We start from the raw sequence: 115,343 nt of genomic DNA on the forward strand, positions 1-115,343 counted from the left end.
GCGGCCACTGCGTTGACGTTTTATAACCGCTGAAGATAGGTTCACACCAGAGGATAGCCCAAAAAGCCGCGCTCATCTGTACAAACGCTGTGCAGAGGAGCGGCAAGAAAAGCAAAACAGCCTAAAATAAAAGCAAAATCAATACGTTGAAGATAATGAGTTAACGCAAAAAAACCACCCCGCTTTCACGGGATGGTCATTTTGCATCGTTACCATTCCTTTGCCTTGATGATCAGCGCTTCCTTACACTGATAAGGGTGAGCAGGCTAAATGTCCTTTCGAATCCTTTCGCTTTTGAGGCTCCATGCCCTCCTTCAATACCCTATTAGCCTGCTCACGCTATTAAATAAGATGGTTTTCAAAACTGTCGGCTTTAAAATTGATACCGTGGCGTAGGCGACTAACTAATATTTTGCAGATAGTAGACCAAAGCTCTAGATTAATCAAAAAAACATTATTTAACAAATACTTATAATGAAAAAAAATTAACACTTTTTAGCCACTCACAGCAGATTGCCTGTATCGAACTGGCACATGCGACAAAAATGCATGGCCAATTAGACCAAACAGCTCTGAAACCTGTGGCAGCTAGCGGCAACAGCGATTATTTTTACAAAAGCATACCTAATCACCCTGGCTGGCCTGGGCAACTCGATATATGGAGTCATCTCATGAAACGCGTCATTGCTCGCTGTTTAATCATGGTAGTCACACTATTGCTGATCAGCGGCTGCAATACTATCCGCGGCGCAGGTGAAGATATCGAACGAGGCGGCGAAGCTATTCAGCGATCGGCAGGTGGCTAATGACGATGATGACAGTTTATCTTTCTCACGGGCTGGAGAGCGGCCCAGGCGCCTTAAAAGTACAAGCGCTTAAAGGAGTCGCAGAAACGCTGGATGACTGCGAACCCGTGGTCATGGATTATCGCGGCATCGATGAGCCTCAGCGGCGCTTACACCACTTACTCACTACCATCGCCGACCGCAACGACACGTTGACGAACTGCGTGCTAGCTGGCTCAAGTTTAGGCGGCTGGTTGAGTGCAGCCGTCAGCGCACAACAGCCTGTATTAGGCTGCTTTTTATTAGCCCCCGCGCTTGGTCTGCCCGACTACCCGCAAACCTCGCTGACACTTCAAGCAAAGCACACGCATATTATTCACGGATGGCGCGATGACGTGGTCCCCCCTGGCCCAGTGATTGAGCATGCTCACCAACAGCGACTATCACTGCGTATGGTTGATGATGACCACCGCCTACATAACAGTCTTGAGACTATTCTCATCGACTTCGAACGTTTCTTGCATCAGTCCGCAGCACAGCCGCACACTCACTAATGCGCTCAGTGACGAAGTGTTACAACAAATAGTCGACATACGCCAAGCAAAGCTATACAAATGGTGTACACAACAGAGGGAGATACTCATGTTTGGACTATTCAAGCGCAACCCCACCAAGAAACTTCAGCAAGATTACGAGCGTAAACTGCAAGCGGCGATGGAAGCATCACGCAATGGCGATATGCGGGCGAACGCCACACTGACCGAAGAAGCAGAAGCCATCCTGACTGAAATTAATCGCTTAAAAGCTGGAGAAGGTTAGGAAAAACCTATGGGACGTCGCTCAACGTCTGCCGCTGTCCTTGCTTGCAGCTTGCTACCGTCGATGGCTAATGCTGACTGCCCAGCCCCAGGGCAGTGGTGGCAGTCACACCAGGTGGTACCAAACAGCAGTATTCTAGCGCAAGCGGCAACACATCAGGTCGTTCTCTTGGGCGAACAACACGATGCTGTTGAGCACCATCGTTGGCAGCTGCACACCTTAGCAGGGCTTCACGCCCTACGTGACGATATGGTCATCGGGTTAGAAATGCTGCCCCGACGCGCGCAGTCGGCACTCGACGACTGGGTCGCTGGCCGTTTAACAGAAGATGAGCTGCTTGAGCAGACACGCTGGAATGAGAGCTGGGGATTCGATGCCACACTCTACTTACCTATTCTTCACTTTGCTCGCGTTCAGCAAATCCCCCTTGTGGCGTTAAATATTTCGCCTGCGCTTCGTCAGCGCTTGGTAAGCGAAGGTTTTTCCAACGTACCTGCTGAACAGCGACACGATATTCCTGCCCCACAACCGCCTAGCGACGCTTACGAAGAACGCTTAAAAGAAGCATTTGACCAGCATGATATGGGTGATAACCCAGAAATGTTCGACCGTTTTACCCAGGCTCAGCTTAGCTGGGACATCGCCATGGCCAAAGCCCTTGCTGATGCCTCTGACGACGGCACCTTGATCATTGGTCTTATGGGTTTAGGCCATGTGCTTTATGACGATGGCGTAGCGCACCAGCTGAATGGGTTAGGTGTTGATCGTACATTCAGCCTACTTCCCTGGGAGCCAACTGCGTGCGAAACACCCGACCCCGATGCAGCAGATGCCGTCTTTATACTGAACCCGCTGGCCGAGGAAAACAGCGTTAATAATGAGCTGGAGTCGTTTGGTACTTTTTAAGTCCTCGCCTTAAATGACCGACATCGTTTACTGGTGCCTTCGCAAACTCACTGCCACGAACAAAAATCCCAGCGGAATATAGATAAAACAAATAGCTATATTGTATTGCTTTTATTTCCGATCCCCGTCTGCTTGCCGTCTATAGCCAATGTATATACAACATGTTCAACCGTTGATTGTCTCGTTGAAAAACGTGATATTACTCATTGATTAACGAACAGCCGACTCATAGGGTGATGTCTTCATCCAACTCCAACAAGAAACGCCTATGACGCCTGAAACTCAAATGCAGCGCAAAAACCTGTGGTCCGGTTTGGGAGTAACGCTACTCTCCTGCTGGTTGCTTGCATGGCTCATTCCTCGTTACGGAGGGTCTGGCATGGCGTTTGGCATGCACCCTCAAAGGCTTGCAACACTAGGCGCCTGGGTCATGCTGCTGTGCGCCGCCACTCTTGCTGTCGCTAGCTTTATACAGCTCAAAAAACAGCGCGCTTCGCTTTTCCAGCTACCACCGTTAACAGATGCCTGGCATCAAACCTGGCCTTTTTTATACGTTTTATTCTTTATTCTTCTGGCCACGTTCTTGCCTCTCACCTGGCTGGCTCCTTTTATTCTGGGCACTCTTGTTGCGCTACTAGGCGAGCGACGCTGGTATGTGGTGCTGCTGACCGCAGCCATCCCCACCACCGCACTTTATGTCTTAACCGTCCACCTGATGCGCATAGGAGTCGTTTAACATGCCTGAACTTAGCGCAATTACCGGCGCGTTTGGCGACGCCCTCACGCTTCACTCTATCAGCGTTATCTTGGGCGGCGTGCTGCTTGGTTATTTAGTAGGTGTTATCCCTGGATTGAATCGCTCTGTTGCCATTGCCATTGCCATTCCACTAACGTTTTACATGTCAGCATACGCGGCGATTGCCTTCCTTATTGGCCTTTCCAAAGGTACGGCGGCAGGCAGTGCTGTCTCGGCTATATTGCTTAACACGCCTGGGGAACCCTCCTCTGCTGCCACTTGCTTAGACGGTTATCCCATGGCCAAAAACGGCCAACCGCGTAAAGCACTTAAAGTCGGCCTGTTGGCGTCTGTGATTGGCGACTTACTGGCGACGTTGCTACTTATCGTTGTTGTCATTCCGTTTGCATCCATTGCTCTAAAATTTGGGCCTTACGAACTCGCTGCCATTCTTATTTTTGCGCTTGTGTTTATTGCCGGCATGGCGGGTGGCTCTTTCTTAAAAGGGATGGCAGCAGGCGGCATGGGGGTCATTCTAGGAACGGTCGGTCTCGACCCAGAAACAGGTGCCATGCGCTTCACCTTTGGCTTTGCAGAATTAATGGAGGGCGTCCCCATCCTTCCTCTAGTCATCGGCACGCTCGCGCTGTCTGAAATGTTTGTGCAGTTAGACGAGTACCGACGCGTCAAAGGCGGCAGCTCTGTTCGCCTGGGCAACGACCCCAATGATGATCTCTCCTATAAGGAGTTCAAGAGTACGCTCCCGACCATTTTTAAAAGCACTGGAGTAGGTGCATTTGTCGGCGCACTACCTGGCCTAGGCCCATCGGTTGGCTCGTTTATGGCCTACGGCTTAGCCAAACGAGGCGCCAAAGACCCTGACAGCTATGGTAAAGGCAACCCCAACGGAATTGCCGCCGCTGAAGCCGCCGATAACGCGGTCATTCCCGCAAGCTATATCCCACTGTTCGGCTTAGGCATCCCAGGTAGCGTTTCCGCCGCGCTGTTAGTCGGGGCATTTATGATCCACGGCATTCAGGTTGGCCCACTGATGCTGCGCGACCACCCGCAAATGCTGTTTACTATTTTTGCAGGGATGGTGGTTGCCAGCCTTCTCATGCTGGCCGTCGGATGGTACGGCTTACGTATCTTCGCCAAAGTGACCAATGTGCCGCAAAACATTGTCATTCCAGTGGTTATCTTCTTCTGCTTAGCGGGCATTCAGGTTCAAGGCTACGGCACCTTTGGCCTGTTAACGGTATTTGGTTTCGCTATCTTTGGGTACTTCCTTAAAAAGCACGACTACTCATTTGTCACCTTCCTGGTCGCCTTCATTGTGACCCCGATGTTGGAAATGAATCTGCGCCAGGCCGTTATTCTTTCGGGAGGAGAAATCAGTATTTTACTTCAGCGGCCCATCGCGCTGTTCTTTGTTGTCGCGACAGGCCTGATGGTGCTGCACCTTTTGTGGAGCAGCTTTCGACGCCATCAGCTGCGCCGCCGCTCAATGGCATCATGACGTAGCATTGTTCATTCACTCTGAACAACATTTAGGCATAACACCTAAGAAAAACATCTAAGAAAAAACCACCGAGGAAACGACACTATGAAAAAAACATTACTTAGCTCAGCCCTCATTTCTGCAGCCCTGGCGGTCGGCATGAGTGCCGCTCAGGCGAATGATTTCCCAAGCAAACCGCTTACCTTAGTGGTTGGCTTTGGCGCAGGTGGAAGCACAGACATTCAAGCCCGCGTGCTGGCGAATGTATTAGAAGAAGAGCTGGGACAGCCGGTCAATGTTGTTAACCAGCCCGGTGCTGGGGGTGGCGTGGCTCTAACGCGTCTCGCCAATAACAACGACGAAGGCTATACCTTTGCCTTTGGTACTTCCATGACGATCACCTATGGACCGTTGGCCACTGAAACCGCCTACCAGCTAGATGACTTCCGTTACGTCGCTGGTGTAACGCTAGGCCAGTCAGCCATTGTCACTGGCGAAGGACGCCCCTTCGGCGACAGCTGGGAAGCGCTGGTAGAGTATGCACGTGAAAACCCAGGCACCAGCTACGCGACCCAGACCGCTCTGGATCGTATGATCATTGAGTACATCGCACAGCAGGAAGGGCTTGATTTACGCATCGTACCCACCGCCGGTGGCGCAGGCATGGCTCCATTGATTCTCTCGGGCGATGTGGACTTCGCTTACAGCGGAGGCACGCACTCTGGCTATGCTGAATCTGGCGAAATGCCGGTATTGGTGAGCTTAGCAGAAGATCGTCTGGTGGCTTTCCCTGACGCTCCTACGCTGAAAGAAGCGGGCTACGACATCAACCCTGCTGAAATCCGCTCTGTGATGGTGCCGAAAAATACCCCGGATGCCCACGTAGAGCGCCTGGCAGAAGCCCTGAAAGCGGCGACACAGGATGAGCGCTTTATCGAAATTACCGAAGAGCGCATTTTGATGCCTGTGGTCTATATGACCGAAGACGAAGTCACTCAAACCCTGACCGAACAAACCGAAAGCTACAAAGCGCTGATTGAAGCCCTTGGTGGTATACCTGGCGCTGACGACTAAACAGATAGTGGCTGAAAAGTTGCTAAAAAATCGCCCGCAACAGCGGGCGATTTTTATTGAGGGTCAGCAACACACAATCGTGTTAATTAAAAACCGTGTTAATCGTCTGCCAACGCAGGCAGCAGCGTTTTCAATTTACGGGTAAGCGTATTACGCCCCCAGCCGAGTAACTCAGCGGCTTCCCCTTTACGACCACCAGTATGCTTCAGCGCCGTTTCAATCAGAATACGCTCAAAGTCAGGCACAGCTTCTTCTAATAAGTGTGTATGACCTTCCGCCAACGCATGGTCAGCCCAGTCCCTAAACGCCGAACGCCAATCGCCATGAACACTACTTTCAGAAGCACTGACCGAGCGAAGCTCCGGGGGTAAGTCCTCAATGAGAATTTCGCGACCAGAAGCCATTACCGTTAACCAACGGCAAATATTTTCTAATTGACGAACATTGCCCGGCCAAGGCAGGCGGGTAAGGTGCGCTTCTGCTTCGGGCGTTAACACCTTGATATCAGTGGTCAGCTCTTTGGCTGCTTCCGCCAAGAAATGACGCGTTAAACGTGGAATATCTTCTCGGCGTTCGGAAAGGCGCGGCAGATGAACGCGAATCACGTTTAAGCGGTGGAACAAGTCCTCCCGAAACCGGCCATCGTCAACTAACGACTCCAGGTTCTGGTGGGTAGCCGCAATAATACGCACATCGACTTTCACAGGGGTATGGCCGCCAACGCGATAGAACTCACCGTCGGCTAACACGCGTAGCAAGCGCGTTTGCGTTTCAGCGGGCATATCACCAATTTCATCCAGAAATAGCGTCCCGCCGTTAGCCTGCTCAAAGCGCCCCTGGCGCTGTTGCGCCGCTCCGGTAAACGCGCCCTTCTCATGGCCGAACAGCTCCGACTCAATCAAGTCACGGGGAATCGCCGCCATGTTCAGCGCAATAAACGGCTTACCTGCCCGTGGGCTATGCTGATGCAGCGCCTGAGCAACACGCTCCTTACCCGTACCTGACTCACCGTTAATCAACACCGTGATGTGGGAGTGAGAAAGTCGCCCGATGGCGCGAAACACTTCCTGCATGGCAGGTGCTTCACCAATAATCTCTGCGCTCAACCCTTCAGGCACGCTGACAGGGCGCTGACGCTCCCTGGCATGGGCCACCGCACGTCGCACCAGCGCTAACGCTTCGTCCACATCAAAGGGTTTAGGCAGGTATTCAAATGCGCCCCCTTGGTAAGACGCCACGGCGCTATCGAGATCCGAGTGCGCGGTCATCACAATCACCGGCAGGTCAGGGTGCGCATCTCGTACCCGCGACATTAAATCCAACCCATCAATGCCGGGCATACGAATGTCAGTCACCAACACATCCGGTGGATTTTCTAACAATCGCTCCAGCGCCGTATCCGCACGCTCAATACACTCAACATCCAGGTCTGGCTGTGCCAACGCCCGCTCTAACACCCAACGGATGGCGCGGTCATCATCGACAATAACCACTCGTGCAACATCGGTTTGTGTCGCTTCAGTCATGACGCTTCTCCGGTGAAATTAATAACCAATGGAATCAGTAAACGAAATTCGGTACGTCCAGGGCGTGAGTCGCATTCGATCAATCCTTGATGTTGGTGCAAAATCGACTGAGCAATCGATAGCCCCAGGCCGCTACCTTCAGCGCGCCCAGAAACCATGGGATAGAAAAGCGTTTCACGTAACGTTTCAGGTATACCAGGGCCGTTATCAATCACCCCCACCTCGCTAACTAATCGGTGACGTTCAGCACCCAACGTAAATTGGCGACGTGCACGGGTACGTAGCGTCAATGCAGGCGATGGTGTTCCTGCATCGCTCATGGCCTGCACCGCGTTGCGCGCCACATTCAATAAGGCCTGAATCATTTGTGACTCGTCGCCTGAAAGGTCCGGCAAACTCGGGTCATAATCACGGCGAATTTCAACCTGGGGATGCTCGGCAATCAGCAGCGCTCGCACCCGCTCTAATACCTTATGAATATTGACCGGTTCGTGTTTAACAATACGATTGGGGCCTAACATGGAATCGACTAAGTCACTTAAGCGGTCGACCTCTTCCACAATAATATGGGTGAACTCACGCAGTGCTGGGTCATCCAGATCGCGCTCTAGTAACTGGGCGGCGCCGCGAATCCCGCCGAGGGGATTTTTAACTTCATGGGCCAACCCCCGCGCCAGCACTTTGATGGTTTCCTGACGAGTGGTCAGCGCTTCTTCGCGGGAAATCTGCATCAACCGATCGCGGGGCTCTACTTCTAGCAATAGTTCCTCGGCAGAGAGAGGCGTCACGGTGTAATCCACCGTTAATGGCTCACTGTTCAGCGGCGTAATACGCGCTTCGCGCTGGGTATAGGGATGAAAGGCATCCCGCGCCTTGGCGAGGACATCATCAATACTCTCATCCCCCCCTAACAGCGTGTCTAAACTAATACCCTGCACACGGCTAAAGCTCACTGCCAGCAACGCTTCCGCTGCTGGATTCATCCAGCGAACGCGGAGTTCACCGTCAAGCAGCAAGACTGCGGTGGTGAGATGTTCAAGTAAGCGCTGGTACATGGCGTGTCCTGAAGCGATGCTCTAAAAGATAGCGTTGTTAACATTCAGAAGAGGAATTGCAAAAAGCGCGCCAATTAAGCATAACCGGCTATTTGCACGGCTTAAGGGCAGAAGAAGCAGACAATACGAGCCTTTATAGCGCAGCCTACGACATAACCTCGCCCATTACGCACCATTATAGTGCAAGCAACACATCAACCATCAGCTCGCTATCCGCTTGTATAAAAAAACCCCGCCGAAGCGGGGTTTTGAGCCAATCACACCCGTGGGTGATCTTAGCAGTCGTTCTTAACAACCGGCCTTAGCAGCTATAGTACATATCAAACTCAATCGGATGAGTGGTCATGCGAATACGCTCCACTTCTTCCATCTTGAGGTCGATGTAAGCATCGATCATTTCGTCGGTGAACACGCCACCTTCGGTTAAGAACGCGCGGTCTGCATCGAGTGCTTCCAACGCCTGGTCCAGGCTGTTGGCAACGGTCGGTACTGACTTACCCTCTTCTGGCGGCAGGTCGTACAAGTTCTTATCCATGGCATCGCCAGGATGAATCTTGTTTTTAATGCCATCAATGCCCGCCATTAACATGGCGGAGAATGCCAAGTACGGGTTGGCCGTCGGATCAGGGAAGCGCGTTTCTACACGCTTGCCTTTCGGGCTGGCCGTGTACGGAATACGGATAGACGCAGAACGGTTACGAGCGCTGTAGGCCAGCATAACCGGCGCCTCAAAGCCTGGTACCAAACGCTTGTACGAGTTAGTAGATGCGTTGGTGAAAGCGTTCAGAGCACGAGCGTGCTTGATCACACCGCCAATGTAGTAAAGCGCCATTTCAGAAAGACCCGCGTACTCGTCACCCGCGAACTGGTTCTGACCATCTTTCCAGAACGACTGGTGTACGTGCATACCAGAGCCGTTATCGCCTACTAGCGGCTTCGGCATGAAAGTAGCGGTTTTGCCATAAGCGTGAGCCACGTTGTGGATCACGTATTTCATTTCCTGAACTTCGTCAGCCTTCTTCACCAGCGTGTTGAATTTAACGCCGATTTCGTTCTGACCTGCGTTGGAAACTTCGTGGTGGTGAACTTCCACGGTCTGGCCAATCGCTTCCAGGGTATTACACATCGCACCACGAATATCGTGGAAGCTATCTACTGGAGGCACAGGGAAGTAGCCACCTTTAACACGCGGACGGTGACCTAAGTTGCCGCCATCCACAATGCTGTCAGTTGCCCAGGCGCCTTCGTCAGACGTGATTTTGTACATGGAGCCCTGGATGTCAGATTTCCAATGAACTTCGTCGAAAATGAAGAACTCAGGCTCAGGGCCAAAGAAAGCGGTGTCGCCCAGACCGGTAGACTGCAGATAGGCTTCTGCACGCTTGGCAATGGAACGCGGGTCGCGGTCATAGCCCTGCATGGTGGCAGGCTCGATGATGTCGCAGCGCAGGATCAAGGTAGCGTCTTCGGTGAAGGGGTCAAGGAAACCAGTACCATCTTCAGGGCGAAGAATCATGTCGGATTCGTTGATGCCTTTCCAGCCCTCGATAGAGGAACCATCGAACATCTGACCATTTTCGAAAAACTCTTCGTCCACGTCCCGTGCCGGTACGGTGACGTGCTGCTCTTTACCGCGCGTGTCGGTGAAACGCAGGTCTACCCATTTAACATCATGTTCTTCGATTAGCGCGAGAGTCTTGGCTGACATAGTGTCCTCCGGTATGAACGTGGCTTAAAGCTTGTAACAGTAAGCTACCGATAAAAGTGTTATTCGACAAACCGGCTATTGTTGTAGCACGCCGACAGGCGTCTGCCTACGACCCGCTAGCCGCTACTAAATACAAAGCATAGAACATGCCAACCCTGCACCATTATGGCTTAAAAAAACAACAAGTCATTGTTTCTTAATGCCTAAAATATAAAAAATGATGCTTCTTCATGTGGCATTACGTTTTCTGCACACCAAAAATTCATTTAAAAATGCGACACCAGCTACAGAAATGCACCAACAGTGACCACCAAAAACCCCATCAGCACCAATACAGTGCATATAATGCTAACCTTTGGTGACGACGCCTCTTTGCTATCTACAGAAAACTTTATCTTGCGACAAAAAGAAACTAACACCTACAATCAGTTACAAACCGACAGGTTTCATAACAAAGGAAGTCGTAAACATGGGCACGGTCTGCTTTATTGTTGATGCGTCTGTCACAGGTGCCCTTCTACCGCGTCACCTTCGCGCCATTCGCCAAACGGGTTTAGCAGACCTCACACCGCCCGTCATCGTTACCGGTACGACGGTTGACCCACGCCTCTCGTATATGGAGCAACGCTACCAAGTCCATTGCCTCATTACGCCCTCTTTGCCATTAGGTGCACGAATTAATCAGGCGGCCTATGTCAGCCAAGCGGATTGGCTGCTAATTGCGATGCAACAACAGCCGCTTGAGGCTAAGTTTTGGGGCTTATTTTACCCTCAGTTAGAGACATGCACGCTGGATGCTTTTTTAATTGGTAGCGAACCACCGCGTATATCCGAACGCTTACTCCAATGTTTTCTAGGGTCAGGCGTTGCCAGGCCTCCTTATATTGCGATCCGACGCGCTTGGTTAGAATGCTTAGGAGGCTTAGACCCAGAGCTAGACGAAGTGGCCGCACTCTCTGACTTACTGCAGCGCCTTTATGCATGCCCTACGCGATTACAAACGTTCAACCTTGAAGCACTGCGCCTTTCTCACGACTCGCCAACAAATAACACGTCACCTGAACCACCCCGCACTACGCCCACACGCTAGACATTTAATCGCTTCCCAAACAGCATAGCCCCTGTCGTAGTGGTATTTACGACGTTATTCAATACCACAGAGCCAATCCCACCGACCGCTATCAGCAGCGTTGCGTACACCACCAGTGGGAGCGTGTCAGGCCCAACAACCGCATCGGTGATCGCAAAAAACATCGGATGAGCCAGATAAATTCCGAACGAGTACGCATTGATATAACGCACCCAACGTGGAGCCTTGCGTCCGTTCAAATAGCGCATGAGCCACAGCGTGAACAACACAAAAAAGGGTATCACCCAGACTTCTTTTGAAGAAAAGGCTAACCATCCTGCAAACGTAGCGGCAACAATCAACCCCACGAAACCTATTAACCCATACGGTTTCGATAGCCGTTGCATCCACCTGGGTTGATCAACCTGATTCACTTGAGGGATTAGCGAATAGTAGCGAACCAACACCAAGGCCAGAAAAAACAGATATATCCACCCCAAGGGCGCAATCCAAAGCAAATACCCTGGCGGCTCAACTTCAAACCAATACGCCAACCCCCAATATGCCATGCTCACCAAGCACCCCACCCAGAGCCACGGCACAGGATTAAACCGCCACAGCTGCCAACGGGTATAACACCAATAGGCCGCGTAGAACTGCATCGCAATGATCAAAAAATACCCATGCCAACCTGCATAAATAAAGTAGCCGGTTGCATTGCTGAAGAAGCCCACCGGTTCATCGGTGTACGCAAGCCGCAACCACTCTGCCGTGGAGTAAATAAACCCGTATACGAAATAAGGCAGCATGACGTATTTAACACGCTGAAGAAGAAACCCTGGAGGAACCTGCTTTTCGTAGCGAACGGCAAATACAAACACCGAAATAAATAAAAATGTCGGCGTACCCAGCACCAACGGAAGCCGCATCAGATCGGTGATCACGTTGTCGACCCGTTGGTTTAGATGATCCAGCCAATGAAATAAAAAAACGGCCACACAGCCGTAAGCGCGCAACCAATAAATTTCCTCGATTTTCTGCATCAGCCCTCTCTTAAAGCCTTATCTCTAAGCCTTATCCCTAAGCTATTAGCTGCTACGCTTAACCGAATGAACAGCGACTCGTTCTGCGTTGTCCGACTGTGATAGCGCCATTAAATTCCCGGAGGCTCCGTGTTCGTGACACACCAGATAAAACATGTCACCTCATTAATGAAACGGATGGCGAGCCTGATTGGCGGGCTGTTATTAAGCAGCCACGTCCTGGCAAGCGATGTTTTCTATCAACAGTTTTTCTCGCCCACATTACGTCATCATTACCCCTACAGCGTGTACTTGCCCGACGGCTATGATGCAGATGCGTCCACACCCTACCCTGTTGTCTATCTACTTCATGGCTCGTTTGGTAATGAGCGAGACTGGGTCTCACGCGGCAACCTCCCCCAAGTTGCCGACCGCTTAATCGCAGCAGGCCACTTGCCACCGACCGTTTTTGTTATGCCTGGAAGCCGAAGCTGGTGGGTAGATGGCTACAACGAGCCAGCACGCAGCGCCTTTTTTGACGACCTACTGCCCCATATTGAAAGCGCCTATAACGTAGGCAGTGAACGCCAGCTGCGCGGCGTTGCAGGGCTGTCTGCCGGTGGCTATGGCGCGCTTAACTTTGCCTTAGAACGGCCAGACATGTTTGCCGCGGCAGCCGCCCTCAGCCCAGCCAGCTACGTGCCTGAACCACCCGCCAACTCATCCGCCCGCCGCCACCCAGCGTTTTTAAATGAACAAGGCGAGTTTGATCGCGAGCGTTGGAAGGCACTTAACTACACCGCTCATCTTGAAGACTACCGGCTGAACGTCACGCCACGCCCAACAGGCACACGCGAAATGTATCCTGTGCCTCTGTATATCAGCGCAGGACGAAGCGATGTCTACGATGCTGAATTCCACGCCCGCCTGCTGCGCCAAACCATGGAGAAGATTCAACCAAGCGATGTACGTCTTGACCTTTATCCAGGCGGCCACACGTGGCGCGTATGGAGAGCAAGCCTACCCGCCGCTCTTAACTTCATGTTTCAACATATCGAACCGCCCGCCACCAGCTCGTCAGAATAACGTTGGCAATATCAAAACAATGCACACTACACTGAAGTTTTACGCTAGCTGATTTCGTCAGCATAAGGAGACCAACGATGCATCAACACATTGAATGGGACGAACCCGGTAGCGCCAGCGTGGCAGAGTATTTCAAACATGACCCCGACCACATGCCCCCTTACCCAGGCGCCATTATTTCTGCCCGTTACCAAGGCCGCATTGTGCGGGTAAAAGTAGAAGCCTACCGCGAAGATGATGCCGTCAGTATCGGCAGCGTCGCCGCCATTCTTGATATCCACGGCCACCACCACGAAACGCACTTCAAACTCTCCTTAGGTGATATCGTCAGGCTACCTGACGACAAACGTGCCATGGAACACTGGAAAGAAGACGAGAAAGAGAGGTAACCACGGCCGCGAAAGCGATGTTAACTCAACTGATTTCCCTTACTGCGTGATCATCGTTTGAGTCATAGGGGGTACGGAACGCCTTGCTCGGCGCATTAACCTAACAGGGCGCGCCTTTGAAGGGCGCGACTTGCCAAAATATATCAACGAACAAATTTACCCCGCTTTATGAATTTCTACCGAATGCGGGTAAGGTATTGAAACACCTTGCTTATCAAAGGCTTCTTTGACGACTTTCGTCATATCAAACTTCACATCCCAATAATCCGCGGCATCGACCCAAAGCCGAACGGTAAGGTCCACACTACTAGCACCAAGGTTAGTGACTTTTATCCAAGGTTCGGGATCACCATGAATACGGCTATCAGCCTCGGCCAAGCCCCTGATGATCGTCATGGCCTGATCTGCATCATCGTCATAACCAATCCCGAACTCAAGATCAACACGTCGCGTCGAGTGATGAGAGAAATTGGTGATAATAGCCCCCCAAGCCTGCCCATTAGGCACAATAATTTGCACGTTGTCAGGCGTCACTAATTCGGTCACGAACAGATTGAGATCCTTAACCGTACCGGATGTGCCCCCAATATCCACAAACTGACCCAGCTTGTAAGGGCGAAACATGATCAGCATAAACCCCGCCGCTAGATCACTGAGCGTACCCTGCAACGCCAGGCCAATAGCCAGCGTGGCAGCCCCCAACACTGCAACCAGTGAAGTGGCATGAATACCAAACAGGCCGAGTACCGTAATCAATACAACCAGTAGAATGCCCCACTTCACCAAAGCTGCAAGGAAGTTGCCCAGCGTTGGGTCTATACGTGGTATCGCATTCACCCGTTTACGCACTAAGCTGCTGACTAACCCTGCGACAATCCAGCCTACAATCAACACCAACAATGCTTTCAGTGCATTGATGATCAAGGGAACGTAAGCCCCAAATTGCTCAAAAAAATTTTCCACGACGCAATATCCTCTAGATGGCAACCACCGAAACACACGGTAAAAGCCATGTTAAAACAGTTTTATTTTGGAACACTCTCGTCCTCACTATATTTAACAATTGAAGCAATACAGAGAGAATGCACCGGCACTGAGAGAGTACTCACAGCGGTTGAACGCTGAGCTACCTATCAGCAGCCCTCACGGACGTGGGGAAAACTACGTTTCGTGCCCGGTTGTCATCACTCACGTTGAACGACCGCCGCGGCATGCAAGCCGAACGCCTCACGGTCACCGTCGGCGAGCCTGACAACGCCCAGCAGCTACGCCACACCTACGCCAGCGAAATCGAAGCACTGGAAGCCGCCTAAGCAGAATGGCAACGCTTGCAACCCGGCGTCGCCTTTTTCAGCATTACCCAAGCGGTAGGCGACCCCAACGTATTCCCCGACGCCCACCCAATGCATTGGCTGGAAACCCCAAATCGACGCCACCCCATGGGTCATCACCGAGGTAACCCACAACCTCACCGACACCAGCTACACCACTGCGTTGGAGTTAGAAACCCGAAACGCCCCTAGCCAAAAAAGATGCGCCTAGAGTTATAAAAATAATTGATAAAAGATAACCCCGGAGTTATATTTAAATCATCAAGGGCAAACAAGGGGCAGGGGGTGAAAAGCAGAGACATTATCAAAGAGATCGAGGCGGATGGGTGGTACCTTGATCGGGTTAGCGGGAGTCACCACATATTCAAGCACCCCACAAAATCCGGCAGCGTACCAGTGCCACACCCGAAAAAGGACGTACCCAAGGGTACGCTAAACAGTATCAGGAAACTCGCCGGGCTAAAGTAGCCCAGCAGTTAAACCACATAGGAGGGCCGCACTATGCAATATCCAATTGCGATTGAATGGGGCGACGACCAATATGCCACCGGCATCGTAATTCCTGATATTCCTGGGGCGATAACGGCAGGCGATACCACCGAACAGGCCTATCAATTGGCGGTTGAGGTTGCACACATTCAACTAGAAGAGTTGGCTAATGAAGGCAAGGACATTCCCATGCCTCGAAGCATCGCAGAACACCGGAAAAACCCCGAGTTTGAAGGCTGGGGATGGGGCATTATCGACATCGATGTCACTCCCTACCTGGGCAAAACCGAAAAAGTGAATGTCACCCTGCCAGGGCATGTCATTCGCCAAATCGACAACTACGTCACCGCTCACGGCATCAAAAGTCGCTCCGCGTTTCTCGCCAACGCCGCACTAGAAAAGCTCACCCACGCATAAACAAAAGCCCCCAGCCATAAACTAGCTGGGGGCGACTGCCATCGCAGAATTCTGGCGAAGCGGAAACCGCCACGGGTGCAACAAGGCGACAGTTGTTATGGTCTCAGAAATAAAGCAGCAGCGATGTAAGCCATCACCGCCAACGTGTGTAGGAAAGAAGCACCCCACGGGCGTGGGGAAGACGTGTGTGCTGCTTGTTGGTGGCCACCTTCGGTGGAAACACCCCCACGGGCGTGGGGAAGACACTCAGACAGGCCTCTACCCTCCTGGTCTGTCAGAAACACCCCCACGGGCGTGGGGAAGACGCAACCATCGCACGTGCGTGCTCGAACATCAGAGAAACACCCCCACGGGCGTGGGGAAGACCGAGGCAAGACTCATACTTTAGGCTGCAAAGTAGAAACACCCCCACGGGCGTGGGGAAGACTCAAACGTCAGCTCCAAGCCTTTGGCACCGGTGGAAACACCCCCACGGGCGTGGGGAAGACCGTAATACCGCGACCGCCATAATGAAGGTAAGAGAAACACCCCCACGGGCGTGGGGAAGACAGCGCTACACGGCTACGCTGCCCTTCTAATCCAGAAACACCCCCACGGGCGTGGGGAAGACTCAGTGTGCATAAGCACATCGAGGTTTTTGCTGGAAACACCCCCACGGGCGTGGGGAAGACAATCTATCGAGTTTTCATACAGAGCCAGGGCTAGAAACACCCCCACGGGCGTGGGGAAGACACTCATCTTCAACGATAGCGGCGACAGTCATAAGAAACACCCCCACGGGCGTGGGGAAGACGATCTTGTAGATCCCACGACAGGTCTTTGGTGAGAAACACCCCCACGGGCGTGGGGAAGACCGTTTACTTTTTTTGTAACCGTCTCAGATTTAGGAAACACCCCCACGGGCGTGGGGAAGACTTGATTGACGTTAAGTGCCTCAGCGGTTTGGAGGAAACACCCCCACGGGCGTGGGGAAGACATGGATATAACCCCTCCGAAGAGGGGTTGGTTGGAAACACCCCCACGGGCGTGGGGAAGACATGGATATAACCCCTCCGAAGAGGGGTTGGTTGGAAACACCCCCACGGGCGTGGGGAAGACATGGATATAACCCCTCCGAAGAGGGGTTGGTTGGAAACACCCCCACGGGCGTGGGGAAGACTACGCGATCCAGTAGCGTTGCATCATCCAGCAGGAAACACCCCCACGGGCGTGGGGAAGACAGCAGAAGCGGCGGGCATGCCGCACCGGATGAAGAAACACCCCCACGGGCGTGGGGAAGACTACACCCCAGTGCCGCCGCTAGAAAACCTCATGGAAACACCCCCACGGGCGTGGGGAAGACATCTCGATCACGGCCCCGGAAAAGTCCGGGTCGGAAACACCCCCACGGGCGTGGGGAAGACATCGCCGCATTTCAGTGAGTGAGAGCGAGCATAGAAACACCCCCACGGGCGTGGGGAAGACCGTCATCCCAGCCAGAGCTTTGCATGCCTGCCAGAAACACCCCCACGGGCGTGGGGAAGACACCCTACAGGCCATCAACAAAGCCACCGGCCCAGAAACACCCCCACGGGCGTGGGGAAGACACCTTCAGCAGTAACGCCGCGGATAACGAGTGGGAAACACCCCCACGGGCGTGGGGAAGACTCACAGCCCCCGCTAATGCGGTGGAGATGCGCGGAAACACCCCCACGGGCGTGGGGAAGACTATACACTTTGTCGCTAATCAAACAGCCCGTGAGAAACACCCCCACGGGCGTGGGGAAGACTCAGCAGGCGAGCGAGCAAGAGTTGCTAGCATGGAAACACCCCCACGGGCGTGGGGAAGACTTATCCGCGACGGTTTCCCAGCTGATGAAGCTGGAAACACCCCCACGGGCGTGGGGAAGACCGACGCAGCACGGCCAGCCCTTGGCTAGTGGCGGAAACACCCCCACGGGCGTGGGGAAGACCAAGAACTGAGTGCTATGAGTCTAGAGGAGTTGGAAACACCCCCACGGGCGTGGGGAAGACGGATTTTCACGGCCGAATGCGGCGAAGGTAAAGGAAACACCCCCACGGGCGTGGGGAAGACATGGCGCGCCAGGACGCCGTCGGTGCTGACGCGGAAACACCCCCACGGGCGTGGGGAAGACGCAACTTTCACCGCAATGCACGCTTTGGAATTAGAAACACCCCCACGGGCGTGGGGAAGACAGCGATGCGAGAGCACCAGCAAAACCGGAAACAGAAACACCCCCACGGGCGTGGGGAAGACCGAGAGGTCACTTTGAGCTCGAAGACAACCCTAGAAACACCCCCACGGGCGTGGGGAAGACTGCATTCACGCGCCGAAACGCGAACAACGTTGAGAAACACCCCCACGGGCGTGGGGAAGACGAACCAGCCTTCAAACAGCTGAAATTCTGGGTAGAAACACCCCCACGGGCGTGGGGAAGACCCGAAACAAAAGATGACGCTTTTTGGAAGCCTAGAAACACCCCCACGGGCGTGGGGAAGACTTGCGGGCGCTATGCAGTCAATGCATTCATCTGGAAACACCCCCACGGGCGTGGGGAAGACGGTTGTTAAACTATGGAACATAAATCCGTCGAGGAAACACCCCCACGGGCGTGGGGAAGACTTACCGGCGTGGTCGAAACGGTGGAGTGCCGCGGAAACACCCCCACGGGCGTGGGGAAGACAATGCGGATGCGGAAGAGCTCGTTGATATGGCAGAAACACCCCCACGGGCGTGGGGAAGACATAACGTGATTCATGTACGCCGCTGATTCACGAGAAACACCCCCACGGGCGTGGGGAAGACGTCGCGGTCGCGGGGATCGTTACTCCCGATGGGGGAAACACCCCCACGGGCGTGGGGAAGACAGACGTTAAACACGCTAATTCGTAAGAAAGTGGGAAACACCCCCACGGGCGTGGGGAAGACCCCGAGCGCAACGCACAGCATCATCTCGATGTAGAAACACCCCCACGGGCGTGGGGAAGACGCCTGCTTCCTGATAATCGTCAGGGCGCACTGGGAAACACCCCCACGGGCGTGGGGAAGACGTACCTGAGCATATGACTATGACGCCAATAACAGAAACACCCCCACGGGCGTGGGGAAGACGTCATTGCTGACGCTTGCGCTACGTCCCATACAGAAACACCCCCACGGGCGTGGGGAAGACTCTACTAATGCGGGATGATGCGAATACCCCATAGAAACACCCCCACGGGCGTGGGGAAGACGTATATCATACGTCATTAAATATTCTGCCAATAGAAACACCCCCACGGGCGTGGGGAAGACACCACGACCGCCACAGCGGGCCGCGCTTAGTAAGAAACACCCCCACGGGCGTGGGGAAGACTTACGCTCGCCATCGATCCAGATGCTCAGCCCGGAAACACCCCCACGGGCGTGGGGAAGACCGATGCAAAACGAGCGTCGGCCGTATGTGCTGGGAAACACCCCCACGGGCGTGGGGAAGACTCAACGAGATTCTTTAGTTTTAAAGTTAAAGGAGAAACACCCCCACGGGCGTGGGGAAGACCTTTGGTACCTTTACGGTACTTTTTCGGCAAAAGAAACACCCCCACGGGCGTGGGGAAGACACATGTAAAGCGCGACGCTGTAACGACCAAATGGAAACACCCCCACGGGCGTGGGGAAGACACGGTCTACATCTTGAGTGCGCACCATGTAATGGAAACACCCCCACGGGCGTGGGGAAGACGACTATGACCACCGTAAAAGGGTCGACGTAATGGAAACACCCCCACGGGCGTGGGGAAGACGCGCCATATCTTGGTTCCTGCAGTAAAGATGGAGAAACACCCCCACGGGCGTGGGGAAGACAACGCCGCTAAACTATCGGGTAGCGTCAGCATGGAAACACCCCCACGGGCGTGGGGAAGACCGTGGATATGAAAAGCAGCACGCTGATAGCTAAGAAACACCCCCACGGGCGTGGGGAAGACGTGTGTGTGTGTGTGTGTGTGTGTGTGGAAACACCCCCACGGGCGTGGGGAAGACCCTGTGTCTAAATCAGTGCTAACAAACGCTTTAGAAACACCCCCACGGGCGTGGGGAAGACCGTACTGACCTGGGCCATCAGGAAACCGCATCAGAAACACCCCCACGGGCGTGGGGAAGACACGGTGTATGTAACCGTTGGCGGGATAACCCTGGAAACACCCCCACGGGCGTGGGGAAGACAGAAGAAATAGCGCCATTGCGTGAAGCCTGCCAGAAACACCCCCACGGGCGTGGGGAAGACGCATTTACCCGCTATCAGCTTTGCCCCTCGGTGGAAACACCCCCACGGGCGTGGGGAAGACCCTCTTCGTCAGCGAGTCGGACGCTTGGCGAGAGAAACACCCCCACGGGCGTGGGGAAGACCAATCCGGCCCTGAAAACGCACGTAAGCCGATAGAAACACCCCCACGGGCGTGGGGAAGACAATTTTACGACTAAACGGCCAGCGCATAGTGAAGAAACACCCCCACGGGCGTGGGGAAGACTCAGTATAGCCGCTCCACTCATCGCACGGCTTAGAAACACCCCCACGGGCGTGGGGAAGACACCAGTATATTGTTAAAGATCCCCCTGTTAAACACAAGATATAGGGTTTATTGGTTTTTCAGTGTTTCAATAACTAACTGCAGTCCACTGATTTCTGTTAATGCTTTTCGTGTGGGCCCAACCGTTCGAACTTCATATCCCGGAGGCTTAGGTAAGGAACGAAAAATAACCACGCCAGATTCAGGCGGGCAATGCTGATACAGGTAGTCGACCACTGTTTTAGCAACCGAGTCTTTGACTCCCGACACAAATACATTAGCCCGTGGTTCAACAAACCAGAGCTTCATTCGTCCACGTACAGCGGGTGGCAAATCATTTGCGACGACCACGAGCACGGCTCACCCCCAGTATGTCTTGTATGTCATCTGCCAACCGTACGAGGAGATCCATTTCAATGACTCGCTCACGAAAGGCTGCAGATACCTTTTGCTTGTTGTAACGACCGGCCATGTCTCGCGTTAGCATGAACGCTAAATCTATACATAAATGTTCCTTATAAAGGTCGGCTAAATCATAAACAAACGGCAATGGGCTACCCGAGTGGATAAACCCGATATGTGGTGAATAGCCCATGCTATGAACTGCTGAGCATAGGATGCCGTAGAGCGCAGCGTTACTAGCCGTCAATACTTGATTGGTTACATCGCTGGTTTCGAATTTTCCTGGTACAAACTTGCGCCCTTTCCAACCTACTTGGTATTGCTCCGCTTTAGTTTGGTAAAGTGAGCGAACACGATGCCCCTCCATGCCCATCATTTCTTTGAGACTTTTGCCTTCCAGATCTGCATCAGGAAAACGGCGAGCAAACATGCGACGCGCGACTTCTACAGACTTAGCTGGATTAGCAGACAGCTCTATTTGTTGCTTAAGGTTGCGAGTATCTGCTGTCGGTAAAAAGCCTGCCGCGTAAAACAACAAGCTATCTTCTCCTACCCAACACACAGAACAATTCGCCGCGACTGCCGTTTTTACTGCATCATGCGTAATGCTGGTGCCAGGGCCTAACAGCAAAGCGTTGAGTGTTGCCACCGGCAACGGCACGACGTTATTTTCTGAGTCAATCCATTTGATGCTGCTGTCGTCTATTTCTAGCCTGCCTCGCTCTAGATAGAGAAATGGATATTTATCCTTTACCTGAGGAAGAGAGTCGCGTGTGACTTTGACGAACAGGCGTTGTCCCGCAGCCATGCCTAGCCCTCTGTTAAGACAGTTACACGGCGATCACGGTATAACTTGTGCTCACCAAACTGTACGGGGACATCATTAAGGGTCAATACCTCTCCTTCATACTCACCTTGCAGCACTTTGAATATTGGTAAACGGTTTTTTGATGTAGCAAGCTGCCGAGCCTTATCCATGGCCTGTTCCTCGTCTGCATGAATACCCTGCACAATAAACTCGGTCGGCACACAATTCTTGCGACCAAGGTACAGATCCCATACAGGATTCTGTAATGCCGCTTCGAGCTCGGCTAACTCTTCGTGCGCCCCCTGCAAGGCAACGGCAAATGCCATATCCTGCAGATAATAGCGATAGGTCATTTTGGAGCCTCCACCCACTGCCTTTTTGCCTTCGCTCGTTTTTGGAATAAGCAGGTTTTGCCACGGATCTTGATCATCATAGCCGCTGCCTACCATGTGAAAGTCCCGCATCAGCGGCTGGCGCGGCAGCGCTTCTCCCTGCTTGCCTGCAGGCACATAGGCCTGCACCTGCATGTCTCTTTCCGCCCAGCGGGCTAACCAGTCTGCCTGCTTACCACCAGCCCCCCGTGCACAGCAAAGCAGGCCTATCACGCCAGACTTGGTGGGGAAATCAAGGCTATCCCGGCGCCCGAATTTTGAATCATGGCCCCATGACTGAAGCGGGGCCTCCAACCACAGCAGCAGATAAGGATCATTCATGCCTGACCTCACTGCGCTGGGTTAGCGGCGATATGGCTTTGCAAATCACTTATCAAACTATCAACGCTGTAATCTTCATTTTCGCCCCAGTCGTAGGACCCCTGTTTTCCAAACAGCGAACCCGCCAGCTTCTCTTTTTTATCCAGCTCGGTTTTCAGTCTATCAATGCTAGCTTGGAGATAGCCGCCTTCACGCGCCTTGCTAACCGGCGTTTCAAACGGTACCTGCAGGCGCTGCCCTCGCCTTACCATCACGCGGGCAAAATCCCAGTGGCTGGCACCGGACTGGGTAGTCTGCCGAGCATTGGGCACGGCTAAAAACAATGCTTTAGTGAAAGCTTCAACGGCTTCCTTGAGGTCAGTCTCTCCCATAGTCTGGGCCAATTGGCCTAGATCCAGACTGATATAGCGATAGTAAGTCGCTGAGTTGAACTCCAGGCTACCCATATGCGCAGAGCCAGGCTCCTCCTGAAGGTCATCCAGTGCGGTAAAAAACTCTACTTCGTTACTGACTTTATGCGTCGAAATTGCATGCGAAAAAGCCGCCGCGGCTTCAACATTCATCCCTGCGGCTTTCGCTACCATACGGCCGAATAAGGCAATATCAAGTGAATCTTCAGCAGGGTTTAGTGCCTTCTTAGCCACTTTAGCAAGTTCCTTATCCTTAATTTTGCTATCGTCAAATTCCTTTTCTGCAGCATAAGCTGCAAATGCCGCAGCCTCCGTCTCGCTGACAAATAACAACGTATCATCAGTCAGTTGAGTGGCAATTTTAGTGCCGCACGCAGCAGCCTGTTCTTCACTGGCACCCGCTTCACTGCACGCTTTAATAAAAATTTCTGATGCTTTTTTTGTACGAATGCCAAGCTTGACGCCCAGCTCTTGCATGGCTAACCGCACTTGTCGCTTCCAGCATTGCGAGCTTACGCGCGCGCGCGGCACGCCACCGACAATCGCTGACTTGGGAGCCCCCACGTCATCCCTATTCAAACAAGTCACCGGAAAGGATTGAAGAATGTGGTATTCAATACGGGTACTGGTATAAGCGTTAGTCATGGCAGTTTCCTTGAATTTATGCAAAAGGGTTTTCAGTAATAGGTACGATTTGAAGAAGGCCACAGCCGTAAGCACGGGCGCGACCAATCCCCTGCATAAAGCTATGCGTAAACTGTTGTTTGTCAGTAACTCGTAACAGCCCCTGAACATGCGCCTGGCCAATGGTGACTTGCCGTTGATGCTTGTCCTTAAACTGCAGCACTTCTATTTTGTCGACTTGCAAGTGCTGGGGAGAAACGTCAAACCCCCAGCTTTTAGTAGCTCGCTCAGTAAACCATTGTGCGACGTCGTCTCGTCCGCGCACGGCAAACAGCTTACGGCTTGCACTATCTCGACGGGTTGGGTTGACGATAACCTTGAAGCGGTACTGATCATGCTCCAGAAAGCTTTCCGAAATCGGCTTGCTCAGCACTTTTCCATATTGGCCATCCACACTTGTCTTTGGCGCTCGATTGGATAACATCAGGATCTTGCGGCCTCGAAAGTCGCCACCCTGATCGGCGTAGAGAATGCCGCTGGCTTTACTGGCTACTTTGTCTGCTTCATCGCGTACGTCGTCATATAGGCTGTAGATCACTCTGTGCAGTGAGTAAGCGTCGGTGATACGCAGCGCCTTGACCGAGCGGCGATCCAAATGGAGTGCACTGGCCACCATACTCATGTTGCTGCCTCCTGTTTGTCGACAGGTGCAGACTGACCATAAAACTCCTGGGCCCATTGGGCTTTGGTCCTATGGCCAAAAAAACGCAGCTGACGTAGCAATCGGATGTAATCCACCGGTTGCCCTACCTTGCTGTCAATTAGGGTCAATACAGGACGCAGCAGCCGACACACCTCGGCTAATTCACTGCTTGCTAATAAACGGCGCAAACGTGCCTTGGCCTGAGCGCTGTCTCTGCCATCTTCATAGCAAGCTGCAATGGCTCGACCTAGAGAAAGCGTGCCGTTACGCTCAGCTTTAGCTTTCGCAATAGCTGAAGCCACAGTGACATAGGGGATACGTTTATAATCCACTTCAAGGTCTATACCGAGATAGCTCAGCGAACCCAGTAATTCCCAGCTCTGGTACTCCATCGCGGGGTTATCCGCCCGACGTAAGCGGGCAGCCAGGCCTTTATCCTTGAGGCAATGGGCAATCACGGTATCGACGAATTTTTCATCGCTGCTTTGGGGCTTGTTGGGTGGTGGCGTTGCTTGTGCTTCTTGCATGATGCTTAAGCCTCCTGCTTCAGGTATTTGCTGTTATTGGGGCGGCATTTGGCCCAGGCATCCAACTGCCTGGCGGTCTCCCGGGGACAATATTGGTCATAGGCTTGATGTACGTAGCCTGCAAAACGTCGCCGCAGCTTGTGCCTGTCATTTGCGGCTTGTTCGGTTTGGTCGCACTGATCAACCAAGTCCTGAAAATCCCGTTCACAAAGTTGCCAGAAATGGCGAGTGGCTAGCGGCGCAACTTTGCTACCATCTACCGTCTGCTCCTTGTAGAACCCCTGAACCCGGCCATAAAGGTTTTTGGCAAGGTCATTGATGGCATCCATTTCCTTTTTAAGCTGGCTGAACCATATGTCACCCAAAATGCTGCTATCCAACCAGACTTGCGACTCGACAAAATCATTGCTTCCCGAAGCATATTGCTCACCGGCATTGCTACTTACCCGTAATCCCCCTGACCAGATAGCAAACGCATTTGTCTTTTCTTGCGCTCGCCCTAAGCCGTTGCGTAATTGCCAGCTTTGAAAACCCTGTGAGTCCGATTGGCCAAAAAAACCAAGTAAAGATGTCAGTTCTCGCCAAGGCCTTTTTTCGGGGTCTACCCACAGCGCCTTAAGCTCTTTGCCCGAGTAATTGACGGCCGTGCTGGGATCCACCCCTCCCTCTTTATATCCAGGGTGCGAAACACCCTCAGAATAATGAATTCCATCTTCAGTAAGAAAGCAGAACCGGCAAACAGGGATTAACCTACCCATTAAGGCACGCTTAAGCTGTTTTGCATGCTCACAATCTTCGCCTTCAGGCATTTGTTCCCACGGTGCAATACCAACTCCGTCGGGATAGCTATTCATTTCCTCAAGCTGTCTACGTGTGAACAAATTCAGCCAGAGCGTTTTTGGAATATCACTACCAATTAAAAAACTATGTAGGAATCCCATATGTCCGACAGAAGGCCCCGGCTTTCCTGTAGAAGGCTTACCTTTATCATTTTTCTTTCCTGCGTAACCTTCTGTTAACACAACACTGTTGTCAGTTTTTTTACCGGATAGTGCAAACCCCATTAGCGTTAGCAACAACAGTGCTCTTTCACTATCATCCAGATGTTTTTGCACCTGTTGCTGGCTTAAAACCGTCGTGTTGCCTGTTGAAACTTCTGGCAACACCGCACCGTAAGACTGGACTCTGGCGGACTTAATCGCAGGCATCTGCAGAAACGGTTTGTCTCCATACAGGTAGAAACGGTCATGCCATTTATCCAGGTATGACAAACAGCGCTCGGCCAGCCCTTGTGCGCCTAAGGCTTTCCACTCAGCTTCATCTTTAGGCGTTGCCGCTGCTTGGGCAATCGCTAGAAGCAGTTTAAGCAGGGCAATTTTCTGAACTGGGTTGCCACCCAGGCTTCTGTATTCGGCGTTGCTGAATATTTGCCGCAGGCTGACACGGCCATAATCCGCCACAGGTATCCACGGCTCATCGATCAGATTAAAACGGCATTCCATCATCTATTTCCCCCTGTTCTTGATGACCCTGTACCCAAGATCATCGCGGTATTCCAGGGCATGCTTGTCGTGAACATCATTATGCTCAACACCCTGAAGACGGTCGGACGCATCCACCAACGCTACGCGCAAAAGGCTTTCATCTTCTGGCCAATCGGGGTTGCCCAGATAAAAACAGTGCCCCAAGCCGAAACTTTTGAGGGTCGCCATGGACAGAGCATTAGGTTTATCGCCTTGCGGCACATTAACAATCTGACGCATCAGTACTGCCGTCCGCTGACGCCATTCAGGCTTCGTCAGCTTATGACGCTGTAGGGGGAGCTCTAACTGTTCACCGTTCAATAATGTCAATGTTGCTGTATCTCCCGTACGATTTCGGGTCATTGCCTTTAGCAGCAGCACCTCATAACTTTCCGACTCGCTGTAGCGTGTCTGCGCCTTGCTTTCTGGCAGAGTGTTACCACCTTCCGAAAGCCCTATTCGCGCTAGCTGACGCAAGGCATTGAGCCCTTTGCGGTGACGGTTACCCTCTTCCAAGTCTCTCAACCAGCGGCTCATCGAGGCATTCTTTTCTGTTCGGCTACAATAGGTACGTTCAATCAAACCACGAATATCTTTCGGTAGATTGACGTGTTTAATGTCCTGCCAGACTTCAAGGCTACGGCAAAGTACATAAGGGCTATAAACGTAAGCGCTGGCGCCAAAATGAGTTTCCGGTGCTTCGATGGCTGCATCCAGCGCGGGTGCCAACACCCAAACCTTTGGTTTTGCTTCGCTGCAGCGCGGTGTCTCACTATGCCGCCACAAACGGCCCAGGCGTTGCAGCAACATGTCAGTAGGCGCGAAGCGGGTCACCATGAAGTCCGCATCAATATCCAGCGACTGTTCTAACACCTGCGTACCGACCAAAATGCGCCCTTGTTTCTGTCTATCTTGCCAGCCGGACTTGCCAAAAAGACTGACCCATTTATCTTCGATCTGCTGTCGGTCATTGGCCGTAAAGCGAGAATGCAAAAGACCACAAGCAACCCCTAAGTCGGCAGCACGGGCGGCAATGTCCAAGTAACGCTGTTGTGCATCTTTGACGGTATTTTCGATCCACAGAACCTGCTGACCTTGCTCTGCACAAAGCAGTACATGCTCAATTGCGGTGGCTTCATCTGGTTTTATAACGATCTCGACCCGGCTACTTTTACCAGCTGGCACACTAACTTCCTGCGCCATATTTTCTTCATTGTGGCTAGCTGTTATTAGCGGGTAACCTATTGATGTAACAGAACGTTTCAATAAACCTTGGCGACGTTCCTGATTGAGCGTGGCACTAAGAATAATGACGGTGCAATGTAGTTCACGTAGCAAACTGACCAGTGCATCCAGCAACGTACTTGTATAGGCATCATAGGTGTGTATCTCATCAAGAATGACAACCTTGCCTGCCAAACCAAAAGCCCTGACAAAACCATGCTTAACGTTCATCGCTGCCATCAAAGCCTGATCTATAGTGCCCACCGCAAAAGGTGCTAAAAGCCCTCGCTTGCTTTGATTAAACCATGCACCACCAGGACGGCCTTCTTCGCCCAGTTCAGTATCAAACAGCCAAGCATTAGCATGCAGTAAAAGCGAGCGGTGGTGGCATTCGTCTGCCAGCACAGATGCCAAAAAGCCCTGAAAACGTTCAAATATCTTGTTAGAAGTTAGTTGCGTTGGCAGCGCGAAATAGATGCCACTTGCTTGACCATTGGCCAGCATTTTGTAGGCGGCATACAACGCAGCTTCAGTTTTCCCTAATCCCATGGGGGCTTCAAAGACGTAAACGCCAGGCCGACTGGCTTGCTCAATCAATGTTGATTGTGCCAATCGTGGTGCAAACCCAAACACCTGCTCGAAAGAAAGGTTTTGTTGGTAGGAAACCGGCACGAACCCCGCGTCATCCAGAGCTTGAGTGATTTTTTCTTCCCAGGGGGCTTCTGGGTCTTCAAAGTGATGGCCAGATCCAATCCAGTCGGCCACAGAGGTTAACCCTGCCAGCAAGCGCGCTTGAGCAACTGACTCAATCTGTGGCCAGTCTTCGTCTAGCGACTCACTCAGGTTTTTTGCGAGTTTTTCACGCTCCTTTTGCCATAAAGTGCCACCGAAAACCTCCGCGTCCGCTCGCTTGCCAGCGAGATTTGGGGAAAAACCATGATGCTGGCCCAGAATTTCTGGTACGTATTCTGGGGCCCCCATTGCTTTGGCAGTGGCTTGGCTGACTCCAGCATGCCCGCCCCACGCTCTTTCCAGATCAGGATTGGCATTTGGCACCCTCTCCAGCGAGCAGGCACGCATGATTTTATTAAAAAAAGTTGGTGAAACTTTACCGATATCGTGGGTCGCAGCAAGATAAGCCGACCCTTTAGGAAAAATCCCTTGCAGAGGAAAGCGGTGAATCAGCTCTTTCGCCACTTCACCTACAATTTGACAATGACTTTCAACGCTTCGACCCGGTCGAATACAGCCACTGGATGCAGTAAATGATTTAGCGGGGCATGCCGCATAGGGCTTCACTTCAATTGATGAAACGCTTTTACTTTTTTTCCTGAGCATGATGCCCCTTATTTGTAATGAAACGCCAGCCTGCCAAGTGCCTAGCTTTCACCCTATAACACTTACTGCCTCACTCAGCGCATCACTGAAAAAGTTAACAGTAAATTTTTTGCATTTTCTTAACTCGAGAAGCTACTTCGCCTCGAAGCTCAGTAGGTTCTAGCACCTCCACTTCGGCCCCATAGCGCAGAATTTCCATCACTAATTCTCGGTCATCGGCATACGGAACTTTTAGATGATAGCCGTCAGCCTGCCATTGGCTTTCTTGCTCAGGGTGCCACTTTTCTTCAGCTACCCACTTAGCGGCATGCTCAGAAAATCGTAGGTGTGCAATATCTCTTGGCTTACCACCGAAAATCCCGAACCCAGCAAGCGCAAACGTATCAAGCTCCGAACTACTCAACCGGTGGCACTCTGCTTCTGTTATGCAAATATTTGATATTCTGTCCAAAGAGAACAGTCGCAATGCCCATGCACGTTCACAGTACGCCAACAAATACCAATTCGAGCGGTAATGAAGCAAACGCTGTGGATGAACACATCGACTCTGAGAGTCGCCCGTGTCACTTCTAGACTGGTAACTAAACTCAAGGCAGTGCCCTGCCAAGGTGGCCTGAGCCACAGGATCAAACACTCTGTTTTTTGAAATGCGGTTTTGGATAGGTTGAATTCGTATGCGCTCACTTATTTGCTCGGCATCGTGCCCTGACGCACCCAGCAACTGCTGTATTTTTTTCTTGAGAGGGTTTAGATGGGGGGAAATGAGACCGAGCTGAACATTTTCCAGAAGATGCTCACAAGCCAGAAGCGCGTGCAGTTCTGCTGGTGTCATCCAGAACCCCGGCAGTTCAAATACCGGTGCGTCAGGGTTATAACGGTGACCATTGTATTCTCGGCAATACTCCAAAGGCGCGCTCAGCGTATCCCTAAGAAACTCAAAATCACGGGTGACGGTATTCCGGCTGGCTTCCAATTCGTCCATAAACACACGCATGGGAACGGGATAATGCGCGGCGCGAAGAAGTTCATGGATTTTGTAAATACGGCTAAACCGACTCATTAGGCACTCCCTGCGCCGTTATCTATCGCTCCATCTAACCACCCTTCCCCCTTCAACTCCATTGATCTTCGTCATACTTAGGTCACGTCGATTCCACGCTTACCCGTTGCTAGCGACATGCTACGCTAGGCACTACTCCTCCTACGATTCGGTGTTTTCTCATGCGGTGTATTCGTCTTTCACGCTCTGCGCTGGTGGCTTTCGCTCTGGCGCTGCTTGCCTTTTCAACACAGGCTCAGGCACAAGCCCCAACGTCTACCGATTGGTCTACGTATGACGAGGTATTCGAAAATGGGGCGCAACATGCGGCTTGGTGGGATGCGGGGTGGACGGGGATTTATGCGGCAAGCCTTGCCATTGACGCTTATCAATCGAGTGAGGCAAGTAGCCGCGATGACCGCTTTGATGCGCGGGTGGGTGTGGTGAAATCCGCCTTGGCGTTGGGTGGCATGCTGCTCGACCGCCAGCCACATCAGGCGGCATTGGTTGAGTATGAGCGTTTGAAAGCGCGCGGTGAGCTAAGCGGCGTACAGGCGCTCGGCTTACAGCTTGCCCAGGAGGAGAGAGCGCGGCGCGGTCTGGACGCGCGATTTGGCTCGCTAGTGGTGAATAGCCTTGCCGGGGCAGTGATTGCCGCCGATGGCCGCGGACGAGATGGTGCGGTGAACTTTGCCACCGGCATGTTGATCAACGAACTGCAAATTTGGACGCAACCCAACCAGGCATCTCGCGCGATTAACCGTTTTCAACCGGCTCGTCTCTCGGTGGGTCCTGTCTCTTTGAACGGTGAGTACGCCCTGCTTGTCTCACCCCAGCAAATCGGCGCTACATGGCGCTACTAGCCGTGTTGTCGTTGCTTTATGTGGCGATATGCTGCCAGCCATTGATTTGCGCGCTTAGCGGTGCGAGTACGATTTAACATTGTCAGCACCGTTTGAGCGCGTAAAATATCGCCTCTTTTTTGGTTTCACCTAATGTTATGTTATAACTTATTTATTCGTTGTGAGGGCACTCAATGAGTGAGCGTATGCATCGCCATAACAAGGAAGGTCCTTGCCATTTTTCGCTGATGTCGCTGTCTGTTGCCAAGCGACTGGGGCTGGTAACGCTACCATTGCTAGCATTGTGGGGATTGGTTGTGTGGGCAAGCGGGTGGCCGCTATGAGTGAGCGTTCACTTTCGCGCCTTCAGTTGCATGATCTACACCTTGCCCAGGGTGGGCGCACGGTGCTGGAGCACGTGGATGGTGACATAAAGCCGGGGGCCATTACGGCGCTGATTGGTGCCAATGGGGCCGGTAAAAGCACGTTGATTCAAGCCATTATGGGTGAGCTTCGGCCTACCAGTGGTGAAGTGGTCTGCACTGTCGATAAAGCACGCCGTGCGTGGCTGCCCCAGCAGCTGGCGTTAGACCTGACCTTTCCGATGAGCGTTGAAGAGTTGGTAATGACAGGCAGTTGGCCAAGCCACGGTGCTCTGAAGGGCTACTGCGCAGCACATTACCGTAAAGGTCGCGACATCATGGCGCGCTTGGGCATTTCGCATTTAGCGCACCGGCCTTTGGGTGAGCTTTCCGGTGGCCAGCGCCAGCGGGCGCTGATTGGCCGCACGCTGATGCAAGAGGCGGCTCTGCTGCTGTTAGATGAACCATTCGCGAATGTCGATAGCGAAACCGTCGATGTACTAATTCCCATTTTTCGCCAGATGGCGGATGACGGCATGACCCTGATCGTGGTGCTACACGACATGGATCACCTTCGCCGCTTGGCCGATGAGGTGTTAATGCTGAACGGTGGCCGTGGCCGATGGTTAGCCCCCAGCGCACTTAACCATCAGCATCATGCATCGGCGCAGATCGTGCCCTTTACCATTGGAGGGCGCCATGCTGGCACTGCTTGATGCGTGGTTTTTAGCGCCCTTCGACTATGGCTTTATGCGTCGTGCCGTGGTAGGAGGCTTAGCCCTTTCACTGGCCGCTCCGCCGCTGGGAGTATTTCTGGTGCTGCGTGGTATGAGCCTGATTGGCGATGCGATGGCCCACGCTATTTTGCCGGGCGTGGCACTTGGTTTTCTGCTGGCGGGCTTTTCGCTACCCATCATGAGTGTTGGCGGCGTTCTGTTTGGCCTGCTGGTCGCTCTCTTGGCGGGGGCGGTGTCAAAAATGGGTGGCCAACGGGAAGATGCCGCCATGGCGAGCTTTTTTATTATCTCGCTGGCGGCAGGGGTCATGCTGATTTCGATAGGTGGTAGCAGTGTGGACCTCACCCATGTGCTGTTTGGCTCGATTTTGGCGATTAACTCCACTGCGCTGCTGCTGATTGCCTCTATCAGCACACTGATTGTCATTATCCTGGCGATTATTTTCCGTGCGCTGGTGGTGGAGTGTTTAGACCCTTTATTTTTGCGTGGGCAAAGCCGCCGCAGTGGTTGGGTGCACAGCGTCTTTTTAGGGCTTTTGGTGCTTAACTTAACCGCTGGATTTCAAACGTTAGGCACGCTGATGGCGGTTGGCTTGATGATGCTACCCGCAACGTCAGCACGTTTTTGGAGCAAGCGCCTTGAGGGCTTGATCGGCATTGCCATTGTGTTGGCAATGATCGCGAGCACAGGCGGTTTGCTGCTCTCGTTTCACCTGGATATTCCCTCTGGGCCCAGCATTATTTTGCTGGCTGGGGTGGGCTATCTACTGTCGGCACTGTTCGGCCGCTACCACAGCTTAGCCGCTAAGCTGCGGCGTAAAACAACGCCGCTTGCGCTTGAATAGGTGCCATCACGTTTTATGACTTAAATGGTAAGGAGTGTTGTATGTCGCTTTCCTCTTCCTCGCGCTGGCTTGTCGGTGTCTCTGCCATGCTGGCACTACCTGCGGCTATTGCTAACGAACGGGTTAACGTTGTTACCAGTTTTTCGATTTTGGCCGATATGGTCGAAAATGTCGGTGGCGAGCACGTTAACGTTACCTCGCTGGTCGGCCCCGATGGCGATGCTCACGTTTACTCGCCAAGCCCTGGCGATGCCCGTGCATTAGCGGGTGCGGACGTTGTGGTCTTCAACGGGCTACTATTTGAAGGCTGGATGGAACGTCTGATTGAGGCCAGCGATTACTCTGGCATTTTGGTCACCGCCACGGATGGTATTAATGCCCTGGAGTATGCTGGGCATGACGACCATGACCACGGGCATGATGACCATGACCACGGGCATGACGACCATGACCACGGGCACAATGGCCATGACCATGGGCATGACGACCATGACCACGGGCACAATGACCATGACCATGACCACGGACACGATGACCATGACCACGGGCACGATGACCATGACCACGGGCATGACGACCATGGCCATGGGCACCACGATCACGAACACGGCGATGATGACCCCCACGCTTGGCAGGATATGCAGCAGGCAAGAGTATATGTGGCCAATATCCGCGATGGTTTGATTGAAGCCGACAGCGATAACGCCGAAAGCTACCAGGCCAACGCAGAGCGTTATTTAGCTGAAATGGCCAAAGTAGATGCGGAGATCCGCGCGCTCATCGGCGAAATACCCGCCTCTGCTAGCGTGATTACCGGCCATGACTCGTTTGGTTATTTCTCAAACGCTTATGGAGTCAACTTCCTGTCGCCAGTCGGCCTTTCTACTGAAGCCGACCCTAGCGGTGCTCGTATGGCGGCATTGGTGGATGTGATTCATCAGGAAAACGTGCAGGCGCTGTTCCACGAGAACATGACGAACCAGTCCATCATTAATCAGTTAGCGGAAGAGACTGGGCTGCCAATTGCTGGGACGCTGTATGCTGATGCGCTAGCGAGCGAAGGCGAAGCAAGCACTTACCTAGGCATGATGCGCCATAACGCTAGCGTGCTACATGCTGCCTTGGCCAAACCGGGCCACGATGACCACGACCACGACCACGACCACGACCACGACCACGACCATCATGGTCACAATCACTAAGTGCAAATGTGAACTTTTGAATACCGCCCCCGGGCGGTATTTTTTTGCATTGCATTTTGCTTTGGGGATGGGGAGACTTGGCACCACCGTGTCGTTTTTTACCACTGCAAAGAGCCAACACCATGCGCCTAAACGCCGACTTTAGCCACTTTGCCTGTGTTACACCGGATCAGTATCGTTGGGTAGACTCTCCCAGCGCTGGCGTTGAACGCATGATGTTTGACCGCATTGGCGATGAAGTCGCCAGGGCGACGAGCCTAGTGCGCTACGCGCCTAACAGCCAGTTCAGCCGGCACACCCATGGCGGCGGTGAAGAGATCTTGGTGCTTGAAGGTGTGTTTGCTGATGAGCATGGCCGTTACTCAGCAGGCAGCTACCTACGCAACCCTATTGGTACGGGGCATACGCCACATATAGGCGAAGAAGGCGCGCTTATCCTGGTCAAGCTACACCAGTTTGAGGAAAACGATATTCTGCAGCTGGCCGTACCTGCCCACCGCTTGCCTTGGCAGCCGGACCGCCGTCCTGGCATTACGTATAAAATGCTGCACACCTATAGTTCAGAACGGTATGGCCCTGAACGGGTCAGCTTAGAACGCTGGGAAGCTGATACAGTCGTTCCGTACCCTTTGCTTAACGGTGGGCTAGAGTTCTTTGTCCTGAAAGGGTCAGTAGTCGATGAGGGTACGGAATACCCTCAAGGCAGTTGGTGCCGCTACCCTCCGGGTACAGCGCTTACGCTACGCGCAGGTAGCGAAGGCGTGCGGCTGTACCTTAAACGCGGACACCTATCAGCCAATTAAGCCAAGAAATGGCAGTAGGGTTAACAGCACAATCAAGGTCACAGCCACCATCACAAGTATCACTTGCAGAGGGTTCGCCACCAGTCGCCGCCACAGCGTTGGCGCGTCACCCCGAGCGACAGCTTCGTCATGCTCTTGGCGTGCCTTCGCTTGGCGCTCGGCCTGATACGCTGCCAGGGCAGCTTCCGCTGCCTCACGCTGATGGGGGTTACGCAACCAAATAGCATCAACGCCCAGGCGGAAAAAGCCCGCCTGGGTTTCATACACATCAAAGCCGCCCTCGTCTAACAGTTGACGCACTTCCAGTGCTTCTTCATCCGTGACATGGCGAAGCCGAAATAGCAAATGGGCCATATTAGTCGCCCATGGCCGCCATGCGGTCTGCTTGAATGACTTCAATCCAGTAGCCATCTGTGTCTTTAACGAAAATGACATCCTTCATTTTGCCCTGATCCGCACGTTTGACGAAGGTTACGTCGTGCGCATCAAACCACGCCTGGGCGGCTTCCAAATCAGGCACGCTGAAGCAGATATGACCAAACCCTTGGGGTTGCGCGTTACCGTCATGGTAGGCGAAATCTTGTTGGTGTTCGGTGCCCCAGTTATGGGTCAGCTCCAGCAGGCCTTTTTGGCTAAATGTCCAGGTAGTTCGGGCCGAGACCTCTTCCGGCACATTATCGCTTTCTTCTAGGTTGGCCAGGAAGTAGAGCGAAAACTGCATTTCTTCAAAATCCAACCGGCGTAATACCTGCATGCCAAATACCTGGGAGTAAAACGCCAGGGCACGCTCTGGGTCTTTTACCCGCAGCATGGTGTGGTTTAAGCGAAACCCTTGAGTTTGCGGCGCAGCAGGCGCAACGCCTGGGTGCTGTTCACCTTTAAACGACATGCAACTCTCCTAGTAGTGACAATAAAAGTGCTTAAAAATGTTTTTAAAAATGTGCTTACTACAATCTTCACAAAAGTGTTCAGCATTCTAACAACACACTGGACGTGGCGCTTATTTCACGCAATAACTTTGACGAACGGATTACTTTGTACAAGGCTTTAAACTGCTTGTAGCCACTATGTTTAGTCATGGTGCTTATGCAACCTGATGACTGCTTCGTCAGGGCGATGCCCGAATAATTCTAGCCGTGATAAAAGGGAGGCTGTATGTCTCGCGATCTTAATGTCCTGGGTGAGCCCTTAACCCCTTGCTGCCATGACCCTAAAACCGGTTTTTATCGCGATGGGTTTTGCCGTCTTGGTCCTGATGATGTGGGCATTCACTCGGTATGTGCGATGGTCACCGAAGCGTTTTTGGCGTTTTCCCGCGCTCAAGGAAACGATCTTGTAACACCGCGCCCTGACTATGGCTTCCCCGGCCTAATACCTGGGGACCGCTGGTGTTTGTGCGCCCATCGCTGGCAGGAGGCTGCCCAGGTAGGGTTAGCCCCACCGGTTCTGCTTTCCGGCACCAATGCAAAAACGCTGGAAGTGATTCCGCTGAGAACACTTCAGCAGCATGCGTTGGACGCAGTTCATTAAGACTCAACCACTCTTCCCCCCTGGAAACCCTACGCAAACCCTCTACACTACTATATCAACACCTTTACAGAACCAACGCCTTTACAGACAGGCGATGCCTCGTTGATGGCACCCAAACGGAGTTTGTCATGACTGCAATTGATATGACCCTTGGCGACCGCCTAACATTAAAACAACTGGCTCATGCCATACACAATGGCTTTTCACCGATTATAGAGGTCGAGTCGATGGACGGCATTTACAAGGTTCGCTTTCATCACGCCAACGGCGTATCTGATTTGTGTAACAATGAAGGCCACGTCAGTACATTTTTAGGCACCGGTGAAATCCGCGATACGCTTGGTCAGTTGGGCTTTACCCATGGCGTGCTTACTTTTGCCGACCAATGTGGCGATGAAATGATTGGCGTCGAGGGCAAGGCGATGACGCCTGATGAAATGCTCACCTACGGCACACGTATCTCTTTCCGCTGACAGTTGCTTGTAAAACGCCAGGCTTTACAGACTGGCCTGAGCCAAGGATAGTATTTCCCCGCGATGATCTCCCTATCCTTTCAGCTGGAGGCGGTGCATGCCGTTTGATCTTTCTCTATATTTGGTGACCGATACAGCACTGTGCGACCCTCTGGGCATTGAAAAAACGGTTGAGGCCGCCATACAAGGCGGCATTACGATGGTGCAGCTGCGAGATAAACACGCCAGTGATGAACATATGATCGCCCAGGCCAAACGTCTCAAAGCGATGCTGGCAGGCAGTGGCGTGCCGCTGATCATTAATGATCGTTTGAACGTGGCGTTAGCCAGCCAAGCCGATGGCTTACATGTCGGCCAAAGCGATATGGCCGTTCAAGAAGCACGACATGCACTAGGCCAGCACGCCATTATCGGGCTTTCGATTAATACACTTGACCAGCTACAGGGCGCGCCCGTCGAGCTGCTTGATTACGTCGGTTTAGGCCCTGTATTTGCGACTGGCAGTAAACAAGACCACGCCCAGCCAATTGGCTTTGACGGGCTGGCACGGCTTGCCAGCGTTTGCCAACTTCCCAGTGTCGCCATTGGTGGGCTAAAAGCTGAACACACTGCCCAGGTGAAAACCGCTGGGGCAAGCGGCATAGCAGTTATCTCGGCTATCTGCGGTCAGCCAGACCCACGCCTGGCAGCACAGGCCTTTTTTTCGGGCCGTTATTAACAACCGCTCTTGCTCTTAAGCACGCGTTAAGCAACAGGAACACCGAGCTGAACAGCCGCAATAGAGCCTGCTGGCTTAAGATCGCGCATTAAAAGCGCAAACTCAATCTGCTCAGGGCTAATGCTGACACCTGGCACCGGGAGGCGTACCCGATGCCCCGAGCCAGGTGCAGCGCGCTGGGCTTCGCCGCGCACGTTCTCCATGTGTTCAAGCACGAAGCGGTGATTGCCATTTGGCAGCATGAGCTCCATGCTATCGCCCACTTCAAAGCGATTTTTAACCTCAATGTCCAACCAGCCACGAATGGGATCGTAGCCCAACACTTCACCAACAAACTGTTGGTGCACACCAATGGAGCTACCCTGCTCATAACTTTGAAACTCATCGTGCACATGACGACGATAGAAGCCTTCGGTATACCCTCTGTTGGCTAAGTTCTCCAGCTCATCCATAAGCCCCATGTTAAAAGGACGGCCTGCAACGGCGTCATCAATTGCACGGCGGTAAACCTGTGCGGTTCGTGCAACGTAGTAATGGGATTTTGTCCGCCCTTCGATCTTGAGCGATGCCACCCCCATTTCTGTCAGGCGAGCCACGTGCTGTACTGCACGCAAATCCTTGGAATTCATAATGTAGGTGCCGTGTTCATCTTCATACACAGGCATCAGCTTGCCAGGGCGAGTGACGTCTTCAATCAGCGCCGAGAGTTCGTCCTGATCGGCTCCCGCCGTGTCACCACCCTGTTGGGCCGGTATCAGGTCGCCCGTATCATCCTGGGTAGCTGCTATGGTGTTGTATTTCCAACGGCATGCATTGGTGCAGGTGCCTTGGTTGGGGTCGCGGTGGTTGAAATAGCCCGATAGCAGGCAGCGTCCAGAGTAGGCAATGCATAGCGCACCATGAACGAAGGTTTCGATCTCTAAACTGGGGCACTGGGCACGTATTTCGCCAATCTCTTCAAGGGATAGCTCCCGAGACAAAATGATACGACTGATGCCCTGGCGCTGCCAGAATTGTGCGGCAGCCCAATTCACTACATTGGACTGCACCGACAGGTGGATTTCTTGATCTGGCCAGCGATCGCGAATCATCATAATCAAACCGGGGTCTGACATAATCAGCGCATCAGGACCGGCCTCAATCACCGGTTCCATATCCCGAAGATAGGTTTTCAACTTGCTGTTGTGCGGGGCAATGTTGGAAGCAACATAGAACTTCTTGCCTCGCGCATGAGCGTACTCAATACCACGGTGCAAATTATCGATCTTAAAATCGTTATTACGCACTCGAAGTGAATAGCGCGGCTGACCCGCGTAGACCGCGTCTGCCCCATAGGCAAACGCGTAACGCATATTTTTAAAGGTACCCGCAGGCGAGAGTAATTCGGGAGCTTGCATAGACAGTCACCGTTATCAGGACGATGGCGCAAGTGCGCGGTGTTGAACGTGCCGGATTATAACCAGCTCACACACTCTGTCTTGCTCAGCCGCCTACTTTGCTGACCCAGATCAAAAAGTAACGATCACAGGCATCTATTGACGACATACGCCTATTAATAACAGCAGCGTTTCACGCCGTTGGGCGGGGTTTCAGCGTCGTGCGGCGGTCATGGTAGGCAATCGCTAACCCGCTGCCCATAATCAGCGCACTACCCACCCATACCCATAGATCAGGCAGTTCTCCCCAGAACCACCAGCCTAGTAGTACTGCCCAGAGCATCGCCGTGTAATCAAATGGCGCGGCAATCGCCGCAGGCGCGAAACGGAAGGCCAGGGTAATAAACGCGGTCGCTCCAATGCCTAACACACCGGCAGCCAAAAACCCAAGCCAGTGCCAGGGCTCTGGCGTCTGCCATACCCAGGGTAAGCTGATCGCAGTGATGACAAATGGCACTAACGTCATGTAAAACACCATCGCCCACAGATGCTCCCGGGCGCCATAGCGCCGCGCGGTAATCATCATGAGCGCATAAAAAAAGGCGGCTCCCAACAGCGTTAGCGTACCTAACTGGAACGCATCCCCTCCGGGGCGAACCACAACCAATACCCCTACAAAGCCAGCAATCGATGCGATTAATACAGGAGGGGCAATACGTTCACCTAGCAAGGGTACCGACAGCAGCGTCACAAACAGTGGCGCCACAAAGGCAATCGCCGTGGCCTCGGCGAGCGGCAGCAACGTGAGCCCCCATACAAAACACACCATCGTGGCGGTATAGATCAGTCCCCTTAACAGATGCACACCAGGACGCTTGGTGCGCAACTTTCGTAGCCCGCCGGCGAAATAGGCCAACAATGCGATGAGCGGCAATGACACTAACGTTCGGAAAAAAATAATCTGCAGCGGCGAGTGCACTTCTCCAAGCCACTTCGCTACCGCATCGCCAAGCGCTAAGAACAAGACACCCAAACACATGCAGAGTATGCCTTTTAACGACGTTGTCACGGCGCTCTCCTTCACTAATAAAAACCCCGCCAATGGGGCAATATTGGCGGGGTAGGTCGTTAGTCTTAAGTAACGCTATAAGCTTGCGTTGACCACCATACACTCCATACCCTGCGCTTTTAAGGTTCTACAGGCGCGCCTGGCTCTCGGTTCATCCAACGCCACTACACGGGCACGAAATACCTTTGTCGGCCCCTCTAGCGTATCGATAGCAACACGGCCACCGACTTCATGGGGCAACTGCCGAGCAGCCTGCTGGGCCAACTGCTCCGCCTGTGACGCCTGACTAAATGCACCGACCTGAATCCCCCAGCCTGGAACAGAAGCGGCTGTCGAGGATGCTGACGACGTCGAAGCTAACTCACGTTCCTGGGCAATGAAGGCTTGCACCGGGTCTGGTGCAGTGGCGGCGGGGGCATTTGCAGCCTCATTCCTGGCGCGGACAAGTTGCTCTTCGACCCGAGCGGCGGGCGTGGTAGTCGGCGCTGTTGCCGCCACGCTCGCTACCATCGGGCGGCTAGGCGCTGGTTGCGGTGATACCGGTTGACGCACAGGCTGCGGTGAGCCCGAAAACGTCATAAAGTCGCTAGAGAAATTAGTGTTGGCAAGCCAGCTACGCTGGTCACGCAGTGACGCTCTGGCAAAGCTACGGTCCAGCAGATCCGCCATGTGAGCATCACGCGACGCGCCGCTAAAGCCGCCCATGACGATACCGACCAAGCGGCGACCGTTGCGATTGGCGGTCGTTGCTACGTTAAAGCCTGACGCACGGATAAAGCCTGTTTTAAGACCATCAGCGCCTGGATAGTTACGTACTAGCCGGTTATGGCTTGCGTGGGTGGTTCCACGGTAAGTAAACTCCTGGAGACCGAAGTAGTGATAATACTGGGGGAAATCCTGCATCACTCTGACGGATAGCGTCACCATGTCACGTGCCGTGGTGACCTGCTGCCCATCAGGCAAACCAGAGGCATTGCGGAAGGTCGTCGAGTGCATACCCAGCTCACGGGCTTTGGCAGTCATTAACTCCCCAAAGCGCTGCTCACTTCCACCTAACGCTTCGGCAACCACGACAGCGACATCATTAGCAGAACGTACTGCCAAGGCTCGGATAGCACTGTCTACAGGGATCGTGCTACCTTCCTGCAGCCATAGCTTGATGGCAGGGGCCGCCGCTGCTTTTCGAGATACTGGTAGTGGCTGATCAAGACGTAAACGACCATTTTCCAGCGCTTCAAACGTCAAATAAAGCGTCATCATTTTGGTGAGCGACGCGGGATAACGGCGCTCGTCTGCATTTTCAGCATACAGCACTTCCCCGTTATCAAGGTCGACAACAATGCCCGCATAGCGCGGATTCGCCTGGGCACTCGTCACCACCCCAAAAAGCAGCGTCAGTATCGATAACGAAAACCACCAACGCGTGACCAACGTTGAATACATTCCCCTGGTTGTCATACATGCCCCTTGCTTGTTCTTAGTGGTGCCACACTATCAGCTATTAGCCCTGTTAAACGGAGCTCAGCTTCAAGACTAGCACGACAATACGCTGAATAAGATATCAATGATGAGTATATATACGTTATGAGTCATTCGGATAGGCAAAAAAAAACCGACCCATCAAGGGTCGGCTTTCATTATGCCAAGAGGCGAAGCAAATACTTACTCTTCTGCTGCCGCTTCTTCAACAACCGGACGATCGACCAACTCAACGAACGCCATGGGTGCGTTGTCGCCTGTGCGGAAACCGCACTTGAGAATACGGATGTAACCACCCGGACGCTCGGCGTAACGCGGACCCAGCTCGTTAAACAATTTGCCGACGGCTTCTTTAGAGCGCGTACGGGAAAATGCTAAACGACGGTTTGCAACGCTGTCCTGCTTGGCTAAAGTGATCAGCGGCTCGATAACACGACGCAGTTCTTTAGCCTTAGGCAGGGTTGTCTTGATAACTTCATGTTCGACCAGCGAGACAGACATGTTTTTAAACATGGCCTGACGGTGCGAGCTGGTGCGATTCAGATGACGACCACTCTTACGATGACGCATGGTTGTAATTCCTTACCAAACTGGGACTCGAGTCGACACTCACGCGGAGGCCTTGTCGTCCTTCAGGCTAGCGGGCGGCCAATTTTCCAGCCGCATACCTAGGGACAAGCCACGCGCCGCCAATACATCTTTGATTTCATTCAAAGACTTTTTACCGAGATTCGGAGTCTTCAACAGCTCAACTTCTGTGCGCTGAATCAGATCACCGATGTAGTAGATATTCTCGGCTTTTAGGCAGTTAGCGCTGCGGACAGTCAACTCAAGATCGTCTACGGGGCGCAATAGGATCGGATCAACGAGATCCTCTTCCTCTTCGACTTCTTGCTCTTTGTCAGCTTCAAGGTCGACGAAGGCGGCCAGCTGCTCTTGCAGAATGGTCGCACTGCGACGGATAGCCTCTTCCGGATCCAAGGTGCCGTCGGTTTCCAGATCGATAATTAGCTTATCGAGGTCGGTGCGCTGCTCAACACGAGCGGCCTCAACCGAGTAAGAAACACGGCGGACGGGGCTGAAGGTGGCATCCAGCTGCAGGCGGCCAATAGCACGAGTCTCTTCATCAGAGCCACGGGCGTCAGCCGGTTCGTAACCACGACCCAGCGCTACCTTAAGCTGAATTTTCAGCTCGGCACCTTCATTGACGTGTGCAATGACGTGGTCCGGGTTGACGATTTCGACACTATGATCAAGCGCAATGTCGCCAGCGGTGACGACGGCTGGGCCCTGCTTGTTCAGCGAGAGCACCGCCTCATCGCGGCTGTGCATCTTGATCGCAACATCTTTCAAGTTCAGGAGGATTTCAATGACATCTTCCTGCACCCCTTCGAGTGCACTGTATTCGTGCTCTACACCGGCAATTTCAGCCTCTACCACGGCAGCGCCGGGCATGGACGAAAGCAGAATGCGACGAAGTGCATTCCCCAGGGTGTGACCAAAGCCGCGCTCGAACGGTTCGAGAACGATTTTGGCATGATGTGCGCTGATTTCTTCGACCTTGATGTCGCGAGGGCGAAGAAACTCTGTCACTGAACGCTGCATATGAACACCTTTCAGGCTGCCAAACGGATACTGAGTACTCTAGAGCACAATACTCAAGAGCATCTGGGCGGTTAGCTTTGCTACCCCGCCCAGGTCTCAAGAAGCAGAAATGTAAATCAAACTGCTTACTTGGAGTACAGCTCGACGATCAGGTTTTCGTTGATGTCGGCAGTCAGGTCACCGCGTTCAGGCAGAGCCTTGAAAGTGCCTTCCATCTTCTTGGCGTCGATTTCGATCCAAGCAATGTCGCCACGGTTGGCCGCAATGGTCAACGCGCTTTGAATACGAGCTTGGTTCTTCGCCTTCTCGCGAACAGATACCACGTCACCGGGCTTCACTTGGTAAGAAGCAACGTTAACGGTGCGACCGTTCACGGAAATCGCCTTGTGGCTGACCAGCTGACGCGCTTCAGAGCGAGTCGAGCCGAAGCCCATGCGGTAGACGACGTTGTCCAGTCGGGATTCGAGCAACTGCAACAATACTTCACCAGTCGCACCTTTCAGGCGAGCGGCTTCTTTGTAGTAGTTGCGGAACTGCTTTTCGAGTACGCCATACATACGGCGTACTTTCTGCTTCTCACGAAGCTGCAAGCCGTAGTCGGAAAGACGCTGACGACGCTGGCCGTGTACACCCGGAATTTGCTCGGATTTACACTTTTTCTCGAAGGGAGTCACACCACTCTTTAAAAAGAGGTCGGTGCCTTCACGACGAGACAGTTTGCACTTCGGTCCAATATAACGAGCCATGAATCTGTCTCCTTAAACGCGGCGTTTCTTAGGCGGACGGCAGCCATTATGGGGAATGGGCGTCGCGTCAATGATGCTTTGCACGCGGAAGCCGGCGGCATTTAGAGCGCGCACGGCGGATTCACGGCCGGGACCGGGGCCTTTGACCAGCACGTCTACGTTTTTCACACCATACTCGGCTGCAGCAGTCGCTGCACGCTCGCTTGCTACTTGAGCAGCGAACGGGGTGCTCTTGCGAGAACCACGAAAACCCGAACCACCGGCTGTCGCCCAAGAAAGAGCGTTGCCCTGGCGGTCTGTGATCGTCACGATCGTGTTGTTAAAAGAGGCGTGGATATGCGCTACGGCGTCCACTACCTGCTTTTTAACCTTTTTACGGTTACTACGCGGGTTAGCCATGTTGATGTCTATTCCTGTCTTTACGCCAGAACGTGCGTGTTATTTGCGGATCGGCTTACGCGGGCCCTTACGGGTACGCGCATTAGTCTTAGTCCGCTGACCACGCAGCGGAAGACTACGACGATGACGCAGACCACGGTAGCAGCCTAAGTCCATGAGACGCTTAATGTTAAGCGTGACATCACGACGAAGGTCGCCTTCTACGGTGTACTTACCAACTTCAGAACGCAGGGTATCCAGCTCGTCGCTAGATAGATCCTGGATCTTGGTAGTAGGCGCGATACCGGCAGCAGCACAAAGGTGCTGAGCGCGAGTACGGCCAATCCCGAAGATATAGGTCAGCGAGATCGCCGCATGCTTGTTGTCCGGGATATTGACGCCTGCAATACGGGCCATCAGCTTACTCCGAAATTTGAGCGGCTTGCTCGTTTATTCATCTACAAAAGGCGCAACAGCATACCCCTTTCTAAGCCCTAAGGCAAGGGGTATGCCGGCACCCGCTTAAAACAACCCAGGATTAACCCTGGCGCTGCTTGTGCCGCGGTTCGATGCAAATGACGCGGACAGCGCCATTGCGACGAATGATCTTACAGTTACGGCACATCTTCTTTACGGAAGCTCGAACTTTCATCGTTCTTTCTCCAAAAACGGCTCGCGGCGCGCCAATAAATTGGGTGGCGCCTCAGCGCATGATGCCGCCGCTACCGTAGCCTTTCAGGTTGGACTTCTTCATCACTGAGTCATATTGATGCGACATGAGATGCGACTGCACCTGGGCCATGAAGTCCATGATGACCACTACTACGATCAGAAGCGACGTACCACCGAAGAAGAACGGCACGTTCCATGCAACGATCAAGAACTGGGGCATCAAGGAAACCGCAGTGATATACAAGGCACCGAATAAAGTAAGACGTGTCATTACTTTATCGATATAGCGAGCGGTCTGCTCGCCGGGGCGAATGCCCGGCAGGAAGGCGCCTGACTTTTTAAGATTGTCAGCCACATCCTTTGGGTTGAAGACCAGCGCTGTGTAAAAGAAGCAAAAGAATACCACCGCCGCGCCAAAAAGCAAGATGTAAAGCGGTTGACCAGGGCCTAACGCTTGTGATGCACGCTGCAGCCACTCCATTCCTTCACCAGCGCCCACCCACTGACCAATAGAGGCCGGGAAAAGCAGGATACTGGAGGCAAAAATTGCTGGTATAACGCCAGCCATATTCACTTTTAAGGGCAGGTAGCTACTTTGGCCTGCATACATCTTGTTACCAACCTGTCGCCGTGGGTAATTCACCTTCAAGCGGCGTTGGCCGCGCTCGATGAACACCACAAATGCCACGGTGGCAACACCTAGCACTGACAGCGCTAACAGCGGAAGAACATTCCAGGCCCCTTCATTGCGAGCAAGCTCAAATGCTTGCCCCACGGCACTGGGCAGCCCAGCGACAATCCCCGCAAAGATCAGCAACGAAATACCATTGCCGATACCTTTCTCGGTGATCTGCTCACCTAGCCACATCATAAACACCGCACCAGATACAAACGTAATGATAGCGGTGAAATAGAAGCTGAAGTCAGCGCTGTAAGCGATGCCTTGGCTAGCCAGACCGACGGACATGCCGGTAGCCTGGATAAACGCCAGTAGCACCGTGCCGTAGCGGGTGTACTGGCTAATCTTGCGGCGGCCAGCCTCACCCTCTTTCTTGAGCTGCTCAAGATGAGGGGAGACTGCAGTCATGAGCTGCATGATAATCGACGCCGAGATGTAGGGCATAATACCCAGGGCGAGGACACTCATACGCTCCAGAGCGCCACCCGAGAACATGTTAAACATGCCTAGGATGGTGCCCTGTTGCTCCCTAAACAAGGCAGCAAGCTGGTCAGGATTGATACCGGGAACGGGAATGTGGGCACCAATACGGTACACCACGATGGCGAGGAGCACGAAGCGCAAACGCGCCCACAGTTCACCCAGACCGCTGCCCATCGCCGGCATGTTTCCTGACTTGGCCATTTAGTCCTCTACCTTGCCGCCGGCGGCTTCGATCGCTTCACGGGCACCTTTGGTGACCTTGATACCGCGAACGGTAACCGCCTTGTTCAGTTCGCCAGAAAGGATGATTTTCGCGTGTAGCGTTGCATCCTTCAGCACGTTGGCTTGCTTCAACGTTTCCATGGTGACTTCGTCACCAGCAACCTTGGCAAGCTCAGCCAGGCGTACTTCTTCAGATACCAGCGACTTAGCAGACGTAAAGCCGAACTTCGGCAAACGACGCTGTAGCGGCATCTGACCGCCTTCGAAACCAGGCTTGACGCTGCCGCCACTGCGAGATTTCTGACCTTTGTGACCACGGCCACCGGTCTTACCTAGACCGGAGCCGATACCACGACCAACGCGCTTTGCAGCGTGTTTGGAGCCCGGTGCGGGACTCAGGGTATTGAGTTTCATGGATTACTCTCCCTCAACGCGCACAAGGTAGTTTACCTTGTGGATCATGCCGCGTACGGCAGGGGTGTCTTCCAGTTCAACCGTATGACCGATGCGACGCAGACCCAGGCCCTTCATAGTAGCCTTGTGCTTGGGTAAAACGCCGATGGTGCTGCGGATCTGGGTAACCTTGATCGTTGCTGCCATGGTGCCTTACCCCGTGATCGCTTCGACAGACAGACCGCGTTTAGCGGCAATGTCTTCCGGTGCTTGCATGGCGGAGAGACCTTTAACAGTCGCTCGAACCACGTTAACCGGGTTGGTGGAACCGTAGCACTTGGCCAGTACATCGTGGACGCCAGCAAGCTCTAATACAGAGCGCATAGCACCACCAGCGATGATTCCGGTACCTTCTGAAGCCGGCTGCATGTAAACCTTAGAAGCACCGTGACGCGCTTTCACCGGATACTGCAGCGTATGGCCAGCAAGGTTCACCTTGACCATGTTGCGACGAGCTTGGTCCATCGCTTTTTGAATCGCAACCGGCACTTCACGCGCCTTGCCACGACCAAAACCGACACGACCTTTACCATCACCAACGACGGTCAGCGCGGTGAAGCCGAAAATACGACCACCTTTGACCACCTTGGCGACGCGGTTAACCTGCACTAACTTCTCTTGCAGATCACCGCTTTGCTGTTCGTTCTTCGCCATCGTAAAACCCTTTAGAATTCCAGGCCGCCTTCACGAGCGGCGTCGGCCAGAGCCTTGACGCGGCCGTGATACTTAAAGCCAGCACGGTCGAAGGCCACCTGGGTGATGCCTGCTTCTTTAGCGCGTTCAGCAATCAGAGCACCCACCTTAGAGGCGGCATCTGAATTACCAGTCGCACCCTCGCGCAGTGCTTTGTCCAGCGTAGAAGCACTGGCTAGCACTTTGCCACCATCCGGCGAGATAATCTGCGCGTAGATGTGACGCGGGGTACGGTTGACGCACAGGCGATACACGCCCAGCTCGCGGATCTTGGCGCGAGCACGGCGGGCACGACGGAGACGAGATTCTTTCTTCGCGTTCATAACCCTGCCTTACTTCTTCTTGGCTTCTTTGCGACGCACCTGCTCGTCGGCGTACCGTACACCCTTGCCTTTATACGGCTCTGGCGGACGGAAGGCGCGGATTTCCGCGGCGCACTGACCGAGCATCTGCTTGTCCGCGCTTTTCAGCACGATCACGGTGTTCTTCGGCGTTTCCGCTGAGACACCCTTAGGCAGTTCATAGTCGACCGGGTGCGAGAAGCCCAGTGAAAGATTGAGCGTCTGGCCCTTAGCTTGGGCACGATAACCGACGCCAACAATTTCGAGAGTTTTTGTGAAACCCTCAGATACGCCCGTTACCAGGTTCTGAACCAAGGCGCGGGTAGTACCGGCCATAGCCCAGCTCTTGGCAGATTCGCTCGGGGCGAAGGTCAGCTGACCATCTTCTTGTCCAATCACAACATCTTGGTGAATGGGCATAGACAGCGTGCCTTGGCCGCCTTTGGCGGTCAGCTGGCCAGCGTCGATTTTGATCTCGACACCGGCAGGCACGTTAACCGGATATTTCGCTATGCGGGACATTCCAGCCTCCTAGAATACGGTGCAGATGACTTCGCCACCGACGCCTGCTTGGCGCGCGGCACGATCGGTCATGACACCATTAGAGGTGGTGACAATCGCGATACCCAGACCATCGGCGACCTTAGGCAGGTTGTCTTTGCCTTTATACTGGCGCAGAGACGGCTTGGAAACCCGCTGAATGTGCTCAATAACCGGCTTACCCTCAAAGTACTTGAGAGTAACGGTCAGCTCGGGTTTAACGCCTTCAGCCACCGTAAAGTCGGCAATATAGCCTTCTTGCTTTAGCACTCGGGCCACTTCAACTTTCAGCTTGGAGGACGGCATGGTAGCCGTCTCCTTGGTGGCCATCTGCGCATTGCGGATACGGGTAAACATATCCGCCAGAGTGTCTTGCATGCTCATTTAATGTGCGCTCCTGATGATTCTACGTAGCGTTACCAGCTGGACTTTTTCAGACCAGGGACGTCGCCACGCATGGCGGCTTCACGCAGCTTGTTACGGCCGAGGCCGAACTTGTTGTAAAAACCGTGCGGACGGCCAGTGACGCGGCAGCGATTACGCTGGCGCACCGGGCTTGAGTCGCGCGGCAGTTGCTGCAGCTTCAGCGTCGCCTCGAAACGATCTTCTTCAGAAGCGTTCACGTCCGAGATGATTTTCTTGAGCTCTGCACGCTTAGCCGCATACTTCTCGACTAGCTGAGTACGCTTGAGCTCACGCTCTATCATACTTTTCTTAGCCATGATCCAACCCTTATTTCTTAAACGGGAAGTTCAGTGCCGCTAATAGCGCACGACCTTCCTCGTCGGTGTTGGCGGTAGTAGTGATAGTGACGTCCAGCCCCCGGATACGATCGATCTTATCATACTCGATCTCTGGGAAGATGATCTGCTCACGCACACCCATAGAATAGTTGCCGCGACCGTCAAAAGACTTCGGATTGAGACCACGGAAGTCACGCACGCGGGGAATCGCAATGTTCACCAGGCGGTCCAAGAAGTCCCACATACGCGCTGAGCGCAGTGTGACTTTGACACCGATCGGCCAACCTTCACGCACCTTGAAGCCCGCGATGGACTTGCGTGCCTTGGTCACCAGCGGCTTTTGACCGGAGAGCTTCTCCAGGTCACCGATGGCATTGTCGATCAACTTTTTATCGCTGACCGCTTCGCCGATACCCATGTTCAGAGTCACTTTCGTGATCCGGGGTACCTGCATTACGTTGGCGTAGCTGAACTCTTCTTTCAGTTTAGCTACAACCTCGTTTTGATAACGTTCTTTCAAGTTCGCCATTTTGCTACCCGACTCGCGTTAGGCGTCGATCTGCGTCTGCGTCGACTTGTAGATACGTACCTTGGTACCGTCTTCCTTAACTTGGAAGCCGACGCGATCCGCCTTACCGGTCTCCGAATTGAAGATGGCTACGTTGGACGCGTGAATCGGAGCCTCACGCTCGACGATACCGCCCTGATTACCCGCCATGGGATTAGGCTTGGTGTGACGTTTAATCATATTCACACCGGACACCACGAAACGGTTTTCTAGTACCCGCTTAACGGTGCCGCGCTTGCCTTTATCCTTCCCGGCGATGACGATGACTTCATCGTCACGTTTGATCTTTTGCATATCCGCCTCGCTCCTTACAGCACTTCAGGCGCTAGGGAAATGATCTTCATGAACTTCTCATTACGAAGTTCACGAGTTACCGGCCCGAAGATACGCGTGCCGATCGGCTGTTCGTTGGTGTTATTCAACAAAACCGCCGCATTTCCATCGAAACGGATCAGCGAACCGTCACTACGACGGACGCCACTACGGGTGCGAACGACTACCGCTTTCAGCACTTGGCCTTTTTTGACCTTACCGCGCGGAATCGCTTCCTTCACCGTTACCTTAATGACGTCACCAACGCGAGCGTAGCGACGGTGTGAACCGCCTAACACCTTGATGCATTGCACCCGGCGCGCTCCGCTGTTGTCGGCGACATCCAGCATTGTCTGAGTCTGAATCATCGGTTTTCTCCAAACCTAATCTGACTGCACTGGTTGAACAGGCAAAGGGATTAACCCTTCGCTTGCTCGACCACCTCGACCAGCGTCCAAGCTTTCTTCTTGGAAAGCGGACGGCACTCCTGAATGGAAACCGTATCGCCTGCCTTAGCCTGGTTCGCCTCATCATGGGCGTGCAGCTTGGTGGAGCGCTTGACGTATTTTCCGTAGATCGGGTGACGCTCACGACGCTCGATCATTACGACGATGGACTTATCCATCTTATCGCTCACCACCTTGCCGGTGAGCGTACGTGTTTTTTTCTCTTCGGCCATCTTATTCACCTGCCTTCTCGTTGAGCATAGTCTTCACACGGGCGATATCCCGGCGGACCTGCTTGAGCAGATGAGTCTGGCTCAGTTGGCCAGTGGCCTTCTGCATGCGCAGGTTAAACTGCTCGCGGAGTAGCTCGAGGAGTTGCTCTTGCAGCTCTCCTACGGACTTTTCACGAATTTCCTGGGCTTTCATCACATCACCGTCCGTTTAGCAAAGGTGGTGGACAAGGGCATCTTCTGTGCGGCCAACTCAAATGCTTCACGGGCCAGCTCTTCGGATACACCTTCAATTTCGTACAGGACCCGACCCGGTTGGATCTGGGCTACCCAGTACTCAACGGAACCTTTACCTTTACCCATACGAACTTCGAGCGGCTTCTTGGAAATCGGCTTATCAGGGAAAACGCGGATCCAAATTTTACCGCCACGTTTAACGTGACGTGTGATCGCACGACGGCCGGCTTCGATCTGACGCGCAGTGATGCGGCCACGACCGGTTGCTTTGAGACCGTACTCCCCGAAGCTGATCTTGCTTCCGCGATGCGCCAGGCCACGGTTGCGGCCTTTCATCATCTTGCGGAATTTCATACGCTTGGGCTGTAACATCGACTCGCTCTCCCCTTACCTGGAACCTTTCTTCTTGGGCGCGTTGCCGGCAGGCTGCTGTTGCTTAGCCTTGGCACGTACTTCCTCGATACCACCGAGGATTTCGCCCTTGAAGATCCACACTTTGACGCCGATGACGCCGTAGGTGGTGTGAGCTTCGTAAGTGGCGTAGTCGATATCCGCACGCAACGTGTGCAACGGAACGCGACCTTCGCGGTACCATTCGGTACGTGCGATTTCGGCACCACCCAGACGACCTGACAGCTGAATCTTGATGCCGCCAGCGCCAAGACGCATTGCGTTCTGTACCGCGCGCTTCATAGCACGACGGAACATGACGCGACGCTCAAGCTGACCCGCTACGTTAGCAGCGACTAGCTTGGCATCCAGCTCCGGCTTGCGAACTTCTTCGATGTTCACATGAACCGGAACACCCATCATCTCGGTGAGATCGCGACGTAAACGGTCGACATCTTCACCTTTTTTGCCAATCACGATACCCGGACGGGCAGTGTGAATGGTGATGCGGGCATTGTTAGCCGGACGCTCGATGTGAATGCGGCTTAAGGAAGCGTTTTTTAAACGCTCTTCCAGGAAGCTGCGCACTTCGAGATCATTATTGAGCTTATCGGCATATGCGCCGCGCTCGGCATACCAGACAGAAGCATGGTCTTTGACGATGCCCAGTCGAATGCCTGTTGGATTGACTTTCTGACCCATCTGGTCGACTCCTACTTCTCGGCTACCTTGACGGTGATGTGGCAGGTGCGCTTCAAGATACGATCCGCACGCCCTTTGGCACGCGGCTTGATACGCTTGAGCGTCATGCCCTCATCGACGCAGATGGTCGAGACACGCAGCTCGTCGATATCCATGCCGTTATTTTCTTCCGCGTTTGCAATGGCGGACTGCAGCACTTTCTTAACCAGCTTGGCAGCCTTCTTCGGTGAGAAGGTCAGCAGGTCGAGTGCTTCGGCGACCGGTTTACCGCGCACCTGGTCAGCCACCAAACGGGCCTTCTGGGCGGATAAACGAGCGCCACGCAGCTTAGCTGTGACTTCCATCTCTCAATCCTCTCTGGCTTACCGTTTGGCTTTTTTGTCCGCCGCATGCCCGCGATAAGTGCGAGTAGCAGCGAATTCGCCCAGCTTGTGACCAACCATTTCCTCGGAGACATGCACCGGGACGTGTTGGCGACCGTTATGGACAGCGATTGTGAGGCCTACCATGTTTGGCAGGATCATAGAACGACGCGACCAAGTCTTGATCGGTTTGCGATCGTTCTTCTCCACTGCAGCCTCTACCTTCTTCAAAAGATGAAGGTCAATGAAGGGACCTTTCTTTAGTGAACGTGGCACAGCCGTTACCTCTTAATGTCTTGGCAATTTAGATCAACGCGTCTTATTACGACGACGAATGATCAGCTTGTCGGTGCGCTTGTTCTTACGCGTCTTGTGACCCTTAGTCGGCACGCCCCATGGGGATACCGGGTGACGACCACCACTGGTGCGGCCTTCGCCACCACCGTGCGGGTGATCGACTGGGTTCATCGCGACACCGCGAACAGTCGGACGCACGCCTCTCCAGCGCTTCGCACCGGCCTTGCCAAGTTGACGCAGGCTGTGCTCAGAGTTGCTCACCTCACCCAGAGTCGCGCGGCATTCCGCTAACACTTTACGCATTTCGCCAGAGCGAAGACGCAAGGTAGCGTAATTACCTTCACGAGCGACCAACTGGGCGCTAGTACCGGCACTGCGAGCAATCTGCGCGCCTTTACCCGGCTTCAGTTCGATACCGTGAACGGTAGAACCAAGCGGGATGTTGCGCAGCGGCAAAGCATTACCTTTCTTGATGGGCGCGTTAACACCAGATTCCAGCACGTCACCCGCGCTGACACCTTTCGGTGCAATGATGTAACGACGCTCGCCATCAGCGTATTTCAGCAGCGCAATGTGCGCACTGCGGTTCGGGTCGTGCTCCAGACGCTCAACAGTGGCAGGAATGCCATCTTTGGTGCGTTTGAAGTCGATCAACCGATAGTGGTGACGATGACCACCGCCCACGTGGCGGGTGGTGATGCGACCGTAGTTGTTACGGCCACCGGACTTGGACTGCTTTTCCAAAAGCGGTGCATAAGCACGGCCTTTGTACAGTTCCTCACCAACGATCTTAACGACGTGGCGACGACCGGCGGATGTGGGTTTGGTCTTGACGATTGCCATTATCCGTACTCCTGCCCTTATTCGGCGCCAGAGAAGTCTTCGAGCGTTTCACCCGCAGCCAGGGTCACATACGCTTTGCGGTAACCCTTACGCAGGCCAACGCCGTGAGCAGTACGCTTAGTTTTACCCTTCACGTTCAAAACTTGAACGCTGCCGACCTTCTTGCCGAATAGTGCTTCAACGGCTTTCTTGATCTCGGGCTTGGTAGCATCAGATGCCACTTTAAAAACGTACTGGTTGCGCTCGGCTGCCATCGCGGCCTTTTCGGTCACGTGCGGTCCAAGCAGAACCTTAAATACGCGCTCCTGGTTCATGCCAGCTTCTCCTCGAATTTACGCAGGGCGGAGACGGTGACCAGAACCTTATCAAAGGCAACTAGGCTCACCGGGTCAGCTGCAGCGACATCCACCACATCGACGTGGGGAAGGTTGCGTGCGGCCAAATAGAGCTTCTCGTCTAGTTCTTCAGTGACGATCAACACTTTCTCAATGTTGAGCTCTTTCAGCTTGGCAGCTACCTGCTTGGTCTTCGGCGCTTCAACGCTGAACTCTTCAACAACGACTAGGCGTTCTTGACGTACCAGCTCAGACAGGATGGAACGCATCGCCGCACGGTACATTTTGCGGTTAACTTTCTGGCTGTGGTCCTGGGGACGGGCCGCGAAAGTTACGCCGCCGCTGCGCCATAACGGAGAGCGAATAGTACCGGCACGTGCACGACCGGTACCCTTCTGACGCCACGGTTTCTTACCACCACCACGTACGTCGGAACGGTTCTTTTGAGCGCGAGTACCTTGACGGCCACCAGCCAAATAGGCGGTTACCACCTGGTGAACCAGCGCTTCGTTGAATTCTTTGCCAAAAGTGGCGTCGGCTACTTCAACGGTACCCGTGCCTGCAGCAAGATTCAGATTCATTGGTAATTATCCCCTTCAGCCAGCTTTCACGGCGCTGCGAACGATAACATCGCTACCGGTCGCGCCCGGAACAGCACCTTTGATCAGCAGCAGGTTACGCTCGGCGTCGACACGGACGATCTCAAGGCTCTGTACGGTGCAACGGGCATTACCCATTTGACCGGCCATTTTTTTGCCTTTGAATACACGACCCGGGGTCTGACACATGCCGATAGAACCCGGCGCGCGGTGCGACAGGGAGTTACCATGCGTGTTGTCTTGGGTACGGAAATTCCAGCGCTTAACAGCACCCTGGAAGCCTTTACCCTTAGAGGTGCCAGTCACGTCGATCATTTGACCAGCTTCGAAGAGGGATACGGTGAGTTCGCCACCCACTTCTGGAGCTTCTTCACCTTCTGCAAGGCGGAATTCCATCAGTGAACGACCAGCCTCAACACCCGCCTTGGCAAACTGACCAGCTTGCGCTTTGGTGAGGTGTTTGGCTTTACGAGAACCTGTAGTGACCTGAACCGCTGCGTAACCGTCAGACTCGAGGGTCTTAACGCGTGTTACACGGTTAGGATCAACTTCAATAACGGTCACGGGCACGGAAGCGCCATCTTCGGTAAAGACACGGGTCATCCCGGCTTTTTTACCGACTAAACCGATAGTCATACTCAGTCTCCTATAGTGTACGGGGCTATCACCCGCTATGGCTGCCCTTTCCAGAGCATTCCACTAGCACATTGTGTGGCGCCTCACGGCGCGGCGGCTGCTGCTCACCCTGAAAATAAATTAATGAGCGCTGGGCCGCGAAGTGTCTAGTGTAATTAGTCGAGCTTGATTTGCACGTCTACGCCAGCGGCGAGATCGAGCTTCATCAACGCATCAACAGTTTTCTCAGTTGGCTCAACAATGTCGAGCACACGCTTGTGAGTACGAATCTCATACTGATCACGCGCATCTTTGTTGACGTGCGGTGAAATCAGAATGGTATAGCGCTCGCGGTTGGTCGGCAGCGGGATCGGTCCACGAACCTGAGCACCAGTACGCTTAGCGGTTTCAACAATCTCCGCAGTAGACTGGTCAATCAGGCGATGGTCGAACGCTTTCAACCGAATGCGAATCTTTTGGTTCTGCATTTGCCCTAAACTCCAATGGATGTCGACGGCGCGAGCCGTCTACCCACGCATTCAAAGGATGCGCATTATAGGCACGCCAAAAGCCCATGTCAAACATTTGCTATTGGTGCGCAGAAAAGGGGGCTCACAAGAGCCCCCTTGATCAATCAAGCAAACTGCTTACTTGACAATCTTGGCCACAACGCCAGCACCAACGGTACGACCACCTTCGCGAATAGCGAAGCGCAGACCGTCGTCCATAGCGATCGGAGCGATCAGGGTAACAACCATCTTAACGTTGTCGCCCGGCATTACCATTTCAACGCCTTCTGGCAGTTCACAAGTACCGGTTACATCAGTGGTACGGAAGTAGAACTGCGGACGGTAGCCCTTGAAGAAAGGCGTGTGACGACCACCTTCTTCTTTGGACAGCACGTATACTTCAGCTTCGAAGGTAGTGTGCGGGTTGATGGTGCCCGGCTTAGCCAGAACCTGGCCACGCTCGACGTCATCACGCTTAGTACCACGCAGCAGGGCGCCAACGTTCTCACCTGCACGACCTTCGTCGAGCAGCTTACGGAACATTTCAACACCGGTAACGATGGTTTTAGTGGTGTCGCGGATACCCACGATTTCCACTTCTTCGCCCGCTTTTACGATACCGCGCTCTACACGACCGGTAACAACAGTACCGCGGCCAGAGATAGAGAACACGTCTTCGATCGGCATCAGGAACGGCTGGTCGATAGCACGCTCCGGCTCAGGGATGTACTCATCCAGAGCTTTGATCAGATTCGCAACAGCAGTAGTACCCATGCCGTTCTCATCTTCACCGTTCAGCGCCATCAGCGCAGAACCAGTGATGATCGGCGTGTCGTCACCCGGGAAGTCGTACTCGTCGAGAAGCTCGCGAACTTCCATCTCGACCAGCTCAAGCAGTTCTTCGTCATCGACCATGTCCGCTTTGTTCAGGAACACAACGATGTAAGGAACGCCAACCTGGCGAGAAAGCAGGATGTGCTCACGCGTCTGCGGCATGGGGCCGTCTGCGGCAGAACATACCAGAATTGCGCCATCCATCTGGGCAGCACCGGTAATCATGTTCTTGACGTAGTCAGCGTGTCCTGGGCAGTCAACGTGCGCGTAGTGACGCTCTTCAGACTGGTACTCAACGTGTGACGTAGCGATGGTGATACCGCGCTCGCGCTCTTCAGGAGCGTTATCGATGGTATCAAATTCACGCCAGTCGCCGCCGAAAACCTCAGCAGACACGCGGGTCAGGGCCGCTGTCAGAGTCGTTTTACCGTGGTCGACGTGACCGATGGTGCCGACGTTGACGTGCGGTTTGGAACGTTCAAATTTTTCCTTAGCCACTGCTATAACCTCTTTACGTTAGCTAACGGTTAACCGTTTTGATTGATGACGGCTTCAACGACGCTGGAGGGCGCCTCCTCGTACTTCGCGAACTCCATAGAGTAGCTCGCGCGGCCCTGGGTTTGTGAGCGCAGATCGGTTGCGTAACCGAACATCTCACCCAGTGGCACCGTTGCACGAATGACTTTACCAGAAGAGGAGTCATCCATGCCCTGCACCAGACCGCGACGACGGCTCAGGTCGCCCATGACGTCACCCATAAACTCTTCGGGGGTCACGATTTCGACCTTCATCACCGGCTCCAGCAGCACGGCCTTGGCCTTCCTGGCACCTTCTTTCACTGCCATAGAAGAAGCAATCTTGAACGCAGTCTCGTTAGAGTCCACGTCATGGAAGGAGCCATCAAACAGCGTTACTTTAACGTCAATCATCGGGTAACCCGCGATGACACCGTTTTTCAGCTGCTCATAGGCACCCTTCTCAACCGCAGGTACGTATTCCTTGGGAACTGCACCACCCACGATTTCAGAGTTGAACTTGAAGAAAATCTCGCCTTCGCCTTCACCCTTTTCTGCTGCTACCAGCGGCTCAATACGCAGCCAGACGTGACCATACTGACCACGACCACCCGACTGACGTACGAACTTACCTTCCTGCTCGACGCTACCGCGAATCGTTTCACGATAGGCGACCTGAGGCTTACCGATGTTTGCTTCAACCTTGAACTCGCGACGCATACGGTCAACGATAATGTCCAGGTGCAGCTCACCCATACCAGAGATGATGGTCTGGCCAGTCTCTTCGTCGGTTTTAACCTGGAACGAGGGATCTTCCTGGGCCAATTTACCCAGTGCAACACCCATCTTTTCCTGATCAGCTTTCGACTTCGGCTCTACAGCTACCGAGATAACCGGATCCGGGAACTCCATGCGCTCGAGAACAATTTTGTTATCGATGTCGCACAGGGTGTCACCCGTGGTGACGTCTTTCAGACCGATACACGCCGCGATATCACCTGCCAAAATCTCTTTAATTTCTTCGCGTGAGTTAGCGTGCATCTGAACGATACGACCAACACGCTCTTTCTTCTGCTTAACGGAGTTATAAACACCGTCACCAGATTTTAGAACGCCCGAATAAACACGGATAAAGGTCAAGGTACCAACGAAGGGATCGGTAGCGATTTTAAACGCCAACGCCGCAAACGGAGCACTGTCATCAGCTTCACGAGTCGCTACGGTACCGTCTTTATCGTCAAGCTCACCCTCGATCGCCTTAACTTCAGTCGGCGAAGGCATGTATTCGATAATGCCATCAAGCACCGCCTGAACACCTTTGTTCTTAAATGCAGAACCACAGGTAACCAGAACAATGTCGTTCGCTAACGTACGCGCACGAAGACCGGCCTTGATTTCCTCAGTCGACAGCTCACCGCCTTCCAAGTACTTGTCCATCAGCTCTTCAGAGCCTTCGGCAGCGGCTTCGATCATTTGCTCACGATAAGTTTCAGCAGTCTCTTGCAGCTCAGCCGGAATATCAACAAGCTCATACGCCATGCCCAGACTCGCCTCATCCCACAGGATGGCTTTCATCTGGATCAAGTCGATCACGCCTTTGAAATCTTCCTCTGTGCCCCAGTTGATCTGGATCGGCACAGCGTTAGCTCCCAAGCGCTCTTTAAGCTGGTCAACCACCATAAAGAAGTCAGCGCCGGTACGATCCATCTTATTGACGAAAACCATACGCGGAACTTCATACTTATTGGCCTGACGCCAAACGGTTTCGGTCTGCGGCTGAACACCGGAAGAGCCACACAGCACAACGACGGCACCATCAAGGACACGCAGAGAACGCTCAACTTCGATAGTGAAGTCAACGTGCCCAGGCGTATCAATGATATTGATACGATGTTCGTCAAACTGCTTATTCATACCTTGCCAGAAGGTGGTAACAGCAGCAGAGGTGATAGTAATACCACGCTCCTGCTCTTGTTCCATCCAGTCTGTCGTCGCAGCACCGTCATGTACCTCACCCACTTTATGGGAAAGGCCGGTATAGAACAGTACGCGCTCTGTTGTCGTGGTTTTACCCGCGTCAACGTGTGCAACAATACCAATATTGCGATAACGATTAAGTGGAGTCTTGCGTGCCACGGTGAAGCTCCCGTTAGTTGGCGATGCTCGTTAATTCATCAATGTTCATTTTACGTATGCCACTGCCGCCATCGACAACGATAGCGGCGGCGTGTTGCAACACGGCGAAAAAAATCTTTAACGCAGCACAACCAGTAAAAAGCAACACTGACTTAGAAACGCCGAGTTTAGAAACGATAGTGAGAGAAGGCCTTGTTGGCTTCTGCCATACGGTGCACATCTTCACGCTTCTTAACGGCCGAGCCTTTGCCTTCAGCGGCATCCAGCATTTCACCTGCCAGGCGCTGAACCATCGTTTTTTCACCGCGGCGACGCGCAGCATCCACCAACCAGCGCATTGCTAGGGCTTGGCGACGCGAAGGACGAACTTCGACCGGCACCTGATAGGTCGCACCACCAACGCGGCGCGACTTTACTTCGACCATCGGCTGGATGGTTTCCAGCGCTTTGTCGAAGATTTCCAGCGGCTCTTCATTACTACGCTCGGCAACCTTGTCCAACGCACCGTAGACGATGCGCTCAGCTATGGACTTCTTGCCGCTGACCATCAGGTGGTTCATGAACTTCGCCAGACGCTCACTTCCGAACTTAGGATCCGGCAGGATTTCGCGTTTAGCTACAACTCTTCTTCTAGGCATGATAAGCCCTCAATTAAGGATCCTTCAGGTAAACTCGGGACCAGTTGCGCTAATAGCGCCGCCCGACCTTACTCTTATCAGACCGTCATATTCGTATTAAGGTAACAACGCCAGCGCCTTAAGACGCTGGAACAAGACGCCTTAGGACTTCGGACGCTTGGTACCGTACTTAGAACGACCCTGCTTACGGTTCTGTACGCCAGACGTATCAAGGGCGCCACGAACGGTGTGATAACGCACACCTGGCAAATCCTTTACACGACCGCCGCGAATCAGAACAACAGAGTGCTCTTGCAGGTTGTGACCTTCACCACCGATGTAAGAAGACACTTCGAAACCGTTGGTAAGGCGCACACGGCAAACCTTACGCAGGGCCGAGTTCGGCTTCTTAGGGGTAGTAGTATAAACGCGCGTACATACGCCGCGCTTCTGCGGGCATGCCTGTAGCGCAGGTACGTCACTCTTAGTGACGGGGCGCTTGCGCGGCTTGCGCACTAGCTGATTAATCGTTGCCATGGTGTTTAGCTGACTCCAATGGTTGCCTGGCCTTTCAACAAATACGGGCAGCGGATGCGGGCGCACCCACCCCACTGTTAAAGGCTGCGCATTCTAAAGGCTGACCCTAGGTGACGTCAAGTCTTGCTGGCGGTTTAACCAGCAAGACTGAGCCATAAGGGCCAGCGACTCGTTGTTACTCGTTTTCCTTACCGTCGATTACAGCTCGTCGTCTGAATCAAGGGCGGTTAACTGAGCACCAAGCTCCTGCTCAACTTCGGTAGCCGATGGGTTGAACAGACGCTCAACGTCTTCGCGCTTGCGACGACGCTCTGCGTGGTGAGTCAGACCGGTACCTGCCGGAATCAGACGTCCAACCACCACGTTTTCTTTCAGGCCGCGCAGATAGTCGCGCTTGCCGGTCACCGCTGCTTCGGTCAATACGCGTGTCGTTTCCTGGAACGACGCCGCCGAAATGAACGACTCAGTGGCCAAGCTGGCCTTGGTAATACCCAGCAACAAACGCTGATACTTGGCTGGGAATTTATTCTCTTTTTCAAGCCGCGCGTTCTGCTCAAGCACACGCACAAGCTCCGCCTGATCGCCGGTAATGAAGTCAGAGTCACCCGAGTCGGTGATCTCCACCTTACGCAGCATCTGGCGTACGATAACCTCAATATGCTTATCGTTGATGCCTACACCCTGCAGACGATAAACGTCCTGAACTTCGGCGGTGATGTACTTGGCCAACTCCGCCACGCCCAACAAACGCAGGATATCGTGAGGATTGCTTGGACCATCCGAAATCACTTCACCCTTTTCGACGGCTTCACCTTCGAAGACAGCAATCTGACGCCATTTCGGGATCAGCGCTTCAAACGGGTCGCCAGACTCCGGCGTGATCGTCAAACGACGTTTACCCTTGGTCTCTTTGCCGAAGCTGATAACACCACTGATTTCAGCCAGGATGGCAGACTCTTTCGGCTTACGTGCTTCAAACAAGTCAGCAACCCGCGGCAGACCACCGGTGATGTCTTTGTTACCCGAGGCCTCTACTGGGATACGCGCAACAACTTCACCCACACCGATCGTGGCACCATCATCTGCTGAAATAATGGAGTTACCTGGTAACAGGTACTGTACCGGGGTGTTAGAGCCTGAGACTGAGACGTACTCACCAGAGGCATCTTGCAACATGACCATCGGGCGCTTATCGCGTCCTGCCATCGGGCGTGCTGCCGACTCAATCACCTCAATAGAAGACAAGCCCGTCATCTCATCGACGGTACGGTGCATGGTGACACCTTCGTCAAGATCGATGAATTGCGCTTTACCTTCTACTTCAGCGATAACGGGGTGAGTGTGCGGATCCCACTTCGCAACAATCGCGCCACCATCAACCACGTCGCCATCACGTACGGAAAGCTCGGCACCGTAGGGCAGCTTGTAGTACTCACGCTCACGACCATGATCATCAGCTACCGCCAGGGCGCTGGAACGGGATACCACTACCAATTTACCGTCAGCACGCTCTACATGCTTGATGTTGTGCAGGCGCACTTTACCGCCATGCTTGACCTGAACACTGTCCACTGCCGATGAGCGCGAGGCCGCACCACCGATGTGGAAGGTACGCATGGTCAGCTGGGTACCCGGCTCACCGATAGACTGAGCAGCGATAACGCCGACAGATTCACCGATATTCACCTGGTGGCCACGGGCCAAGTCACGACCATAACAGGATGAACAAACACCGTGAGCCGTGTCACAAGTAATGGTCGAGCGTACAATGATCTCGTCCACACCCATGGTATCCAGCTCTGCACACCATTTCTCATCTAGCAGGGTGCCACGCGGGATCAGAACTTCATCCGTGCCTGGATCTACCACATCCTGAGCAACAACACGGCCAAGTACGCGCTGGGACAGCGGTACAATAATGTCGCCACCCTCGATAATCGGATGCAGCGTCAAGCCGTTTTCGGTGCCACAGTCGGTCTCTGTGATGACCAAGTCCTGAGCAACGTCAACCAGACGACGAGTCAGGTAACCAGAGTTAGCCGTTTTCAGGGCCGTATCCGCCAGACCTTTACGGGCACCGTGGGTCGAGATGAAGTACTGAAGTACGTTCAGACCTTCACGGAAGTTGGCAACGATCGGCGTTTCGATGATCGAGCCATCCGGCTTAGCCATCAGACCACGCATACCTGCCAGCTGACGAATCTGAGCGGCAGAACCACGCGCCCCGGAGTCCGCCATGATGAAGACGCTATTGAACGAGTCTTGCTCGACTTCGTTACCTTCGCGGTCGACAACGGTCTCTTTAGAGATACCCACCATCATCGCTTTGGCGACTTTATCGTTGGCCTTCGACCAGATATCGATAACCTTGTTGTACTTCTCACCGGCAGTTACCAGGCCAGAAGAGAACTGGTCTTCGATCTCTTTCACTTCTGCTTCCGCAGCGTCAACAATCTCGGTTTTCGCGTCAGGAATAACGAAGTCGTTAACCCCGATCGATGCACCCGACCATGTTGCCAAACGGAAACCGGTATACATCAGCTGATCAGCAAAGATAACCGTGGGCTTCAGGCCAGCACGACGGTATACCTCGTTGATCAGGCTGGAGATCGCCTTCTTCTTCATCGGCTGGTCGATTAGCGAGAACGGCACGCCTTCGGGCAGAATGCGGAACAGTAGCGCACGACCAACTGTGGTGTCGTAGATGCGACGGTGGAAGCTGCGCTCGCCGCTCTCTTCTTCGACATCCACTTCGTCCAGACGAACTTTCACACGGGCATGTAACGACACCGATTGGGTACCGAAAGCACGCTCTACCTCGTTGAGGTCAGAGAACACCATGCCCTCGCCTTTGGCGTTGATCTTTTCGCGGGTCATGTAATACAGACCCAGAACAACGTCTTGGGACGGCACGATAATCGGCTCGCCGTTGGCTGGCGACAGTACGTTATTGGTGGCCATCATCAGCGCACGCGCTTCAAGCTGGGCTTCCAGGGTCAGCGGTACGTGTACCGCCATCTGGTCACCGTCGAAGTCGGCGTTGTAGGCGGCACACACCAGCGGGTGCAGCTGGATCGCCTTACCTTCGATCAACAGCGGCTCAAACGCTTGAATACCAAGGCGGTGAAGCGTCGGCGCACGGTTAAGCAGTACCGGATGTTCGCGGATAACATCAGCAAGGATGTCCCACACCTCCGGCAGTTCGCGCTCAACCATTTTCTTCGCCGCTTTAATCGTAGACGCGTAGCCTAACGACTGCAGCTTGGAGTAGATAAACGGCTTGAACAGCTCAAGCGCCATTTTCTTCGGCAAACCACACTGGTGTAGACGCAGGGTCGGACCAACGGTGATAACCGAGCGGCCTGAGTAGTCAACGCGCTTACCTAGCAAGTTCTGACGGAAACGACCTTGCTTACCCTTGATCATGTCGGCAAGGGATTTCAGGGGACGCTTGTTAGAGCCTGTGATAGCACGGCCACGACGACCGTTATCGAGCAGCGCATCAACCGCCTCTTGCAGCATACGCTTCTCGTTGCGCACGATAATGTCCGGCGCATTGAGGTCGAGCAGACGCTTCAAGCGGTTGTTACGGTTAATGACACGACGGTAAAGGTCGTTCAAATCTGAGGTCGCGAAGCGGCCACCGTCTAGCGGTACCAACGGACGGAGATCCGGTGGCAGCACAGGCAGCACTTCCATGACCATCCACGCCGGCGCATTGCCGGAGTGGTAGAACGCTTCCAGCAGCTTGAGGCGCTTAGAAAGCTTCTTGATCTTGGTCTCAGAGTTGGTCTGCGGAATTTCTTCACGCAGATGATTAATCTCTTCTTCCAGATCGATATCTTTCAGCAGTTCTTGGACAGCTTCAGCACCCATGCGGGCATCGAAGTCATCGCCGAACTCTTCTAGCGCTTCAAAATACTGTTCGTCGTTGAGTAGCTGACCACGCTCCAGCGTGGTCATACCGGGATCGATAACGACAAAGCTCTCGAAGTACAGCACACGCTCGATATCACGCAGGGTCATATCGAGGAACATGCCAATACGCGACGGCAGCGACTTCAAAAACCAAATGTGAGCAACCGGCGACGCCAGTTCGATGTGACCCATGCGCTCACGGCGCACGGCAGCCTTGGTGACTTCGACGCCACACTTCTCACAAATAATGCCGCGGTGCTTCATGCGCTTATACTTGCCGCACAAGCACTCGTAGTCTTTGACCGGGCCGAAAATCTTGGCGCAGAACAGACCATCCCGCTCCGGCTTAAAGGTACGGTAGTTGATGGTCTCAGGCTTCTTCACCTCGCCGAACGACCAGGAGCGAATCATGTCCGGCGACGCCAGGGTAATCTTGATCGCGTCAAACTCTTCGGACTGAGATTGCGATTTGAGTACTTTCACCAAATCTTTCATGGGACGGCTCCTAGCTCTCTAACTCGATATCGATGCCCAGCGAGCGGATTTCCTTCACGAGTACATTGAAGGATTCCGGCATGCCTGCCTGCATGGTGTGGTCGCCATCCACGATGTTTTTATACATCTTGGTGCGACCTTCGACGTCATCCGACTTGACGGTGAGCATCTCTTGCAGCGTATACGCGGCACCGTAAGCTTCCAGCGCCCACACTTCCATCTCACCAAAACGCTGACCACCGAACTGCGCCTTACCACCCAGCGGCTGCTGAGTCACAAGCGAGTAAGAACCAGTAGAACGCGCGTGCATCTTATCGTCTACCAAGTGGTTCAGCTTGAGCATGTACATGTAGCCGACGGTAACTGGGCGGTCAAACGATTCGCCAGTACGACCATCATACAGCGTCATTTGGCCAGACTCAGGGATGTCAGCCAGCTTCAGCAGGTGTTTGATTTCGTGCTCTTTAGCACCATCAAATACCGGCGTTGCCATGGGTACACCGCCCTTGAGATTTTTCGCCAGCGCGATGATCTCTTCATCACTCAGCGAATCAATGTCTTCGACACGGGTACCTGGCGTGTTGTATATCTGACCCAGGAAGTCGCGAATTTCAGCAATCTGCTGGCCACGGGCGTCACGCAGCATGGCATCGATCTTCATGCCTAAGCCACGCGCAGCCATCCCCAGGTGGGTTTCCAAGATCTGACCAACGTTCATGCGCGACGGAACGCCCAGCGGGTTCAGCACCACATCAACCGGCTCGCCCTTCTCGTCGAACGGCATATCTTCGATGGGCATGATCGCCGAGATAACACCTTTGTTACCGTGACGGCCTGCCATCTTGTCGCCTGGCTGAATACGACGCTTGACCGCCATGTAAACTTTGACGATTTTGAGAACGCCCGGCGCGAGATCGTCGCCCTGGGTCAACTTGCGCTTCTTATCTTCAAAGCGCTCGTCCATCTCTTTACGGCGGTTCTCTAACTGCTCATCCGCCTGGGCCAGCAATTCGTTAAAGGCCTCATCCTGCATGCGCAGTTTGAACCACTGCTGGCGCGGCAACTCGTCCAGATATGCCTCGTCGAGCACGTCGCCTTTCGTCAGCTGCGGGCCACCGTTAACCGCCTGCCCTTCCAGGGTACGCTTCAGACGCTCAAAAGTAGCGTCTTCAGCAATCCGGTAGGTTTCCTGAAGGTCTTTACGCACCTCGTCCAACTGCATCTGCTCGATGGCGAGAGCGCGGGTATCTTTTTCAACGCCGTCACGGGTAAATACCTGAACGTCGATAACCGTGCCTTTCATACCGGTCGGCGCGCGCAGCGAGGTGTCTTTAACGTCAGACGCCTTTTCACCGAAAATCGCACGAAGCAGCTTCTCTTCCGGCGTCAGCTGGGTTTCACCTTTCGGCGTTACCTTACCGACCAGAATATCGCCAGGGCCAACCTCGGCACCGATATAGACAACGCCTGACTCATCCAATTTGCCCAGCGCAGATTCGCCAACGTTGGGAATATCGGCAGTAATCTCTTCCGGCCCCAACTTGGTGTCGCGAGACACACAGGTCAGCTCTTGGATATGAATCGTGGTGAAGCGGTCTTCTTGTACCACCCGCTCAGACAGCAGGATGGAGTCCTCGAAGTTGTAACCATTCCAGGGCATGAACGCGATGCGCATGTTCTGGCCCAGTGCCAGATCACCCATATCAACAGATGGGCCGTCGGCAAGAATGTCGCCACGGGCTACGTTGTCACCAGGACGCACGATGGGGCGCTGGTTCATACAGGTGTTCTGGTTTGAACGGGTGTACTTGGTCAGGTTGTAGATATCAACACCAGCTTCACCGCCGATGATTTCATCTTCATGTACCCGCACCACCACACGACGTGCGTCAACAGAGTCGATCACACCACCACGACGAGCCACGGCGCACACACCGGAGTCACGAGCAACGAAGCGCTCCATACCGGTACCCACCAGCGGCTTGTCAGCGCGCAAGGTTGGTACGGCCTGACGCTGCATGTTCGCACCCATCAAGGCGCGGTTAGCATCATCGTGCTCAAGGAACGGAATCAATGCGGCCGCTACTGAAACAACCTGGCGCGGAGACACGTCCATCAAGGTGACCTGCTCAGGACGCATAAACGTGGTTTCACCACGGTGACGCACCTGAACCAAGTCATCGCTCAGCTTGTTGGATTCATCAACAGCTGCCGACGCCTGGGCAATAACGAAGTCACCCTCCTCGATCGCCGACAGGTGGACGATATCGTCGGTCACCTGGCCAGCGTTCACCTTACGGTAAGGCGTTTCGAGGAAGCCGTAGCTGTTGGTATGGCTGTACGTCGCCAAAGAGTTGATCAGGCCGATGTTCGGGCCTTCCGGCGTTTCGATTGGGCACAGACGGCCATAGTGCGTGGCGTGTACGTCGCGCACTTCGAAGCCAGCACGCTCACGGGTCAAACCACCTGGGCCGAGTGCAGACACACGACGCTTGTGGGTAACCTCAGAAAGCGGGTTATTCTGATCCATGAACTGGGATAGCTGGCTGGAACCGAAGAACTCTTTCACCGCTGCCGCAACCGGCTTGGCGTTGATCAAGTCTTGGGGCATCAGACCTTCACTTTCCGCCATGGAAAGGCGCTCTTTCACCGCACGCTCTACACGCACCAAGCCCACGCGGAACTGGTTTTCAGCCATTTCGCCTACACAGCGAATACGACGGTTGCCCAGGTGATCGATATCGTCAACGTCGCCGAAGCCGTTACGGATATTGATCAACTCGCGCAGTACATCAAGGATGTCTTTGCGATCCAGAACGCCAGACCCTGTGTCAGTATCGCGACGCAGACGACGGTTGAACTTCATCCGACCGACGCCCGACAGGTCGTAGCGGTCTTCACTGAAGAACAAGTTGTTAAACAGCGTCTCGGCAGCATCCTTAGTGGGTGGCTCGCCAGGACGCATCATGCGATAAATTTCCACCAGCGCCTCAAGCGCAGACGCCGTGGTATCCAACTTCAGCGTATCGGAAATAAACGAACCGCAATCGAGGTCGTTGGTGTAAAGCGTTTCAATGTCAGTGATCCCACCTTGTGCCATGCGCTCTAGCAACTCGGGTGTGATTTCACTGTTACACGGACAGATCAGCTCACCTGTTTTGGTGTCAATCTGATCTTTTGCCAGCGTTTTGCCAAATAGGTATTCCATTGGCACTTCCAGACGCTCAAGGCCTGCTTTCTCAAGCTGACGAATATGCTTCTGGGTAATACGACGCCCTTCCTCAACAATAATACCGCCCTCGCCATCTTTGATGTCGAAGGTGGCAGTCTCACCACGCAGGCGTGACGGCACGAGCTCCACTGAGAAGCCCGACTTATCAATGTGGAACTTGCTGGTTTCGAAGAACTCTTCAAGAATCTCTTCGGTGCTCATTCCCAAGGCACGCATCAGTACCGACGCAGGCAGTTTCCGGCGACGGTCGATACGTACAAAGACGTTGTCTTTGGGATCGAATTCGAAGTCCAGCCAGGAGCCACGGTAAGGAATCACTCGTGCAGAGTAGAGCAGCTTACCAGAGGAGTGACTCTTGCCTTTATCGTGGTCAAAGAACACACCAGGCGAGCGATGGAGCTGGGAAACGATAACCCGCTCAGTACCATTGATAACAAAGGTACCGTTCTCGGTCATCAGGGGGATTTCCCCCATGTAAACTTCCTGCTCTTTAATATCCTTGATTGCCTTGTTCGACGAGTCGCGATCATAGATGATCAAGCGAACTTTGACGCGCAGCGGGGCGGAGTAGGTCACGCCACGCAGCTGACACTCCTTCACATCGAACGCCGGCGTGCCGAAACGGTAGCTGACATACTCCAATGCCGCATTGCCGGAGAAGCTCTCGATCGGAAACACGGACTTAAACGCCGCGTGCAGGCCAACCTCGTGGCGCTCGTCGGGCGAACGATCCTGCTGGAGAAAGTCGTAGTAGGAATCAAGCTGGATGGCCAGCAAGTAAGGCACATCCATCACTTGGGGCAGTTTGCCGAAATCCTTGCGGATGCGTTTTTTCTCAGTATATGAGTAAGCCATCTGTATTCCCCAGCTTGTTCACCATGGGTGACCGATGCGTGGTCATCTGCCCCGCGGGCGTTTCAGACGCAGACAGCAAGCTCCTAAATCGGTAGCTCGCCGTCAAAAATCTTGATAGATAACAGTGTTACAGTAGTGCTGCGAGCGCTTCGCTATCATTCACTGTCACTCGCGCTTCACAACTTACGCTTCACAACTTACGCTTCACAACAACGGTCTTACTGTTTTGCTGCTTTTTACCGCAGCCTTTCTGCTGTAGCGCTGCAGGACAGCATGATACAACAGAAAAAGGCCGGCAGCGGGATAAGCCCGCCGCCAGCCGTGGAAGCTTACGCAGCGCGTAAAGCCATCAGCACAAGGATTACTTGAGCTCGACGCTTGCGCCCGCTTCTTCCAGCTTGGTTTTAGCTGCTTCAGCGTCTTCTTTAGACATTGCTTCTTTGATGGTAGCCGGCGCGCCGTCAACCGCACCCTTGGCTTCTTTCAGGCCAAGACCGGTGATTTCGCGAACTGCTTTGATGACGTTAACTTTCTTGTCACCAGCAGAAGTCAGTACCAGATCAAATTCAGTCTGCTCTTCAGCAGCTGCTTCGCCGCCTGCAGCCGGACCAGCCATAACGGCTGCTGCTGCAGATACGCCGAACTTCTCTTCCATCGCTTCGATCAGCTCGACAACTTCCATTACGGACATGTCGGCTACAGCATTGATGATATCGTCTTTGGTCAGTGCCATTGTCTCATTCCTAACTTTGCGGGAGCCTCGGTTTACCGAGTGCTCAGGATTCATTGCATGGTTCGAGCAGCGCCCTGCTTATGCAGCGCAGACTGCTTGCAAAAAGACCTGCTTATGCAGCTTCTTCTTGCTTCTGGTCGCGCAGAGCGGCCAGTGTACGAACCAGCTTGCCAGCGGAGGCTTCTTTCATTACCGACATCAACTTGGCAATTGCTTCGTCGTAAGTCGGTAGGGTTGCTAGACGATCGATGTCAGCAGCCGGAATCAGCTCACCTTCGTAGGCCAGCGCCTTCACTTCGAAGTTCTGATCTTGCTTCGCGAACTCTTTGAACAAACGAGCGGCAGCGCCCGGATGCTCGGTAGAGAAAGCCAGCAGAGTAGGACCAACAAAGCTCTCGTTCAGGCACTCCCACTGAGTACCTTCGAGGGCGCGGCGCGCCAGGGTGTTGCGAACAACACGCAGCTGGACGCCATTCTCGCGCGCTTGCTTGCGCAGGTCGGTCATCTTACCGACTGTAACGCCGCGAGAATCGGCAACTACGACGGAGAGTGCGCCCTTGGCCGCTTCACTGACCTCGGCAACAATCGCTTTCTTGCCTTCAAGTGCTAGTGGCACAGTGATCACTCCTTCGTGCCGGAACCCACAACAGGCTCCGGTGGTTACCATCTCTTCCAGGCTGTAAACAACGGCACCGGAAGCCTTAGGGGATGGTGCTCACCAGAAAGCGGTTTAGCTAAAAAGCCTTAACCAGCTGGCGGCCACACCATCTGCGCAGGCGCTTTAGGGCGATTAAGCCGCACTCTCAAACAAACAAGGCGCGGCACCTGCGGTCTTTGACGGTGCCCTGCTTGGCGAATGCTTCAACAGGGGACCGCAAAGTTCTTGCTCGGTTCTTACTTAAACGCTTATGACTACCTGCTTATACCAACGCAGAGTGGTCGATAGTCAAGCCTGGACCCATGGTGGTGGACAGGGTGACTTTCTTAAAGTAGATACCTTTAGAAGAGCTCGGCTTGAGCCTCTTAAGGTCAGCAACCAGTGCTTCCAGGTTACCCTGAACAGCGGATGCTTCAAAATCAGCTTTACCCAGCGTTGTATGGATAATGCCGTTCTTGTCGGTACGGAAACGAACCTGGCCTGCTTTGGCATTCTTAACCGCAGTCGCCACATCAGGCGTTACGGTGCCAACTTTCGGGTTCGGCATCAGGCCGCGTGGACCAAGAATCTGACCCAGCTGACCAACAACACGCATAGCGTCCGGCGAGGCGATCACGACGTCAAAATCCATTACGCCTTTCTTGACCTGCTCAGCCAGCTCTTCCATACCAACGATGTCAGCGCCTGCTTCTTTCGCAGCATCGGCGTTGGCACCCTGGGTGAAGACCGCTACGCGTACGTCTTTGCCAGTACCGTTAGGCATAACAGTAGCGCCACGTACAACTTGGTCAGATTTACGCGGATCAACACCAAGGTTAATCGCCACATCCAAGGACTCTTTGAATTTAACGGTAGACAGCTCAGCGAGCAGCGCAACCGCTTCTTCAAGAGAGTAAGCTTTGTTCGGGTCTACTTTCTCGCGAATAACTTTCGCACGCTTAGTTAGTTTAGCCATGATCAGAGACCCTCCACGTTTAGGCCCATGCTACGAGCACTGCCAGCGATGGTACGCACCGCGGCATCGAGATCAGAAGCCGTCATGTCTGGCTCTTTGGTTTTAGCGATCTCTTCGAGCTGCTCGCGCGTCACGGTACCCACTTTCTTCTTGTTCGGCTCACCAGAACCGGACTTGATGCCCGCTGCTTTTTTCAGCAGTACGGCAGCAGGCGGCGTCTTGGTGACGAACGTGAAGCTACGGTCAGAGTAGACAGTGATCACGACAGGCGTCGGCAGACCAGGCTCAATTTCTTGAGTCGCTGCGTTGAACGCCTTACAGAATTCCATGATATTCACGCCGTGCTGACCCAGCGCGGGGCCGACGGGCGGACTTGGGTTGGCTTTACCTGCAGCAACCTGCAGTTTGATGTAAGCCTGTACTTTCTTGGCCATGCTAAATACTCCAGTTGGGTGATAGCGCCTTACGGCTCCCCGGTACACATAAAGCAGCGCTAAACTGCCTCACATAATGCAAGGATGGCGTGCTACGCACACCACCCCGCCACGTATTTACCTTACTCTTTTTCCACCTGGGAGAACTCAAGCTCCACAGGCGTCGCACGCCCGAAGATCAGCACACTGACCTGCAAACGGCTCTTATCGTAATTCACTTCTTCAACCACGCCATTAAAGTCAGCGAACGGACCATCAACAACGCGAACCGATTGACCTGGTTCAAACATGGTTTTAGGCCGCGGCTTGTCGGTACCATCTTTCACACGGCGTAAAATGGCGTCCGCTTCACGCGAGGTAATTGCTGCTGGCTTCTCTTTTGTGCCGCCGATAAACCCCATTACGCGAGGTGTTTCATTGACAAGATGCCAAGTCTCATCGGCCATCTCCATCTCGACCAATACATAGCCGGGATAGAATTTGCGCTCACTCTTACGGCGCTTACCGTCACGCATCTCAACCACTTCTTCCGTCGGCACCAAGATTTCGCCAAAGCGATCTTCCATGCCGTACATCTTCACACGCTCGATAAGCGAGCGCATGACATGCTTTTCAAAGCCGGAATAAGCGTGGACGACGTACCAACGTTTGGACATGAAAGCTCCTAACCAATGACGCCGGACATCGCCCAGCCAAGAAGAGTATCAATCAACCACAGCATCAAACCCACCACCAACACTGCCACCAGCACAATCGCGGTGGTCTGAATGGTTTCGGGGCGAGTCGGCCATACAACGCGCTGAATCTCTTTCCTGGCGCTTACGGCAAGCTCTACTAAATCGCGACCTTTAGTGGTGGTCAGCGCGATCAAACCCGCAACCGCACACAACACCACCACACCTAACACGCGGTAGAGCAGGCCAATATCGGCGAAATAGGTATTACCAACGACGGCAACAGTAAGCAGCGCCACAACCACCGACCACTTGAGCCCGTCACGGCGCGACTGTTGCACCTCTGCGCCATGTTTTACGGAACTAGGCTTCATAAAAACGAGACTCCTAAGGGTGCAGCGAGCGACAAAGGAATTCTAGAAAAAGACATACCAACCTGGGGAAGGTTGGCAGGCCAGGAGGGAATCGAACCCCCAACCTGCGGTTTTGGAGACCGCTGCTCTGCCAATTGAGCTACTGGCCTGTATCGTCATATGCGTAAGCAAATACACCTACGCAACAGCGGGCGCCATGATAGCGGAGAATACCCCGCCTGACAACCCTACCCCTCACTTACCACCAAACCCGGCAAGTAAAGACAAAAAAAGCGAGCTTCGCTCGCCTTTCTCGCAATATGGAGCTCATGGACGGAATTGAACCGTCGACCTCACCCTTACCAAGGGTGTGCTCTACCCCTGAGCTACATGAGCCAAACACACAAAACTGGAGCGGGCGGCGGGAATCGAACCCGCACCATCAGCTTGGAAGGCTGAGGTTCTACCATTGAACTACGCCCGCCGAACTTGCCTAAAGAATGACAATCCGTTGCACGAGATACAGTAGCTAATGCCCGCTTACCGGCTTTTCATTCTCAAACAATGATTAAATCACTGCTCATTAAATCTGGTGGAGAGGGAAGGATTCGAACCTTCGAAGCTTTCGCGGCAGATTTACAGTCTGCTCCCTTTGGCCACTCGGGAACCTCTCCAGCTGTGGCGGCACATTATGCCAGCCTCCAACACGGTGTCAAGCTTATAAACTCTTTATTTATAGAAGCTTGTGCTTCGCCACTTCCACGTGGCTTACGTCTTGGAACGCGCTGCATTCTGTCAAAGCAACATTGAGAATGCAAGACCTGCGCGAATTTTTTCTAAGGACACAGGTTCTGGCACCCGTGGCGCACCGGACATTTTCCCAGCTCGCTCGGCAAAGGTTAGCGGGAAACTAGCTTCCAGGCCGCCGTACACCATATCCGGCCATACGGCATGGGGCACTTGCACCCCACGAGAAACCACCCTGGCATCGCCGCCCGTTAGCATCACTGGCAAAGCCACGCCCTGCTGGTCACACACCTCACTATAAATGCGATTAATCGCGCTGACCGCCGCCATATAGATACCGTGATTCACAGCATCTACCGTGCGCCTCCCCGGCTCTAACAAAGCATCTGATTCACTTTCCGGATCAATGGCTACGTTGCGAGTGCCAAGCTTAAGACTCTCTTTCATAAGACGCAGCCCAGGCACAATAAAGCCCCCAAGATGAACGCCGCCCGGCAGCACAAAGTCAATGGTAATGGCGCTACCACAATCCACGGCGCAGCAGCCTCCTGCCAACTGATAGCCTGCCAGCGCTCCCATCCAGCGATCTACACCTAATCGCCCGGGCTCTTCATACCCATTAACAACACCCAGCGCTTCGGGCGTAGAGCGTGCCACATATACCTGACGAACTTGGCGACGCAGCAAGGCAACGGTTTCCTCTAGCACGGCAGCTCTAGCAACGCTGGAAATACGCACAGCCTCTACGACATCTAGATCAGGAATATCTGCACCTGGCCGCCACTCTTCTCGTGTCCAAACGGCTCCCCGCGAACGTATTTCACTACTGTCGGCATCTTTTAGTCGCCATTTTGATAGCGTGTTGCCGATATCCAAATCCAAAATCATAGGCGCCTGCGTACGCTGATCTCACCGCCTGAGAGGCGTCGCGAGTGATCATTTTCAGTAACCCAAAGGTTACCACTCTCATCTACTTCTCCTGCCACCGCGTCGCTTGAGCGCTCCCCTTGGATAATACGAATCGGCAACCCTGCGTAAGCATGGCGATTATTCCACTCGTCTCGCCAGCGAACGAACCCTTCACTCTCGAAACCCGCTAGCATAACCAACAACCCAGACACCATATCAGCGGCTAACTGATTACGAGAGATCCCCGCCTTGGCATCGAACAGCGCCGCCACCGGCTGACCTATGCTGGCACGCAGGCTTTCAGGCAGCGATAGATTCATGCCGATACCGATAACCACTTCGCATGGGCCAGCAGCATCTCCTGTGACTTCAATCAAGATGCCTGCCAACTTACCAAGCTCATCGCCCTGCTCAGCCAGCAAAATATCGTTCGGCCACTTAAGCTTGGGGGCAACACCATACTGCTCCAGCACTTGGGCAACGACCACACCCACCGCAAGACTTAACCCCTCCAGGGCATTTACCCCAGATTCAAAACGCCAGCCAAGCGAGAGCATCAGACTTTGCCCCCAAGGGGTAGACCACACACGACCGCGACGACCTCGGCCTGCGGTTTGCAGCTCGGCAAAACATACCTCGCCATGCCCTGCACCCTGAGTAAAGCGCTCGCGTAGATACCCATTACTAGAGGGCAACTGGTCTTCTATGAAGAGTCTTGCTAGTAAATGACGGGCACTCGCAGGCAAACGCTCTACAATTTTTGCCCCATCAAGAGGCTCTAGCGGATAAGCAAGCCGATAGCCCCGACCTTTAACAGCAACCAACTCTACGCCCAACGCGTCTAGTTTTTTCAGCTGCTTCCATACGGCGGCCCGAGAAACGCCTAGCGCTTCGCCCAACTGTTCACCGGAATGAACCTCGCCGTCGCTTAACAAACGCATCAGGTTACCGATGGTCATGTGCTTGCCCTACCAAAAAAAACCAATCTTACCGGATATATAAAAGTGTCGGAAAGCACGGAAATTTCATTCTTATTTTAAGCGTCGAAGTCAACCCCAGTTTAAAGGGTCGCCTTTTTAGACTTTATGTCTACTATAAGGATCAGGCTATCAAGTAACATTTCATCGTCATGAAGCGCTTGGTTACGCCATTAATTTCGTATCTATTAACAATTAGGGAAAGCAGGATGTTAAATAAGAAAATACTTGCTACTGCAACACTTGCACTTACGATGAGCCTCACCGCCCAGGCTGACAGCCAATTTCCTTCTGGCCCACTGACACTGGTGGTCGGTTTTGCACCAGGCGGCAGCACAGACATTCAGGCACGGGTACTTGCTAATGTCCTAGCCGATAACCTTGGCCAGCCTGTGAATGTCGTTAATCAACCCGGTGCCGGAGGAGCAGTTTCCCTAGCGCGTTTAATGCATAACCAGGATGAAGGCCATACCTTTGTCTATGCGGGCACTAACGGCACGCTTACCTTTGCTCCCCATGCCCATGATACGAACTTTACGCTAGACGACTTCCGCTACGTTGCCAGTATTACGACCGTGCAACACGCCCTGGTAACCGGCGAAAACCGCCCCTTCGGCGATAGCTGGGAAGACTTGATCGAGTATGCTCGAGAAAACCCCGGCACCAGCTACGCCACCCAGCATGCACTGGACAGGCTCGTCATCGAGTACATTATGGAGCAAGAAGGACTTGATCTGCGCATTGTCCCAACGGCTGGCGGCGGCGGCATGGCCCCCCTGATCCTTTCAGGTGACGTTGACTTCGCCTACAGTGGCGGCACACACTCTGGCTATGCAGATACAGGCGAAATGCCCGTCCTTCTGAGCATGGACGGCGAACGCTTATTCGCCTACCCCGATGCCCCCACCGTTATGGAAGCTGGCTATGACATTGATACGTCAGACTTTCGTGTCGTAGTGGTTCCCAAAAACACACCTGATAGCCATGTCGAACGACTCGCCGAAGCACTCGAAGCGGCAACCCAAGATGAACGCTTTATCGAAATTACCGAAGAACGGATACTGATGCCCGTGCATTTCCGCGGCGAAGAGCAGGCAACCGAAATGCTTTACTCGCAGTCAGAAAACTACCGCGAACTGCTAGAACGCATGGGTGGCGTACCGTCTGACGACTAACCCAACGAACTGCATATAGGTTGATAAAGCGCCCTCGAATTTCACAATCCAGAGGGCGCTATGTATTTGTTATGCTTATATTATGCTGATAAAAAACGCTAACTACATTTCGAACATGCAAAGAAACTATCCCGCCAGCAGCTTAGTAGGTACAATGCTCGCCCATTTTCCCTAACCGCGCCTAGGGACTCCAGAAAATGTATCCATAGGTGCCAATCTAATCGATAGAGCTTACCTATGAGCACCACCCCTTCAATTGATAATCTTCGCAACATTGCCATCATCGCTCACGTTGACCATGGCAAAACCACCCTGGTAGACAAACTGTTGAGCCAGTCTGGCACGCTTGACCGTAAGGCCGAAGGTCAAGAGCGCGTGATGGACTCCAACGACCAGGAAAAAGAGCGTGGCATTACCATTCTGGCCAAAAACACTGCTATTCAGTGGAAAGATGGCAATGGTAAGGATTACCACATCAACATCGTGGATACCCCTGGACACGCTGACTTCGGTGGCGAAGTTGAGCGGGTTATGTCCATGGTGGACTCGGTTCTACTGCTGGTAGATGCGGTTGACGGCCCTATGCCGCAAACTCGCTTCGTTACCCAGAAAGCCTTTGCCCAGGGCCTAAAGCCGATTGTGGTGGTCAACAAAATCGACCGCCCCGGCGCCCGTCCTGACTGGGTTATCGACCAGATTTTTGATCTGTTTGACAACCTTGGGGCTTCTGACGACCAGCTCGATTTCCCGATCATCTATTGCTCGGCGCTAAACGGCATTGCTGGTATGGATCCCGAAGAGCTGGCTGACAACATGGATCCCATGTTCCAAGCGATTGTCGATATCGTTGAGCCGCCCGCCGTTGAGATCAATGGCCCTTTCCAGATGCAAATCTCTGCGCTGGATTACAACAGCTACGTCGGCGTCATCGGCCTTGGCCGCATTAAGCGTGGCTCGGTGAAGCCGAACCAGCAAATCTCAGTGATCAGCGTTGATGGCTCTACCCGTAAGGGCAAGATCGGTCAGGTAATGACGCACATGGGTCTTGAGCGCGTTCAGACCACTGAGGCTACCGCTGGCGATATCGTCTGCATTACCGGCATTGAAGATCTATCCATCTCCGATACGCTGTGTGATCCGGCCGCCATTGAGGCTTTACCGCCACTGTCCGTGGATGAACCGACCGTCTCTATGACCTTCCAGGTCAACGACTCGCCGTTCGCCGGTAAAGAAGGCAAATTCGTCACCAGCCGTAATATTAAAGACCGCCTGGAACAAGAGCTGATACACAACGTGGCGCTTCGCGTTGAACAGGGCGAAACCCCTGAGAAGTTCAAGGTTTCTGGCCGTGGTGAGCTGCACCTGTCGGTATTGATTGAGACCATGCGTCGAGAAGGCTTCGAGCTGGCGGTTGGCCGCCCAGAAGTCATCATTAAAGAGATCGACGGCGTTAAGCAAGAACCCTACGAAGAAGTCATTATCGACTGTGAAGAGCAGCACCAAGGCTCGATCATGGAAGAGCTTGGCTACCGTAAAGGCGAGCTGACCAACATGAACCCAGACGGCAAAGGCCGCGTTCGTTTGGACTTCATCATTCCAGCCCGTGGCTTGATCGGTTTCCGTGGTCAGTTCTTAACCTTGACCTCTGGTACCGGCATCCTCACCAGCCGCTTTGATCATTACGGCCCGCTGAAGCCCGATGCGTCTATCGAGCGTCGCAATGGCGTCTTGGTCTCAATGGTAGGCGGCAAAGCCCTGGCGTATGCGCTTTACGCTCTGCAAGAACGCGGCAAGCTGATTATCGATCATGCCACCGAAGTATACGAAGGCATGCTGATCGGCATTAACAACCGTGCGAATGACATGGTAGTTAACCCGACCAAGGGCAAAAAGCTCGATAACATGCGTTCAACAGGTAACGATGAAAACATCGTGCTGACACCGCCGATCAAGTTTACCCTTGAGCAAGCCATTGAATTCCTGGATTCAGATGAGCTGGTTGAAGTCACCCCCAGCCACATTCGTTTGCGCAAGAAGCACCTGACCGAAAACGAGCGTAAGCGCTCCAGCAAGAAGTAAGCTTAAGAAAGATTAAGCAACCTTCAGAAAGCGCTAAGAAGCCCGCCACTGCGCGGGCTTCTCTTTTTTAAAGCAATTTTTCCCCGGTAAATTTCCTCTCCCCCTTTTCCTGCCTAACGCCAAGCAGCTGCATTAACGCACCCTAAACGCTAGCAGGCTGGAAAGCACGGCCGTTCTATCGCAAAGTAATAGCAACTTCAGCGCGCCTACGGATCGCTGACATCCTGCAATTCATACAGGTGTTTGGATTCCTCCCCTTGGCCTGACACCCACACATGGACACTCCTTCACATGAGCGGTCATAACGTCTGGACTCACAAAGGCACGTTTTTGCTCGCGGCGGTTGGCTCTGCCGTCGGCTTGGGCAATCTCTGGCGCTTCCCCTACCTCACTGGAGAAAACGGGGGTGGGGCATTTATCTTGGTCTACGCACTGACAATTTTTGCCGTCGGCATTCCCATGCTGATTGCCGAAACCATGCTCGGGCGTACTAGCCGCCAAAGCCCTATTATGGGCATGCGGCATTTGACCAGGACCCACAAAACCTCCCGCGCCTGGGAATCTATCGGCTGGCTCGGCGCAGCCTCCGCCTTTTTGATTTTAAGTTTCTACTCAGTGATTGCTGGCTGGGCACTGCATTACACCTGGCTAATGCTGACCGGCTCTCTCGTCGGTGCGGATGCGCAAACCATTGGCGCAAGCTTTGATGCACTGCTGGCATCTCCAGGGCTAATGACGCTCTACCACACGCTGTTTATCGCTGGGTCTGCATTGATTGTCGGCATGGGCATTCACAGAGGCATCGAAACGGGCTTACGCATTATGATGCCAGCCCTGTTTGCGATCCTGATCGTGGTACTTATTTACGGCATTATCAACGGTGATCTAGGGGCAGCCGCGAGCTTCTTGTTTACCTTCAACATTGGCGACCTAAGCCTGGAAGGCTGGCTCCAGGCAATGGGACAATCCTTCTTTACGCTGAGCCTGGGAATGGGCGCTATCATGGCCTACGGTGCCTATATGTCCAGTGAAGCGTCGCTCACTCGCACCGCTATCTCGGTGGCGTTTGTGGATACTGCTGTCGCTATGGTAGCGGGGCTGGCGATATTTTCGCTGGTATTTGGTGCCGGACTTGAAACCGGCCAAGGCCCTGGGCTGATGTTTGTCACACTGCCGCTGGCGTTTTCCGATATGCCGTTTGGCGCACTCGTGGGCGGGGTCTTCTTTATCCTGGTGCTGGGTGCCGCCGTAAGCTCGTCTATCTCACTCATCGAGCCGGTCGCCGCCTTCCTGGTAGAGCGCTTTGATATGACGCGCCCTCAAGCGGTCACTATTATGGTCGTTGCCGCTTGGGCGATGGGGCTGCTCACCGTAGTGAGCTTCAATATCTGGGCGGAAGGGACGATTTTCCATACGCTGTTTGGTCGCAGTGCCTTCGACTTTATTGAACTCTTAACCAATATATTTATGCCGTTGGGTGGCCTGCTAATTGCCCTGTTTGCCGGCTGGGCCCTCACCCAAAGCGAAGTCATGAAAGAGCTTGGCACTAACCTTACGTGGTTTAAAACCTGGCGCTTCTTAGTGCGCTTTGTGGGTCCTGCGGCGGTGTCATTTGTGTTCTTGCGCACCATTCCTCAGGTAGAGGGCTATATCATCCCCGCCCTTGGTGCACTGCTCATTGTAGGGGCATTTGCGTTTAGCCAACGGCTACGTAAAGCCACACCCTAAAATAATACTAACAACGCAGGCGGCATTGATGCCGCCTGCGACGCGAGGACACGATGACTCCCCTTATCGAGGTACAGCAGGTAAACAAAGCCTTTGGCGGACTGCAGGTCATCAATGACTGCTCAATACGCGTCGAAAAAGGCGCTATCACCGGCATGATTGGCCCCAACGGGGCCGGTAAATCAACCCTGTTCAACCTGATTGCAGGCGCGCTCACGCCAGACAGTGGCCGCATATTGTTAGACGGTGAAGACATTACGTCGCTAAGCGCCGACCAGCGTTTTCATAAGGGGTTGCTGCGCACCTTTCAGATTGCCCACGAGTTCAGCCAAATGAGCGCGTTGGAAAACTTAATGATGGTGCCCCCCAACCAAGCCGGAGAAAATCTATTCAACACCTGGTTCAAACCTGGATTAGTGCGCAACCAGGAAGCTGACGTGCGCCAGCGCGCCTTGGAAGTCATTGAGTTTGTCGGCCTGCACCATGTGCGTAACGAGCTGGCAGGCAACCTGTCTGGCGGCCAGAAAAAACTGCTAGAACTTGGTCGCACCATGATGACCGACGCCAAAGTCGTGTTACTGGATGAAATTGCCGCTGGTGTGAACCGCACGCTGTTAGGCGACTTAATGGGCAATATTGAGCGCCTAAACCGTGAAATGGGCTATACCTTCCTGGTGATTGAGCATGATATGGACATGATCGCTCGGCTGTGCGACCCGGTTATTGTGCTAGCCCAGGGCAGCGTGATGGTAGAAGGCCACATAGAAGAAATACAAAACAACCCAGCCGTCATCGAAGCTTACTTCGGAACCGATGCAGCCTGATGACGCACAACGTGCACTATAAAAAGCCACAATAACACGTTCGCCATAGGGCCAGCCTAGGGCGACACTGCTGAGACGCGTTTATGCCATCTACACCGTCATCTTCTCCCCCCCAGCCACTGCTTGAGGCACGCGATGTGCACGGCGGCTATGGCAGTATGAATATTCTCAACGGGGTCAATATGACTCTGTATGCCGATGAAGTTGGCGTAATTGTCGGCCCTAATGGCGCAGGCAAATCCACCATGCTAAAAGCCATATTTGGCCTGCTCACCGTCAACCAGGGTGACATTCTACTTAACGGTCAGCCGATTCATAACCTGCCACCCAACCAGCTGGTGGAACGTGGCATGGGCTTTGTGCCCCAAGAAAAAAACGTTTTCCCCAGTCTGTCTGTTAAAGAAAACCTGGAGATGGGCGCCTACCTTAAACCTCAAAACGTGAAGCGTATGCTAGAGCAGGTCTACGACTTCTTTCCCCCTCTCGTTGAAAAGCGCCACCAGCCAGCAGGCGAACTGTCCGGCGGCCAGCGTCAAATGGTGGCAATGGGACGCGCGCTAATGGCCGAGCCCAGCTTGCTGCTACTTGATGAACCCACCGCTGGGCTATCGCCTCTCTACATGAACGAGATTTTCGACCGCGTCAAAAAGATCAACGCTGCCGGCGTAGGGATTTTAATGGTCGAACAGAATGCTAAGCAGGCCTTGGCGATTGCCGACAAAGGCTTTGTACTGGCGGCGGGTCAGAACCGCTTTACTGACACTGGGGCTGCTTTGCTTGCCGACCCCGACGTCGCTAAAAGCTTTTTAGGCGGCTAGCCTGGGAGAGAAACACGTGAACGAACTGGTCTTTTTTATCAATAACGTGGTGATTGCAGGCAGCGTCACTGGCTCTATTTATGCCATTGGTGCCATTGGCGTCACGCTTATTTTCAGCATTATGCGCTTTGCCCACTTTGCCCACGCCGACATGATGACCTTTGGTGCCTTTATGGTACTACTGCTCACGACGGCCTTTCCCGCGGCGGGTGCCAGCATCGGCGTGCCAACGGCCTTAGTGATGCTGCCGCTGGCGATGCTCCTAACAGCAGCCCTGGCAGTGGGGGTTGATAAGGCGTTTTACAAGCCACTGCGCGCTCACGGCGTTAAGCCGATCGTGATGGTGATTGGTTCGCTGGGCGTCACGCTGATGCTCCAAGGGCTTATTCGCTTATTTGCGGGTACAAGCGGGCAAAGCCTGTATGTCGACGACCGCAAAGAGATCTTTCGCATTGCGCTGCCCTTTGAAGGCGTACGTGCGCCCATTGTGATTACCGAACCACAAATCTATCTGTTTGTGATTACCTTGGTGGCGGTGGTGGCACTGCACCTATTTCTTAACCGCTCGCGGCTGGGTAAAGCGATGCGCGCCATGTCGGACAACCCCGAGCTTGCCCAGGCTTCTGGCATTAACACCAACACCATTGTGGCGGTGACCTGGGTGATTGCAGGTGGCTTGGCGGCAATTGCAGGTACCTTGCTTTCACTCGACGTGACGTTCAAGCCTGATCTCAGTTTCTTCCTGCTGCTACCCATCTTCGCGGCTGCCATTGTCGGCGGGGTGGGCCACCCTTATGGAGCCATCGCCGGCGGGTTTGTGGTGGGCTTTGCGGAAACCCTGGCGGTGTTTAACTGGAGCGTGCTGCTGCGCCCTTTCCGCGACAGCTTCCCTGCTTGGCTGGAACTTCCCTCGAACCTCGCCTTTGTGGGCACCGAGTATAAGATTGTGGTGCCGTTCTTTATCTTGGTAGCCATCCTGGTGTGGCGCCCTACCGGCCTGTTCAAGGGCAAGGTGATCTAATGAACCAGTCCACAAAAACCCGCAACCCAGACTACACCCCCCAAGATGCCACTCCTGAACGGCGTTTCCCACTGCGAGAGCTGGTTCTGTTTGGCGCTCTATTAGCTGCCATACTAGCCGTTTACGCAGTGATGGGGGCAGCCTACAGCACACGCATGCTGGTAGAGGCCGCTTGTTACGCCATTCTGGCCCTGGGTCTAACCATCCAGTGGGGCTATGCCGGTCAGTTTAACGCGGGGGTCATGGGCTTTGTCGCACTGGGCGGCTTCTGCGCCATGCTGTTTAGCGTGCCTGTGAACGACGCATTCTGGGGCACCGAGCTACCCAGCGAACTGGGCCGAGTATTGCTTTACGGCGTAGCCGCCACGCTGGTTGTGGTCGCCGCTACCAAACTAGATCGGTTGGGTGTCCCCAAAAAGCTCCGCACCCTGATCGCGATTGTGCTCGCGGTAGTCCTTTACTTAGTGGTGATTAGCCTGCTTCGCGATGTGACCAGCCAAATCCAGTCCCAAGCTGGCTTTGTGGGCGGTTTTGGCCTTCCTGCTTGGGTAGGCTGGATAGTGGGTGGCGCCCTGGCAGGTGGTGTTGGCTACTTTATCGGCCACATATGCCTTGGGCTGCGCAGCGACTATCTCGCCATTGCCACCTTAGGTATCGCCGAGATCATCAAGGCGTTTTTGAAGAACTCCGACTGGCTAACCCGTGGCACTGCTACGGTGTCACCGCTGCCCTGGCCAACGCCTGGCCCTTCAGAGTTAGGCTTTACTCTTGCTAGAGCGGTGTATCTTTCTGTGACTGCCGTGGTCATCGCGGTTATTTTCTTTCTGCTACATCGCGCTTACCACGCTCCCTGGGGGCGGATGGTTCGCGCTATCCGTGACAATGAAGTCTCGTCAGCGGCAATGGGTAAAGATATTAACAAGCGGCGCTTGGAGATTTTCGTATTAGGCTGCATTTTGATGGGCCTTGGCGGCGGCATGCTGGGCACCTTTAACAGCCTGTTCGACCCTCAAGGCTACCTGCCTCTCAATCACACCTTTCTGGTGCTGGTCATGGTGATTTTAGGTGGCCCAGGCAATAACCTTGGCACCATTTTTGGGGCGGTCGCAGTCTATATCATCTGGATTATGTCGGAGCCTCTAGCCCTGGCGGTCATGCACATGGCGGTCTTTATTGGTGAAGGCTGGTTTGGCTGGGAGCCGCCGCGCAATCTAGAAAGCCGAGCACTCCAAGCAAGGGTATTTGTGATTGGTTTGCTCATCACCCTCGTGCTGCGTTTTGCCCCTAAAGGACTACTGCCTGAGAAAATCAAAACCCACGGCTAACATTGATACATTGCCTCTAACAAAAAATGCCCCAGGCCAATCAATGGCCTGGGGCATTTTGGTCAATCACAAACATCAACCTGACACCAGCGACGCGTTGCCCCCAGTGCTATCCGTTACCTTACAGTTCAACCAGGCCTTTACTGACAAAAGAGCCGTTTTCCACCACCATTTCGACGACCACACCAGGCACGTCACCGTTTTCATCAAACTCGTGGGAACCCGAGGCTCCTTCGTAGTTGATCTCAGTGCCTGCCGCAATCAACTCAACCGCTTTTTCCCACTCACCCGGCAGTATGATTTCGCCCGGCGCGCTGGACACACTGCGTAACGCTTCAGAGAGCCCTTCACGCTCGGCACTGCCGTTTTGCTCAATGGCCAGCGCTACCAGGAAGGCAGCATCGTAGGCCTGAGCGGCAAATACTGCGCTAGGGTCAATACCTGCCGCTTCAGCCGCTTCGTTGAATATGTCGGTACCCGGCAAGTCAGGGCTGCCAGGGCGTGTAGCGATCATGCCGTCCAGTACATCAGCACCTATGGCCTCGACCAGGCTATCCCCAACCATACCATCGGCTCCCACATACTGGGTAAACATGCCGCTTTCGTAGGCTTGGCGCAGTACTGTTTGGCCAGAGGTATCGGCATACGCCAATACGACGAGTGTGTCAGCTCCGCTGGAGGACAGCGAACCCAGTTCAGAGCGATAGTCGGCGCGGTTATCTTCATGTGCGAGGTTCTCTGCTACTTCCCCGCCACCCGCTTCAAACGCTTCACTAAAGGCATCCGATAGACCACGGCCGTAGTCGTTGTTCACGTAGGTAACCGCAACAAAGTCGATGCCTTTATCGAGCAGCAACTTAGCCAGCATTTCCCCCTGGAAGGCATCTGACGGCACCGTACGGAACACCAAATCATTATCATCCAGCTCAGAAACCGCGGGGGCAGTTGAGGCTGGTGAAACCATCAAGACACCACCAGGAATCGCCGCATTATTGGCAGCAGCGATCGTCGCCCCAGTACACAGTGCACCGACAATCGCTGTGACTTGCTCAGAGTTCACCATGCGGTCAGCGGCGTTAGACGCAGCGGATGCATCCGAGCACGTGGTATCCCCTGACGGCATTACTAATGTCTGCCCACCAAGGATACCGCCTTGTTCATTGACCTGCGCCACCGCAAGCTGGGCACCTTCAAAAATGGGTGGCGTCAGGCTTTCAATTCCGCCAGTGAAGCCGCCCAAGAAGCCAACTTTGACCTCCGCCTGAGCCATCCCTGCCAATGCAAGTGATGAAGCCGCAACAGCAGTGGCTAATACGCGCTTGTTAATCATATTATTTGTCGCTCCCAGTATGTTAAGTGCCCCGACGGTCAAGCGCGGGACTCCTCTTAATCTGGAACCGTAATGCCGAAAACACAAGCAACGCTTTCTAACGTTCCTCCTCGTCTTCAACAGCGCGCCTGCGTTCAGCGATATGTTTCTGTAAACGTTTATTTCGATATAGCCGCACCAGTGCAATAATGAGCGCCGACGCCACCATGACCGCCAGCACTACCCCCTGCCATGGGCGAGCCTCGTCTCCAAGGACGGTTTCCAAGGTTATAATCAGCGTCAGTCCCAGTGCCTGGGAACCAATGGCCAGCGCTCGCAGCATATCAAAGGCAGATTGGGGCATAGACATCTCCGTTATCGTCAACGTGCATGATAAGGTCTACCAGTGTAACCGCTTATCGGGAAGACTATGAACGCCATTGCCCTTGGCCCGCTATTACTCTCTACCCCTCGGCTTTATGCTTTCGGCTGCGCACTGCTACTGCTGTTTGCCAGTCGCTATCTGCTTGGGCTGCCTGCTGCGCAGCATAGCCGCTGGTTCAACTGGCTGTTAGTGATATGGCTACTAGGCGCTCGTACCGTGTATGTCGTACTCAACTGGGAAAGCTACAGTATTGAACCACTGGATGTGCTGAAGGTCTGGCAGCCAGGCTATAACGCGTTAGGCGGCTTAATTGCTGGATTGATGTGGACTGCATGGGCGCTACGCAAGCGACTGCTGGCAATGATTGGTGGTCTCGCCATGGTCATTGGGGCTGCTAGCCTGTGGCTGGTATTAGTGACCCTCGCCCCTCTGGGCAATGACTTTGCCGTTAACTCCCTGCCGGAGGTGACCTTGGAGGATATTGACGGCAATGATGTTCACCTGCCCTCATTGGCTGAAAGTGGCGACCTTATTATTGTGAACTTATGGGCCACTTGGTGCCCACCCTGTCTACGCGAAATGCCTTTGCTCGAAGAAGCGGCAAAGCGTGAAGGGGTAAGCGTAGTCATCGCCAATCAGGGTGAAGACCTATTGCCGATTGTGCGTTACCTCGATGCGCAAGCCCTGGATTTTCGTTATGCGCTGCTCGACCCAAGCCAAACCCTCTCGGCTCAATTTAAAGCCCCAGGCCTGCCCACCACGGTGCTATTTGACCGCCAGGGCAACACGTTGGATGTGCATGTGGGCGAGCTGACACGCGCCCAACTTGAACGCTGGCTGGAAGATTGACCACGATAGACCTTAATACCCCCGCTGCTTTGCGTTAGAATCCCCCGCCCTGTTACCACCGGAGACCCGCCCCGGTGGTATACAACCTGTTTCTGTAGACTTCCTCGAGGCATCATGAGCGATTTTTCTCCCGGCCAGCGCTGGATTAGCGACGGCGAAGCTGAGCTTGGGCTCGGCACCGTGCTTAACTGCGACGCCCGTAGCGTTACCATTTTGTTCAGTGCCAGCCAGGAAACACGTACTTACAACACACGCCAAGCGCCATTAACCCGCGTCATGTTCGGCAGCGGCGACCGCGTGCTCTCTGCCGATGGCTGGCAGATCATCGTTGATGACAGTAAAGAGTCTGGCGGCCTGATCACGTATATTGGCGAAGATAGCGACGGTAATTCGCGCGAGCTTCCCGAGGCCAAGCTTGCCGACACCATGCAGTTTGATCAGGCCCGCGACCGATTGCTGACCGGCCAGGTTGACCGTAACGATTGGTTTGATCTGCGCTTTCGCACCTTGCACCACTATCAACGGATTGAGCAGCACAGCGCCTTAGGATTTGCCGGGCCTCGGATTGATCTGATTCCTCATCAGCTATATATCGCCGATGAAGTGGCAGGTCGCCATGCCCCCCGCGTCCTGCTTGCAGACGAAGTCGGGCTGGGTAAAACCATCGAGGCCGGGCTAATTTTGCACCGCCTATTACTGGCAGGCCGCGTCGAGCGCGCGCTGATTCTGGTACCTGATAGCCTGACCCACCAGTGGCTGGTCGAACTTTTACGCCGTTTCTCACTCAAGGTAAGCTTGCTAGATGAGCAGCAAAGTCTCGCCCACGGCAGCGCCAACCCGTTTGAAAGCGCTCAGCTAGTGCTCGCCAGCCAAGGCTGGCTGTTCGCCAACGCGCATCGCCAGGAACAGGCCTTAGCCAGCCATTTCGACCTACTCATCGTCGATGAAGCCCATCACCTCGACTGGAGCCCTGATGGCAGCGGCCCAGGCTATCAGTGCGTTGAGCAGCTTGCTGCTGATATTCCTGGCTTATTGCTGCTGACTGCTACGCCAGAGCAGATGGGTGTTGAGAGCCATTTCGCTCGCCTGCGTTTGCTAGACGCCGAGCGTTACCACGATATTGAGCGCTTTAAAGAGGAAGAGCACCACTACATCGCCGTGGCCAGCGCCATTGATGCGTTGGATGAATTGCCCAACACACCCGAGGCGCGCCAACGTGTCGAAACTGTCGCCGATGACCGCGATAGCCAAGCGCTGCTGGCGACCTTATGCAACCCTGAAGCCAACAACGAGCAGCAGGATACCGCACGCGCCCAGTTGCGCGACGCGCTGCTCGATCGCCACGGCACGGGGCGCGTCATGTTCCGCAACAGCCGACGGCACGTAGGTGGCTTTCCAGAGCGCCACCTGCACCTTTCCGGCCTCGAACTCCCCTCAGCGTACCGTCGCGTCCTGCGCCGCCTAGAGCGCGACGATGATTACCTGGACGAGTTACTGATTGAAACCGGCATGGATCATCCAGATGTGCTGATTTACCCAGACGCGATGTACCGCGAGCTCAGCAATGATCCACTTAACACTGAGTCTTGGTGGCACATCGACCCGCGGGTTAACTGGCTACTGGATAAACTCAGCGACGATAGCGAAAACGGCTTTGCCAACGACAAAGTGTTGATCATTGCCCACCATAAAGAGACCGCTGAAGGGCTGGCAGAAGGGCTTCGTGTGCTGGGCGGCTACCATGCACCGGTATTCCATGAAGGGCTCTCCCTCGTCGAGCGTGACCGTGCCGCCGCGGCATTTGCCGATGAAGAGGATGGCTGCCAAGTGCTGGTGTGTTCTGAAATCGGTTCAGAAGGCCGTAACTTCCAGTTCTGTCGCCACCTGGTGATGTTTGATATGCCCCAGCACCCCGACCAGCTGGAGCAGCGCATTGGCCGCCTAGACCGAATTGGCCAGCGTCATGCCATTGAACTTCACGTGCCGACCTTTACCGGCAGCCCCGGCGAACGTCTGCTGCGTTGGTACCACGAAGGCATGGATGCCTTCAGCGCACCCCATGGCATTGGCAGCGACCTGTATGACGCCTTTGGCGATGCCCTAGCTGATGCGTTGCTCGACGATGAAATGCTCGATGAAATCATCGATGAGACCCGCGAAATGTTTACCGCCAAACTGGCCGAACGAGATGCGGGACGCAATCGTCTGCTGGAGCTAAACGCCTGCCGCCCTGCCCGTGCTCAGCAGGTCATTGACGCAGTACGTGAGCTGGATGAAGACCCCGCGTTACCACGCTTTACAGAGCGCGCCCTGGACATTTTTGGCGTAGATAGCCAAGACATTGGCAATGGCCTGCTCTATCTGCAGCCCAGCCAGCACATGATTGACGGTCTACCAGGGCTAGTAAAAGGGGAAGAGGGTTTTTCGGCCACTTACAGCCGTTCGCTAGCGCTTGCCCGCGACGATATTCAGAGGCTCTCCTGGGAGCATCCGCTATTACGCGAAATGATGGAGCGCATCTTAGATGGCACCATGGGCAACACAGCGCTTGCGCTACTGCGCCACCCAGCGATACCCAGTGGCCGCTTAATGGCAGAGCTGGTGTTCCGCACCCACTGCCCTGCGCCTAAATCGCTACACCTTAACCGCTTCTTGCCACCCACGGCGGTGCGCGTGCTGCTTGACGAGTCAGGGGCAAACCTGACGAGCAAAATATCCTTCACCGGCCTAGGCAAAAATCTGCAAAAGGTGAACAAGTCGCTGGCGCGGGACTTGATTAAAAGCCGCCACGATCAGCTGCGCGAACTGCTCCTTCAGGGTGAAGGCGAAGCCGAACGGGAGTTACCCAGTATTGTAGAGAGCGCTGAAACACGTATGCGAGCACAGCTGGATGCAGAACTCGCACGCTTAACCGCTCTCGCAGAGCACAACCCCGCCGTACGCAGTGAAGAGTTGGCAGCGCTAAAACAAGAGCGCCAGGCGCTGAGTGATGCAATTGAAAATACCCGCCTGCGGCTTGACTCAGTGCGGGTCATTATCACTGTCGACCCGAATGCCTAGCGTTTGAATGCTAGACAATCGCCGCTAACGCCTTATCCAGTGTCGGGTACTGAAAAGCAAACCCGGCCTCGATCAGGCGGGCGGGGCGCATATCAGCCCCCGTCAGCAGCAGTTGCGACATTTCTCCAAAGCCCGCTTTTAAAACAAAGGCGGGCACGGGAAAAATTGCCGGACGATGAAGCTGCTTAGCCAACGTTTTCGTGAACTCAGCATTCGTCACCGGGTGCGGTGCACTGCCATTAAACACACCGGTCAATGCCGACTCGTTGAGCAAAAATACAATCGCGGCAACTAGGTCATCACGATGTATCCAGGGCATAAACTGCTCGCCACTACCGAAACGCCCACCCAGCCCAAGTTTAAACGGCGGCAACATCTTCTGTAGCGTCCCTCCACCCGCCTCCAGTACTAAGCCGATACGCAATATCACTAAACGAATACCCATCGCTTCAATGGGTTTAGCGGCGGCTTCCCACTCGGCGCAGAGCCGGTGAGCAAACTCATCGTTAGGCGGCGTTGCCTCGTCCACCACTGTCTTGCCCTGGTCGCCGTAATAGCCCATCGCAGAGCCACTTACCATCACCTTAGGCAACGGCTGACCGTTCTCCTCCAGCAGCTCGCACAGCGCGACCAGTTGTTGAGTGCTCGTTACCCGTGAGCGAACCAACTCCTCTTTTTGACTATCGCTCCAGCGCTTGGCAGCAATCGACTCACCGGCTAAATTCACCAACGCATCAGGCGGAGAGTCAATAAATGCCTGGGCGCTATCGCGAATATCGCAGCCCTTTGGAAGCCTGCCACGCACTTGATGAGGCGCACGAGAAACCACCTGTACATCATGCCCAAGAGCAATCAGCTGCTGGCAAAGCTGCTGGCCTACAAAACCGCTGCCTCCCGTTATTAATACCCGCATGGTGTTACTCCTATGGCCTAGCTAGTAAAAAGAGGAATTACCTGACCGCGTCACGAAAAATAACGAGTCGCTCCAACTGCGCCAGCGCATTGCACACCACCTTATTGTACGACATCTATACAAAAGTGCTACAATTCGAGTTTTCCTATTTCATAATGTGTTCATTAACGTGGTTGCGAAAACCCATGGCTACCTTGCCGAACGAGCCTCACCGACTCACCCAATCCTCAACCGTGGCCATCATTGGCGCCGGACTGTCTGGGCTTGCCTGCGGTCACCAGCTTGCCAGCCATGCTGTCGACGTTAAACTGTTCGATAAATCGCGTGGTCCTGGTGGCCGAATGTCGAGCAAACGTCGACCTGCAGCGACATTAGATTTAGGGGCTCAAGCGTTCACCGTACGCGATGAGCGATTTGCCAGAAAAGTAGCAGAGTGGCAGGCCGCTGGCTGTGTTGCTCCCTGGCCAACGTCTCGTTATCAGGCTAGCGCATCTGGCTGGCAAACACACAATGATGGCCAAACACGCTATACCGGTGCGCCACGCATGAGCGCACTAACCCGTTATCTAGCAGAGACGCTTAACGCCCTACCCAATGCCAGCATTACCCTTGAAACCCATATTACTGCATTAGCGAAAACGGCAGCTGGCTGGCAGCTACACGATAGCCAGGACACCATTCATGGGCCTTTTGACGCAGTGGTGATTAGCGCCCCGCCGCCCCAGGCCAACGCATTATTATCAGCGTGGGAACCAACACTGGCGGCTGCCTGTACAGCACACCCTCAACGGGGGTGCTGGGCAGGTTGGGTTATTTTCGAGGATCCACTCCCGCCATTGGAGCAAGTGGCCTCAGCGTGGCACACCGTTCATACACAGCATCCCGTGCTTCGACTGGCGTCACGCAACCACACTAAGCCTGGGCGTGAACATCAGCCAGAAAGCATTAGTTTGATTGCTCAGCTGGACTGGAGCGATGTACATATTGAGAGTGACAGCGAACGTGTTGTCCAACAGTTACTGGAAGCATTTATGTCGTTGCTGCCCGAACACACAAAGCTTCCGAACGTCATTGAACTTGGCGCACATCGCTGGCGCTATGCTCAACCTGCAAGGGCAGGCGAACAGTCATACTTATACAGCCCGAGCGGATTAGCATTGTGCGGCGACAACTTCAGAGGTAGCCGCGTAGAAGATGCTTGGCTATCCGGCGATGAGTTAGGAAAGGCCCTATTAGGTTAGCCAACTGAAAATATGAAATAAAATTAAACTTTTCCGCACGTACAGGAAAGGTTGTACCCTGAAGCCACAAGTTGTACAAAGGTGCCTATAATAGCGTGACGCTATCTACACGATTAATAGCTATCCGATTATGTGGCAAAACGCCGGCCAGGCGCAGACACACAACGCCACGGTACTTATTGACAGACCCCTGTAGCTAGCGCTGCAGGCAACCAAGAGGCAATGGCGCCCATGAGCAACAAGGCGACCCACCCACCCGATACCCCGCTCTATCCAATCAGGGAAGTTTCCCGCCTAACGGGTGTGAACTCGGTCACCCTGCGCGCCTGGGAGCGTCGCTACGGTCTAATTCGCCCACAGCGCACCCCAAAAGGCCATCGTTTATATGCCCAAGACGACATCACTCGTATTGAGCGCATTTTACAGTGGCTGAACCGTGGCGTGCCGGTCAGCCAGGTCGCTGACCTGCTTGACCAACCGGAAACCGTAGAAACGCCAACGCCAGATGCAGGTGACTGGGTAAGTCAGCGCCAGCAGATCCAAGCAGCCATTGAAGCCGTTGACCTGCCTAAATTAGAGACGTTGTATCACCAAAGCTTAGCGCTGTACCCCTTGAGCGTGGCGATCAATGAACTTTGGCAGCCAGTGGTTCTATCGCTGGAAGCCAAGTGGGCAGACCAACCTAATGACTTTGTACGGCGCACCTTTGAAGCCTTCTTACGCAGCCAGGTGGGCATCCGCCTGCATTATGCGAACCAGGCGACACGCGGACCACTGATCCTGCTCAGTGCAATGCCCGATGATCCTGGGCCACTATGGGTATTAATGTGCGCGCTAATGGCCAGCGAGCAGGGCTATCGCGTCCAGATGTTTGACCACCCACTGGCACTTGATGACCTGTCTCAGGCGGTATCTCGGCTGCACTCCTCCATGGTACTGCTCTCTAGCGGCCAGCTGGAGAGTGATGACTACATTCGCCACATGCTGCCCCAGGCAGCAGAGGCATTGAATGTACCCATTGGCGTATGTGGCGAAGTCGCACGCCTCAGGGAAAACGACCTGCGCGAAGGACCTGTGCATCTGTTAGGCGATGACCTTCCACAAGCTATCGCGCGCCTTCGCCCACTGCTTCGCGAGTCAGGTATTCTTTAAGGCGTCAGGTATATAGACAACAGCGAGTAAGGACATAGCATGACTTTGCAGCTCGTTTGGTTGCGTAGCGACTTACGCATTCACGATAACTCCGCGCTCGCTGCTGCCGCTGCTAAAGGGCCGGTAGTGGCTGTTTTTTTACGCAGTGTGGCGCAGTGGTGCAATCATGGTCATGGCGCCAACAAACTCGATTTCTGGGCGCGGGGCGTGGCTGCGGTTAAAGAGTCACTTAACGGGCTAAACATTCCGCTCTTGCATCGCGATATTGATCACTATGATGAAGCAGCTCAGGTATTACTGGATATCGCCCGCGAGCACCCCATTAGCCAGCTCCATTTCAACTATGAATATGCACTGAACGAGCAACACCGCGATCAGGCGGTGCTTGATGCGTTCAAGCGAGAAGGGATAACCGCTCAAGGCCACCACGACGCGGTTGCCTTCGCTCCTGGCAGCCTGTTGACAGGAAAAGGCGACTACTACGGTGTCTTCACACCGTTTTCGAAAGCCTGGCATAAGCAGGTGACGGCCGAGCAACTTGCTTTGCGTGATACCCCTGGCGTGCAAGCTCCGCTGGATATCGATAGCGACCCCCTCCCCACACGTCCATCGCTGGATAGCGAACCGGTTAATGAACGCCTGTGGCCTGCGGGAGAAAACGCTGCGAGTGACAATCTCGAACGCTTTTTACGTTTTCGTGGACGGCACTACAAGCAGCAGCGAGACTTCCCGAAGGTGCGCGGCACCAGCGAACTTTCGCCCTACCTGGCACTAGGCATGATCTCCTATCGCCAATGCCTTCAAGCAGTAATGAGCGAAAACGCTGGCCACCTTGCCGACGGTGATGCAGGGCTGACCACGTGGGTGAATGAACTTGTTTGGCGTGAGTTTTATCAGCACGTAGCCGTGGGCTTTTCCCAGGTGTGCCGTTACCAACCTTTTCAAGCGCACACCAAGCAGCTTAACTGGCGTGACGACGATGAGGGCTTCCAAGCTTGGTGCGAGGGGCGCACCGGCTACCCCATCGTAGACGCGGCGATGCGTCAACTGGTGTCAACTGGCTGGATGCACAACCGGCTGCGCATGATCACGGCGATGTTTTTAAGCAAGCACCTGCTGATTGACTGGCGGCGTGGTGAAGCATTTTTTATGCGTCATTTAATAGATGGTGAATTTTGTGCCAACAATGGTGGCTGGCAATGGGCAGCTTCAACCGGCACGGATGCAGCCCCCTATTTTCGTATTTTTAACCCCACGACTCAGTCAACGCGCTTTGATCCAGATGGCGAATTTATTGCCCATTGGCTGCCAGCGCTTGAGCCACTGCCTGCCAAAGCACGCCATGCACCACCCCAGGATATGCTCAACCCGATTGATTATCCGGCACCTATCGTTGATCACAGAGCAGCGCGCCAGCGCGCCTTGGATGCTTTTAAAGCGCTCTCTAAATAATTCCCTTCTCCTTTGCATCGTCTGCGCTGCGGCGATGCTAATCTGCCTGCCACCGTCACTTCACCTAACCCCTTCTCACTTTTCTTAACCACCACAGGACTCAGTGATGCCTAACGACCATGCTTTGGAGAATTTTTGCGCCTTCTTCAATAAACTAGACAACACCTGTACAGAAAAGCTATACGAGGTATATACTGACGACATTGTTTTCAACGATCCACTGCATCACATTGAAGGGCGAAACGCGCTAGAGAGCTACTTTGCCTCCATGTACGAGAATGTTGAGCACTGCCAGTTTACTTATCACACGCGGCAACAGCAGGCCAATCAGGCGTTTGTCACGTGGACAATGGCGTTCGTGCATCCACGTTTGGCCAATGGTCAGCTCATCAGCGTAGAGGGGTGTAGTGCATTAACGTTTGCAGACGATGGAAGAGTATCGCGGCACCGTGACTACTTCGATGCTGGGGCAATGTTATATGAACACTTACCGTTAATGGGACGCGTCATACGCTGGTTAAAGCGGCGTGTTAGCTGACCATCTATTCGCAGCTAGGTCGCGTGCTGACAGGACGCTACAGCTATAGGAGAAGCAGGATGAGCTCATGGAAAACGCCCCAACGCATTTGGTTAACAGGTGCTACATCAGGCATCGGTGAAGCACTTGCCAAAAAGCTCATCGCCCAAGGTCACCACATTGTGCTTAGCGCTCGCAACCAGGAGGCACTGGATGCTCTATGTGCCGGCCACTCCAATGCGTATTCACTGCCCCTCGATATCAGCGATCGCCAGGCCGTGCTGGCCGCAGGTGAACAGATCAACCTATGGCTCGGCGCACTAGATATTGCCTTGTTCAATGCAGGTACCTGTGAATATCTTGATGCTCAGCACTTTGATATGGATCTGATAGAGCGCGTGTTCACCCCTAACGTTTTCGGCACCCTTTATGGCGTTGACGCAGCCTTACCATTGCTAAGAGCCGCCCGCAAAGAGGGCAAGCCTGCGCGCCTAGCCGCTACCTCCAGCGCCTCCGTTTATTTACCGCTGCCCCGTGCCGAAGCCTACGGCGCTTCAAAAGCAGCTATCAGCTACTTTTTAGAGTCATTACGCCTCGACCTTGATCAAGAGGGTATTGATGTCAGTTTGATTCATCCTGGTTTTGTGAAAACACCGCTGACCGATCTCAACGATTTCCCGATGCCCATGCAAGTCACAGCCGATCAAGCAGCCGATGCGATCATTTCGGGCCTTGTCAAAGGACGCTTGGATATTCATTTTCCACGCCGTTTTACTTATCTCATGAAATGCTTGGGAATTTTACCGCCTGCGCTGCGTCGCCACATCGGCCTACGCATGACAAGGCGCCAAGAGGTACAACAATGAGCAGCATGGCTTCACAGCGCATCGCGATTATCGGCAGCGGCATTAGCGGCATGGCGGCCGGTTGGTACTTATCTTCCCAGCATGAAGTGACCCTGTTTGAAGCAGAGAGTCGTCTTGGAGGGCACACCGCGACGATGGACGTGGAAGTCGAGGGTAAGCCCTACGCCATCGACACGGGCTTTATTGTTTTCAATGACTGGACTTACCCTCACTTCCGGCGCCTGCTAGAAACCCTCGGGGTGCCCAGCCAAGCCACTGAAATGAGTTTTTCGGTGCATGAAACCGAGGTAGATTTTGAGTATAACGGCCATACGCTAGGCTCACTGTTTGCCCAGCGGCGTAATTTGCTCAGCCCCGCTTTTTATCGCTTGTTACGCGATATTTTACGCTTCAACAAACAAGCAACGGCTGACTTAGAAAGCAAACGCCTTCCCAGCAACATGACGCTAGGCGAGTACCTTGATCAGAATGGTTATGGTGACGCTTTCCAACGTCGCTACCTGCTGCCTATGGGAGCAGCGATTTGGTCCGCTAGCATCGGTGACCTACGCGCCTTCCCGCTGACGTTTTTTGTGCGTTTTTTCCGCAACCACGGGTTACTGTCCGTGAACCACCGCCCTCAGTGGTACACCTTAGTTGGCGGTTCGAAACGTTACATTCCCAGCATGACAGCGCCTTACGCGACGCGCATTCACCTTAATGCGCCCGTGACGCGCATTGAGCGAAACGCCACAGGCGTGATGATTACGACCGCACAAGGTACACAACGATTTGATCATGTAGTGCTGGCTTGCCACGCCGATCAGGCGCTCGCAATGCTCGGTGACCCGACACCCGCTGAGCAAGACATTCTCGCCGCCATGCCTTATCAAGATAACGAGGTAGTGCTGCATACCGACACATCGTTACTTCCTCGACGGCAGCGCGCCTGGGCCAGTTGGAACTACCGGCTCGATGGACGCGGGTCAGAAGAGCGGGTGTCTGTCACTTACGACATGAATATTCTGCAGCGATTAGAAGATACCGACACTACCTTTTGCGTCACGCTTAACGACTCAAACAGCATTGCCCCCTCTAAAGTGCTCGGACGTTATAGCTATGCCCATCCCCAGTTCACCCTGAAAGGTCAGGCTGCGCAAATGCGCCATCACGAAATATCTTCGGTTGCTCGCCGCACCCACTTCTGCGGCGCTTATTGGCGCAATGGTTTTCACGAGGATGGGGTATGGAGTGCACTACGGGTTGCTCAAGCACTAGGTTGTGATGAAGCAGCAACGCCGCCAACGACGCCTACGGCACTACCGGCTCATGACCTTATGCCCGCTAATAACGTTGGGGAGGGGCTAGGATGATTGCCTCGCCTCGCTCGCGTATTTATCGCGGTACCCTGCGCCACCGTCGCTTCACACCTAAAGAGCACGCATTTAGTTATCGCGTGTGGATGGCATGGATCGACCTGGATGAGTTGCCCACCTTATTTGACGGTGTTCCCGGCTTTAGCGCCCGGGGGCCAGCGTTAGCTCGCTTTCGTCGTGAAGACTACCTTGCCCCCACCGACCGACCGCTTCGCACCGCCGTTCGTGAAGAGCTGATCCGTCAGTTAGGCAGCGCTCCGGAGGGAAAAATTTGCATGCTTACCCAGTTACGCACCTTCGGAACCGTTTTCAATCCTGTTTCGATGTATTACGCCTATGACCATTTAGGCAGATTGGCAGCCGTGCTTGGCGAAGTCACTAATATGCCTTGGAAGGAGCGTGTCTGCTATGCCTGCCAGGTCGATACGAATCGCCATAGCCATCAGGCACGTTTTGATAAGGCCATGCATGTATCACCGTTTAACCCAATGGAAATGACCTATCGCTGGAAATTTACCCCCCCTGGCGATCAGCTCTATCTGCATATGGAAAATTGGCAGAGTGGGCAACGCCACTTTGACGCCACGCTAACCTTAGAAGCCGCCCCTGCCACACGGAGAGTGCTCTTAGCGACCCTTGCACGACAGCCTTGGATGAGCATGAAAACAGTCGCGGGTATCCATTTTGAAGCGCTCAGGCTTTGGCTTAAGCGCATCCCCGTTTATAACCACCCTAAGCGCAAGGAGACTTCAAAATGACAACCCTGCGTCCAACGCCTCACGAGATTCAGCCGGTTAACCAGGACCGCTTTACCCGCTGGTTGAAGCCGCGCCTAATGGCTCAGCTTGACGCTTTCCAAGGCGGTCGTATTACCTTAATTGAAGGCAATCAGTGCCACCACCTCGGCCAGGAAGGTGCGCTTCAAGTGACCGTTGTCATTCGTCACTCCCGCGCCTGGAAACGGCTCGCGTTTGGCGGCACGGTAGGCGCCGCTGAATCCTATATGGATGGCGATTGGGACGCTGATGATTTGGTGGCACTGGTGCGCCTGTTTGCGGCCAACCTTGACCACGTGAACGGTAAAATGGAGAACGGCAGTGCGCGATTTACCCGCTGGCTGCTGGGTGCCGCCTACCGTTTTCAACGTAACACGCTTTCCGGTTCAAAGCGCAATATCTCCGCGCACTACGATATTGGCAATGACCTGTTTGCCACGTTTCTTGATCAACGCCACTGGATGTATTCAAGTGCTGTATTTCCCCGCCCGGAAGCCAGCTTAGAAGAGGCATCCACTTATAAACTCGACATCATGCTGGAAAGGCTGGATGTCCGGCCGGAACACAACTTGTTGGAAATTGGTACTGGCTGGGGTGGCTTGGCAATTCACGCCGCCAAGACCCGCGGTTGCCGTGTGACCACCACGACCATTTCTGAAGAACAGTACGCGCATACTGCTCGCCGAATTCAAGAAGAGGGGCTCGACGATAAAATCACCCTGCTTAAGCAAGATTATCGTGAGCTAACCGGGCGTTATGATCGACTGATTTCTGTTGAGATGATCGAAGCGGTGGGGCACCAATATTTGAATACCTACCTTGAGAAGGTCGACAGCCTGCTCACCGATGATGGTCAAGCCATGCTACAAGCCATCACTATCCGTGACCAACGGTTTGAAGAAGCCAAACGGGATATGGACTTTATTAAGCGCTACATTTTCCCTGGCGGCTTTTTACCTTCCCACCATGCCATGCTAACCAGCGTTATGCGCAAAACGTCGCTCAACGTAGTCGCTCTCGATGAAATCGGCCAGCACTATGCCCGCACACTGCGCGAGTGGCGGCATCGCTTTGAAGCCAACCTGGAGCAAGTCAGGCAGCAGGGCTACGACGAACGGTTTATTCGCATGTGGCGCTACTATTTGTGCTATTGCGAAGGCGGCTTTATCGAGCGCTCTATAGGCACATGCCACCTATTGCTGGCAAAGCCAGCTGCCAAACCCGAACCACTCACCGGCGCACTATAAGTGGTCACCCCGCGCTGGCAACGTTTACTGTTTAATGCCCTGCGCTTCGAAGCGGGCTGGTTGCTATGCGTATTCGGCGGGTCATGGGTGGCCGCCATTGCAGGAAGTGTATTACTCAGTTGGCATTTCTGGCGCTGCGCTAGGCCAGGGGAGTGGCGCTTTATTGGTGTGTTCGCGCTACTTGGGTTGGCGCTGGACGGCGGCCTATATGTGGTGGGAGGTTTCGACTTCGGTGAGCAGCCCTTGGTAGCCGGCCTGCTACCACTCTGGCTTTGGATGCTGTGGCCGCTGTTTGCCACACTGGTGTTCCACTCGCTTGCCTGGCTGTGGCGGTACCCGATTATTGCGGCGATTTGCGGCGCCATCAGCGGGCCGCTGTCTTATTTTAGCGGTGCAGCCATCACCGGTGTTAGCTTGGCACCGTGGCTACTGCCCACCCAAGCGGTGATTTGGGCCACACTATGTTTTGGCATTAGCCGCTATGCCACACATCAAGCCATGAAGCCCATCATTCGTTAAGACACGTCTTCGGCCAGCGGCAGTGGAGCCCACTTCTTTTCAAGCTCAACTGCCGGCATGGGTCTGGCAAAATAGAAACCTTGCACTAATGTACAGCCAGCATTGATCAAAAACTGGCATTGCGCCTCGGTTTCTACGCCCTCGGCCACGACCTCAAGCCCCATGCCCTCTGCCATCGCCAACACCGCCGTAACAATCGCGGCATCTACTTGATCATTGGGTAGTTCACGGATAAACGCGCGATCCAGCTTTATTTTATCCACCGGCAGCCGCTTCAAATAACCAAGCGATGAGTAACCTGTCCCAAAGTCATCAATCGCAATCGCATAGCCCTGGGTACGCAGCGCCTGTAATCGAGGCCCCATGTCCCCTGCCCGCTCGTCCAATAAGACGGATTCAGTCAGTTCTAAGCCAATTTGCGCGGGCTTTAACTGGTAGCGTTCCAAACAGCTAGCCAACTGCGTTTCCAGATCTCCCTGGAAAAGCTGCAGCGCAGAAATATTGATCCACACTGTCACGTCCGGCATCCCACTATGTTGCCAATGCGCTTGCTGGGCACAGGCTTTTTCGATGACCCAGCTACCGAGCTCGGACATTAAACCATGACGTTCAGCCAGCGGAATAAAATCACCTGGCGAAATCATGCCGTCCTGAGGATGACGCCAGCGCAGCAGCGCTTCCATACCCACTAAATCGCCAGTTCCTGGGTGATGCTGCGTTTGGAAGTGTAGCTCTAGCTGGTCGCCTGATATTAGCGCTGCCCGCAAATCGCTCACCAAGGCGAGCTGGGGATTGTCCTGCTTATCCAGCGCGGGACGAAATCGCTGACTATGATTGCGTCCCAAGCGTTTAGCGCTATAGAGCGCAGACTCCAACCGCTGAAAAAGCACACCAGAATCACTCCCATCCTCAGGCGCGCGGCAGCTACCAATGGTTAGCCCCAAACGCAGCGATTGATCTTTAATTTCAAACGGCCGGCTCATGTGCTCACGAAGCGTCGCCACCCATTTGTCGTGATCATCAAACGTGGTCGTACGTATTACCAAAAACTCATCGCCGCCCAGCCTACCCACCACACTGCCAGCCATATACCCTGCTAAACGTTGCGCGAAACGCGCCAGTAAACGGTCACCTTGCTCAACGCCTAAACTATCATTAACCGATTTAAGCCCATCGATATCAATCAACGCCATATCTAAACTTTCACCTGCACGCAGATGGCGTAGCCGGGAGGACATCAGATCGTGTAAACGTCGCCGGTTTGGCAACCCCGTTAGCGGGTCTTCATAGCCAATGCGGCGTAAATCACGCTCGCGTGTTTTTTGGGCGGAAATATCGGTAAACAGGCTAATGAAATGGGTAATTTTGCCACGCTTGTCGGTAACCGCGCGGACTTTAAGCCATTCGGGATACTCATCGCCGTGTTTACGACGGTTCCACATTTCGCCTTCCCAACGCCCAGTGGCCTTCAACGTGCTCCAGAACGTCTGATAAAACGCTTTATCGTGACGCGCCGCCGCCAGGGTTTCGAGCTTTCGGCCAATCATTTCTTGGCTTTCGTAACCGGTAATTTGTGTAAAGGCAGGATTAACCGTCAACACACGGTTATGTACGTCGCTGATGACAATAGCGTCACCCGCTAGGCCAATGGCATTTTGCGAGAGGCGCAGCCGCAAATGTTGTTGGCGTACTTGATGCCACGCATCCCACAAACCTAAAGCGACTAAGCTGGCCGCCACCATGCGTAACGCCGTATCGGGCACCCACACACAGGCGGGCAACGCCATCAATGCCATCCACACCAGCGGACGATTAAGAGAAACAGGCAGCCACATGGTGATTAAGTGTGTCCTATATATGAGCCTAATAGGGCATGGATAACAGGCATAGCATCTGCCACTCAACAAAAAACTTAAACACGCCATATTACGTCAATAGAGCATTTAGTGTGCAAATTCGCTACTTTTGAAATAATTGAGGGCTAGTAAGCACTATCGGCACTTCATAAAAAAGCTGTAGAAATACACGATAAATGCCCTGCGACGTGCATTCAGCGGTTTCGGGAAGTAGACTAGACCCAACAACCATTTTGATACTCGGAACGATTCAGTGACCAAGCAACATTCCTTTGATCGCGAAGAACTGCTGGCCTGCTCGCGCGGCGAGCTATTCGGCCCTGGAAACGCACAGCTTCCGGCTCCTAACATGCTGATGCTTGATCGCATCATGCACATTCATGAAGAGGGTGGTGAGCATGGCAAAGGCGAGTTGATCGCCGAACTGGACATCACCCCAGACCTGTGGTTCTTTGACTGCCACTTTCCCGGTGACCCAGTCATGCCCGGCTGTTTAGGGTTAGATGCCATGTGGCAACTGGTGGGCTTCTACTTGGGTTGGCTTGGCCACCCCGGTCGTGGGCGCGCACTAGGCTGTGGCGACGTAAAATTCAGCGGCCAAATTTTGCCCGACGCGAAAAAAGTGACGTATCACATTAATGTGAAGCGCATTATTACCCGTCGGCTTATCCTAGGTATCGCCGACGGCACCGTATCCGTCGACGGGCGCGATATATACCAGGCTAATGACCTGCGCGTTGGCCTATTCACCTCCACTGCGAATTTCTAACAGGAGGCTCCCATGCGACGAGTGGTAGTCACCGGCCTTGGCATCGTGTCGTGCTTAGGCAACGACCAGCAACAGGTCTTAGACGCGCTCCAAAACGGGCGCAGCGGTATTCGTTTTAAGGAAGAGTACGCCGAACGCGGCTTCCGTAGCCATGTAGCGGGTAGCGTCGACATCGACCTTGATACACTGATTGATCGCAAGCTGCGCCGCTTTATGGGTGATGCAGCTGCCTATGCGTATGTGTCTATGGCACAAGCGATTGAAGATGCTGGGCTTACTGAGGAACAGGTCTCCAACGAACGGACAGGGCTGATTGCCGGATCCGGTGGAGCCTCTAGCGCGAATCAAGTGGAAGCCGCTGACGTTATGCGCGAGAAAGGCCTGCGCCGTGTTGGTCCGTACCGCGTTACCCGCACCATGGGTAGCACCGTATCGGCATGCTTGGCCACACCGTTCAAAATCAAAGGCGTCAACTACTCCATCTCGTCAGCCTGTGCGACATCGGCTCACTGTATCGGCAGTGCCATGGAGCAAATCCAGCTGGGTAAACAGGATGTCGTGTTTGCCGGTGGCGGTGAAGAAGAGCACTGGACGCTTTCGTGTTTGTTCGATGCGATGGGTGCGCTTTCGACCCATTACAACGATACGCCGGAAAAAGCGTCTCGTCCCTATGACCAAGCTCGCGACGGTTTCGTCATCGCTGGCGGCGGTGGCATGCTAGTGCTTGAAGAACTCGAGCATGCAAAAGCCCGTGGCGCCAAAATATACGGCGAGCTGGTGGGCTACGGCGCCACCTCAGACGGTCACGATATGGTCGCCCCTTCCGGTGAAGGCGCTACACGCTGTATGCGTCAAGCCATGGCCACTGTGCAGGGCAGTATTGATTACATCAATACCCATGGTACGTCCACGCCGGTGGGCGATGTCGCAGAGCTGAAAGCAATCCGTGAAGTCTTTGGCAACTCAACCCCTGCCATGAGCTCCACCAAATCGCTTACCGGTCACTCGTTAGGGGCCACCGGTGTACAGGAAGCGATCTATTCGCTGCTGATGATGCACAATGACTTCGTCGCCGCCTCAGCGAATATTGAACATCTCGATGAACAAGCAGATGGCTTCGACATTGTTAAAGAGCGGCGTGATGATGTCACCATCGAACGCGTGCTCTCCAACAGCTTTGGTTTTGGCGGTACAAACGCTTGCTTGGTGTTTCAGCGCTTTAGCGAGTGATATTACCGGCGCTCAACAGACACGTTGCCGAACGCGGCAGCAGTAATACACTATTCGCCCCGCATAGCGGGGCGAATTATTTAGCGTTAGTCACTCATACGCTTGCCCAATCGTTACCAACTAAACTGTTTGTCGCGCTGCTTGGCGCTGACTCCAACGTGCTATTACGATAGCGATAATTAGCGCAGACAGTGCCCCCCCTCCCATCTCAAGCTGAGAAAGCGGAATGACACCTCCACCAGGCAAAGCCGCCAAAAGGCCTGCCAATAATAGTAGCGCTCGGGTCGCAACCACCGATAGCGTGTCAATGCCAAGGCGCCCCACACCGACCATATAACCTTGCATGCCAGATGCAAAGAGCACAATGCCAACGACCGATTGGACAAAGACACTTACTATTTTAAGGGGGCCACCTTCCAGTATCAGCGCCGGACTAAGCACAAATAGGAAGGGAATGAAATAGATCACACTGCCAAGCCGCATCGCCTGCAGACCGGTGGCCATCGATTTAGCACCAGCCACACTAGCCGCGGCAAAGGCACCCAGCGCCACCGGTGGAGTAATGAAACTAAGCATTCCCCAGTAAAGGATGAAGAGGTGAACCGCCAATGGATTCAGGCCACCTTGTATCAAGGCTGGGGCCAAGGCCACGGCGAGGAAGATATAAGCGGCGGTGACCGTCATACCGATGCCCAGCACAAAGCTAGTTATCGCCCCCATAATCAATAGCATAGGCACACTGCCACCAGCCAAATGAATGAAATCATTGGCGATAGTACCCGACAGCCCAGTCATCGACAGAGCACCAATTAGCATACCAACACCTGCCAAAACGGCCATCAGTTCAGAGAACAACTTGGCAGCGGCATTAAGCGTATCGACTGCATCCTGCCAGCCCCAGCAATGGATGGAGGAGAACTGGTTAAGCACGAGCAACAGAGCAGTGGCATAGAAAGGCGCGAGTGCCTCACGCTGCATCACCAACAGCATCCATATCAGCAACCCAAAGACAAAAATGTAATACCACCCTTCGCGCAGCGTTTTCTTCACCGAGGGAAGCTCTTCGCGAGGCAACCCTTGGATGCCATGTCGTGCAGCGTAAGCATCGATCTGAATAAATAACCCTAGGAAGTAAAGCAACGATGGTATAGCCGCCGCGAGAGCCACTGCAGCGTAGGAAACATCGAGGAACATAGCCATAACAAACGCGGTAGCCCCCATCACTGGAGGCATTAATACGCCACCCGTAGAAGCGCAGGCCTCAACGCCACCGGCGAAGGAGCGGCTCATGCCAGTCCGACGCATAGCAGGAATTGACAACACACCAGTAGTCAACACGTTAGTGATAACACTACCACTCATGGAGCCCATCAATCCGCTAGCAAATATAGACACTTTCGCCGGCCCGCCACGCACGTGACCAAACACGGCGAAGGCAAGATTGATAAAAAAAGCACCGCCGCCTGTTTTCTGCAGTGCTACACCGAAAATTAGAAAACCGATCGCTAAGCTCACAAACGATTGTAGCGGTAACCCCATAATGCTTTCTGCACTCATGGTGTGATAAGTAGCCGCTTGCTCCAGGGTCGAGGGAAAAGCCTGTATCGGGCCAGGCATAATGTCAGCCACCAAGGGATAGCAGGAAAATACGGTAACAATCGCAGCAACTACCAACCCGTTGGCTCGGCGCGTTGCTTCAATAACTAATAGCCAAAAGAGATAACTCATCCATATAGCAAAGGAAGGTGCGTCATAAGCCCAACCGCGAATGAGCAGGACATCGGCGTTCCAAACGAAGTAGCCGATCGTCAAGAAGGCTAACAGGCTAAGGGCATAGTCGTACCAGGGCACCGAGCGCAGCAACCCACACGCAGTCACAGGCCAAAGCAAAAAGACTAACGGCAGTAACAGAGCAACTACGGCATAAAAGAACCGTGTCTCAATATCCGTTAGCGGTCCCCCTAGGTTGAAGAGGTAATCTAGGGTTAACAGGATCAGTAAAATACTAATCGTGCTCGGCAACCAGCGTAGTGATCGGGGCAAACGTCGAATCTGAGAAACTTGCTCCTGGTCACCTCCGTTGCCTTCTGGGTGTGAGTTGTTCATGACAAAGTCCATAGCGGCAATTAGGCGCAATAAAGCGGATCCCATTGATGCTCTGGGATCACACAAGCTTCACTCAAAAACAGGGTCATAGCCCGCGCTGCGCAGCCCTTCGGCACGAGCCTGCATCCACGCGTTCCTGAACTCATCACGATCCTCAGGCGTCTCGCCGTCCATAAAATGGTTCCACGTAGACAGCAGCGTGTTCTGGCGCTCAACAAGATATTCCTGATGTGCCTGCAATTCGTCGTTCCAAACACCTATGTCACGATAGTGGTCAACGACACCATCATGTAGAGGAATGACCCAGGCAAGCTTCTGCTTTTCCAATGCATAGCCGTCGGCGCCCGGAGCAGCATCTTGGTATTCATCTAAATGATCTTGCATCGCCTGAACTAGGCGATAGGCCACCGCATCGTCGAAATCAGCGTTAGCCACTAGAATGGGATAGGGGTAGGCTGCACTATCCATGGGGCGATCAGCGGAGACATCATCCCCTGCGGCAGCGGTGACCTGATGAGGTGAAAAATAGGGCGCTACGGCCTTAACACGCTCCCAGGCCTCCTGCTCCTGGGGATCGAGCACCGGCCAAGTAATGCCCCGTGGACTGCTGGCAAGTCTCACCGCAGGCGGCGCCAACGTACTAGAGAAAGTGGCATCAGCTTGTCCGGCGATAATCGCATCAAACGCTCGAGAATGACCGGGAAAGTCGATACGTTCGACATCATTCCAGGTTAAGCCGCCGTACGCCAACATAGCCTCGGTACCTTTGTTTACTGCGTCATCACCACGAATATAGGCGATTCGCTTACCTGCTAAATCAGCTGGCGTCTCCACGCCAAGGTCCCCCGCTGTCGCCATCGCTAAACCGAACCCCCCGGAGGAGGCAGCCAGTACACGGATTGGCTGCGGCCCCCAGTTAGCATCGGCGAACATTAATACCCCTTCGGCACCAAAGTAACTCGCGATGCCGCAAGAACAAAGATCAACGCGGCCTGACTTTAATGGTGTCATGCGCAAAACATCATTATCGGCGGGTAAAATGCGTACCGAAACACTATGATTCGACTGCAACATACTCCCGATAGCCACCACTTGGGCATAGCTGCTGGAGTTGGTCGGATAGGCAGTCCAAGCTAACGTTTTGGGTAGCGGGGCCTCTTCACTAGCCTGAGTGAATGGCGCCAGGAGCAGATAAAGAGGCAGTGCAACGGCAGATAGCCGAGTCTTGAGCGATAACATGCAATCTCCTTAAGCCTTGTGGCTTACTTGTCATTGTTCTAGGGTGCAATTTTTCCTTCCCACCGTTGTGGGATCAGTGCCATGACGGTGGATTACCCGTCACTCCATAACTAAAGCCTCCCCCCACTACCAGAATGGAAAAGGTACCGCGGAGCGGCTAAGCATCCGTTGCGCTCAAGTAAGCCAGAGCAGCCGTGGTTAACGCTGCCATGCCGGCCTTAATGGTTGCTGCCTGACCCGGCGCATAGTAGGGCGAATGGGGCATCGGTAGATGACGAAGCTTCTCCTTACGGCTGTCTCCCGGAGCGTTGCGCCATTGCTCTTCTGCCGTAGAACCAATAAACCAGTACACGTAAGGGATATCGTCACCATCGAACCCTCCTGCACGAGCATCACCAAAATAGGGGAAATCCTCACTACCGCTAATCGGCGGCCGAATAAAGAGCGCCTCGTCACCGAAATAGTCGGCGTGGGCATGGCGCACCTTGGCCGTGTGCGCAACGTCATTATTGAGCGTGATGGTGTTCGCTAACACACGGAACTCGGGCGGCTGTGGAGTGCCACTCGCTTCACATTCACAACGCACAATGCGGCGAATCGACGCTAAAACATCGGCATGCAGATGATCGTCGAAACTACGCACATTGATTTCCAGCTCAGCCCGGTCAGGAATAATATTGCTCTGGGTGCCAGCCTGCAGTTTACCGACCGTGACAACTATGGCATCTGAAGGCGATATCTCTCTGGCAACAATGGTTTGCAGACGAGTCACCACATAAGCTGCAATTACCACGGGATCAACCGCCTGGGCAGGTTTAGCGGCATGCCCACCAGTGCCGTGAATGGTGACAGCCAGAGAGGTGGAAGCGGACATAGTTCGCCCGGAAGCGTGCCCAACTGTACCCGCCAAAGCAGGCGTGTTGTGCTGTCCCAGGATGATGTCTGGACGCGGGAAGCGCTCGTAGAGCCCATCCGACAGCATGGCTTTGGCGCCCCCCAGAACCTCTTCAGCTGGCTGGCAAACCAGCATCAATACACCGCGCCAGGAGTTGCGTAGCGATGCCATAATAGCCGCCGCGCCCACCAGGCAACTGCTATGCAAATCATGGCCGCAAGCATGCATAACTGGGACACACTCTCCTGCCGCGGCCTCCACTGTCTCTTGGCTGGCATATTCAAGACCCGTCTGCTCCTGGATAGGCAGAGCATCCATATCTCCACGTAGCATCACCGTGGGGCCACTCCCTTGCCGCATCAGTGCGACCACTCCTGTTCCCCCCACCCCACGCGTCACGTCATACCCCAACGCTTCCAAAGCCTCGGCCAAACGAGCACTAGTGGCATATTCACGAAACGGCAACTCTGGATAGCGGTGCAAGGTGCGGTATAAATCAGCTATCTCTGCATAGTTGCGCTCAACCTGCTCACTGATCATCACCTTAAGTGCGTTGGCGTGATTAGGATGACTCATTAGGATCCTCACTCTTGCTAGGGAGTCATTACTAGGTAGTCTACTAGTGAACGGGGCACGACGAGGCACACCGTCCACTCCCCTGAGAGTATGTTTTATGGATTGCAATAGGAAAAATATATGTATTAGATAGCAGTCATACCGAAATGATATGTGCAGATTTGCTTTTTAAGTCATCAAGGAGCCGCTATGGAATTCCGCCAGTTACGCTACTTTATCGCGGTTGTGGAATCCGGCTCGTTATCGGCGGCAAGCCAGCGCGTACATGTTGCCCAACCAGCCTTAACGCGACAGATTCGCCTGCTGGAGGAGAACCTAGCAACGCAGCTCTTCAACCGCCATGCGCGTGGCATGCGGCTAACAGTGGCAGGCCAGGTGCTTTATGAAGAGGCTCTGGAGCTCCTCGATCGGCGCGAAAAACTCAAAGCACGCCTCTCAGCCATTGGCCAAGGGGCCATCGGAAAGGTCAGCCTTGGGGTAACGATGATGCACCTGTGGCTCCCCCAGGTCGCCGCGCTCTTGGGAGATTATCGCAAACGATTTCCACGGGTTACTTTCGAAATATCTCCCTTACTTTCTGGGTCTCAACTCGAGTGGTTACGGCAGGGGCGCCTAGACGCTGGTATCCTCTATCTAGGCGAGACAACCAATCCAGGCCTCGGTACCCAGCTGATCCATCTCGATCACTTAGTACTAGCAGTGCCAGAGGGATCTGGCTGGGCTGACAATCCACCCCAGTGTCTAGCGGAATTAGAGGAAGAAGACTTTATTCGTGGCTTTCGCAGTGCATCCCCCATCTACTACGACTACATCCAAGAGCATTTCCAACGACTCGGTTTTAACCCACGGGTAGTGCAGTATGGCGCTGACAACATTACTATCCTAAGTATGGTGGCGGCCGGTTTGGGCAGCGCCATACTGCCCAGTGATGCCTGCCATCACCCGTTGCCAGGTATCCGCGTGCTGACGTTACCTGAACTCGATGTATGTGATATGCCACTTTGGTTTGCTTGGCGCAAAGAAAGCGACTCCCCAGCGCTGCATAATTTGATTGAGCTGGTCATCAACTGGTCGAAGTAAAAGAAGGCTACTCAGGCTCTATTGGGGCTTCAATGCGGTCGCCTATCCTGCGCACAGCACCATCTTTCAGTTCGCTCGACGAGGCACCTCTGAAATCTCTTGCAGCTGCCCTTCAATCCAGGCTTCTACATCCACCAGCACTTCGTCTGGGGTGCGGCCTGCGGTTTCAATAGGCGCACCAATGCGCACCCGCAGCACGCCAGGGCGCTTTACCCAGTGACGCCCAGGCCAGCGCTCACCGGCATTATGCGCCACTGGCAGTACCGGCACGCCTGCTCGGCAGGCCACCACGCTACCACTCTTGTTATAGCGCTTACGAATGCCCGGGTCGACACGGGTTCCCTCTGGAAAAATAAGCACTGACAGCCCAGTACCCAAGCGCGCAACGCCTTGCGTCAACACCTGCTTCATAGCACGGGCGGGTTTTGAGCGATCCAGACTGATGGGCCGCAACAAGCGCAACCCCCAGCCAAAAACCGGAATATGTAATAGTTCCTGCTTTAACACCGTACAAACCGGCGGTTTCATCACCTGCAGAAACACCGTTTCCCACTCGCACTGGTGGTTCGCCTGGATCACACAGGGGCCAGAAGGGATGTTTTCCTGACCTTGAATGTCGTACTGCACACCGCAGGCTACCTTAAACCACATCATCAAAAAGTAGTTGTACAGGTTCAACAACCGATAGCGGGCAGCCAATGGTAAGAACGGCGCAATTGGTAAAAACAATATGCCAATTAACAGCATGGCAGTAAAATAACCCGCGTAAAAAACCAAGCTGCGAACCAGATTGATCAAGCCAACTCTCCTGTCCCTTCACCTTGCTGTTGATCACGGGCCAAACACCACGCATCTAACATACGCCCCACCTCAAGCCGCCACGGTTTTTGATGTACACCAAACACATCAAGCACGCGGCGGCAATTTAATACCCGACGCAGCTTGGCATCATGGTGGTGATTCAGTGCCTGTACATCGCCAAGCACCACGTCTTCACCGCGCCCCTCTAAATGCGTCGCCAACTGCGTGCGCACCATGGAGGTAAATGTAAAGGCACTGACGGGCTCGGTCCCCGCCAAATGATAGGCGCCCCACGCATCGGCGCCACAGACCTGCTGCTGCAACATGCCAATTAAGGCCATTGCAACAGCATCAGCTGATGTCGGGCAAAAAATCACGTCTTCGGCCGCACGTGCTGGCTGCCCTATCATCAAACTATCAATGATCTCATTTAGCCATGCATGGCTGCCTTCAAGCGCGAACAAAGGACCCAACCGAACAATCAAGTGCCGGTCATATTCCGCGCGAATACGATCCCCCGTTTGCACCAAGCGCCGAAGACTCTCATCTCTTGGAGCAGGGACTACGTGCTCATCAATCGGTATCTCAAACCCATCTTCGTAAAGCTGATCCGAAACACACCACACCAATGCAATACCTTGGGCCTGGCAAGCATCCATGCAGATATCGACTGCATCGGCATGTGCCGTTACGTCGGCAGGCGCCATGCTCAGCGGATGCGCCAACGGAGGGATAATCACCGCATCAGGTGTTATCGCCTCGAGCTGAGCTGACGTAACTGTACTACCTTGTTCGATAACAAGTTCAGTATCAGTCCGACGACTGGCTTCTTGGGCTAATGCCAAACTCAAACAGTGCCCTGCATCTAGTATCAGCAACTTCACGAAGGCTTCTCTCCTCTGGCGTGTCGTCGCCACGCTTACGATTTTCGATCGTCTACAGCTAACCATTCTAAACGTTAACGGACGAATCGGCACATGCCGTGTAGAAGACAATGAGCGTTATTGCGCAAATATATTGCCCCTCGCATCGGTATAACCCAACCCAAAATCACTCGTTAACACTTGATCATATTTCATGGTGAACGGAAGGTTTTTATCACCGTCACAGGGGGGCGCACATATTAAGCGACTTTAAAATCTACTATTGGAGTAATCGATGAAAACGAAGACCACTATTGTTGCCGCTATGTTACTAAGCCTTGGCCTTCTGGCGTCGGTCAGTGCTAACGCCCAGCAAGAGGGTGCCGCAAATGCAGCAACACAAGCTGCCGCTCCACCTATCGAAGTTTCTAATCAGCAGCTTCAGCAATTCGCCAACGCATCAGAAGAAGTCGTCTCGTTATCACAAGAATACACCCAACAGCTTCACACCACTGAAGACGAAACCGCTCAGCAGGCTATTCAAGAAGAAGCCAATGAAAAAATGATTGATGCTGTTGAAGATAACGGTCTGGATGTAGATACATTCAACGCTATCGGCCAAGCCATTCAGACAAACCCTGAATTAATGCAGCGTGTGCAGGAAATGACTGGCTCCTAAACCGTTGCAGTACTCAAGTGACCAAGAAGTGGTGCATAATGCACCACTTCTTGGTATCACGGCTCAACAGCACTACCTCAAATAACGTTTTTAGTTATCACCCGCCCAATTTCAAAGATGCTGATTAGAACGGGATCTCGTCATCAAAATCATCGAAGTTGCCAGGATCTGGCGCTCCGTAGTTACTGTTTTGATTAGCGGGGGCTGGCTGGTTTTGCTGTGGCCCACGAGCAGGCTGAGGCGCGCCGCCATAGTTACTTTGAGGCGCCCCCCCTTGGGGAGGATAACCACCCTGCTGAGGCATACCGCTACCCTGATGGCTCTGAGGGGCGGGCTGCTGTGGCGCTGGTTGCTGGCCTGGGGCACCTTGCGCAGGGTTGTTTTGCGCGTAACCACCTTGGGGAGCACCGCCACCCTGGAAGTCGCCGCCACGGCTATCTAACATTTGCATATCATTAGCAACAATTTCTGTGCTGTAACGATCCTGACCATTTTGGTCTTGCCACTTACGGGTTTGTAAACGTCCTTCAATGTAAACCTTAGAGCCCTTTTTCAAGTACTGCTGGGCAATCTCGGCGGTTTTATTGAACAGCACAATGCGGTGCCATTCGGTGCGCTCTTGGCGCTGCCCGCTCTGACGATCCATCCAGGTGTCAGATGTCGCCAGGTTCAAGTTGGCTACCGCCGTTCCCGAGGGCGTAAACCGTACTTCAGGGTCTTGGCCAAGATTGCCAATCAAAATAACTTTGTTAATACCGCGCGCCATAGCTCGCTCCTTTCAATAATCGGTCATATAACAGTACCAGTGACACTCAGGGTATCACTGATACGATGGCTGGGGGGCTGAACGCCACGCAGCTAATAGGTAGTAAGGCTGATGCATATTAGGGCTTAGGTGGTGAAATCAATCTAGACAATGCTGCCTGGTCGAGCTCTTTGCGATTTACTTTTAAATACACCAAGCGCTCTTCTGGCACGACCATGACGTCCTCTACGCCAACCACATCGGCAAGATGCTCCATCAACAGCTCTAATGCATCGGGCTGAGTATCGTGAAGTGCCACGACTTCACTCGAAAGCTGCGGTGGTGATGGCATGCGCCACATCGCCATCCACCACAACAACGCCAGCACCGCACAGCCGATAAACACCGCATTGAGCCCCCAAACACTGGCCAACAGACCACCCAGCGTTCCTCCCAAAAATGCGCCTAAGAACTGGCTGGTCGAGTAAACTCCCATCGCAGTGCCTTTGGCACCCGCGGGGGCTAACTTACTGAGCATTGATGGCAGCGTGGCTTCGAGCAAGTTAAATCCTGTAAAAAAAACAAATAGCCACATGAACAGCCAATTACCTTGGGACAGCGGCAGCCCAAGACCACTGAGGCTCACTGCAATAGCACCAATCGCCAGCAGGCACATTAATTTCATGCGCTGGCGCTTCTCCGCCACGATGACTAACGGCACCATGGCGATAAACGACAGTGCCATAATGGCCAGATAGGCAAGCCCGTGATACTCGATAGCAACCCCAGCATTTAATAGCCGGAACGGGACGGCAACAAAGATCGCCATTAGCACCAAGTGCAAAACAAAAATCGATAGGTCTAGCCGCCATAAATCCGGGCGTGTAATCACGCGTTTGAACTGCTGGCGATCCATACCTACATCGCGATGGCGCAAGCGGCGTGGCGCGGGCGGCACCCAGCGCCACAGCACGACAAGGCCAACCAGCGTTAATAACGCGGTGAACCAAAAAACGCCCGCCAGCCCTGCCCAGGCTGCCAGCCAGGGGCCGACCACCATGGCAATCGCAAACGACACACCAATGGATAGCCCAATCGTGGCCATCGCTACCGTGCGTACCTGCTCACGGGTTTGATCTGCTAAGAGTGCCATAATCGCCGCGGCGACCGCCCCACTGCCCTGTAATGCGCGTCCCAGAATTACGCCACCGATCGAGTCCGCCATCGCAGCAACCACACTGCCTAAGGCAAAGATCAGCAAGCCCATGGCAATCACTCGCTTACGGCCAATTCGATCCGACAGCATGCCAAATGGTATCTGCAGTGTTGCCTGAGTCAGCCCATAAATGCCAAGTGCGACGCCAATCAACAGTGGAGTGGAGCCATGTAAGGTGTCGGCATAAAGTGCCAACACCGGCAGCACCATAAACAAACCGAGCATACGTGACGCATAAAGCCCGGCTAAGCCGCTGATTGCACGGCGTTCAGTGGCCAGCAGCAGTGCGGAAACCTTGCGCATAATACCCTTGTGTACAAAGAGATGGGCCGAACAGCCCGAGAGAACCGAACATTCTAGCGCTTTGTCACCACGCTGGAAACGCCAAGTATTGGCGTATCGCTGCATGGAGCTTTGCCGTTAGGGGTACAAGAAACGTATAATTACACTTTTGCCACGCGATTCGAGGTGTTGATGGACAGCATTCTGGTCAGGGGTGCCCGCACCCACAACCTCAAGCAGATCGATGTGGAGCTGCCTCGCGACAAACTTATCGTGATTACCGGCCTTTCTGGCTCGGGCAAATCGTCGCTGGCGTTTGATACGCTCTACGCCGAGGGGCAGCGCCGCTATGTGGAGTCGCTTTCCACCTATGCGCGCCAGTTCCTTTCGATGATGGAAAAGCCCGATGTGGATCACATCGAGGGGCTTTCGCCTGCGATCTCTATTGAGCAGAAATCGACTTCCCACAACCCTCGCTCTACCGTCGGCACAATTACCGAGATTTACGATTATCTACGCCTACTGTTCGCACGCGCAGGCACGCCGCGTTGCCCAGAGCACGGTGAAGAACTGGAAGCGCAAACCATTTCCCAGATGGTCGACCAAGTCATGAACTTGGCCGAAGGCACCAAGTTAATGCTGCTAGCGCCGGTGGTGAAAGGCCGCAAAGGGGAACATCTTCAGCTATTGGCAGAGCTACGGGCACAAGGCTTCGTCAGGGTTCAGATTGATGGCCAGGTGCTAGAGCTTGACGATATTGCACCGCTGGATAAACGTAAAAAGCACGATATTAGCGTCGTGGTTGACCGCTTTAAGGTGCGTGACGATATCGCCCAGCGGTTGGCAGAGTCATTTGAAACTGCGATCAACCTCGCCGACGGTACGGCGATGATCCACTTTATGGACGGCGAGCAGGAAGACCTTGTTTTTTCTGCCCGCTTTGCCTGTCCGGTATGCGGCTATTCGCTCTCTGAGCTTGAGCCGCGGATGTTTTCGTTCAACAACCCAGCCGGCGCCTGCCCCACCTGTGACGGCTTGGGCGTTCAACAGTATTTTGATCCAGAAAAGCTGATTAGCCACCCTGAGTTATCGCTAGCGGAAGGCGTCATTAAAGGCTGGGATCGGCGCAACATTTATTACTTCACCCAACTGCAGGCGCTCGCCAAGCATTATCAGTTTGAGCTTGAAACGCCGTGGAATGAGCTTGCCAGCCATGAGCGTGAAATTATTTTAAACGGTAGTGGCAGCGAACAGATTCCCTTTGTGTATGTGGGTGACCGTGGCCGCAAGGTGACGCGCGAACACGCCTTTGAAGGCGTACTACCCAACATGCAACGTCGCTATCGTGAAACTGAATCCAACATGGTGCGTGACGATCTGGCTAAGTATATCGCCGTACAGCCCTGTGCCACCTGTGGCGGCTCACGGCTACGCAAAGAGTCACGCCATGTGTTTGTCGATGACCATAACATTGCCGATATTGTGCATTTGCCTATCGGTGAAGCGTGGCGCTACTTTGCTGAGCTCTCCCTGCCGGGCCGCAAAGGCGAAATTGCCGATAAGATCGTTAACGAAATTCATGCCCGTCTAGAGTTTCTGGTCAATGTGG

Annotated in this window: 116 protein-coding genes, 4 tRNA genes and 1 CRISPR repeat array (1 of these 121 only partly in view); of the genes, 44 read left to right on the forward strand and 76 right to left on the reverse strand. The window is 53.8% G+C overall.

Annotation, left to right across the window (positions count from 1 at the left end; translation table 11 throughout):
* Positions 1-671: 671 nt before the first annotated feature.
* The 7 genes from HZS79_RS13200 to HZS79_RS13230 all read left to right on the forward strand — a co-directional run bounded on the left by HZS79_RS13200 (position 672) and on the right by HZS79_RS13230 (position 5,821).
* Positions 672-806 carry an entericidin A/B family lipoprotein gene (locus HZS79_RS13200; protein ID WP_162217850.1) on the forward strand — a complete coding sequence of 45 codons (135 nt, stop codon included), beginning with the start codon at positions 672-674 and terminating at the stop codon, positions 804-806.
* A gap of 5 nt (positions 807-811) precedes the next feature.
* Positions 812-1,339 (forward strand): YqiA/YcfP family alpha/beta fold hydrolase, encoded by a 528-nt coding sequence (locus tag HZS79_RS13205; protein ID WP_162217966.1) that lies wholly within the window; start codon positions 812-814, stop codon positions 1,337-1,339.
* Between the two features lie 88 nt (positions 1,340-1,427).
* Positions 1,428-1,604, forward strand: coding sequence for a DUF6435 family protein (locus HZS79_RS13210; RefSeq protein ID WP_162217851.1), 177 nt, complete (start codon positions 1,428-1,430; stop codon positions 1,602-1,604).
* A gap of 9 nt (positions 1,605-1,613) precedes the next feature.
* Complete coding sequence (locus HZS79_RS13215; protein WP_162217852.1) at positions 1,614-2,510, forward strand: ChaN family lipoprotein; 897 nt, start codon at positions 1,614-1,616, stop codon at positions 2,508-2,510.
* A 268-nt stretch (positions 2,511-2,778) separates the two neighbouring features.
* Positions 2,779-3,246, forward strand: a complete 468-nt coding sequence (locus HZS79_RS13220; RefSeq protein ID WP_162217853.1) for a hypothetical protein — start codon at positions 2,779-2,781, stop codon at positions 3,244-3,246.
* 1 nt (position 3,247) lies between these two features.
* Positions 3,248-4,765, forward strand: coding sequence for a tripartite tricarboxylate transporter permease (locus HZS79_RS13225; RefSeq protein WP_162217854.1), 1,518 nt, complete (start codon positions 3,248-3,250; stop codon positions 4,763-4,765).
* 87 nt (positions 4,766-4,852) lie between these two features.
* A complete protein-coding gene (locus HZS79_RS13230) occupies positions 4,853-5,821 on the forward strand; it encodes a Bug family tripartite tricarboxylate transporter substrate binding protein (RefSeq protein WP_179928110.1) in 969 nt (322 codons plus the stop codon).
* Positions 5,822-5,919: 98 nt separating this feature from the next.
* On the opposite strand, the gene glnG is transcribed toward HZS79_RS13230, so the two are convergent.
* From glnG to glnA, 3 genes are all read right to left on the reverse strand, one after another.
* Positions 5,920-7,347, reverse strand: coding sequence for a nitrogen regulation protein NR(I) (glnG, locus tag HZS79_RS13235; RefSeq protein WP_162217856.1), 1,428 nt, complete (start codon positions 7,345-7,347; stop codon positions 5,920-5,922).
* Positions 7,344-8,402, reverse strand: coding sequence for a nitrogen regulation protein NR(II) (gene glnL / locus HZS79_RS13240; RefSeq protein ID WP_162217857.1), 1,059 nt, complete (start codon positions 8,400-8,402; stop codon positions 7,344-7,346). The genes glnG and glnL overlap by 4 nt, the downstream gene beginning before the upstream one ends.
* A gap of 301 nt (positions 8,403-8,703) precedes the next feature.
* Complete coding sequence (glnA, locus tag HZS79_RS13245; RefSeq protein ID WP_162217858.1) at positions 8,704-10,110, reverse strand: glutamate--ammonia ligase; 1,407 nt, start codon at positions 10,108-10,110, stop codon at positions 8,704-8,706.
* Positions 10,111-10,579: 469 nt separating this feature from the next.
* Between glnA and HZS79_RS13250 the strand changes: the two genes are divergently transcribed.
* Positions 10,580-11,200: a hypothetical protein gene (locus HZS79_RS13250; protein WP_179928111.1), complete on the forward strand. Its 621-nt coding sequence runs from the start codon at positions 10,580-10,582 to the stop codon at positions 11,198-11,200.
* Here the strand turns inward: HZS79_RS13250 and HZS79_RS13255 are convergent.
* The gene (locus HZS79_RS13255; RefSeq protein ID WP_162217860.1) at positions 11,197-12,222 is read right to left on the reverse strand and encodes an acyltransferase family protein; all 1,026 of its coding nucleotides are present in this window, start codon (positions 12,220-12,222) and stop codon (positions 11,197-11,199) included. The genes HZS79_RS13250 and HZS79_RS13255 overlap by 4 nt on opposite strands.
* Before the next feature lie 177 nt (positions 12,223-12,399).
* Between HZS79_RS13255 and HZS79_RS13260 the strand changes: the two genes are divergently transcribed.
* A complete protein-coding gene (locus HZS79_RS13260) occupies positions 12,400-13,287 on the forward strand; it encodes an alpha/beta hydrolase (RefSeq protein WP_246311477.1) in 888 nt (295 codons plus the stop codon).
* Positions 13,288-13,364: 77 nt separating this feature from the next.
* On the forward strand, positions 13,365-13,676 hold the full coding sequence (locus HZS79_RS13265; protein ID WP_162217861.1) for a hypothetical protein: 312 nt from the start codon (positions 13,365-13,367) through the stop codon (positions 13,674-13,676).
* 156 nt (positions 13,677-13,832) lie between these two features.
* On the opposite strand, the gene HZS79_RS13270 is transcribed toward HZS79_RS13265, so the two are convergent.
* Positions 13,833-14,639, reverse strand: a complete 807-nt coding sequence (locus HZS79_RS13270; protein ID WP_162217862.1) for a mechanosensitive ion channel domain-containing protein — start codon at positions 14,637-14,639, stop codon at positions 13,833-13,835.
* Between the two features lie 188 nt (positions 14,640-14,827).
* Between HZS79_RS13270 and HZS79_RS13275 the strand changes: the two genes are divergently transcribed.
* From HZS79_RS13275 to HZS79_RS13285, 3 genes are all read left to right on the forward strand, one after another.
* Positions 14,828-14,989: a hypothetical protein gene (locus tag HZS79_RS13275; RefSeq protein ID WP_179928112.1), complete on the forward strand. Its 162-nt coding sequence runs from the start codon at positions 14,828-14,830 to the stop codon at positions 14,987-14,989.
* Positions 14,990-15,292: 303 nt separating this feature from the next.
* Positions 15,293-15,475 (forward strand): type II toxin-antitoxin system HicA family toxin, encoded by a 183-nt coding sequence (locus tag HZS79_RS13280; protein ID WP_179928177.1) that lies wholly within the window; start codon positions 15,293-15,295, stop codon positions 15,473-15,475.
* A gap of 33 nt (positions 15,476-15,508) precedes the next feature.
* Positions 15,509-15,913: a type II toxin-antitoxin system HicB family antitoxin gene (locus HZS79_RS13285; RefSeq protein ID WP_179928113.1), complete on the forward strand. Its 405-nt coding sequence runs from the start codon at positions 15,509-15,511 to the stop codon at positions 15,911-15,913.
* Positions 15,914-16,068: 155 nt separating this feature from the next.
* Positions 16,069-20,483: direct repeats of the CRISPR family, unit length 28 nt; unit sequence GAAACACCCCCACGGGCGTGGGGAAGAC.
* 47 nt (positions 20,484-20,530) lie between these two features.
* Here HZS79_RS13285 and cas2e read toward each other — a convergent pair.
* The 9 genes from cas2e to HZS79_RS13330 form a co-directional block, all read right to left on the reverse strand.
* Positions 20,531-20,770, reverse strand: coding sequence for a type I-E CRISPR-associated endoribonuclease Cas2e (gene cas2e, locus HZS79_RS16985; protein ID WP_371829574.1), 240 nt, complete (start codon positions 20,768-20,770; stop codon positions 20,531-20,533).
* 25 nt (positions 20,771-20,795) lie between these two features.
* Positions 20,796-21,671, reverse strand: a complete 876-nt coding sequence (cas1e, locus tag HZS79_RS13295) for a type I-E CRISPR-associated endonuclease Cas1e (protein WP_179928114.1) — start codon at positions 21,669-21,671, stop codon at positions 20,796-20,798.
* 2 nt (positions 21,672-21,673) lie between these two features.
* Positions 21,674-22,384, reverse strand: a complete 711-nt coding sequence (gene cas5e / locus HZS79_RS13300; RefSeq protein ID WP_179928115.1) for a type I-E CRISPR-associated protein Cas5/CasD — start codon at positions 22,382-22,384, stop codon at positions 21,674-21,676.
* Between the two features lie 8 nt (positions 22,385-22,392).
* Positions 22,393-23,439 carry a type I-E CRISPR-associated protein Cas7/Cse4/CasC gene (gene cas7e / locus HZS79_RS13305; protein ID WP_172422481.1) on the reverse strand — a complete coding sequence of 349 codons (1,047 nt, stop codon included), beginning with the start codon at positions 23,437-23,439 and terminating at the stop codon, positions 22,393-22,395.
* Between the two features lie 16 nt (positions 23,440-23,455).
* Positions 23,456-24,100: a type I-E CRISPR-associated protein Cas6/Cse3/CasE gene (cas6e, locus tag HZS79_RS13310; RefSeq protein WP_179928116.1), complete on the reverse strand. Its 645-nt coding sequence runs from the start codon at positions 24,098-24,100 to the stop codon at positions 23,456-23,458.
* Positions 24,097-24,648, reverse strand: a complete 552-nt coding sequence (gene casB, locus HZS79_RS13315; RefSeq protein WP_179928117.1) for a type I-E CRISPR-associated protein Cse2/CasB — start codon at positions 24,646-24,648, stop codon at positions 24,097-24,099. Before casB ends, cas6e begins: the two co-directional genes overlap by 4 nt.
* Positions 24,649-24,653: 5 nt before the next feature.
* Positions 24,654-26,153 (reverse strand): type I-E CRISPR-associated protein Cse1/CasA, encoded by a 1,500-nt coding sequence (gene casA, locus HZS79_RS13320; RefSeq protein WP_218928009.1) that lies wholly within the window; start codon positions 26,151-26,153, stop codon positions 24,654-24,656.
* Positions 26,154-28,733, reverse strand: coding sequence for a CRISPR-associated helicase Cas3' (gene cas3 / locus HZS79_RS13325; RefSeq protein WP_179928118.1), 2,580 nt, complete (start codon positions 28,731-28,733; stop codon positions 26,154-26,156). It abuts the gene before it with no gap.
* A gap of 94 nt (positions 28,734-28,827) precedes the next feature.
* Positions 28,828-29,793, reverse strand: coding sequence for a helix-turn-helix transcriptional regulator (locus tag HZS79_RS13330; protein WP_179928119.1), 966 nt, complete (start codon positions 29,791-29,793; stop codon positions 28,828-28,830).
* Between the two features lie 161 nt (positions 29,794-29,954).
* Here HZS79_RS13330 and HZS79_RS13335 point away from each other — a divergent pair, with 161 nt between their 5' ends.
* The 5 genes from HZS79_RS13335 (at position 29,955) to HZS79_RS13355 (ending at position 34,562) form a co-directional block, all read left to right on the forward strand.
* Positions 29,955-30,635 carry a hypothetical protein gene (locus HZS79_RS13335; protein ID WP_179928120.1) on the forward strand — a complete coding sequence of 227 codons (681 nt, stop codon included), beginning with the start codon at positions 29,955-29,957 and terminating at the stop codon, positions 30,633-30,635.
* A 319-nt stretch (positions 30,636-30,954) separates the two neighbouring features.
* Positions 30,955-31,692, forward strand: a complete 738-nt coding sequence (locus HZS79_RS13340; protein WP_179928179.1) for a metal ABC transporter ATP-binding protein — start codon at positions 30,955-30,957, stop codon at positions 31,690-31,692.
* Entirely contained in the window at positions 31,676-32,557 is an 882-nt protein-coding gene (locus tag HZS79_RS13345) for a metal ABC transporter permease (RefSeq protein WP_162217875.1), read from the forward strand. The genes HZS79_RS13340 and HZS79_RS13345 overlap by 17 nt, the downstream gene beginning before the upstream one ends.
* A 41-nt stretch (positions 32,558-32,598) precedes the next feature.
* Positions 32,599-33,759 carry a metal ABC transporter solute-binding protein, Zn/Mn family gene (locus HZS79_RS13350; protein ID WP_179928121.1) on the forward strand — a complete coding sequence of 387 codons (1,161 nt, stop codon included), beginning with the start codon at positions 32,599-32,601 and terminating at the stop codon, positions 33,757-33,759.
* Between the two features lie 122 nt (positions 33,760-33,881).
* Positions 33,882-34,562, forward strand: coding sequence for a cupin domain-containing protein (locus HZS79_RS13355; protein ID WP_162217877.1), 681 nt, complete (start codon positions 33,882-33,884; stop codon positions 34,560-34,562).
* Here HZS79_RS13355 and HZS79_RS13360 read toward each other — a convergent pair.
* Positions 34,551-34,916 (reverse strand): DUF6164 family protein, encoded by a 366-nt coding sequence (locus HZS79_RS13360; RefSeq protein WP_162217878.1) that lies wholly within the window; start codon positions 34,914-34,916, stop codon positions 34,551-34,553. The genes HZS79_RS13355 and HZS79_RS13360 overlap by 12 nt on opposite strands.
* A gap of 1 nt (position 34,917) precedes the next feature.
* Entirely contained in the window at positions 34,918-35,451 is a 534-nt protein-coding gene (gloA, locus tag HZS79_RS13365) for a lactoylglutathione lyase (RefSeq protein ID WP_179928122.1), read from the reverse strand.
* Between the two features lie 266 nt (positions 35,452-35,717).
* Between gloA and HZS79_RS13370 the strand changes: the two genes are divergently transcribed.
* From HZS79_RS13370 to thiE, 3 genes are all read left to right on the forward strand, one after another.
* A complete protein-coding gene (locus HZS79_RS13370; protein ID WP_179928123.1) occupies positions 35,718-36,092 on the forward strand; it encodes a DUF2237 family protein in 375 nt (124 codons plus the stop codon).
* A 128-nt stretch (positions 36,093-36,220) separates the two neighbouring features.
* On the forward strand, positions 36,221-36,565 hold the full coding sequence (locus HZS79_RS13375; protein ID WP_162217881.1) for a hypothetical protein: 345 nt from the start codon (positions 36,221-36,223) through the stop codon (positions 36,563-36,565).
* Between the two features lie 97 nt (positions 36,566-36,662).
* Positions 36,663-37,283 carry a thiamine phosphate synthase gene (gene thiE / locus HZS79_RS13380; RefSeq protein WP_179928124.1) on the forward strand — a complete coding sequence of 207 codons (621 nt, stop codon included), beginning with the start codon at positions 36,663-36,665 and terminating at the stop codon, positions 37,281-37,283.
* Between the two features lie 26 nt (positions 37,284-37,309).
* Here thiE and trhP read toward each other — a convergent pair whose 3' ends face one another.
* The 49 genes from trhP to HZS79_RS13625 form a co-directional block, all read right to left on the reverse strand.
* Complete coding sequence (gene trhP / locus HZS79_RS13385; RefSeq protein ID WP_179928125.1) at positions 37,310-38,680, reverse strand: prephenate-dependent tRNA uridine(34) hydroxylase TrhP; 1,371 nt, start codon at positions 38,678-38,680, stop codon at positions 37,310-37,312.
* Between the two features lie 172 nt (positions 38,681-38,852).
* Positions 38,853-39,728: a DMT family transporter gene (locus HZS79_RS13390; RefSeq protein ID WP_338017227.1), complete on the reverse strand. Its 876-nt coding sequence runs from the start codon at positions 39,726-39,728 to the stop codon at positions 38,853-38,855.
* A gap of 75 nt (positions 39,729-39,803) precedes the next feature.
* Complete coding sequence (locus tag HZS79_RS13395) at positions 39,804-41,186, reverse strand: D-alanyl-D-alanine carboxypeptidase family protein (RefSeq protein WP_238401387.1); 1,383 nt, start codon at positions 41,184-41,186, stop codon at positions 39,804-39,806.
* A gap of 204 nt (positions 41,187-41,390) precedes the next feature.
* Positions 41,391-41,777, reverse strand: coding sequence for a 50S ribosomal protein L17 (rplQ, locus tag HZS79_RS13400; RefSeq protein ID WP_030074204.1), 387 nt, complete (start codon positions 41,775-41,777; stop codon positions 41,391-41,393).
* A 39-nt stretch (positions 41,778-41,816) separates the two neighbouring features.
* On the reverse strand, positions 41,817-42,812 hold the full coding sequence (locus HZS79_RS13405; protein WP_009723881.1) for a DNA-directed RNA polymerase subunit alpha: 996 nt from the start codon (positions 42,810-42,812) through the stop codon (positions 41,817-41,819).
* Between the two features lie 125 nt (positions 42,813-42,937).
* Positions 42,938-43,558 (reverse strand): 30S ribosomal protein S4, encoded by a 621-nt coding sequence (gene rpsD / locus HZS79_RS13410; RefSeq protein ID WP_162217884.1) that lies wholly within the window; start codon positions 43,556-43,558, stop codon positions 42,938-42,940.
* A 12-nt stretch (positions 43,559-43,570) separates the two neighbouring features.
* On the reverse strand, positions 43,571-43,957 hold the full coding sequence (gene rpsK / locus HZS79_RS13415; RefSeq protein WP_027337525.1) for a 30S ribosomal protein S11: 387 nt from the start codon (positions 43,955-43,957) through the stop codon (positions 43,571-43,573).
* Positions 43,958-43,996: 39 nt separating this feature from the next.
* Positions 43,997-44,353 carry a 30S ribosomal protein S13 gene (gene rpsM / locus HZS79_RS13420; RefSeq protein WP_096650776.1) on the reverse strand — a complete coding sequence of 119 codons (357 nt, stop codon included), beginning with the start codon at positions 44,351-44,353 and terminating at the stop codon, positions 43,997-43,999.
* 121 nt (positions 44,354-44,474) lie between these two features.
* Positions 44,475-44,588 (reverse strand): 50S ribosomal protein L36, encoded by a 114-nt coding sequence (gene rpmJ, locus HZS79_RS13425; protein WP_009099023.1) that lies wholly within the window; start codon positions 44,586-44,588, stop codon positions 44,475-44,477.
* A gap of 51 nt (positions 44,589-44,639) precedes the next feature.
* Positions 44,640-45,971 (reverse strand): preprotein translocase subunit SecY, encoded by a 1,332-nt coding sequence (gene secY / locus HZS79_RS13430; RefSeq protein WP_162217885.1) that lies wholly within the window; start codon positions 45,969-45,971, stop codon positions 44,640-44,642.
* Positions 45,972-46,406: a 50S ribosomal protein L15 gene (rplO, locus tag HZS79_RS13435; RefSeq protein ID WP_162217886.1), complete on the reverse strand. Its 435-nt coding sequence runs from the start codon at positions 46,404-46,406 to the stop codon at positions 45,972-45,974.
* Between the two features lie 3 nt (positions 46,407-46,409).
* Positions 46,410-46,592: a 50S ribosomal protein L30 gene (gene rpmD, locus HZS79_RS13440; RefSeq protein ID WP_009723888.1), complete on the reverse strand. Its 183-nt coding sequence runs from the start codon at positions 46,590-46,592 to the stop codon at positions 46,410-46,412.
* A 6-nt stretch (positions 46,593-46,598) separates the two neighbouring features.
* Complete coding sequence (rpsE, locus tag HZS79_RS13445) at positions 46,599-47,099, reverse strand: 30S ribosomal protein S5 (protein ID WP_078089853.1); 501 nt, start codon at positions 47,097-47,099, stop codon at positions 46,599-46,601.
* A gap of 11 nt (positions 47,100-47,110) precedes the next feature.
* Positions 47,111-47,461, reverse strand: coding sequence for a 50S ribosomal protein L18 (gene rplR, locus HZS79_RS13450; RefSeq protein ID WP_008959159.1), 351 nt, complete (start codon positions 47,459-47,461; stop codon positions 47,111-47,113).
* Between the two features lie 9 nt (positions 47,462-47,470).
* Positions 47,471-48,001, reverse strand: a complete 531-nt coding sequence (rplF, locus tag HZS79_RS13455; RefSeq protein WP_162217887.1) for a 50S ribosomal protein L6 — start codon at positions 47,999-48,001, stop codon at positions 47,471-47,473.
* Positions 48,002-48,010: 9 nt separating this feature from the next.
* A complete protein-coding gene (gene rpsH / locus HZS79_RS13460) occupies positions 48,011-48,403 on the reverse strand; it encodes a 30S ribosomal protein S8 (protein ID WP_162217888.1) in 393 nt (130 codons plus the stop codon).
* A gap of 32 nt (positions 48,404-48,435) precedes the next feature.
* Positions 48,436-48,741 carry a 30S ribosomal protein S14 gene (gene rpsN, locus HZS79_RS13465; RefSeq protein ID WP_009099007.1) on the reverse strand — a complete coding sequence of 102 codons (306 nt, stop codon included), beginning with the start codon at positions 48,739-48,741 and terminating at the stop codon, positions 48,436-48,438.
* A 10-nt stretch (positions 48,742-48,751) separates the two neighbouring features.
* Positions 48,752-49,291, reverse strand: a complete 540-nt coding sequence (gene rplE, locus HZS79_RS13470; protein WP_162217889.1) for a 50S ribosomal protein L5 — start codon at positions 49,289-49,291, stop codon at positions 48,752-48,754.
* A gap of 18 nt (positions 49,292-49,309) precedes the next feature.
* The gene (gene rplX, locus HZS79_RS13475) at positions 49,310-49,624 is read right to left on the reverse strand and encodes a 50S ribosomal protein L24 (RefSeq protein WP_009723895.1); all 315 of its coding nucleotides are present in this window, start codon (positions 49,622-49,624) and stop codon (positions 49,310-49,312) included.
* 14 nt (positions 49,625-49,638) lie between these two features.
* Entirely contained in the window at positions 49,639-50,010 is a 372-nt protein-coding gene (rplN, locus tag HZS79_RS13480; RefSeq protein WP_009723896.1) for a 50S ribosomal protein L14, read from the reverse strand.
* Positions 50,011-50,060: 50 nt separating this feature from the next.
* Positions 50,061-50,321 carry a 30S ribosomal protein S17 gene (gene rpsQ / locus HZS79_RS13485; protein ID WP_009723897.1) on the reverse strand — a complete coding sequence of 87 codons (261 nt, stop codon included), beginning with the start codon at positions 50,319-50,321 and terminating at the stop codon, positions 50,061-50,063.
* Between the two features lies 1 nt (position 50,322).
* The gene (gene rpmC / locus HZS79_RS13490; RefSeq protein ID WP_009723898.1) at positions 50,323-50,514 is read right to left on the reverse strand and encodes a 50S ribosomal protein L29; all 192 of its coding nucleotides are present in this window, start codon (positions 50,512-50,514) and stop codon (positions 50,323-50,325) included.
* On the reverse strand, positions 50,514-50,927 hold the full coding sequence (gene rplP, locus HZS79_RS13495; protein ID WP_007112000.1) for a 50S ribosomal protein L16: 414 nt from the start codon (positions 50,925-50,927) through the stop codon (positions 50,514-50,516). The genes rpmC and rplP overlap by 1 nt, the downstream gene beginning before the upstream one ends.
* A 15-nt stretch (positions 50,928-50,942) precedes the next feature.
* Positions 50,943-51,647, reverse strand: coding sequence for a 30S ribosomal protein S3 (gene rpsC / locus HZS79_RS13500; RefSeq protein WP_009098997.1), 705 nt, complete (start codon positions 51,645-51,647; stop codon positions 50,943-50,945).
* Positions 51,648-51,658: 11 nt separating this feature from the next.
* Positions 51,659-51,991: a 50S ribosomal protein L22 gene (rplV, locus tag HZS79_RS13505; protein ID WP_010626471.1), complete on the reverse strand. Its 333-nt coding sequence runs from the start codon at positions 51,989-51,991 to the stop codon at positions 51,659-51,661.
* Positions 51,992-52,009: 18 nt separating this feature from the next.
* Positions 52,010-52,285, reverse strand: a complete 276-nt coding sequence (rpsS, locus tag HZS79_RS13510; RefSeq protein ID WP_009098993.1) for a 30S ribosomal protein S19 — start codon at positions 52,283-52,285, stop codon at positions 52,010-52,012.
* A 33-nt stretch (positions 52,286-52,318) separates the two neighbouring features.
* Positions 52,319-53,149, reverse strand: coding sequence for a 50S ribosomal protein L2 (gene rplB, locus HZS79_RS13515; RefSeq protein WP_030074210.1), 831 nt, complete (start codon positions 53,147-53,149; stop codon positions 52,319-52,321).
* Between the two features lie 17 nt (positions 53,150-53,166).
* Positions 53,167-53,463 (reverse strand): 50S ribosomal protein L23, encoded by a 297-nt coding sequence (gene rplW / locus HZS79_RS13520; RefSeq protein WP_009723902.1) that lies wholly within the window; start codon positions 53,461-53,463, stop codon positions 53,167-53,169.
* On the reverse strand, positions 53,460-54,065 hold the full coding sequence (gene rplD / locus HZS79_RS13525; protein WP_162217891.1) for a 50S ribosomal protein L4: 606 nt from the start codon (positions 54,063-54,065) through the stop codon (positions 53,460-53,462). The genes rplW and rplD overlap by 4 nt, the downstream gene beginning before the upstream one ends.
* Positions 54,066-54,080: 15 nt before the next feature.
* Entirely contained in the window at positions 54,081-54,719 is a 639-nt protein-coding gene (rplC, locus tag HZS79_RS13530; protein ID WP_162217892.1) for a 50S ribosomal protein L3, read from the reverse strand.
* 155 nt (positions 54,720-54,874) lie between these two features.
* Positions 54,875-55,186 (reverse strand): 30S ribosomal protein S10, encoded by a 312-nt coding sequence (gene rpsJ, locus HZS79_RS13535; protein ID WP_009098983.1) that lies wholly within the window; start codon positions 55,184-55,186, stop codon positions 54,875-54,877.
* A 159-nt stretch (positions 55,187-55,345) separates the two neighbouring features.
* Positions 55,346-56,539, reverse strand: coding sequence for an elongation factor Tu (gene tuf / locus HZS79_RS13540; protein WP_009098981.1), 1,194 nt, complete (start codon positions 56,537-56,539; stop codon positions 55,346-55,348).
* A gap of 29 nt (positions 56,540-56,568) precedes the next feature.
* On the reverse strand, positions 56,569-58,692 hold the full coding sequence (fusA, locus tag HZS79_RS13545; protein WP_179928126.1) for an elongation factor G: 2,124 nt from the start codon (positions 58,690-58,692) through the stop codon (positions 56,569-56,571).
* A gap of 167 nt (positions 58,693-58,859) precedes the next feature.
* Positions 58,860-59,330, reverse strand: coding sequence for a 30S ribosomal protein S7 (gene rpsG / locus HZS79_RS13550; protein ID WP_009098975.1), 471 nt, complete (start codon positions 59,328-59,330; stop codon positions 58,860-58,862).
* Positions 59,331-59,471: 141 nt separating this feature from the next.
* Positions 59,472-59,846, reverse strand: coding sequence for a 30S ribosomal protein S12 (rpsL, locus tag HZS79_RS13555; protein ID WP_009098973.1), 375 nt, complete (start codon positions 59,844-59,846; stop codon positions 59,472-59,474).
* Between the two features lie 198 nt (positions 59,847-60,044).
* The gene (gene rpoC / locus HZS79_RS13560; protein ID WP_179928127.1) at positions 60,045-64,259 is read right to left on the reverse strand and encodes a DNA-directed RNA polymerase subunit beta'; all 4,215 of its coding nucleotides are present in this window, start codon (positions 64,257-64,259) and stop codon (positions 60,045-60,047) included.
* Between the two features lie 10 nt (positions 64,260-64,269).
* A complete protein-coding gene (gene rpoB / locus HZS79_RS13565) occupies positions 64,270-68,346 on the reverse strand; it encodes a DNA-directed RNA polymerase subunit beta (protein ID WP_162217895.1) in 4,077 nt (1,358 codons plus the stop codon).
* 361 nt (positions 68,347-68,707) lie between these two features.
* Positions 68,708-69,079, reverse strand: a complete 372-nt coding sequence (gene rplL / locus HZS79_RS13570) for a 50S ribosomal protein L7/L12 (protein ID WP_030074215.1) — start codon at positions 69,077-69,079, stop codon at positions 68,708-68,710.
* 112 nt (positions 69,080-69,191) lie between these two features.
* Positions 69,192-69,695 carry a 50S ribosomal protein L10 gene (rplJ, locus tag HZS79_RS13575; RefSeq protein ID WP_009723910.1) on the reverse strand — a complete coding sequence of 168 codons (504 nt, stop codon included), beginning with the start codon at positions 69,693-69,695 and terminating at the stop codon, positions 69,192-69,194.
* A gap of 304 nt (positions 69,696-69,999) precedes the next feature.
* A complete protein-coding gene (gene rplA, locus HZS79_RS13580; RefSeq protein WP_162217896.1) occupies positions 70,000-70,692 on the reverse strand; it encodes a 50S ribosomal protein L1 in 693 nt (230 codons plus the stop codon).
* A gap of 2 nt (positions 70,693-70,694) precedes the next feature.
* Positions 70,695-71,126: a 50S ribosomal protein L11 gene (rplK, locus tag HZS79_RS13585; protein ID WP_009098963.1), complete on the reverse strand. Its 432-nt coding sequence runs from the start codon at positions 71,124-71,126 to the stop codon at positions 70,695-70,697.
* A 122-nt stretch (positions 71,127-71,248) separates the two neighbouring features.
* Positions 71,249-71,782, reverse strand: coding sequence for a transcription termination/antitermination protein NusG (nusG, locus tag HZS79_RS13590; RefSeq protein WP_162217897.1), 534 nt, complete (start codon positions 71,780-71,782; stop codon positions 71,249-71,251).
* An 8-nt stretch (positions 71,783-71,790) separates the two neighbouring features.
* Positions 71,791-72,174 (reverse strand): preprotein translocase subunit SecE, encoded by a 384-nt coding sequence (gene secE, locus HZS79_RS13595; RefSeq protein WP_179928128.1) that lies wholly within the window; start codon positions 72,172-72,174, stop codon positions 71,791-71,793.
* Positions 72,175-72,247: 73 nt separating this feature from the next.
* Positions 72,248-72,323, reverse strand: a tRNA-Trp gene (locus HZS79_RS13600).
* A gap of 151 nt (positions 72,324-72,474) precedes the next feature.
* Positions 72,475-72,549: transfer RNA gene (locus tag HZS79_RS13605), tRNA-Thr, on the reverse strand.
* 14 nt (positions 72,550-72,563) lie between these two features.
* A tRNA-Gly gene (locus HZS79_RS13610) sits at positions 72,564-72,637 on the reverse strand.
* Positions 72,638-72,743: 106 nt separating this feature from the next.
* A tRNA-Tyr gene (locus HZS79_RS13615) sits at positions 72,744-72,827 on the reverse strand.
* 121 nt (positions 72,828-72,948) lie between these two features.
* Positions 72,949-73,788 (reverse strand): type III pantothenate kinase, encoded by an 840-nt coding sequence (locus tag HZS79_RS13620; RefSeq protein WP_162217899.1) that lies wholly within the window; start codon positions 73,786-73,788, stop codon positions 72,949-72,951.
* Positions 73,785-74,768 (reverse strand): biotin--[acetyl-CoA-carboxylase] ligase, encoded by a 984-nt coding sequence (locus tag HZS79_RS13625; protein WP_162217900.1) that lies wholly within the window; start codon positions 74,766-74,768, stop codon positions 73,785-73,787. Before HZS79_RS13625 ends, HZS79_RS13620 begins: the two co-directional genes overlap by 4 nt.
* A gap of 227 nt (positions 74,769-74,995) precedes the next feature.
* On the opposite strand from HZS79_RS13625, the gene HZS79_RS13630 reads away from it, so the two are divergent.
* The 7 genes from HZS79_RS13630 (at position 74,996) to HZS79_RS13660 (ending at position 83,756) form a co-directional block, all read left to right on the forward strand.
* The gene (locus HZS79_RS13630; protein ID WP_162217901.1) at positions 74,996-75,961 is read left to right on the forward strand and encodes a Bug family tripartite tricarboxylate transporter substrate binding protein; all 966 of its coding nucleotides are present in this window, start codon (positions 74,996-74,998) and stop codon (positions 75,959-75,961) included.
* A 237-nt stretch (positions 75,962-76,198) separates the two neighbouring features.
* On the forward strand, positions 76,199-78,040 hold the full coding sequence (typA, locus tag HZS79_RS13635) for a translational GTPase TypA (protein WP_162217902.1): 1,842 nt from the start codon (positions 76,199-76,201) through the stop codon (positions 78,038-78,040).
* Positions 78,041-78,331: 291 nt separating this feature from the next.
* Positions 78,332-79,768 (forward strand): sodium-dependent transporter, encoded by a 1,437-nt coding sequence (locus HZS79_RS13640; RefSeq protein ID WP_162217903.1) that lies wholly within the window; start codon positions 78,332-78,334, stop codon positions 79,766-79,768.
* A gap of 53 nt (positions 79,769-79,821) precedes the next feature.
* Positions 79,822-80,592 (forward strand): ABC transporter ATP-binding protein, encoded by a 771-nt coding sequence (locus tag HZS79_RS13645; RefSeq protein ID WP_162217904.1) that lies wholly within the window; start codon positions 79,822-79,824, stop codon positions 80,590-80,592.
* Between the two features lie 83 nt (positions 80,593-80,675).
* The gene (locus HZS79_RS13650) at positions 80,676-81,410 is read left to right on the forward strand and encodes an ABC transporter ATP-binding protein (RefSeq protein ID WP_162217905.1); all 735 of its coding nucleotides are present in this window, start codon (positions 80,676-80,678) and stop codon (positions 81,408-81,410) included.
* A gap of 16 nt (positions 81,411-81,426) precedes the next feature.
* The gene (locus tag HZS79_RS13655) at positions 81,427-82,431 is read left to right on the forward strand and encodes an ABC transporter permease subunit (RefSeq protein WP_179928129.1); all 1,005 of its coding nucleotides are present in this window, start codon (positions 81,427-81,429) and stop codon (positions 82,429-82,431) included.
* Entirely contained in the window at positions 82,431-83,756 is a 1,326-nt protein-coding gene (locus HZS79_RS13660; RefSeq protein WP_179928130.1) for a branched-chain amino acid ABC transporter permease, read from the forward strand. Before HZS79_RS13655 ends, HZS79_RS13660 begins: the two co-directional genes overlap by 1 nt.
* Positions 83,757-83,877: 121 nt before the next feature.
* Here HZS79_RS13660 and HZS79_RS13665 read toward each other — a convergent pair whose 3' ends face one another.
* Complete coding sequence (locus tag HZS79_RS13665; protein WP_179928131.1) at positions 83,878-85,086, reverse strand: ABC transporter substrate-binding protein; 1,209 nt, start codon at positions 85,084-85,086, stop codon at positions 83,878-83,880.
* A gap of 97 nt (positions 85,087-85,183) precedes the next feature.
* Positions 85,184-85,429, reverse strand: a complete 246-nt coding sequence (locus tag HZS79_RS13670; RefSeq protein ID WP_162217909.1) for a hypothetical protein — start codon at positions 85,427-85,429, stop codon at positions 85,184-85,186.
* Between the two features lie 66 nt (positions 85,430-85,495).
* Between HZS79_RS13670 and HZS79_RS13675 the strand changes: the two genes are divergently transcribed.
* Together HZS79_RS13675 and rapA are read left to right on the forward strand one after the other, a co-directional pair.
* Entirely contained in the window at positions 85,496-86,299 is an 804-nt protein-coding gene (locus HZS79_RS13675) for a TlpA disulfide reductase family protein (RefSeq protein WP_179928132.1), read from the forward strand.
* Positions 86,300-86,413: 114 nt separating this feature from the next.
* Positions 86,414-89,359 carry an RNA polymerase-associated protein RapA gene (rapA, locus tag HZS79_RS13680; RefSeq protein ID WP_179928133.1) on the forward strand — a complete coding sequence of 982 codons (2,946 nt, stop codon included), beginning with the start codon at positions 86,414-86,416 and terminating at the stop codon, positions 89,357-89,359.
* A 10-nt stretch (positions 89,360-89,369) separates the two neighbouring features.
* Here rapA and HZS79_RS13685 read toward each other — a convergent pair whose 3' ends face one another.
* Positions 89,370-90,272 (reverse strand): TIGR01777 family oxidoreductase, encoded by a 903-nt coding sequence (locus tag HZS79_RS13685; protein ID WP_162217912.1) that lies wholly within the window; start codon positions 90,270-90,272, stop codon positions 89,370-89,372.
* A 185-nt stretch (positions 90,273-90,457) separates the two neighbouring features.
* Here HZS79_RS13685 and HZS79_RS13690 point away from each other — a divergent pair, with 185 nt between their 5' ends.
* From HZS79_RS13690 to HZS79_RS13730, 9 genes are all read left to right on the forward strand, one after another.
* Positions 90,458-91,513: an NAD(P)/FAD-dependent oxidoreductase gene (locus HZS79_RS13690; RefSeq protein ID WP_179928134.1), complete on the forward strand. Its 1,056-nt coding sequence runs from the start codon at positions 90,458-90,460 to the stop codon at positions 91,511-91,513.
* Between the two features lie 231 nt (positions 91,514-91,744).
* Positions 91,745-92,665 carry a MerR family transcriptional regulator gene (locus HZS79_RS13695; protein WP_179928135.1) on the forward strand — a complete coding sequence of 307 codons (921 nt, stop codon included), beginning with the start codon at positions 91,745-91,747 and terminating at the stop codon, positions 92,663-92,665.
* Positions 92,666-92,704: 39 nt separating this feature from the next.
* The gene (gene phrB, locus HZS79_RS13700) at positions 92,705-94,117 is read left to right on the forward strand and encodes a deoxyribodipyrimidine photo-lyase (RefSeq protein ID WP_179928136.1); all 1,413 of its coding nucleotides are present in this window, start codon (positions 92,705-92,707) and stop codon (positions 94,115-94,117) included.
* A 106-nt stretch (positions 94,118-94,223) separates the two neighbouring features.
* Positions 94,224-94,655, forward strand: coding sequence for a nuclear transport factor 2 family protein (locus tag HZS79_RS13705; protein WP_162217916.1), 432 nt, complete (start codon positions 94,224-94,226; stop codon positions 94,653-94,655).
* A gap of 59 nt (positions 94,656-94,714) precedes the next feature.
* Positions 94,715-95,500, forward strand: coding sequence for an SDR family NAD(P)-dependent oxidoreductase (locus HZS79_RS13710; RefSeq protein WP_179928137.1), 786 nt, complete (start codon positions 94,715-94,717; stop codon positions 95,498-95,500).
* Positions 95,497-96,852 carry an NAD(P)/FAD-dependent oxidoreductase gene (locus HZS79_RS13715; protein WP_179928138.1) on the forward strand — a complete coding sequence of 452 codons (1,356 nt, stop codon included), beginning with the start codon at positions 95,497-95,499 and terminating at the stop codon, positions 96,850-96,852. Before HZS79_RS13710 ends, HZS79_RS13715 begins: the two co-directional genes overlap by 4 nt.
* Complete coding sequence (locus HZS79_RS13720; protein ID WP_162217919.1) at positions 96,849-97,613, forward strand: DUF1365 domain-containing protein; 765 nt, start codon at positions 96,849-96,851, stop codon at positions 97,611-97,613. Before HZS79_RS13715 ends, HZS79_RS13720 begins: the two co-directional genes overlap by 4 nt.
* Complete coding sequence (locus HZS79_RS13725) at positions 97,610-98,878, forward strand: SAM-dependent methyltransferase (RefSeq protein ID WP_162217920.1); 1,269 nt, start codon at positions 97,610-97,612, stop codon at positions 98,876-98,878. Before HZS79_RS13720 ends, HZS79_RS13725 begins: the two co-directional genes overlap by 4 nt.
* Positions 98,879-99,397, forward strand: coding sequence for a DUF2878 family protein (locus HZS79_RS13730; protein WP_162217921.1), 519 nt, complete (start codon positions 98,879-98,881; stop codon positions 99,395-99,397).
* Here HZS79_RS13730 and HZS79_RS13735 read toward each other — a convergent pair.
* The gene (locus HZS79_RS13735; RefSeq protein ID WP_179928139.1) at positions 99,394-101,232 is read right to left on the reverse strand and encodes a putative bifunctional diguanylate cyclase/phosphodiesterase; all 1,839 of its coding nucleotides are present in this window, start codon (positions 101,230-101,232) and stop codon (positions 99,394-99,396) included. The two genes, HZS79_RS13730 and HZS79_RS13735, sit on opposite strands and share 4 nt — an antisense overlap.
* A 274-nt stretch (positions 101,233-101,506) precedes the next feature.
* Between HZS79_RS13735 and fabA the strand changes: the two genes are divergently transcribed.
* Both fabA and fabB read left to right on the forward strand, forming a co-directional pair.
* Positions 101,507-102,022: a 3-hydroxyacyl-[acyl-carrier-protein] dehydratase FabA gene (gene fabA, locus HZS79_RS13740; protein WP_009723939.1), complete on the forward strand. Its 516-nt coding sequence runs from the start codon at positions 101,507-101,509 to the stop codon at positions 102,020-102,022.
* Positions 102,023-102,034: 12 nt separating this feature from the next.
* On the forward strand, positions 102,035-103,252 hold the full coding sequence (fabB, locus tag HZS79_RS13745) for a beta-ketoacyl-ACP synthase I (protein WP_162217923.1): 1,218 nt from the start codon (positions 102,035-102,037) through the stop codon (positions 103,250-103,252).
* A gap of 120 nt (positions 103,253-103,372) precedes the next feature.
* Here the strand turns inward: fabB and HZS79_RS13750 are convergent, their stop codons facing one another.
* From HZS79_RS13750 to HZS79_RS13760, 3 genes are all read right to left on the reverse strand, one after another.
* A complete protein-coding gene (locus HZS79_RS13750) occupies positions 103,373-105,358 on the reverse strand; it encodes a TRAP transporter permease (RefSeq protein ID WP_179928140.1) in 1,986 nt (661 codons plus the stop codon).
* A 69-nt stretch (positions 105,359-105,427) separates the two neighbouring features.
* A complete protein-coding gene (locus HZS79_RS13755; RefSeq protein WP_179928141.1) occupies positions 105,428-106,597 on the reverse strand; it encodes a TAXI family TRAP transporter solute-binding subunit in 1,170 nt (389 codons plus the stop codon).
* 157 nt (positions 106,598-106,754) lie between these two features.
* Positions 106,755-108,068 (reverse strand): amidohydrolase, encoded by a 1,314-nt coding sequence (locus tag HZS79_RS13760; RefSeq protein ID WP_179928142.1) that lies wholly within the window; start codon positions 108,066-108,068, stop codon positions 106,755-106,757.
* A gap of 189 nt (positions 108,069-108,257) precedes the next feature.
* Here HZS79_RS13760 and HZS79_RS13765 point away from each other — a divergent pair, with 189 nt between their 5' ends.
* Positions 108,258-109,148 (forward strand): LysR family transcriptional regulator, encoded by an 891-nt coding sequence (locus HZS79_RS13765; protein ID WP_179928143.1) that lies wholly within the window; start codon positions 108,258-108,260, stop codon positions 109,146-109,148.
* A gap of 66 nt (positions 109,149-109,214) precedes the next feature.
* Here HZS79_RS13765 and HZS79_RS13770 read toward each other — a convergent pair whose 3' ends face one another.
* Complete coding sequence (locus HZS79_RS13770) at positions 109,215-109,946, reverse strand: lysophospholipid acyltransferase family protein (RefSeq protein WP_179928144.1); 732 nt, start codon at positions 109,944-109,946, stop codon at positions 109,215-109,217.
* Positions 109,943-110,833 (reverse strand): sugar nucleotide-binding protein, encoded by an 891-nt coding sequence (locus HZS79_RS13775; RefSeq protein ID WP_162217925.1) that lies wholly within the window; start codon positions 110,831-110,833, stop codon positions 109,943-109,945. Before HZS79_RS13775 ends, HZS79_RS13770 begins: the two co-directional genes overlap by 4 nt.
* A gap of 274 nt (positions 110,834-111,107) precedes the next feature.
* On the opposite strand from HZS79_RS13775, the gene HZS79_RS13780 reads away from it, so the two are divergent.
* Positions 111,108-111,491 (forward strand): DUF4168 domain-containing protein, encoded by a 384-nt coding sequence (locus HZS79_RS13780; RefSeq protein ID WP_162217926.1) that lies wholly within the window; start codon positions 111,108-111,110, stop codon positions 111,489-111,491.
* Positions 111,492-111,615: 124 nt separating this feature from the next.
* Here the strand turns inward: HZS79_RS13780 and HZS79_RS13785 are convergent, their stop codons facing one another.
* Both HZS79_RS13785 and HZS79_RS13790 read right to left on the reverse strand, forming a co-directional pair.
* The gene (locus tag HZS79_RS13785; protein WP_162217927.1) at positions 111,616-112,257 is read right to left on the reverse strand and encodes a single-stranded DNA-binding protein; all 642 of its coding nucleotides are present in this window, start codon (positions 112,255-112,257) and stop codon (positions 111,616-111,618) included.
* A gap of 118 nt (positions 112,258-112,375) precedes the next feature.
* Positions 112,376-113,755, reverse strand: a complete 1,380-nt coding sequence (locus tag HZS79_RS13790; RefSeq protein WP_162217973.1) for an MFS transporter — start codon at positions 113,753-113,755, stop codon at positions 112,376-112,378.
* A 171-nt stretch (positions 113,756-113,926) separates the two neighbouring features.
* Here HZS79_RS13790 and uvrA point away from each other — a divergent pair, with 171 nt between their 5' ends.
* Positions 113,927-115,343, forward strand: the 5' portion of a protein-coding gene (gene uvrA, locus HZS79_RS13795; RefSeq protein WP_179928145.1) for an excinuclease ABC subunit UvrA. Its footprint extends 1,433 nt past the window's final position; only the first 1,417 of its 2,850 coding nucleotides appear in the window; its start codon is at positions 113,927-113,929; its stop codon lies beyond the right edge, outside the window.

The sequence above is a fragment of the Vreelandella zhaodongensis genome, assembly GCF_013415115.1.
Lineage (GTDB): Bacteria > Pseudomonadota > Gammaproteobacteria > Pseudomonadales > Halomonadaceae > Vreelandella > Vreelandella zhaodongensis.

Excerpts from the sequence above, each read along its gene's own strand:
- HZS79_RS13200 (WP_162217850.1), top strand. The coding sequence starts at position 672 with ATGAAACGCGTCATTGCTCGCTGTTTAATCATGGTAGTCACACTATTG.
- HZS79_RS13205 (WP_162217966.1), top strand. The coding sequence starts at position 812 with ATGATGACAGTTTATCTTTCTCACGGGCTGGAGAGCGGCCCAGGCGCC.
- HZS79_RS13210 (WP_162217851.1), top strand. The coding sequence starts at position 1,428 with ATGTTTGGACTATTCAAGCGCAACCCCACCAAGAAACTTCAGCAAGAT.
- HZS79_RS13215 (WP_162217852.1), top strand. The coding sequence starts at position 1,614 with ATGGGACGTCGCTCAACGTCTGCCGCTGTCCTTGCTTGCAGCTTGCTA.
- HZS79_RS13220 (WP_162217853.1), top strand. The coding sequence starts at position 2,779 with ATGACGCCTGAAACTCAAATGCAGCGCAAAAACCTGTGGTCCGGTTTG.
- HZS79_RS13225 (WP_162217854.1), top strand. The coding sequence starts at position 3,248 with ATGCCTGAACTTAGCGCAATTACCGGCGCGTTTGGCGACGCCCTCACG.
- HZS79_RS13230 (WP_179928110.1), top strand. The coding sequence starts at position 4,853 with ATGAAAAAAACATTACTTAGCTCAGCCCTCATTTCTGCAGCCCTGGCG.
- glnG (WP_162217856.1), bottom strand. The coding sequence starts at position 7,347 with ATGACTGAAGCGACACAAACCGATGTTGCACGAGTGGTTATTGTCGAT.
- glnL (WP_162217857.1), bottom strand. The coding sequence starts at position 8,402 with ATGTACCAGCGCTTACTTGAACATCTCACCACCGCAGTCTTGCTGCTT.
- glnA (WP_162217858.1), bottom strand. The coding sequence starts at position 10,110 with ATGTCAGCCAAGACTCTCGCGCTAATCGAAGAACATGATGTTAAATGG.
- HZS79_RS13250 (WP_179928111.1), top strand. The coding sequence starts at position 10,580 with ATGGGCACGGTCTGCTTTATTGTTGATGCGTCTGTCACAGGTGCCCTT.
- HZS79_RS13255 (WP_162217860.1), bottom strand. The coding sequence starts at position 12,222 with ATGCAGAAAATCGAGGAAATTTATTGGTTGCGCGCTTACGGCTGTGTG.
- HZS79_RS13260 (WP_246311477.1), top strand. The coding sequence starts at position 12,400 with ATGGCGAGCCTGATTGGCGGGCTGTTATTAAGCAGCCACGTCCTGGCA.
- HZS79_RS13265 (WP_162217861.1), top strand. The coding sequence starts at position 13,365 with ATGCATCAACACATTGAATGGGACGAACCCGGTAGCGCCAGCGTGGCA.
- HZS79_RS13285 (WP_179928113.1), top strand. The coding sequence starts at position 15,509 with ATGCAATATCCAATTGCGATTGAATGGGGCGACGACCAATATGCCACC.
- cas2e (WP_371829574.1), bottom strand. The coding sequence starts at position 20,770 with ATGAAGCTCTGGTTTGTTGAACCACGGGCTAATGTATTTGTGTCGGGA.
- cas1e (WP_179928114.1), bottom strand. The coding sequence starts at position 21,671 with ATGGCTGCGGGACAACGCCTGTTCGTCAAAGTCACACGCGACTCTCTT.
- cas5e (WP_179928115.1), bottom strand. The coding sequence starts at position 22,384 with ATGAATGATCCTTATCTGCTGCTGTGGTTGGAGGCCCCGCTTCAGTCA.
- cas7e (WP_172422481.1), bottom strand. The coding sequence starts at position 23,439 with ATGACTAACGCTTATACCAGTACCCGTATTGAATACCACATTCTTCAA.
- cas6e (WP_179928116.1), bottom strand. The coding sequence starts at position 24,100 with ATGAGTATGGTGGCCAGTGCACTCCATTTGGATCGCCGCTCGGTCAAG.
- casB (WP_179928117.1), bottom strand. The coding sequence starts at position 24,648 with ATGCAAGAAGCACAAGCAACGCCACCACCCAACAAGCCCCAAAGCAGC.
- casA (WP_218928009.1), bottom strand. The coding sequence starts at position 26,153 with ATGATGGAATGCCGTTTTAATCTGATCGATGAGCCGTGGATACCTGTG.
- cas3 (WP_179928118.1), bottom strand. The coding sequence starts at position 28,733 with ATGCTCAGGAAAAAAAGTAAAAGCGTTTCATCAATTGAAGTGAAGCCC.
- HZS79_RS13330 (WP_179928119.1), bottom strand. The coding sequence starts at position 29,793 with ATGAGTCGGTTTAGCCGTATTTACAAAATCCATGAACTTCTTCGCGCC.
- HZS79_RS13335 (WP_179928120.1), top strand. The coding sequence starts at position 29,955 with ATGCGGTGTATTCGTCTTTCACGCTCTGCGCTGGTGGCTTTCGCTCTG.
- HZS79_RS13340 (WP_179928179.1), top strand. The coding sequence starts at position 30,955 with ATGAGTGAGCGTTCACTTTCGCGCCTTCAGTTGCATGATCTACACCTT.
- HZS79_RS13345 (WP_162217875.1), top strand. The coding sequence starts at position 31,676 with ATGCTGGCACTGCTTGATGCGTGGTTTTTAGCGCCCTTCGACTATGGC.
- HZS79_RS13350 (WP_179928121.1), top strand. The coding sequence starts at position 32,599 with ATGTCGCTTTCCTCTTCCTCGCGCTGGCTTGTCGGTGTCTCTGCCATG.
- HZS79_RS13355 (WP_162217877.1), top strand. The coding sequence starts at position 33,882 with ATGCGCCTAAACGCCGACTTTAGCCACTTTGCCTGTGTTACACCGGAT.
- HZS79_RS13360 (WP_162217878.1), bottom strand. The coding sequence starts at position 34,916 with ATGGCCCATTTGCTATTTCGGCTTCGCCATGTCACGGATGAAGAAGCA.
- gloA (WP_179928122.1), bottom strand. The coding sequence starts at position 35,451 with ATGTCGTTTAAAGGTGAACAGCACCCAGGCGTTGCGCCTGCTGCGCCG.
- HZS79_RS13370 (WP_179928123.1), top strand. The coding sequence starts at position 35,718 with ATGTCTCGCGATCTTAATGTCCTGGGTGAGCCCTTAACCCCTTGCTGC.
- HZS79_RS13375 (WP_162217881.1), top strand. The coding sequence starts at position 36,221 with ATGACTGCAATTGATATGACCCTTGGCGACCGCCTAACATTAAAACAA.
- thiE (WP_179928124.1), top strand. The coding sequence starts at position 36,663 with ATGCCGTTTGATCTTTCTCTATATTTGGTGACCGATACAGCACTGTGC.
- trhP (WP_179928125.1), bottom strand. The coding sequence starts at position 38,680 with ATGCAAGCTCCCGAATTACTCTCGCCTGCGGGTACCTTTAAAAATATG.
- HZS79_RS13395 (WP_238401387.1), bottom strand. The coding sequence starts at position 41,186 with ATGACAACCAGGGGAATGTATTCAACGTTGGTCACGCGTTGGTGGTTT.
- rplQ (WP_030074204.1), bottom strand. The coding sequence starts at position 41,777 with ATGCGTCATCGTAAGAGTGGTCGTCATCTGAATCGCACCAGCTCGCAC.
- HZS79_RS13405 (WP_009723881.1), bottom strand. The coding sequence starts at position 42,812 with ATGCAGCGTTCAGTGACAGAGTTTCTTCGCCCTCGCGACATCAAGGTC.
- rpsD (WP_162217884.1), bottom strand. The coding sequence starts at position 43,558 with ATGGCTCGTTATATTGGACCGAAGTGCAAACTGTCTCGTCGTGAAGGC.
- rpsK (WP_027337525.1), bottom strand. The coding sequence starts at position 43,957 with ATGGCTAACCCGCGTAGTAACCGTAAAAAGGTTAAAAAGCAGGTAGTG.
- rpsM (WP_096650776.1), bottom strand. The coding sequence starts at position 44,353 with ATGGCCCGTATTGCAGGCGTCAATATCCCGGACAACAAGCATGCGGCG.
- rpmJ (WP_009099023.1), bottom strand. The coding sequence starts at position 44,588 with ATGAAAGTTCGAGCTTCCGTAAAGAAGATGTGCCGTAACTGTAAGATC.
- secY (WP_162217885.1), bottom strand. The coding sequence starts at position 45,971 with ATGGCCAAGTCAGGAAACATGCCGGCGATGGGCAGCGGTCTGGGTGAA.
- rplO (WP_162217886.1), bottom strand. The coding sequence starts at position 46,406 with ATGAAACTCAATACCCTGAGTCCCGCACCGGGCTCCAAACACGCTGCA.
- rpmD (WP_009723888.1), bottom strand. The coding sequence starts at position 46,592 with ATGGCAGCAACGATCAAGGTTACCCAGATCCGCAGCACCATCGGCGTT.
- rpsE (WP_078089853.1), bottom strand. The coding sequence starts at position 47,099 with ATGGCGAAGAACGAACAGCAAAGCGGTGATCTGCAAGAGAAGTTAGTG.
- rplR (WP_008959159.1), bottom strand. The coding sequence starts at position 47,461 with ATGAACGCGAAGAAAGAATCTCGTCTCCGTCGTGCCCGCCGTGCTCGC.
- rplF (WP_162217887.1), bottom strand. The coding sequence starts at position 48,001 with ATGTCCCGCATAGCGAAATATCCGGTTAACGTGCCTGCCGGTGTCGAG.
- rpsH (WP_162217888.1), bottom strand. The coding sequence starts at position 48,403 with ATGAGCATGCAAGACACTCTGGCGGATATGTTTACCCGTATCCGCAAT.
- rpsN (WP_009099007.1), bottom strand. The coding sequence starts at position 48,741 with ATGGCTAAGAAAAGTATGATAGAGCGTGAGCTCAAGCGTACTCAGCTA.
- rplE (WP_162217889.1), bottom strand. The coding sequence starts at position 49,291 with ATGGCGAACTTGAAAGAACGTTATCAAAACGAGGTTGTAGCTAAACTG.
- rplX (WP_009723895.1), bottom strand. The coding sequence starts at position 49,624 with ATGCAAAAGATCAAACGTGACGATGAAGTCATCGTCATCGCCGGGAAG.
- rplN (WP_009723896.1), bottom strand. The coding sequence starts at position 50,010 with ATGATTCAGACTCAGACAATGCTGGATGTCGCCGACAACAGCGGAGCG.
- rpsQ (WP_009723897.1), bottom strand. The coding sequence starts at position 50,321 with ATGGCCGAAGAGAAAAAAACACGTACGCTCACCGGCAAGGTGGTGAGC.
- rpmC (WP_009723898.1), bottom strand. The coding sequence starts at position 50,514 with ATGAAAGCCCAGGAAATTCGTGAAAAGTCCGTAGGAGAGCTGCAAGAG.
- rplP (WP_007112000.1), bottom strand. The coding sequence starts at position 50,927 with ATGTTACAGCCCAAGCGTATGAAATTCCGCAAGATGATGAAAGGCCGC.
- rpsC (WP_009098997.1), bottom strand. The coding sequence starts at position 51,647 with ATGGGTCAGAAAGTCAATCCAACAGGCATTCGACTGGGCATCGTCAAA.
- rplV (WP_010626471.1), bottom strand. The coding sequence starts at position 51,991 with ATGGAAGTCACAGCTAAGCTGCGTGGCGCTCGTTTATCCGCCCAGAAG.
- rplB (WP_030074210.1), bottom strand. The coding sequence starts at position 53,149 with ATGGCAATCGTCAAGACCAAACCCACATCCGCCGGTCGTCGCCACGTC.
- rplW (WP_009723902.1), bottom strand. The coding sequence starts at position 53,463 with ATGAACCAGGAGCGCGTATTTAAGGTTCTGCTTGGACCGCACGTGACC.
- rplD (WP_162217891.1), bottom strand. The coding sequence starts at position 54,065 with ATGAATCTGAATCTTGCTGCAGGCACGGGTACCGTTGAAGTAGCCGAC.
- rplC (WP_162217892.1), bottom strand. The coding sequence starts at position 54,719 with ATGACTATCGGTTTAGTCGGTAAAAAAGCCGGGATGACCCGTGTCTTT.
- rpsJ (WP_009098983.1), bottom strand. The coding sequence starts at position 55,186 with ATGCAGAACCAAAAGATTCGCATTCGGTTGAAAGCGTTCGACCATCGC.
- rpsG (WP_009098975.1), bottom strand. The coding sequence starts at position 59,330 with ATGCCTAGAAGAAGAGTTGTAGCTAAACGCGAAATCCTGCCGGATCCT.
- rpsL (WP_009098973.1), bottom strand. The coding sequence starts at position 59,846 with ATGGCAACGATTAATCAGCTAGTGCGCAAGCCGCGCAAGCGCCCCGTC.
- rpoC (WP_179928127.1), bottom strand. The coding sequence starts at position 64,259 with ATGAAAGATTTGGTGAAAGTACTCAAATCGCAATCTCAGTCCGAAGAG.
- rpoB (WP_162217895.1), bottom strand. The coding sequence starts at position 68,346 with ATGGCTTACTCATATACTGAGAAAAAACGCATCCGCAAGGATTTCGGC.
- rplL (WP_030074215.1), bottom strand. The coding sequence starts at position 69,079 with ATGGCACTGACCAAAGACGATATCATCAATGCTGTAGCCGACATGTCC.
- rplA (WP_162217896.1), bottom strand. The coding sequence starts at position 70,692 with ATGGCTAAACTAACTAAGCGTGCGAAAGTTATTCGCGAGAAAGTAGAC.
- rplK (WP_009098963.1), bottom strand. The coding sequence starts at position 71,126 with ATGGCCAAGAAAGTACAGGCTTACATCAAACTGCAGGTTGCTGCAGGT.
- nusG (WP_162217897.1), bottom strand. The coding sequence starts at position 71,782 with ATGTCCAAACGTTGGTACGTCGTCCACGCTTATTCCGGCTTTGAAAAG.
- secE (WP_179928128.1), bottom strand. The coding sequence starts at position 72,174 with ATGAAGCCTAGTTCCGTAAAACATGGCGCAGAGGTGCAACAGTCGCGC.
- HZS79_RS13620 (WP_162217899.1), bottom strand. The coding sequence starts at position 73,788 with ATGATTTTGGATTTGGATATCGGCAACACGCTATCAAAATGGCGACTA.
- HZS79_RS13625 (WP_162217900.1), bottom strand. The coding sequence starts at position 74,768 with ATGACCATCGGTAACCTGATGCGTTTGTTAAGCGACGGCGAGGTTCAT.
- HZS79_RS13630 (WP_162217901.1), top strand. The coding sequence starts at position 74,996 with ATGTTAAATAAGAAAATACTTGCTACTGCAACACTTGCACTTACGATG.
- typA (WP_162217902.1), top strand. The coding sequence starts at position 76,199 with ATGAGCACCACCCCTTCAATTGATAATCTTCGCAACATTGCCATCATC.
- HZS79_RS13640 (WP_162217903.1), top strand. The coding sequence starts at position 78,332 with ATGAGCGGTCATAACGTCTGGACTCACAAAGGCACGTTTTTGCTCGCG.
- HZS79_RS13645 (WP_162217904.1), top strand. The coding sequence starts at position 79,822 with ATGACTCCCCTTATCGAGGTACAGCAGGTAAACAAAGCCTTTGGCGGA.
- HZS79_RS13650 (WP_162217905.1), top strand. The coding sequence starts at position 80,676 with ATGCCATCTACACCGTCATCTTCTCCCCCCCAGCCACTGCTTGAGGCA.
- HZS79_RS13660 (WP_179928130.1), top strand. The coding sequence starts at position 82,431 with ATGAACCAGTCCACAAAAACCCGCAACCCAGACTACACCCCCCAAGAT.
- HZS79_RS13665 (WP_179928131.1), bottom strand. The coding sequence starts at position 85,086 with ATGATTAACAAGCGCGTATTAGCCACTGCTGTTGCGGCTTCATCACTT.
- HZS79_RS13670 (WP_162217909.1), bottom strand. The coding sequence starts at position 85,429 with ATGCCCCAATCTGCCTTTGATATGCTGCGAGCGCTGGCCATTGGTTCC.
- HZS79_RS13675 (WP_179928132.1), top strand. The coding sequence starts at position 85,496 with ATGAACGCCATTGCCCTTGGCCCGCTATTACTCTCTACCCCTCGGCTT.
- rapA (WP_179928133.1), top strand. The coding sequence starts at position 86,414 with ATGAGCGATTTTTCTCCCGGCCAGCGCTGGATTAGCGACGGCGAAGCT.
- HZS79_RS13685 (WP_162217912.1), bottom strand. The coding sequence starts at position 90,272 with ATGCGGGTATTAATAACGGGAGGCAGCGGTTTTGTAGGCCAGCAGCTT.
- HZS79_RS13690 (WP_179928134.1), top strand. The coding sequence starts at position 90,458 with ATGGCTACCTTGCCGAACGAGCCTCACCGACTCACCCAATCCTCAACC.
- HZS79_RS13695 (WP_179928135.1), top strand. The coding sequence starts at position 91,745 with ATGAGCAACAAGGCGACCCACCCACCCGATACCCCGCTCTATCCAATC.
- phrB (WP_179928136.1), top strand. The coding sequence starts at position 92,705 with ATGACTTTGCAGCTCGTTTGGTTGCGTAGCGACTTACGCATTCACGAT.
- HZS79_RS13705 (WP_162217916.1), top strand. The coding sequence starts at position 94,224 with ATGCCTAACGACCATGCTTTGGAGAATTTTTGCGCCTTCTTCAATAAA.
- HZS79_RS13710 (WP_179928137.1), top strand. The coding sequence starts at position 94,715 with ATGAGCTCATGGAAAACGCCCCAACGCATTTGGTTAACAGGTGCTACA.
- HZS79_RS13715 (WP_179928138.1), top strand. The coding sequence starts at position 95,497 with ATGAGCAGCATGGCTTCACAGCGCATCGCGATTATCGGCAGCGGCATT.
- HZS79_RS13720 (WP_162217919.1), top strand. The coding sequence starts at position 96,849 with ATGATTGCCTCGCCTCGCTCGCGTATTTATCGCGGTACCCTGCGCCAC.
- HZS79_RS13725 (WP_162217920.1), top strand. The coding sequence starts at position 97,610 with ATGACAACCCTGCGTCCAACGCCTCACGAGATTCAGCCGGTTAACCAG.
- HZS79_RS13735 (WP_179928139.1), bottom strand. The coding sequence starts at position 101,232 with ATGTGGCTGCCTGTTTCTCTTAATCGTCCGCTGGTGTGGATGGCATTG.
- fabB (WP_162217923.1), top strand. The coding sequence starts at position 102,035 with ATGCGACGAGTGGTAGTCACCGGCCTTGGCATCGTGTCGTGCTTAGGC.
- HZS79_RS13750 (WP_179928140.1), bottom strand. The coding sequence starts at position 105,358 with ATGAACAACTCACACCCAGAAGGCAACGGAGGTGACCAGGAGCAAGTT.
- HZS79_RS13755 (WP_179928141.1), bottom strand. The coding sequence starts at position 106,597 with ATGTTATCGCTCAAGACTCGGCTATCTGCCGTTGCACTGCCTCTTTAT.
- HZS79_RS13760 (WP_179928142.1), bottom strand. The coding sequence starts at position 108,068 with ATGAGTCATCCTAATCACGCCAACGCACTTAAGGTGATGATCAGTGAG.
- HZS79_RS13765 (WP_179928143.1), top strand. The coding sequence starts at position 108,258 with ATGGAATTCCGCCAGTTACGCTACTTTATCGCGGTTGTGGAATCCGGC.
- HZS79_RS13780 (WP_162217926.1), top strand. The coding sequence starts at position 111,108 with ATGAAAACGAAGACCACTATTGTTGCCGCTATGTTACTAAGCCTTGGC.
- HZS79_RS13785 (WP_162217927.1), bottom strand. The coding sequence starts at position 112,257 with ATGGCGCGCGGTATTAACAAAGTTATTTTGATTGGCAATCTTGGCCAA.
- HZS79_RS13790 (WP_162217973.1), bottom strand. The coding sequence starts at position 113,755 with ATGCGCAAGGTTTCCGCACTGCTGCTGGCCACTGAACGCCGTGCAATC.